The organism is Kribbella qitaiheensis (assembly GCF_014217565.1).
Classification (GTDB): domain Bacteria; phylum Actinomycetota; class Actinomycetes; order Propionibacteriales; family Kribbellaceae; genus Kribbella; species Kribbella qitaiheensis_A.
Window position 1 is genome coordinate 1,247,794 of the sequence record NZ_CP043661.1, and the last position, 115,004, is coordinate 1,362,797.

Sequence of the window (115,004 nt, forward strand, 5' to 3'; positions counted from 1 at the left end):
ATCTCGCGAAGAAAGTCGGTCGCCTGGAACCGCCCCTCCCCCAACCGACCCGGCAACGTGTTGGACGTAGCCGCCAACTGCACGCCACCGGCAACCAATTGCCCCAGCAGCCGGGAGATCAGCACGGTATCCCCCGGGTCGTCCAACTCGAACTCGTCGATACAAATCAGCCGGTACGCCGACAGCACCTCCACGGCCTGCCGCATCCCCAGTGCCCCAACGAGATTCGTCAACTCCACGAACGTGCAGTACATCTTCGGCCCCGCCGACACGTGCCACAACGACGCCAGCAAATGCGTCTTCCCCACCCCGAACCCACCATCGAGGTAGAACCCCGGCTTCTCCGGACCCGCCTCCGCCGCCCCCCGCAGCCGAGCCCACAGAGATCGCTCTCTCCGCGGCTCAGCAAGCACCCCACCCCGCTCGATCAGCACAGCAAGCGCTTCACCCTGGCTCGGCTCCCCCTCATCCGGTCGATAAGTCTCGAACCGCACCCCCGCGAACCGAGGCGGCGGCACACACTCCGAAAGCAACCGGTCCGAACCAACCTCCGGCCACCGCTCAGCAAGACGAATCGGCATCCCGCCACCCTACGAGGCGCCCGGCGTCAGCCGAACCTCAGGCACTCAAAGGATGAGCATGTGCCTTACGCGACAGCACCAGCGTTACAGCTTCACCGGGAATTGCAGGTTCCTGCAATTCACTGTGAGTAGAGCACCGGTGACTGGTACGGTGCGGTCGCCGCTGGAGGGGTCGGGGGACCCCAGGGCCTGTCATAGGTCATCCACGCTCCTGGGGGAATCATGTCCCGCTCGCTTGCCCGGACTCGTCTCGCCAAGATCCTTGCGGTCGGAGTCGCGCTAGCTGTGCCATTAGGCGGACTAAGTTCCGCCACTCTGGCTACGCCCGCCGCTGCCGTCATCCAGCAAGCCGCGATGTCCGGTGGCGGGGAGGCTTCAGCACCGACGCAGCAGCTGGGAGCTGCTGCGCAGGGCAAGATCGAACCGCCGGCGGTCGGGAAGAACACCGTCCGTCCGCCGTCCCTGAGATCGATGTTTCCGCTCGACGAGACCGCACCGGATGAGCAGGTCGAGCAGACACCGCCAAAGGTGGTGCCGACCGCGTCACCGAAGGCCCCGGAGAACAGCTTCAGCGAGAAGACAAGTCGTGAGTTGCCGGACAGGCGGGACCGGTACTCGCAAACGTTCGTCAACACAGACGGGACCGAGACCACGGTCTTCTCGCAGGGAGCGGTCAACTTCCAGAAGGAGGACGGCTCCTGGGCGAAGATCAACGCCGCTCTGACGCCCGCGGAAGGAAAGGGCGGTTGGGAGGTCATTTCGAATGACCTCTACTCCTGGATCGCACCGAGGGCGGACAACTCACCATTGGTCCAGTTGGAGCTCGGTGACGGCCACAATGTCGGCTGGAGCCTTGCCGGCGCGGCGGGTATCCCTGGTCAGATGACTGGGGACAAGGTCCTTTTCCCCAAGTTCGCGCCAAGCGCGGACCTTGAACTCGTGTCGCAGCCGACCGGGGTCAAAGAGACAATCATTCTCGGTTCGAAGACCGCGGCTCGGTCGTATACCTTTCCACTGCAACTCACGGAAAACCTCACTCCGACTGTCGTCGGCAACGAGGTTGTTCTTACGGACGAGAAGGGTGTCGAGCGCGCCAAGATTCCGGCCGGCTCGATGGAAGACTCCCGTACTGCGGAGGGCGGTCCCGCCTCGTCCGGCGCTATCACCTACCAACTGACCACCCTCGACGGCAAGCCCGCCCTCAAGGCCATCGTCGACAGCGCCTGGCTCGACGATCCAGCTCGCGTCTACCCGGTGCGGGTCGATCCGACCTTCTATTGGACCGAGTCGCAGAAACCAACCTACGCCTTGAGCGCTGGACTCAACGGATCTATCGACGGCGGTCAGGAGCTGCAGATCGGGTGCCGCCCGGGCTCAGGTGCGACGACCTGCCCTAGCCAGGGCTGGAACGTATTCGCTTCCTATCTGTCATTCCCGAATCTGGTGCCCGCTCTCAAATTCCATCAAGTATTCACAGCGCGGCTCGACCTGCTGAACTATCAATCTGGTTCGTGTGCTGCGCGGTGGGTCGATGTCCATGGCGTCACCCAGGTGTGGCAGAACATCCCCCAAGCCCAGGTCAAGTTCCCCGGTCCGCCCGTGACACCGGCTGGACTTGGTGGTGCGGGTTTCTCGAAGGGGTACATCGCCAGCGGTCAGAGCTCGTCCGCCTGCAAGCCCGGCTACCAGCCGATCAATTTCGGAACTGCCGGCGTCAAATGGATTCAGGACCTTGCTGACGGGAAGACGGACAACTGGGGCCTTTCAGTACGGGCAAGGAACCAGACCGATCCTGCCTCATGGAAGAAGTTCGCCGGAGCTGATTCGGCGAACCCACCGCGCCTGGTGGTCACGCACTCGCCGTACCGGGCGGCCTACGCCTTCAAGACGCAGGCTCCAGCCGACTACGTAACCCAGGACAAACCCGGCAAGTTCCCGATCTCGATCACCAACCTCGGCGCCTACACCTGGCAACCAGGCGTCGACTTCATGACCTATCGGGTCTTTGACGCCCAGGGCAACCAGGTCCACACCCAGAACGCACTCAAGACTCAACTCCCGACCATCGTGTCTCATCTTGGGAAGCTCACCCTGGGGGTAGCTGTCCAGCCACTACCAGGAAGCGCCGCAGGTACGAAGTACCGCATCGAGTTCACCATGGTTCATCAAGATGCCAGCATTCCCCGAACGTTCACAGACTGGGGAACGTCTCCGATCGTCTCGGAGATTGTGGTCAAGAATGTTCCGCCATTGATCGACCCTGCGGGGGTCTGGCCACTGAACGGCGCCCAGGCGGGAAGTTTGAGCCCCCAATTGTGGGCGGAGGGCATCGACCCCGACGCTCCCGCGTCGTCCCTGCAGTACCGGTTCGAGCTCTGCGAGGTGGTCGGAACGGACCACCGGGTCGGTTGTTTCACCAGCGGCGACTACGGCCCTGCGAAGACATGGGTCGTTCCGGGCGGAAAACTGCTGTGGAACAAGGAGTACGAGTGGCGGCCGTACGTTCGCGACAACGACGGCACCGTTAACGCCATTGGCCCGATGACGATATTCACCGATGCTCCGCAACCGCTCATCACTTCTCACCTCGCCAACTCGGACGGTCAAAGCGCAGACAAGCCGTACGACCCGCAACTCGGCAACTACACCACCGCCGCGCTCGACGTCGTTGTACCTGTCGCCGGCCCCGAACTGAACGTCTCCCGGACGTACAACAGCCTCGACCCCAGGCGGAATGGAGTCTTTGGCGCGGGCTGGACCAGCCGTTACGACATGTCGATCCGCAACATTCCGACCCCCGGGCTCCCCGTCCAGGTGACATACCCAGACGGGAGGGTGTTCACGTTCGCCCGGAACAGTGATGGCACCTACTCGGCTCCGCGCGGCTCGAAGGCGATCCTGACCGGAACACCCACGGGACCAATGACGCTCCAGATCGCGCCTGGCATCAAGTACGAGTTCTCGGGTGACTTCTTCGGACGGCTGACCAAGATTTATGGGGCGCAAGGAAAGCCACTGACACTTGCTTACAGCGCTGGTGGGAAGCTCATTTCCGTCGCCAGTCAGGACGGCGCAGGCCGCAAGCTGACCTTCACCTGGACATCGGACAACAGACACATCGCATCAGTCAGTACGGACTCTGTTGACGGATTGGCGCTGACGTGGACCTATGAGTACACCGGTGACGTCCTGGTGAAGTCCTGTAACTCCGAGCAGAAATGCACTACCTACGGCTCAGCACAAGGATCCCATTATCGCAGTTCGGTGCTCGACAGCAGGCCGGACGCGTACTACCGGATGTCCGATGATGCAGGCGAGACCGACGCGACGAACGACGTCGACATCACGCAGCAGAAGGAGTTCGGCAAGTACGTCGGCGCTACGGCAGGCCAGGACAGTCCCCTGGCAGGCGTGGGCGAATCCGAAAAATCCATTCGTCTCAATGGTGCGTCCGGCCCAGCTTCGGTCGGATTGAAGAACGGTCTACTGATCCGAAGCCGCGACTCGGCCGTCGAGATGTGGTTCAAGACGAGTTCGACTGTGGCCCGCCCGCTTATCGGGTATCAGAACAAGGCCCTCGGTACGACGCCTACGGCCGGTATGCCGCTCGTCTACATTGGCAATGACGGCAAGCTTCGTGGCCAGTTCTGGCATGGCTCGGTCGCTCCGATCACCTCGACTTCCGCAGTGAACGACGGCCAATGGCACCACGTGGCTCTTTCAGCCTCCGAGTCGCTCCAGTCGCTCTACCTCGACGGCGCCTTGGTCGACATGATTCAGACCGGCACCGTGAACAACTCCTATTTCCCGATCGGTCAGATCGGCGCTGCTGCGGCTGCGGCCCCGGGCTCATGGCCGGGGTGGGGAACGGAGGCGACAAGATACTTCGAGGGACAGATAGACGAGGTCGCGCTGTACTCCCACGAACTGACAAAGAACGACGTGGTCACGCATTACCAGCAGGGTCGCAATGCAGCCGACCAGCTGACCTCGATTACGTCCCCCGCCGGCAAGGCTGCGGCGCAGATCGACTACGACCCGGCGTCGGATCGGGTCGAGGAGTACATCGATGCCAATGGCGGATCGTGGAAGATCGGTAAGACGGGCCGTGACCGGCAACGACTCAGATCTCCGCCGAACGGTGATGGTTCAAGACCCGGCGAATCGATCCTTCGTCTACGAGTACGACGCGCTAGGCGGCTGGTTGCTGCGAACAGGACGGCCGTTGGGTGCACAAACCCGCCCCGAAGATCATCCGGCGACGCCTGAGCCAGACATCGAGATGAGCTGGCCGGGCTCGGGGTACGGCATCAGAAGTTTCACCCATGACAAGACTGGCAAGCTGACGAAGCTCACGAACGAGGTCGGCGCTGAAGTCAGCATGACCTATGACTCCCGTGGCAATGTGGCCTCCACCAAGACTTGCCGATCCGGGGCCACTGACTGCAAGACGGAGTACAGCGTCTATCACGCCAGTGCCACCTGGAGCCCGCTAGACCCTCGCTGGGACAAGCTAGCGATCTTCCGCGACGGACGGTCGGCAGCTGCGACGGACGACACTTACCGTCGTAGTACGTCGCTGAACGCTGCTGGCGACTTCGTCACCGAACGCAGTCCCGACGGCGGCGAGGTCAACTACACCTATACCGACGGCGTCGCCACCGGCCCTGACGGGCAGCCGATGCCGCCTGGTCTCCTGAGGACGTCAACGAGCAAGGTCACGACAACGGCGACTGCTCAGACGCAGTACCTCTACAACGTAAACGGGCAACTGGTTCAACTGACAGCGCCGTCGGGTCTGGTCACCAAATACACATACGACGAGATCGGTCGGAAGCGTACCGAGACTCAGGTGTCGGACAGCATTCCGGCCGGCGTCACGACGACCTACGAGTACGACAAGATGTCGCGAATCACAGCAATTACGGGACCGATAACGACGGATGCGGTCACTGGACAGAAACACCAGCAGAAAGCTGAGCTGGAGTACGACGACGACGGCAACCTCACCAAGTCGACCGCGAAGGATCTGGTCAGCGGCGACGAACCGCGGGTGAGCAGCTACGAGTACGACGACCGCAACCGGCTGATCCGGACTGTCGATGCTGACGGCAAGGAATCGCAGCAAGGGTACGACCAGTTCGGCAACAAGACCTGGTCCCAGGACGCGAACGGCACCCGCTGGGAGTACGCGTACAGCGCGTTGAACATGCAGACCGAGGTCCGCGACGCGAACATGCCAAGCGACCCGAACGAGGATCCGGGATCGACACCTGAGAACGGCCCGACCGAGGGAATCGACTACACCGTTCGCCAGACCACTTGGTACGACCCGGCCGGACGCAAGTCCGTCGAGATCGACCCGATGAAGCGCTTCACCAAGTACGTCTACAACGGTGACGACTCGCTGAAGACCGCAACACTGTCGGAGTTCCACAACCCGGACGCCACGACTCGTGACTTCGTTCTCGACAACAACACCTACGACGGAGCAGGTCATCGGCTGCGTTCGGTCACTAACAACGGCAAGACGACCACCGACTACACCTACGACGTGGCCGGCCGGGTAGCGACGACGACAATCGACCCGCAGACACTCAAGCGGAAAGTCACCTACGCCCACGATCTCGCCGGCAACGTCACCCAGCAGCAGACCACTGGCGGTTGGTCCAATGCGGACATTGCAGGACCGACCGCCGTCACCGACACCAACAGTTATGTCTTCGACGCAGCAGGACGGACTTTGGAGCAGTCGGTTCAGAACACCGACGGCTCGTTGCTCAAGACCTCTTGGACTTATGACCAACGAGGCCTGGCGACATCCATGACCCAACCACGCGGGAACGTCGCGGGTGCGGTCAAGGCCGACTTCACCACTACCTACGGCTTTGACGAGATCGGTCGCCAGATCAGGACCACGTCACCCATGGTCGCGGCCGAGCAGAACGGCAGCCCGGCCACGACCGTCCAACCCGCGACGGTTGTCGGCTACGGCGCCTTCGGATTGGCGACTTCGACCAAGGATCCCCTCGGCAACATCACGAAGACCGCGTACGACAAACTTGGTCGCCCTGTCGAGCTCGCGGGATCGCCGTACACGCCGCCAGGCGGGCAAACTGTGAATCCGAAGTCCACCTTCCAGTACGACGCGGTCGGTGACGTCCTTGCCACGATCGACGAGTTGGGCAACACGACGCGGTACACCTACGACCATCTTGGTCGGCAGGCCCAGATCGACGCCCCGAGCAAGACGAACACGGAGCGGGCGGTCACCCAGCTGACCTACACCGCGAATGGCCAAGTGGAGAGTTCCACCGATCCGCTCGGTGCCGTGAAGCAGTTCACCTATGACGACCTCGACCGGCTGGTGACCTCGACTGAGGTCGAGCGGAAACCCATAGCCGGCAACTTCGTCACACGCATCTCCTACGACGACAGGAACAACGTCACGACGGCGAAGACCCCGTCCGGCGCCACCGCAACAAACACCTACGACTCGCTGGGACAGCTGATCCAGTCGTCCGACCCCAACGGCGTACTGACGAAGGTCGGCTACGACTATGCGGGCCGCCAGGTCCGGACGAGCGATGGGCTCGGCCGCAGCGCAGTAGCGAAGTACGACAACGCCGGTCAGCTGGTAACCACCAAAACTCTGGACGCCACCAACACCGCACTTGGAACGACGCAGCTCGCGTACGACGCCGATGGCAACCTCTTGACGGCCACGCCGGCCAGTGGAAAACGGCCGACGACGTACACGTATGACGCGTTGGGCCAACTCACCAGACAGGTCGACCCGGTATCCGCGACGGAGACGATCACGATCGGCTACGGCTACGACGCCGCGGGAAACCGGACCCGCTACACCGATGGCCGCGGGAACGCGACGATCTATACCGCGAACAGTCTCGGTCTACCGGAGAAGGTCATCGAGCCCTCGACGACCGCGCACCCTGCCGCCGCCGACCGCACCTGGACCGCCGCCTACGACGCAAGCGGCAATGCAATCTCCCTCCTGGCGCCCGGCGGTGTGCAACGTACGCGCACCTTCGACGCGGCGGGACGTCTCACCAAGGAGGACGGCACCGGGGCAGAGGTCTCGACGGCCAGCCGCCAAATCGGCTACGACCTCGCAGGTCAGGTTGTCTCGTCGAGCTCGCTGGATGGATCGAACACCTACGAGTACAACGACCGTGGAATGCTCCTGCGGGCTGATGGGCCGTCAGGTACATCGACCCAGGGATATGACGCTGATGGGCAACTGACCCAGCGGGTAGACGCTGCGGGCACAGCTGACTTCACCTACACCAACGGGCGGCCGAAGACCGTTACGGATCCAGTCACACGAACGCTGCAGGCGCTGGGCTACAACACGGCAGGTCAGCTGAGCACGATCGACTACGGATCCGGGCGTATCCGGACCGTTGGCTATGACGCCTACGGTCGGCAGAATTCCGACACGTTGAAGGCGGGAGCCGGCGGAACAGTCGTCTCGTCGATGATCTACGGCTACGACGCCGACAACAACATCACCAGCAAGAAGACCACCGGAGTCGCCGGCGCATCGGACAACACCTATGCCTACGACCAGCTAGGCCGTCTGACCTCCTGGACAGCCGGCACGACAACAACCGCCTACGGCTGGGATGCGGCCAGCAACCGAGTCAAGGCCGGTACGGCGATCGCGCAGTACGACGAACGCAACCGACTCATCAACGACGGCACCTCGACATATAGCTACTCGCCTCGAGGATCCCTGGCTTCCAAGCAGGCCGGGACCACAACGGAGGCGTTCAGTTTCGACGCCTTCGACCGGATGATCCGCAGCTCAGGACGTGACCTCGCGTACGACGCCCTGGACAGGCCGGTATCGGTCGGCGGGACCCAGATGAAGTACGACGGCTTCAGCGACGAGGTCGTCACCGATGGAACCCAGAACTTCGGCCGGAGCGCAGGCGATGGCCTACTCGCCGTCGGCTACGGGGCCACCAAGCGACTGATCCTGGCCGACCGCCACGGCGACGTCGTAGGTGGCTTCGATCCAGCAGACACCACCTTGGCCGCGGGTCTACCGGACTCGCGATCGTTCGACCCCTTCGGCAAGTCCACGGCCGCCAGCGGTATGGCGTATCGAGTCGGCTATCAGGGCGACTGGACCGACCCGAACAGCGGCGACGTCAACCAAGGCGCCCGCTGGTACGACCCCGACTCGGGCACCTTCAACTCCCGAGACACCATGACCTACGCCGCCGGCGTAGCCTCCAGCCTCCCCAACCTCTACGCCTACGCCACCGGCAATCCACTGACGCTCAACGACCCCACCGGCAACCGCGCCATCGATCCCGACACCGGCGGCACGCTAGGACAGAAGTGCACCTGGCACAGGGGTGATCCGCCATTCCAGGTGTGCAAGGGCAGCGGTGGAGTGGTAGGCCGCGGAGAGTGCAAGAACATTCCGGGCTGCATACCTGGTGGAACCGGCGGAGGCCCGACCTGTAAGCAGAAGAAGACCTGTCATACGCCCCCTCCCCCGCCGGTTGACAAATGCAAGAAGCGTAAGTGCGATAAGCACGACGACCGCTGCCAGCCGAAGAGCAAATGCAAGGTCTCGCCGCCACCGCCGCCGAAATGCGACGCGGAGTGTCAGCGGATCAAGAAAGTCAAAGAAGCGATCGAAGACCAAGAAGATGACGCCCAGAACAAGCCGGTCGACCCGCCAGGGAAGCCGACCTGCAGCGGCGGCAACCCTTCCCTCTGCGGCAGCCGCCCAGACAAGCCCTCCACGACCTTCGGCGGCTATGAAGACAAGACCGGCACGACCGACTCCTACACCGACACGATCTACCAGGACACTCTCGACAGAGTCGGCTCAGTAGTAGGCAGCGTCAGCCAAACCGGCTCCCTCAGCATGCTCATGACCAGCGGCATGATGCTTCCGGGCGTCTGTGAATGTGGCGGTCCAGGCAACCCGGCAATCACCGGCGGGGGTAGCTGGGGTGGCACCGGCGGATCCGCAGGAACCGTCGGAGGAGGAGTAGGCATCGCCGGTATCTTCATTGGGGTTGGCAAGATCATCGACGGCATCCTGAATAGTCAATCGGGATCGGACCATTCGCACGTCGCGTCGGATGGCACCTCCGGCGCATCCTGCCCTGATCCCGAAACCTGCTTGGAAGGAGAACGCGAGAAGAATGTTTATGACCCCGAGACGAACAACCTAATTACCGATATTGACCATATCGATGGTGGTATCCTGTGGGAAGAAAAGAGCGCCCAGTACGCCGACAACGACTGGCTCACGAAGCATCTAAACGGGAAGGTCGACAAGTATCTGGGCGCGCGACAGCAACTCCCAGGATATGAGAACGCGCCGATCGGATTCAGATTCACTAATCCGGTGGATCCGCGATTCAAGGCGGCGATCGAACAACGAGTTGCAGAACTTCGCCAAGCAAACCCTGGGGTAGACATCAGATTGGAATTCTTAAGATGAGCTGGCTGTTCGAGAGTCGAGGCGATGTTGTTTGGGATGTTGCGACTCAAGTTGCACGGCTCTTTGTCGCTGAAGCTACTGCTGTTGCTGAATGGATAGAGGTCCCGGCGGGCCTGGATATTCGTGGCGATGACACCTGTCAGATCGACATTGAGCAGTTTCAGAAATTCACCGAATCCATCGCTTCCCGATATCTGTCAAGTAGCCACCCTGGGCTTCGCATGCTAATTTTCGGGGTGGTCCTGCCGTCCCTGGTGATATTAGAGCGTTCCGGGATACAAATCGCATTCGACTCCAGTGCTGGCGGCCAACTGATCGCCCAAGCGCGCGAGCATGCGCGCTCGATGGGTCGTTGAGGGGTTGGCTGCGCTGGCCGAGGATAGGGTTTCGAGCCGTTGCTAGAGCAGCAGCGTGGCCGTCTGACGCGACTGCGGTCCGCGGGTTGCTGGCTGAAGCCATGGCTGCTCGGCGAAGCCTCTTAGCTATAGAGATAGCGGGGGCTCGCAGCGGTCTGGGAGTACTGAACAGCGGAACCCCGGGCCGCCTGGTGGGCGGTCCGGGGTTGGCTGGCCGGGGGAGTTACCAGATCGTGTATGCGAACGTGGCTGTACCTACTGCCCCGCCACTGTCCGTTCCAGTCACTGTCGCCGTGTAATTCCCCTGGCGGGTCGGGGTGCCTGTCACCGCACCGGCTGCGCTGATCGACAAGCCTGCAGGGAGGCCTGTCGCGCGGAAGGTGATCGGTCGCCCCGAGCTCGAGGTGGCGCGGATCTGCAGCGGGAAGCTCGACCAGCCGACGAACCCGTACTGGCTGCCCGGGTTCTGCACGGTCACCGTGCCGGTCGACGTCCCAGTCACAGTCAGGCTGTACGTCGCCTCGTGGCTGACCGAGCCGGTCCCCTTCACCGTCACCTGGTAGGTGCCGGCCGCGGTGGCCGCTGTCGTCGCCAGCGTGAGTGTCGACGAGCTACCCGATGTCACCGACGACGGTGAGAAGCTCGCAGTCGCACCCGAAGGCAGGCCGGTCGCGGACAACTGCACAGACTGCGGGTCGCCGCTGCTGGTCGTCGTACCGACTGATGTCTGCACCGAACTGCCCGCGGCCACCGACCCAGATCCAGGGTTCAGCGCCAGGCTGAAGTCGCTGCCGGCCGGCGGGGCATCGCCGACTGCCAGGTTCCAGACCGCGTACGCCGTGGCATCGGCGGCGCGGTCGAGCACGGTCGAGTTGATGTTGGCCGGGTACTTGTCGCACGCCGAGTGGTAGCAGGAGTCGTACGCCGAGTTCGCCGTACCGCCCCACTTCTGGGCCTGCGTCGTCGTCTTCCGTGCCGATGCACCGGCCGCTACCCCGCTGGTCGGGATGCCGGCGTCCTTGAACGAGGCGTCGTCGGAGCGGCCCACGCCCTCGACGTTCTCCTCCGGCTGCAACGAAAGGCCGTCGTAGAAGGCCTTCAGCACCTTGCCGGTGGTGGAGGTGATGTTGTTGATGAAGTAGCCCGCGTTCGGCGACGCGACCATGTCGAAGTTCAGGTAGGCCTTGATCTTCGAGCGGTCAGTGGAGGACAGCTGGCCGACGTAGTACTCCGAGCCGTTCAGCCCCTGCTCCTCGTCGGTCCACCAGCCGAAGCGGACATGCTTGGCCAGCGACGGCTTGTCCTTGGCCAGCCGCAGCGCGACCTCGAGGATCGTCGCCGAGCCGGACCCGTTGTCGTTGCTGCCCGGACCGGCGCTGACGCTGTCCAGGTGCGCGCCGAGCATGATCACCTGGCTGGTGTCACCACCGGGGTAGTCCGCGGTCAGGTTGTCCGACGGGTACTGGCAGCTCGTGCAGCGCTGCTTGGCAACCGTGTAGCCGGCGTCGCGCAGCTTCTGCTCGATGTAGCTCACCGACGCCGTGTGCCCGGCGCTTCCCGCACGGCGGTTGCCGCCGTTGTTGTCAGCCGCCTGCTGCAGCGCGGCCAGGTGCGCCTTGACGTTGTTCACGTCGATGTCCGGTACGCCGGCGGGCGGGGCGGACCCGCCGACGGTCAACCGGTACGTCGCCGACTTGTCGACGTCCGTGCCGTCCCCAGTGATCTTGACGTCGTACGCGCCCTCCGGAGTACTGGAGGTGGTCGCGATCCGTACCGTCGACGAGTTACCCGACTGCACCGAGCTCGGGTCGAACGTGGCGGTCGCGCCGGTCGGCAGACCGGTCGCGGTGAAACGGACGGTCTGTGCCGCGCCACTGCCGATCACGGTGTTGACCGTGGCGGTGGCGGACTCCCCCGGCTTGACCGATCCGTTCGCCGGCGACACCGAGATGGTGAAGTCGTTGCCGGTCGCGGCACAAGTAGCTTCACCCGACTGGGGCCGGCACCGAGACGGCGTCCCAGGCACCCTTCACCTTGCCGTACAGGGCGCAGGTGCTGTCCAGGTTCTTCGCCGCGGTCAGCGTGGTCGAGCGCCACTTGCCGTACGACATGTTCGACGTCTTGCCGAGCATCGCGTTGTAGAACAGCTTGCCGGCCTCCTGGTGGCCGATGCCCGTCAGCGTGGTGTTGTTGCAGGTCGGGCTGTTCGGCTTACCGTTGCCGGGGTTGGTGCCCTCGGCAAGCAGGTAGAACCAGTGGTTCATCGGACCGGCCGACGCGTGGATCTCGTTCGGCAGGCTGCTGGAGTTGCAGTCCGGGTGCCCGGAGACCTTGGAGGGCTGGTACATGTACCGGATCGGGCCGCTGCCGGTCAGGTTGATCGTCTCGCCGATCTCATAGTCCGGCGGGTCGTTCGGGTTGTTCAGGTAGAACTCGCTCAGCGTGCCCCAGATGTCGGCGACGGCTTCCTGCGACGGGTAGCCGGAGATGCCGCCGGGGGTGTACGCGTCCAGACCGTGGCCGTACTCGTGCGCGACCACGTCGGTCGCGGTGATCCAGTTGCGGGCATTGTTGTACCCGAAGATCACGCCGTCGGAGTTGTACTGCGAACCCCAGTAGGCGTTGACGTCGCCGAGACCGACGAGCGCGTCGGCCCACTTGCCCTGGCCGTCGAGCCCGTTGCGCCCATACCAGTTCTTCAGCATGTCGTACTCGCCGGCCGCGACGTACATGACGTCGGTGCAGCCCGCTTCCTTGTCGGTCTTCGACGTGCTGCCCCAGACATCGTCGGTGCCGGAGTAGGTCGAACCGCTGGCGGAGTCGCCGCAGCGCAGGCTCGGCCGGGCCGGATCGGTCATCGTGTACGTCGAACCGGACATCGTCGTACCGATGGTCAGGTTCGAGCCGTTCCAGATCCCGGTACCGGTGCCGGCCGCGGTCTGCTCGATGGCATTCACCAGCTTGCCGGTACGGGCATCGATGTAGACCTTCTGGCGGCTCAGTTCGCCGTGGTTGCGGCCTTGGACGATGGCCTCCCACGCGAGCACCGGCTTGGCGCCACCGGCGTACACGACCAGGGTCGGCTCACCCTTGACGGGCTGCGCCTGGTCGATCGCCTTCTTGGCCGCCTTCTTAGCGGCCGCCTTGCTGATCGTTGGCGTGCGGCCGACGGTGATGTCCTGCTGCTGGGCGACGTTGATGCTCTTGGCGTTGCCGTTGGCGTCGGTCGTCACGACGAAGTCGCCGCCGATCACCGGCAGGTCGTAGTACGAGCGCTGGTAGGGGACGTACTGCAGACCCCACGGCGTACTGATGTCCTGCTGGCGAATGAACTGGTCGCCGGGGCCGGCCTTGAGCTCGGCCGCGCGACCCTGGACCAGGCGGTCGGCGGTCTTCACCGCGGCCACCCGTGGATCGGCAGGCGGTCCGGCCTGAGCTGTTGCTGCGGGCATCTTCATGGCGACCACCGCTGTCGCGGCGGCTGCCAGACTCACCATGCAGCCGGCCGCGACGATGCGCAGGGCTGTGCTCTTCACAGAATTTCCTCACTGGGGGCGGGGCGGGCCCCCACCACCGGCCGGGGCTGCAGACCGACCGGCGGATGGTGGGGGCGAGGAGGCCTGGGATCCGCTGGGCAGGTGGATGAACTCCCGGCGTCCTCTGAAGGAAGACATTGGCACCTGCGAGTTATGGCTGTGATATCCCAACAGGGCATAACCTCGTCGCTATGGAGCTGGAACTACGCCATCTGCGAGTCGTCTGCCGGGTCTCCGAGACCGGCAGTGTCTCCAAAGCGGCTGCCGCCCTGGGGGTCTCCCAGCCGTCGCTGACAGCCCAGTTGCACCGCATCGAGGAGGCCATCGGGGGCCCACTGTTCGACCGAGGCTCGTACGGCGTGACGCCAACTCCTCTCGGCCGGCATGTACTCCGCCGGGCTCGCGCGATGCTCGTGGACATGGACGACCTGCTCGGGAGCAGCCGGCGTTATACCGACGGGCCGAGAACGCTTCGGCTCGGTTCGTTGCGGACGGTCATGTTCGGCACCTGGATGGCCCGGATGGAAGACCTGATGCCGGACCGCGAGTTCACTACCCAGGTCGACGTCTCGTCCGCGACGCTGACCGAGCTACTGGCCGCCGATGTGCTCGATGTGGTGATGATCGGGCGTTGCGACGACGCCCACGCGCCGCCGTGCCCGCCCGGAGTCCGGGAGCAGACGATGGTCCACCCCGAGCCCTACGCTGTCGCGCTGCCGGTCGGTCACCGTCTCGCCGGCCGAACCGACATCTCGCTAACCGACCTGGCCGAGGACATCTGGATCTGTCCGCCGGCCGGCAAGGAGGACGGCGACCTTGCTTCGCTCCGGGACGCGTGCGAGCGGCTAGGGTTCACCCCGCAGTTCCGCTACTACAACCTCGACTCCATCGAGATCGAACAACTCATCGGCGCCGGCCGCGGCATCAGCCTCTGCGCGCCCACCATGCGCGACATCCCCAGCTCGGTGATCCTGCCGCTGGTCGGGCACCACATCTCCTGGCGGCGGGTGCTGCGCTTCCGCCCCGAGAGCGCCAGCCAGGAGGACATCGACCTGATCCACAAAGCCTTCACCGACACCTATCGCACCACCATCGCCGAGAACGCCCTGCACCGCCCGTGGTGGGACTCCCACCCGGATACCCACCCGACCGTCATCGACCCCTAACGGGAATCCGGGCTGGTGAGAGTGAAGGGAATGGCGCCGAACTGAAGGCGATCGCCCGGACGCACCCGGGTCGGCCCGGTGATCCGGGTCCCGTTGACGTGGGTGCCGTTCATCGAGTTGAGGTCGCGCACCATCCAGCCGTCGCCGACATGGCGCAGCTCGGCGTGGAAGCGGGAGACCGAGACATCCGTGAGGCGCAGCGTGGCCCCGTCGCCTCGACCGACCCGCAGCGTCGGCGAACCTGGGAGCGGCAGCGCGAGTCCGGGCGCCGGAGCCGACGTACGGAGACTGCCTGTGAGCTGGTGCACCCGCGTGACCAGCTGGCGGAAGACCTGAACAACCTTCGGCTCGGGACCCTGCAGATCGCGAGTGGCGTGCGCGAGCTCGCTCCGGGTCTGGGCGCCGAGGACGAAGTTCATCCGCCGGATGAAGGTGTCATGTGACAGCCGGCCCGCGCCGGCGCCTTCCCGTAGGATCGCCAACGCCCGATCCCGCTCGGCATCCGACGGCCGCGTCGCTTCCAGCCCCGTCGATGTCATCTCCGAATTGTCAGCTCCCGCCCGGTTCACTGTCCAGCACGACCCGTACTACGCCCTGCTACCCCAGCACCTCGCCGAGGTCGAACTTCACCGGTTCCTCGAGCTGCTCGTAGGTGCAGGACTCCGGCGTACGGTCTTCGCGCCAGCGCACGAACTGGGCCGTATGGCGGAATCGCACGCCCTCCATGTGGTCGTACCGCACCTCGACGACGCGCTCCGGCCGCAGCGGCACGAAGCTGAGATCCTTCCCGGCCTGCCAGCGACTGCCCTCGGCGTTGCGAGGCGTCCGGTTGCCCTCTTCCTGCTTCGCCCAGGCCCACGGGTGATTGTCGAAGTCCGTGACGAGCTCCTGCATCTCCTCGAAGAGCTCCTCTCGGCGCGCCATCGGGAAGGCCCCGATCACACCGACGCTCGCGAGGACGCCGTCTGAGTTGAACAGACCGAGCAGCAGTGAGCCGATCCGGTTCGGCCCACTCTTGTGCAGCCGGTAGCCCGCGACCACGCAGTCCGCAGTGCGTTCGTGCTTGATCTTGAACATGGTCCGCTTGTCCGGCTCGTACAAGCCGTCGAGTGGCTTGGCGATCACGCCGTCCAGGCCAGCACCCTCGAACTGGTGGAACCACTCCTTGGCGGTGTCCGGATCCGTCGTCGTACGGGTCAGGTGGATCGGCGCCTTGGCCGGCTTCAGCGCTTCCTCGAGCGCGGCCCGGCGCTCAGCGAGCGGTCGCTGCGTGTAGTCGATGTCACCGAGTGCGAGCAGGTCGAACGCCACGAACCGCACCGGGGTCGTTTCCGACAGCATCTTCACCCGCGAAGCCGCGGGGTGGATGCGCTGCTGAAGCATCTCGAAGTCGAGCCTGTCCCCCGACGGGCCGACCAGGATGATCTCGCCGTCGATGACGCAACGCTCGGGCAGGTTCGCCTTGATCGCCTCGACCAGCTCCGGGAAGTACCGCGTCATCGGCTTCTCGTTCCGGCTGCCGATCTCGACCTCGTCGCCGTCGCGGAAGATTATCGAGCGGAATCCGTCCCATTTGGGCTCGAAACTGACGTCGCCGGCCGGGAACTGCTTGACCGCTTTCGCCAGCATCGGTGAAACCGGTGGCATCACAGGTAGCTGCATGTCCGCCATTCTGCCCGCGCACGGGGCATCATGGAGGCATACCGACTGGTAGGACCGGAGGTACTCACGATGTATGACGTCGTACTGCTCGTCGAACAGGAATTGACCGAGCCGGATGCCAAGCGTGTGGTCGACCTGCACCAGGACCTGCCCGAGGCCGTGAAGTACCACGTTCTCGTGCCGTGCCACAACGCCGAAGCCGGCGTCGAGGCGTCCCTGAGTGCCCTCGGCACCGCGGACCTGTACGGTTCCGGCCTCGCGAATCAACGCGAGGATCTCGCCGAGGCGCAGAAAGCCATCGACAGCGAAGCCAAGGACTGCACCGGACGGAGTGTGCAGCGCCTACAAGACCTCGGTCAGCAGGCCGAGGGAGGAATCTCGCACGACAGACCGATCGACGCCCTGACGTCGACGGTGAAGAAGGTCGGCGGCCAGGAGGTCATCATCCTCACCCGGCCGCACATCGTGGCCGAGTTCTTCCACCTCGACTGGACCAACTCCGCCCGCCGGCACCTGGGCGTGCCCGTGCTGCACCTGCTCGAATACGAGGAGCAGAAGGCCAAGAAATAGCAATGTCCGGCTGAGCCCGGCCAATTGGTTGGGGGAAATGTTAAGGGCCACCCGTGTGGGTGGCCCTTAACAGTGTGAATGTCCGGCGACGTCCTACTCTCCCACGACCTCCCGGTCGCAGTACCATCGGCGCTGAAGGGCTTAACTTCCAGGTTCGGAATGGAGACTGGGTGTTTCCCCGACGCTATGGTCACCGTAACTCTATAGAAATATCGACCAACCACCTGCGGGTCACCATCAAGGGCCGTTCACGCACTTTCGTGTGTGTCTGGTCTTGTGGGCTGGGGGTTGACCGTATTCCGGGAACCGTATAGTGGACGCGATGCATAAACGCAGAGGTTTGTTGACCACACGTGGTGGTGTTGAGACAAGCCCTCGGCCTATTAGTACCAGTCAGCTCCACACCTTGCGGTGCTTCCACCTCTGGCCTATCAACCCAGTGGTCTACTGGGGGCCTTACCCGATTAACTCGGTGGGAGACCTCATCTTGAAGCGTGCTTCCCGCTTAGATGCTTTCAGCGGTTATCACTCCCGAACGTAGCCAACCAGCCGTGCTCCTGGCGGAACAACTGGCACACCAGAGGTTCGTCCACCCCGGTCCTCTCGTACTAGGGGCAGCCCTTCTCAAGTCTCCTGCGCGCGCAGCGGATAGGGACCGAACTGTCTCACGACGTTCTAAACCCAGCTCGCGTGCCGCTTTAATGGGCGAACAGCCCAACCCTTGGGACCTACTCCAGCCCCAGGATGCGACGAGCCGACATCGAGGTGCCAAACCATCCCGTCGATATGGACTCTTGGGGAAGATCAGCCTGTTATCCCCGGGGTACCTTTTATCCGTTGAGCGACGGTGCTCCCACATGCCACCGCCGGATCACTAGTTCCGACTTTCGTCCCTGCTCGACATGTCTGTCTCACAGTCAAGCTCCCTTGTGCACTTACACTCGACACCTGATTGCCAACCAGGCTGAGGGAACCTTTGAGCGCCTCCGTTACCTTTTAGGAGGCGACCGCCCCAGTCAAACTACCCACCAGGCACTGTCCCTGATCCAGATAATGGACCGAAGTTAGACAGCCAGAACAACCAGAGTGGTATTTCAACGATGACTCCACCCGAACTGGCGTCCAGGTTTCACAGTCTCCCACCTATCCTACACAAGTTGTACCGACCACCAATACCAAGTTGTAGTAAAGGTCCCGGGGTCTTTCCGTCCTGCTGCGCGTAACGAGCATCTTTACTCGTAATGCAATTTCGCCGAGTCCATGGTTGAGACAGCGCCCAAGTCGTTACGCCATTCGTGCAGGTCGGAACTTACCCGACAAGGAATTTCGCTACCTTAGGATGGTTATAGTTACCACCGCCGTTTACTGGCGCTTAAGTTCAAAGCTTCGCCGGCCTAAACCAGCTAACCTGTCCCCTTAACGTTCCAGCACCGGGCAGGCGTCAGTCCGTATACATCGAATTACTTCTTCGCACGGACCTGTGTTTTTAGTAAACAGTCGCTTGGGCCTGGTCTCTGCGGCCATCAACGCTTCCCCCAGCAAGTGAGGTAACGTATCCGGCCCCCCTTCTCCCGAAGTTACGGGGGCATTTTGCCGAGTTCCTTAACCATGGTTCACTCGATCGCCTTGGTATTCTCTACCTGATCACCTGTGTCGGTTTGGGGTACGGGCGGCTCTAACACTCACTACGAAGTTTTTCTCGGCAGCATGGGATCATCCACTTCCCCTGAACGGGTCCGCCTCGGTTCTCAGGCTGTATGAGACACGGATTTGCCTATGCCTCGCCCTACCACCTTGCCCGCGGATCAGCTTGCGCCTACCATCGCCGCGGTTGGACTGCCCTCCTGCGTCACTCCTCAGTGCACCTAATACCAGTTCGGGTCAAAACCTCCATACCTCAACCCGAAGGTCTCAATACTTCAGTTTCTTAGCATCACCAGGTTCGGTCGGGTCGTGTTAATGCCGGTACGGGAATATCAACCCGTTGTCCATCGACTACGCCTGTCGGCCTCGCCTTAGGTCCCGACTTACCCAGGGCAGATTAGCTTGACCCTGGAACCCTTGATCATTCGGCGGACGGGTTTCTCACCCGTCATTCGCTACTCATGCCTGCATTCTCACTCGTGCAGCATCCACAACTAGATCACTCTGCTGCTTCACACGCTGCACGACGCTCCCCTACCCATCCACACACCTGGACACCAATCAAGTCGGTGCCGGGTACAAGTATGAATGCCACAGCTTCGGCGGCTTGCTTGAGCCCCGCTACATTGTCGGCGCGGAATCACTTGACCAGTGAGCTATTACGCACTCTTTCAAGGGTGGCTGCTTCTAAGCCAACCTCCTGGTTGTCTGGGCAACTCCACATCCTTTTCCACTTAGCAAGCGCTTAGGGGCCTTAGCTGGTGATCTGGGCTGTTTCCCTCTCGACTACGGAGCTTATCCCCCGCAGTCTCACTGCCGCGCTCTCACTTACCGGCATTCGGAGTTTGGCTGATTTCGGTAAGCCGGTAAGCCCCCTAGACCATCCAGTGCTCTACCTCCGGTAAGAAACACGCGACGCTGCACCTATATGCATTTCGGGGAGAACCAGCTATCACGGAGTTTGATTGGCCTTTCACCCCTATCCACAGGTCATCCCCCAGGTTTTCAACCCTGGTGGGTTCGGTCCTCCACGCGGTCTTACCCGCGCTTCAACCTGCCCATGGATAGATCACTCCGCTTCGGGTCTAGAGCATGCGACTAAAGCGCCCTATTCAGACTCGCTTTCGCTACGGCTACCCCACACGGGTTAACCTCGCCACACACCACTAACTCGCAGGCTCATTCTTCAAAAGGCACGCCGTCACACCCACACAAGGTGAGCGCTCCGACGGATTGTAGGCAACCGGTTTCAGGTACTATTTCACTCCCCTCCCGGGGTACTTTTCATCTTTCCCTCACGGTACTAGTCCGCTATCGGTCACCAAGAAGTATTTAGGCTTAGCGGGTGGTCCCGCCAGATTCACACGGGATTTCAAGAGTCCCGTGCTACTTGGGAAAACACTCGGAAGTCACTGTCTTACATCTACGGGACTATTACCCACTACGGTCCAACATTCCAGCTGGTTCGACTTCAACAATGATTTATAACTCCCTGACCCCACGGCATTAAGGTCTGAATGCTCCCACAACCCCACATACGCAACGCACGCCGGCTATCACACGCACATGGTTTAGCCTCATCCGCTTTCGCTCGCCACTACTCACGGAATCACTATTGTTTTCTCTTCCTGCGGGTACTGAGATGTTTCACTTCCCCGCGTTCCCTCCAGAACCCTATGTGTTCAGGCACTGGTAACTGGCTTTAGAATGCCAGCTGGGTTTCCCCATTCGGACACCCCCGGATCACAGCTTGGTTGCCAACTCCCCGGGGCTTATCGCAGGCTCCAACGTCCTTCATCGGCTCTTGGTGCCAAGACATCCACCGATTGCCCTTAGTAGCTTGTCACACAACAACAACTACAAAGATGCTCGCGTCCACTATACAGTTCTCAAAATACGGGCAGGAAAACCAGCCCCAACCACCACCTACCTCGAACAACCCCACCCCCAGGGAAAACTCACCCAGAAGAAGAATCATCACCAGCGGTTTGGTGAAGACTGGCCCCAGCCACACAACCACACCGCAGCGATCCGCAAAGATCCACCAACGGTGTAGCAAGTGACCCAGAAAAACCGATCCAACCTGTTACCAGGATGGCCCGATTCCTCAGGACCCAACAGCGCGCCTCGGCACTCCACTCGACTCCACACACGTTCCACGCTCCCGATTCCGAAGAATCGTTCGCAGTACTAGCCTGCTCGGTTCCGTTTCATGCCTAATGGTCAATGTTCCACATTCCGAAGCACCGTCGCCTAAGAACGGATGTCTTAGAAACGACGAGTAGACACCAGCCTCTTACGAGCCCTGGCGTCAATGCTCCTTAGAAAGGAGGTGATCCAGCCGCACCTTCCGGTACGGCTACCTTGTTACGACTTCGTCCTAATCGCCAGCCCCACCTTCGACGGCTCCCTCCACAAGGGTTAGGCCACCGGCTTCGGGTGTTGCCGACTTTCATGACGTGACGGGCGGTGTGTACAAGGCCCGGGAACGTATTCACCGCAGCGTTGCTGATCTGCGATTACTAGCGACTCCGACTTCATGGGGTCGAGTTGCAGACCCCAATCCGAACTGAGACCGGCTTTTTGGGATTCGCTCCACCTTGCGGTATCGCAGCCCTTTGTACCGGCCATTGTAGCATGCGTGAAGCCCTGGACATAAGGGGCATGATGACTTGACGTCATCCCCACCTTCCTCCGAGTTGACCCCGGCAGTCTCCTATGAGTCCCCACCATAACGTGCTGGCAACATAGGACGAGGGTTGCGCTCGTTGCGGGACTTAACCCAACATCTCACGACACGAGCTGACGACAGCCATGCACCACCTGTATAGGACCCTTACGGACCCCCCATCTCTGGAGGATTTCCCTATATGTCAAACCCAGGTAAGGTTCTTCGCGTTGCATCGAATTAATCCGCATGCTCCGCCGCTTGTGCGGGCCCCCGTCAATTCCTTTGAGTTTTAGCCTTGCGGCCGTACTCCCCAGGCGGGGCGCTTAATGCGTTAGCTGCGGCACGGAGGACGTGGAATGTCCCCCACACCTAGCGCCCAACGTTTACGGCGTGGACTACCAGGGTATCTAATCCTGTTCGCTACCCACGCTTTCGCTCCTCAGCGTCAGGTAAGGCCCAGAGAGCCGCCTTCGCCACCGGTGTTCTTCCTGATATCTGCGCATTCCACCGCTACACCAGGAGTTCCGCTCTCCCCTGCCTACCTCTAGTCTGCCCGTATCGGAAGCAGGCTCGGAGTTGAGCTCCGAGTTTTCACTCCCGACGTGACGAACCGCCTACGAGCCCTTTACGCCCAATAATTCCGGACAACGCTCGGACCCTACGTATTACCGCGGCTGCTGGCACGTAGTTGGCCGGTCCTTCTTCTGCAGGTACCGTCACTCTCGCTTCGTCCCTGCTGAAAGAGGTTTACAACCCGAAGGCCGTCATCCCTCACGCGGCGTTGCTGCGTCAGACTTTCGTCCATTGCGCAATATTCCCCACTGCTGCCTCCCGTAGGAGTCTGGGCCGTGTCTCAGTCCCAGTGTGGCCGGTCGCCCTCTCAGGCCGGCTACCCGTCGACGCCTTGGTAGGCCATTACCCCACCAACAAGCTGATAGGCCGCGAGCCCATCCCCAACCGCCAGAACTTTCAACCCCCCGCCATGAAGCAGGAAGTGATATCCGGTATTAGACCCCGTTTCCGAGGCTTATCCCGAAGTTGAGGGTAGGTTGCTCACGTGTTACTCACCCGTTCGCCGCTCGTGTACTCCCGAAAGAGCCTTACCGCTCGACTTGCATGTGTTAAGCACGCCGCCAGCGTTCGTCCTGAGCCAGGATCAAACTCTCCGTTGAAATCTATATATCAACCCACAAACCCGAAGACCTGTGAATGGATAGACTACTTTGAGTGATCCTTTGATATCTCAGAAACAATCAAACTGACTTGAATCATAATTTCTCAAAGGAATCCGAACACGAACAACAGACAACCCCACACCCAAAATCCCGAAGGGACCAGGGCGGATCAGGATCATCCAATGCCGTGAAACGGGTTAATGCTAAATTTCGGCATTGACTTTCGGCACGCTGTTGAGTTCTCAAGAATCGGACGCACACCGCGCCCAAACACTCTCGTGTCAAGCTCCGGGGCAACCCGCCAAACATTACTGTTTCATCCAGGGCCAGTCAAATCAGCCACTTTCCGACACAGCCACCCCGCGTCTCAGCAACCGAAGCCCCACCACAGGCGCGATTCGGCTACAAGAACCTTCAGGGAGTCCGAAGCGACCGGCCGCTTCCGCGTCCCGCACTCGCTCCAACAAGAAGAACATTACTGACAATCGCGGTGAAGATGCAAATCGAGGTCGGCACCTTGGCCGAACCCTTGCAAAGCACCTCTGGCGAGCCTGCCGTTGTCCCTCTCGTCACACCAGTCCCCCGCGTCTCCGCCGGTTCCCTCCACCATGGTCCCTCGCGACACAAGAGCCGCGAAGAGTTGCAGATGGGCGGGGAGCAAGCTCCCCGCCCATCGAGTACCGCATCGTCCAGCAGACGCCTCTCGGCGAGTGGCCGCTCGTAGCGGCTGAGTGTGAGGCCCGGGGGTCTTGTACTGAACGACACCTGACATAACCGAGCCCTACCGCCGGCTATTCCCGCCTACAGCGGATCTCCTCGCCGTTCTGCACGAACACCACTCCGCCGTCGTCGTCGAACCGCAGCTCGGTATCCGCCGTCCGCGCACCGAGCCGGTCGGGTGCCGTCGCCCGGAACGGCATCGGCGACTGTCCGTCGAACGTCACCGGGAACCCGACCGCGGCTTGCTCCACCTTGAACCTGAGGTTCTCCCGCAGCCGGTACGTGCCAACCCGGCCGGCCATAACCGCATCGTCGGGAACGACCCGCTCCTCGAGCTCTGTGGGATAGTCCTTCCACCCATGCGCCTCGGCGATCCTGACGAAGGCCTTCTCCACAACCCAGCTCCCGCTGTCGCCGTTCGTCATCACCGCCGCGCCCTGTCCGGTATCCCGGTACGCCATCAGGTGGCACCTGAATCCCTCGTTCGACCCGCTGTGCCCGTAGATGCGCCCGCCATCACCCAGGAACAGGCCGAGTCCGAGCGCATCGAGCCCGCCTATCCGTTCCGACGACGAGATTTGCGGGGTGAGGACCTCGCGGGCGAGTTCCGCGGACAACGGTGCGCCGTCCATCCCGTCGTACGAGTTCTTGACGGGCCTGGGCGAAGGTGACCAGGTCGCTAGGGGTTGTCCAGAGGCCGGCAGCAGCCAGCTCGGGGTAGCTGTGCCAGCGACCTTCGATCGGCTGGCCTACTCCGTTGTGCGCGACCGCTGCCTGGCTGTGGCGGTCCTCTGGGAGCGGTTGGGCGTAGTCACTGTCGGCCATGCCCAGCGGAGCCAGTACGAGCTCCTGCAGCAGCTGGCGAAACGGCCTACCAGTGACGTCCTCTAAGAGTTGCTGCACGACGACGGTGCCTCCGCCGGAGTACCGGAATTGGGTGCCAGGCACGGTGTCGACTCGTACGCCGAAGTTGGTCGCCGGTGGTACGCCGTCCAGGATCTGCCTGGCGGTCGGGAGCTTCTCGCCATACGGGTATCCAGGGAATCCGTGCACGGTCAGGCCGGCGCTGTGGCTGACCAGGTGCCGCAGGGTGACGACTGGTTGCCAGTCACCTGTCTGCGGGACTTGCCACGACTTGAGTCGGCGGTTCACGTCCTCGTCGAGGTCGAGCACGCCCTGATCGACCAGGCGCAGCATCGCGAACACGGCAATCGGTTTGCTGATCGAGCATGCCTGGAACAACGTCCGGTCCGTCACCGGATCGGCCCGGCCCGCTTCCACCCACCCGGCGGATCCACGGTCGACGATCTCGCCGCCCTCGATCACCGCCCAGCTGATCCCCGGCACCTGGAACTCCGCGAGATCGGCCTCGATGTCAGCCCGTACTACGTTCGTCACGCCGTCGCCCTCCGGTCGGATACCTCGACCTAACCACGGCGGAGGTCCAGCTACTACGGCTGCGGATGCCCTCGGCTCCGCAGCCGTAGTACCGGGTGATTCGGGCGGGACTACTTGGACGGTTGCGGTGCCGAGCAGTCGATCTTCGGGTTCGCACCGATGTAGTTCAGCGGCCCGGCGACGATGGTGACCAAAGTTGTCCCCACCTTCGCGCAGGTCGCGTCCGAGCCGCCGAAGTAATTACGTTGCGCGGCTGCGGCAAGACCGATCAGCAACCACACGACAACGATGACCGTAATGACGCGAGAACCGGTCGTAGATGCGCTACGAGTGCGCATGTCCACCTCCTGAATACGACGCAACCCCGTGTGACCACAATCAGGTGCCCTTCCCTGACGCAGCGAAAACGGTGCGGCCGCCTGTCGATCCGACCGGCGGTCGTTCGTCAACGAAATGAGCGCCCAAAAGGAGCGCCGGAGAAGGGAAGCACGATGAGCAAGTACCTGTACCTGTACCGCGGTCCGGCCACAGCGATGGAGGACTTCACCCCCGAGCAGGGTGAGGAACAGATGAAGGCGTGGACGGACTGGATGGGCAAGGCCGCGGCCTCGATCGTGGACCAGGGCAACCCGCTGGTACCGCGCGCCTCGGTTCGCGATGACGGCGGATCGGCCGAACCGAGCGACCAGAACGGCTACACGATCGTGGCGGCCGACGACCTGGCTGCCGCCCGGGCCCTGCTCGACGGCCACCCCTTCCTGACCGAGGGAAAGGGCCGCTTCGCCGTCGAGATCTTCGAGGTCCTGCCGATGTGAGAGGCGCCGCGGAGGGTCAGATCTCCGCGAACTCGTAGTACGGCTTGATCTTGGTGTTGACGAAGTTCCCGATGCTCGGGGCGGCCATCAGACCGGCGTACGTCGGCTGCGGCACGTCGAAGTACTGATAGACGCTGCCGTTGACGAACTCCACCTCGAGCGTTCGGCTGGAGGTGCTGTATCCGACCGAACGCACGCTTGCCGACTCCACCATCCGCCGCTTCATGAAGCCAGCCTTTCACCGCCTCCTCCATCAGGCCGTACTACGCGCGCCGCGCGCCCGCCGCCTACATGGCAACCTCGTCGAGAGGAGGCGGTGGGTGCTGGCCGGCCGGCTCGGCGGCCATCCTGGCGAGCACGCGGGTGAGATCGCCGACGGCCGTGTGGAGCTGGCTCAGCAGCGACTCGTCGAGGGCCGGGCGGTCCTCGACGCCGAGATTCGCCAGGAAACGAGCATGGGTCTCCTCAGTGATCAGGTTGAGCGAAGTGTCGAGCGCCTCCTGCAGTTGTGGACTCGGCACCATCTCTGGGCGCTCCCGCCACTTCGCAATCGTGCGCGGGGCGACGCCAAGGTGCTCGGCGAACGCCTCGTTGGTCAGCCGCATGGCTGCGCGCAGGGCGTGCGCATGCCGGCCCGTCCACTGGTCGATGACTGTCATCGGCTCGCTCCTCGCGATCTCGATCACTCCTTGCAATCAGATTACGGCGATCGAGTGACGATTTGGTGCCTGTTCAGTGCCCTGTGGATACAGCTTCGGTTCATGGTCCGGGCGTGCGGACGGGCGTTGACTGTCGGGCATGGACAAGATCAGCGGTAGACAGACGGCGCTCCTGCAGCGACGTCATCTGAAAGTGGCGACCGCGCCTGGACCGCGTCGCTTCGAGTTGGTCCGGCACACCGACGTGTCCGGCGTGAGCGGCACCGGTGTGGTCGCCGAAGGCGTCGAGTGGTCCGACGGCACCGTCACCCTGCACTGGGGCGGCCGCTATCCCACCACCACGGTCTGGCAGGACGGTGTGGACGCCCTCCTCACCATCCACGGCCACCAAGGCGCCACCACCATCCGCTGGCTCGACACCTGATCAGGTAGGGCCGGCGCCCAACCCTGCACCGACGCCGGTCCTACCTCTCGCCCTGCGGAGTCAGCCGGCCAGGGAACGGAGGGCTCGGCGGCTGGGGGTGAGGGTTACTGGTCTGTAGGGGCAGCGGGCGTCGGTGAGGGTTTCGTAGGCGCGGATCGCGCGTTGGGCGGCGTCCCAGCCTTGCTCGGCAGGGCTCTTGCCGAGACCGCGGTTGCGGATCAAGGCGCCGTAGAAGGCCGAGCAGAAGACGGTCGCTTCGTACCAGCCGATGACCGTGCTGGTGCCGATGTAGGTGATGTCGTCCTGCAGGCAGTCGCGGATCGCTCGCTGCCACTTGCCGATCCCCGTTTTGCAGCCGTCGGCGATGACGACGCCACTGGCGATCCCCCACTGACGGTCCAGAAACCAGTCCGCGAGGGCGGTCAGTGAAACCTGGGTCTCACCGTCCGTGCTGAGGAACGACGGCTCCTCGCTGTGGTCACCGTGTGCCATCACGTGCAGAACCGACGAAGGAGTGGTCAGGGCTGAGAACGCCGTCTCATGATCACGGGTCCGGACGAAGTTGACGTCGATCACGGGCCGGTTCCAGCCGGCGTTGATGTTGCTCGTGATGCCCTGGACGAACGTCATCGAGGCGTCGAACGAGCTGTCCAGACCAAGGTCCACCAGTGTGATCAGACGGTTTTTCATCGCCCACCCCTTCGCCTGCCGGCCCCCGCCTCCGAGGGGTCCCGGAACCCATCATGACCCAGCCCGGCGACAGTTTCCGCCCGAGGTCCACATACCGTTGCAGGCATGGAAACCCTCTCGCTCCTACCGTCACGCTGAGCAACGGAACGGCCGTGCCACGGCTTGGTCTGGGCACCTCACCGATGAACGACGCGGATGCCGAGCGCGCCGTCGTACAGGCTCTCGAGGTCGGTTATCGCCTGATCGACACGGCGGAGAACTACCGCAACGAGGTTGGCGTCGGGCGTGCGCTGAAGGGAGTGGCGCGCGATGAGGTGTTCGTGACGTCCAAGTTCAACAAGCGCTGGCACAGCGTGGACGGCGCCCGGGCCGCGTTCGAGGCGAGCGCCGAGCGGCTGGGGTTGGAGTACCTCGACCTACTCCTGATCCACTGGCCCAACCCGGACCAGGATCAGTACGTCGATGCCTGGCGCGGCCTGATCGCGCTGCGCGAGGCCGGCCTTGTCCGCGCGATCGGTACGTCGAACTTCAAGCCGACCCACCTGCAGCGGTTGATCGACGAGACCGGGGTCGCACCCGAGGTGAACCAGATCCAGCTGAGCCCGCTGTGGACCAAGCAGGAGAACCGCGACTTCCACGCCAACCATGGCATCATCACGCAGGCTTGGAGCCCGCTGGGCAACGGCAGGGGCCTCCTGGACAACCCGACCGTCACTGCGATCGCGGCCGCCCACGACAAGACGCCGGCCCAGATCGTGCTCCGCTGGGAGATCCAACTGAACGCAGTACCGATCCCCAAGTCCTCCAACCCCACCCGCCTCGCCCAGAACCTCGCCGTCTTCGACTTCACCCTCACCGACGCCGAGATGGCGACCCTGTCCGCCCTCAACGGAACAGCCTCCACCCCCGCCGACTCCGACCGCTTCGGCCACTAGCCCGTACTACGGGACGCCGCCACCGCTGGCTCGCGAAGTTCGGTCAGTAGCGTGGGGAGAACGGACTCCTCGTGAACAGCCAGCCCATTCAGGCGCATCGCGGCGCCGAGTTCCGCATCCCAGCTCGGTTCGGTCGGGGGATCGAGAAGCTCCGGGCTGCCTGGTTGCAGTCCTGCTTCGTAGTTGGCGGCAGTCATCAGCCACGGCACCACCGAGAAACGAGCAACCAAACGATTCGCGATCGCTATGCCGGCCCAGTCGAAATCGCCGTGATAGCGGAGTCGCGCGGCCGGCACCAACCGCTCCAGCACCGTCGTGACCACCGTGTTCGGCTCACCAGAGGTGCAGACGACCAGTCGGTGACCGCCGAAGGTCTCCGCGATAGCCTCGAGCACCCGCGGGTTCTCGCAGACCAGCACCGGCTCCCCGCGCGGCAGGCTCAGCTCGCAGTGCCGCAGATCCCACGCCGTCAGATGGACCGGATCACCCGCATCGGCAGCCAGCCGCAGGCGGTGCGAGACCCGGTCCTCACCGTCAGGACGGAGCCCCAGCGTGAGACAGGTCGCCGAGATGAGGTCGGGCGTCACGCCGTAGGCCTGCCACAGTTCTCGCCGCTCCCCCGCCGCTGATGGCAAGGTGCGGCCACTCGCCGCCGCCAGCCCACGCAGTACGACGAGATGCAGGAGGCGGTCTTCATCCAAGGCGTGTGCGTCTCCGAGCAGCTTCGCGCCCAGTTCGACGCGGGAGCGAGGCTGGAATTCCGTAGTCACTGCCGTCAGGACCTTGGCGGCAGCGGTGATGACTTGGAGCCCGTCGGATCGATTCGTCAACTCCCCGGTCGTCGGACTCGTCGAACCACCGGGCAAGGTTCAGCAGGTCGCCGTACCGGCTCTGCTCCCTGTCGGCGCGACCGGCCAGCCGACGGAGGTTCACCAGCAGCGAGCGCATCGCGTCGGTGGCCAGGGCGCGCACGTGATCCGCGTCCGAACCGCGGCCGGACGATCCGACGAACCAGGCGTGCAGACTGGCCCAGTCCTCGGGCTCGAGGCCCATGGCCCGCTTCGCCTGGATCCCATCAACGCCGATGAGGCGCTGGCCGGCATTCGCCCGGGCACACAACTCGGGCACGTGAGTCTCGACCGCCCTGAGGCGGTCGGCGATCTGCGGCATATGACGGGAGATCTCGTCCACGAACCGCTGCAAATAGTCCAGCAACGCACCCTTGAAGGCCTCGAACTCCTCACGTCCTAGGTCGTATCGGCTCAGCACTTGGGACAGATACGTGTAGAACTGCCGGGTCGATGCGACAAGCGTCTCGAACTGCGCGAACAGGGTGACGATCTGACGGGCCAGCTCGTCGCTGTCGATCTCGCTCAGGGCAGGGCCGGTCAGACCGTCGAGGGCGTTCAGACCTGCCAGTACGCCGCCGAGCATCTCACTGGAGACCTCCCGGGCGGCATCCGTGTGCCCCAGCAACTCCTCGACCTGGCGATGCACCAGTTCGCCGCGCTGGGTGAGCTGGTAGCGAGCACGATTGGAGAGGTACTCCTTGACACTGCGCGCCTCTGTCTCGCGCGGACTGCGGGCCAGGTTGCCGTGCTCGACCAGGTAGGACAACCGCGCGTCAACCGTGTCCGGATCCAGCTCGACTCCTCGCTCGGCCAAACGCTCGGCGACCTCAGCGGCGGACTGGTCGGACAAGAAACCACTGATGCCACCGGTAAACAGCCGCATCATGGCGACATAACCCGCCGCCTCATCGTTGACGGCGTACCGAAGGGCACCGAGCGTCAATCGCTCGGCGGAACTGAAAGTCGGCTCGCCCGGCACGCTGCAGAGCCCAACGGCAGTCGTAGACAGTTCCGCCTCACGCAGTCACCGTCCCCTCGTACGCAACCCCCGTCCGAAGGGATACAGGCGGGTTGTAGCCGGGGTCGCCCACGTTGATCGGCTCCTGGTCCGCAGCACGCGGCCAACTGTGCGACAACTGGCCGGTGAACGGCCTGTCACCGAGCAGTACGTCGGCCACTCCTTCACCCTGCGATCCCTGTTGCGCTCAACGGTTGTCAGGACTTCTCCCGATGTGGTCAGACGACTGAGGCGCCCTCGCCGGGTGATGACTAGTTACGCGCTAAGAACCGTCCGCCGACACTTCCCTTCCTGGCGAAGGTTCTCGACGAAGCGAACAGATCTAGACGCGCTGCGGCCCCCGGGGGATGTGGGAAGTTCCCGGGGGCCGTGGCGCTATCAATTGGGGGTTAGCTGCAGCCGGAGGTGCTGCCGCAGCCTTCGCAGACGTAGCAGGAGCCGGACGGGCGCATCTTGGTGCCGCAGGTGAAGCACAGGGGTGCGTCGACTGAGGTGCCGGTGATGAGCTCGAACATTTCTGCTGTGGTGCGGACCTCGGAGGTGTCGAGCGGCTTGGCGCCGGCCTCTTCCACCGTGGGCTTGTCGGCGACCGGCTCGACGGCCTTCAGGGACTCCGCCTCGGAGACCTCTACCGGCGCTTCGTACGAACCGGTGTCGAGCTGGCGGGAGCGCTCATCGGCCGAGTAGATGCCGAGGGCGGAGCGCTCGTCGAAGGACAGGTGGTCCAGCGCCAGGCGGCGGAAGATGTAGTCCATGATCGACTGCGCCATCCGCACGTCCGGGTCGTCGGTCAGACCGGCCGGCTCGAACTTCAGGTTGGTGAACTTCTGGACGTACGTCTCCAGCGGCACACCGTGCTGCAGGGCGATCGAGATCGCGATCGAGAAGGCGTCCATCACCCCGGCCAGGGTCGACCCCTGCTTGCCCATCTTCAGGAAGACCTCGCCCAGACCGTCGTCCGGGTAGGAGCCGGCGGTCATGTAACCCTCCGCGCCACCGACACTGAACGACGTGGTCCGCGACGGACGCGACTTCGGCAGGCGCTTGCGCGTCGGCCGGTACTCGATGATCTTCTCGATCACCGGCTCGGCGGCCGCGGCCTCGGCAGCGGCGCTGGCCTTGGCGGACTTGGAGTCCGACAGCGGCTGGCCCACCTTGCAGTTGTCGCGGTAGACGGCCAGTGCCTTCAGGCCGAGCTTCCAGCCCTGGAAGTAGACATCCGCGATCTCCTCGACGGTCGCCGTCTCCGGCAGGTTGACCGTCTTGGAGATGGCGCCGGACAGGAACGGCTGCGCGGCCGCCATCATCCGGACGTGGCCCATCGGCTTGATCGACCGCTCGCCCATCGCGGTGTCGAAGACCTCGTAGTGCTCGGTCTTCAGCCCCGGAGCGCCGACCACGTGGCCGTGCTCGGAGATGTACTCGACGATCGCCTCGATCGTCTCCTCGGTGTAGCCGTACTTGCGCAGCGCCCGCGGCACCGTCTGGTTGACGATCTGCATCGAGCCGCCGCCGACCAGCTTCTTGAACTTGACCAGCGAGAAGTCCGGCTCGATACCGGTCGTGTCGCAGTCCATCATGAAGCCGATCGTGCCGGTCGGTGCCAGCACCGAGGCCTGCGCGTTGCGCCAGCCGTTCTTCGCGCCGATCTTCAGGACGCCGTCCCAGGCCGCCGTGGCGTGCTTGTGGACGTCCTTGTCGATCTCGTCGAGGGTGCGGATCGCGTCGTTGGCCGCGGCGTGCTTGCGCATCACCCGGGCGTGCGCTTCCTTGTTCCGCTCGAAGCCGTCGTACGGGCCGACGACTGCGGCGAGCTCTGCCGACCGCTTGTACGACGTACCGGTCATCAGGGAGGTGATAGCGCCCGCCAGCGCGCGACCACCGTCTGAGTCGTAGGCGTGTCCGGTCGCCATCAGCAGCGCGCCGAGGTTGGCGTAGCCGATGCCGAGCTGACGGTAGGCGCGGGTGGTGTCGCCGATCGCCTCGGTCGGGAAGTCCGCGAAGCAGATCGAGATGTCCATCGCGGTGATGATCAGCTCGACGGACTTGACGAAGTTCGCCGAGTCGAAGGTGTCGTCGTCCTTCAGGAACTTCATCAGGTTCAGCGAAGCGAGGTTGCAGGACGAGTTGTCCAGGTGCATGTACTCCGAGCACGGGTTGGACGCGGTGATCCGGCCCGTCTCCGGCGTCGTGTGCCAGTCGTTGATGGTGTCGTCGTACTGCAGACCCGGGTCGGCGCAGGCCCAGGCGGCGTGGCTGATCTTGTCGAACAGCTCGCGGGCGTCGACGGTCTCGATCACCGAGTTGTCGATCCGGGCCCGCAGACCGAACGAGTCCTTCTCCTCGACCGCGCGCATGAACTCGTCGGTCACCCGGACCGAGTTGTTCGCGTTCTGGTACTGCACCGAGGTGATGTCGCGGCCACCGAGGTCCATGTCGTACCCGGCGTCGCGGAGGACGCGGATCTTGTCCTCCTCGCGCATCTTGGTCTCGACGAACTCCTCGATGTCCGGGTGGTCGACGTCCAGCACGACCATCTTGGCCGCGCGCCGGGTGGCGCCACCGGACTTGATCGTCCCTGCCGACGCGTCCGCGCCGCGCATGAAGCTGACCGGGCCGGAGGCCGTCCCGCCGGACGACTGCAGCAGCTCCTTGGAGGAGCGGATCCGGGACAGGTTCAGACCGGCACCGGAGCCGCCCTTGAAGATCAGGCCCTCTTCCTTGTACCAGTTCAGGATCGAGTCCATCGAGTCGTCGACGGCGAGGATGAAGCAGGCCGACACCTGCTGCGGGGACGACGTACCGACGTTGAACCAGACCGGCGAGTTGAAGCTGAAGTACTGGTGCAGCAGCATCCAGGTCAGCTCGTGCTCGAACACCTCGGCGTCCGCGTCGGTGGCGAAGTACCCGTGCTCCTCGCCGGCCTTGCGGTAGGTCTTGACCACCCGGTCGAGCAGTTGCTTGAGGCTCCACTCGCGGTTGTCGTGACCGACGGCACCGCGGAAGTACTTGGTGGTGACGATCGTGGAGGCGTTCACGCTCCAGTAGTCCGGGTACTCGACCCCGCGCTGCTCGAAGACGGTCTCACCGGTCTTCCAGTTCTGCTGCACGACGTCGCGACGCTCCCACGTCACCTCGTCGTACGGGTGAATGCCCTCGGTCGTGAAGATGCGATCGATGGTGAGTCCTGCCGGGGCGTTCTTGCCCCGGCGGAACCCGGCCGTCGACCTCTTGGTCGACCCCGAATGGCCGGTCACCGTCTCTGTCATGGTTGCTCCTCGCCCTGTGTCTGCGGTCTGTCGGGACCGCCCCGTTGAGTCCTGCCCGTACTGCGACTGCCGGTACTGCGTGTTGCTTGTCGTGCTGATCCCCGATTTATGTCTGTGGTGTGCCGTGCGGAGTCGGCTCGGTGCCCTCGGGCTCCTTCTCGGCCCGCAGCAGCGCGATCTCGGTCTCGAAGTCGTCGGCCGACTCGAACTGCCGGTAGACACTGGCGAACCGCAGGTACGCGACCTCGTCCAGCTCCCGCAGCGGTCCGAGGATCGCCAGTCCGACCTCGTGCGCGGGCACCTCCGGCGAACCGCCGCCCTTGAGCGCGTCCTCCACCCGCTGCCCCAGCCGGGCCAGCGCGTCCACGTCCACCGGCCGGCCCTTGCAGGCCTTGCCCACGCCCCTGATCACCTTCTCGCGGCTGAACGGCTCGGTCGCGCCGGAGCGCTTCACGACCGTCAGCTGCATCTGCTCGACGGTGGTGAACCGCTTCTCGCAGACCGGGCACTGCCGGCGGCGGCGGATCGCTCCGCCGTCCTCGGCGACCCGGCTGTCGACGACCCGGGAGTCCACGTGCCGGCAGTACGGACAGTGCATGTCGGATCACTCCTCCCGAGCGGTCCACCCTCGCTTCCAGGGGTGGATCTGTGGATCGATCTGGGGACAACTTGTGTATGACCTGTGAGTAACCAACCACTACCTGTGGAGAACTACAGGCGTGTAACTACTACATCTAGGGATGCTACGTCCGGGCTCCGACAGTTTGCAAGAACGCCCGAATCTCGCGCGCGTCTCCTTGTTCCAACACTCGCGCGACCCCGTGTAGTCCCGCGTGGCGCCCGCACGAAGGCCTTTCGGAGGAGCAAACTACGCCAGGCCGACAGGTCCCCCCGGCAGGCTCTGCGGACCGCTGGGATGAGCGAGGATGTCGGCATGAAACCGGTCATCCTCGACGTCGACACCGGGCTCGACGACGCCTGCGCGCTGCTGCTCGCCGCCCGCCATCCGGACCTCGAACTGCTGGCGGTGACCTGCGTCGGCGGCAACGTCGGTCTGGACCAGGTCGTCGTCAACACCCTCACCGTTCTCGAAGCAGCCGGCCGCCCGGACGTCCCGGTGGCTCGCGGAGCCGCCACACCGCTCCTGCAGCCGGTACGGGCCGCGCCGCATGTCCACGGCGTCGATGGACTCGGCAACCTCGACTGGCCCCGATCAACCCGTACTACGGACCCGCGGCACGCTGTCGAACTGCTCCGCGACGTACTGCTCGAGGCCGCCCGGACCGGCGACAAGGCGACGCTGATCCCGCTGGCGCCGATGACCAACATCGCGTTGCTGCTGAGGACCTATCCCGAAGCGGCCGCCGGACTGGCCGAGATCGTCTTCATGGGCGGCGCGGCCGGGATCGGCAACGCCACCGCCTCGGCGGAGTTCAACATCTGGACCGACCCGGAGGCCGCCGCGATCGTGCTGGCGGCGGCGGGCGAACTCGGCGTACCGGTCACCATGTACGGCCTCGATGTGTTCTACGACGTCAAGATCACGCTCGACGAGGCACGCGACTTGAAGGGATCTCCGTCGGCCGACCTGGCCCGCGCCCTGATCGAGAAGCGGAGCGAGCTGTACGGCGCGGAGGGCGCGAGCATCGGGGACGGCGGGGCTGTGTGCGCCGTGATCGACCCCGCCGGCCTGACCACGCAGGCGTTCCCGCTCCGGGTCGAGCTGTCCGGCAGTTGGTCGAGGGGACGCACGATCGTCGACACCCGGGACTGGACCCAGGACCTGAGCAGCGATCCGTACGGCGCGGCGCCGACCGTGGTGCAGGTGGCTACCGCGGTTGACGCGCGCAGCTACGCGGATCTCTGGTTGCGCACGGTCGGCTGACTGTCCGGCCGATAGCCCGGTCGAAAAGCGGTTGTCCGGAATCGGCCATTCCGGTTGTCCGGCCGAGGCACGCGTGGTTGGGTGGTAAGCGCTTGCCCACCTGCTCAGGGAGCGCTTGTGCCTACTGTGACCGAAGCCCGCCGCCGTTATGCCGTCGTCGGATTGGGGGCCCGGGCGCAGACTTTTGTCGACGCACTCGCGGGCCCGTACGCCGATCGCGCCGAACTGGCCGGATTCTGCGATCTGAATGAAACCCGGATGGCCGTCCACAATCGCCGGCTGGCCGAAAAACTCGGGCATCCCGCGGTTCCGCAGTACAAGGCAGCCGATTTCGAGCTGATGCTGAAGGAACAACAGGTCGACGTCGTGGTGGTGACGTCGATGGACCGTACTCACGACGACTACATCGTGAGCGCACTGGAGGCGGGGCTGGACGTCGTCACGGAGAAGCCGATGACGATGGATCCGGCCCGCTGCCGGCGCATTCTGGCTGCCGCGGAGAAGGCGACCGGATCGGTGCGGGTGGCGTTCAACTATCGCTACAACCCGGTGCACGAGAAGGTCCGCGAAGTACTGCAGTCGGGCGCGATCGGGGAAATCGGCTCGGTGCACTTCGAATGGCTGCTGGACGTCCGGCACGGCGCCGACTACTTCCGGCGCTGGCACCGCGAGAAGGCGAACGCGGGCGGGCTGATGGTGCACAAGGCGACGCACCATTTCGACCTGGTGAACTGGTGGATCGGTTCCGAACCGGTCAAGGTCTTTGCCGACGGCAAGTTGTTCTTCTACGGCGCCGAGAACGGTCAGCGCCGCGGGCTGGCGCGGGACTACGAACGGGCCGACGGTTCGGCGGCGGCCGCGGACGATCCGTTCGCGATCAAGCTCGCGGCGAACGACGTACTGCGGGAGCTCTATCTCGAGGCCGAGCACGAGGACGGCTACCACCGGGACCAGAACGTGTTCGGCGAGGGGATCACGATCGAGGACGACATGGCGATACTGGTTCGCTATGCCTCGGGAGCTTCGCTGAGCTATCACCTGACGGCGTACTCGCCTTGGGAGGGCTACCGGATCGCCTTCAACGGGAGCTCCGGGCGGCTGGAGTTGCTGGTGCGGGAGAACACGTTCGCAACTCCGCCCGAGGAGCAGCGGCATGCGACGGCGGTCCAGCATGGTGACGCCGCGCCGGGTGAGACCGAGGCGCTACTGACGCTTCATCCGTTGTGGGAGCCGCCGCGGACGTTGCTGCACCATGAGCTCGGACAAGGCCATGGCGGCGGGGATGCGCGGTTGCTGGAGTCGCTGTTCGGCTCCCCCTGCGACGATCCGCTGGGTCGCAGTGCGGATCACCACGATGGCGCGCGCTCATTGCTGGTCGGGCTCGCGGCCAATCAGTCCTTCGAAACCGGTCAGGCGGTCATTGTGTCCACACTGCTCGGCCAGGACTAGCGGACCAGGGTTAGCGGACCGGGATCTGGAGGGTCTGGCCGGGGGTGATGTCGGCCGGGGTACGCAGGTTGTTCAGGTCGGCGATCTGCTCGACCACGGTGGCCGCGTTCTCGGTCGGGTTGGTCTCCTGGGCGATCGACCAGAGGGACTGACCGGCGCCGACCTGGACCGAGATGGTGTGCGTGAACTGCGGCGCCGGCTCGAGTACGCCGGCGACCCGGAGGCCGAGGACGGCGACCGCGGCACCGAAGATCAGCACCGAGACCGTGGTCAGCAGCAGCCGGCCGCGCCTGGTCAGTCGCAAGGCCGGCGGCTCGATCTCCGCCATCTGGAGGTGCCGGCCGAGGTCGTCACCGGAACAGGCACGGACCGGAAGGCTTTCGGTGGTGGTGCCGGCGATGCGGCGGCGCCGGGTCGGGCGACTGCCGCCCACCTCGGGCACAGCCGTGGTCGCGCCTGCCGCCAGGGCCGCTGTACTCATCGGATCCTCCAGACCTCGTTCAGACCTCGTCCTGCGGTGTCGATCCCTGTCTACCGGCCGGCGCCGACAGTTTTCGTCGAGCGCCGCCCCGAACCGCTCCGGCGACCCGATCCGAACACCTGTTCGATCGAACGCCTGTACGAATGATTAACCGAACCCGGCCCGGTACGCAACCATTTCCAACGCCGACACGCCGCCGATATTCCCGCCGGCGGGCCCGCCGCGATGGCTCTATAACCTGACACACGAACAAACGTGCGAATCGACACGCCTTCGAACAGATGTTTGAAGAATCTCAGAATTCGGTCTACGGTCTTCTCAGTCGTTGAAAGCTTGGCCGGCGGTTCGACCGCCGGCCTGACCCCGAGGAGTTGCCACCGATGGCCAGGACGCCGAGAGGTTCCAGCAAGGACGAGCGCACCGCCGCGGGGGCAGCTACCAAGGCCGCCAAGACGGTGTCCGAGCTGCCTGACGGCCCGGCCGACGCCACCGGTCTGACCCCGCGTCAGCGCCGCGTCCTGGACGTGATCCGCGATTCCGTCGACAGCCGGGGCTACCCGCCGTCGATGCGCGAGATCGGCGAGAAGGTCGGTCTGACCAGCTCCTCGTCGGTGTCGCACCAGCTGAAGGTGCTCGAGCAGAAGGGCCTGCTGCGCCGCGACCCGAACCGGCCCGCGCGCGATCGAGGTCCGCTATCCGGGCGAGGTCGCCGACGCGGCGCGCCGCGGTTCGGTCGGTTCGGTCCGGCAGACCTCGTACGACGAGACCGGGGCGGGCGACGCCCACCCGGACGCGGTCTACGTGCCGGTGGTCGGCCAGATCGCCGCCGGTAACCCGATCCTTGCCGAGCAGGACATCGAAGAGGTCTTCCCATTGCCCAGGGCAATGGTCGGGGAAGGCACCCTGTTCATGCTGAAGGTCAAGGGCGAGTCGATGATCGACGCGGCCATCTGCGACGGCGACTGGGTCGTCGTACGGCAGGAGCAGACCGCCGAGAACGGCGACATCGTCGCTGCCATGATCGACGGCGAGGCGACGGTGAAGACGTTCAAGAAGACCGCGACCGAGATCCTGCTGCTTCCGCACAACCCGGCGTTCGAGCCGATCGACGGCAAGGATGCGGTCATTCTCGGGAAGGTCGTAACAGTTCTGCGGCGTGTCTGACATCTCAGACGGCGAGCGGAGTCAGCGCAGACATGTCAGGATTGAGATATGACGACTGTCTATGACTTCAGTGCCACCCGGATCGAAGGCAATGAACAGTCTCTTGCCGACTTCCGTGACCAGGTGCTCCTGGTGGTGAATACGGCCTCGCAATGCAGCCAGACCCCGCAGTACTCCGGCCTGCAGAAGCTGTACAAGACATACCGCAAGCAGGGCTTCTCCGTGCTCGGATTCCCCTGCGACCAGTTCGGCCACCAGGAGCCCGGCGACGAGAACGAGATCGCGAACTTCTGTTCGACGATCTATCACGTGTCTTTCCCGATGTTCGCCAAGATCGACGTGAACGGGTCCAAGACGCTGCCGCTGTTCAACTGGCTCAAACGCGAGCAGGGCGGCCTGCTGGGCGGGCGGATCAAGTGGAACTTCACCAAGTTCCTGATCGCCCGCGACGGCAGCGTGCTGGCCCGCTACGCGCCGACACACACGCCGGAGAAGCTCGCCGACAAGGTCGGAGCCGCCCTCGCGGTCCCGGCCCCAAGCCGCCGGGAATCGAACGACTGACCAACCGGCACAGGGTGGAATCGATACCCTATCCACCCTGTCAGTACAGTTCTGCGGGTGCCGACCGGCGCAGGAGCGGGCGACCCTGCGCGGGTGAGCGCCCGAGTACGAGCGCGCGGAACGGGGTTGTTAGCGGGTTACTGATTGTGGGTCTATGTCTAGGCGGAGGCCTCGCCAGACTGGGTGGCGGAGGCGGCCGTCGGCGGCCCAGCCGGAGTAGGTGACTTCGGCGACGAGGAGGGGGTCGAGCCAGTGGGCGGCTCGGCGGTCGGTGGCGGGGACCGAGGTGACGTCGAAGGGTGGGGTGTCGATCTCGAGGGCGGCCAGTTCGGCGCTGAGGATTTCGAGCATCGCGAAGTCCAGGCCGGAGCCGACCTTGCCGATCAGGACCAGGTCGTCGCCGTCGTAGGCGCCGCAGTACAGGGAGCCGATCTTGCCTTCGCGGTTCCCCTCCCCCGGATGCCAGCCGCAGAGGATCACGTCGCGGGTGAGTACCGGTTTCACCTTCACCCAGTCCGAGCTGCGTTTGCCGGACAGGTAGCGCGACTTGCGCCGTTTGGCGACCACGCCTTCGAGTCCGGTCGACGCCGACAGCTCGAGCGCCTCCTCGCCGTCGGCATAGGCCTGCGGGACCTCCCAGAACGGGTCGGTGAGCTCCAGCGAGTCGAGCAGCCCGCGCCGCGCGTCATAGGTTGCCTCAAGCAATGACTTGCCGTCGAACCGCAGCACGTCGAAGACCCGGACCGACACCGGCACCTGCTTGATCAACTGGGTCAGCTGGCGCGGATCGCGAACGTGCATCCGGCGCTGCAGCAGCCCGAACGACGGCGCCCCGTTCTCGTCCAGCGTGACGATCTCACCATCCAGTACGGCGGGGAGCCGTAGGCCGGCGTCGTTGGCCAGGCCCAGAAGTTCCGGGTACCCCGCGGAGACGTCGCGGCTGTTGCGGGACCACAGCCGGCAGCCGTCCGCGTCGACCTCCGCGATCACCCGGATGCCGTCCCACTTCATCTCGTACGACCAACTCGGGCCGGACGGCATCGGTCCGAGTGCCGCCATCATCGGCAGCACCGGCGGACCACCGGCCGGACTCACGAGGTCACGAGTCCTGGAGTCGCTTCAAGGCGCCGAGCACCTTCTCACGATCGGCCGTCGGCCACATCGGGGGCAAGGAGGCACGCAGATAGCCGCCGTACCGCGCGGTCACGATCCGCGGATCCAGGATCGCCACCACGCCCCGGTCAGAGGTCCGCCGGATCAGCCGGCCGGTCCCCTGCGCGAGCAGCAACGCGGCATGGGTGGCTGCCACAGCCATGAAGCCGTTCCCGCCCGCCTCGTCGACGGCTCGCTGCCGGGCCGCCATCAACGGCTCATCGGGACGCGGGAACGGGACCCGGTCGATGATCACCAGGTTGCAGGTCGAGCCCGGCACGTCGATGCCCTGCCAGAGCGACAACGTGCCGAACAGCGAGGTCTCCGGGTCCTCGATGAACTCGCGGGCCAACTCCCCCAGCTGGGCATCGCCCTGGCACAAGATCTTCAGGTCGGTGGCCTCGCGAACGGCGGCGGTGGCGGCCTCGGCCGCCCGGCGGGACGAGAACAACCCGAGCGTGCGACCACCCGCGGCCGTGATCAGGTCGATGATCTCCTCGAACTGCTTCTTGCCCAGCCCGTCACGATGCGGTGGCGGCAGATGCTTGGCGACGTACAGGATCCCCTGCTTCTCGTACTCGAACGGCGAGCCGACGTCGAGCCCTCGCCATGGCAACGGCCCCGTTTCCGAGTCGGTGTCGATCGACGGCGTCTCGTCGTCGTCGGCCAGCTTGTCGGACGGCCGCAGCCCGACCTGGCGCGCGATCGCGTCGAAGTCACCGCCCAGGGTCAACGTCGCCGATGTCAGGATGACGGTCCGGTCCTTCAGCACGAGCTCGCGAAGTAGCCCGGCCACGGTCAGCGGGGCGATCCGCAGTTCGCGGCCGAAGCGCTCCCGGTCGACCAGCCAGACCACGTCCAGATCGTTCAGCGCGGCGACGCGTTCGGCGACGTCGTAGATCTCCTTCACCGCGCCCTTGGACTGCCGCTTGGCCCCGTCCGGGTCGTTGTCGGAGGAGTCGTCGGATTTCTTGTTCAGGTCGGAGTACACCGAGCGAGCAGCGTCGCGGACCAGCCCAGCAGCCTCCAGGACGACGCCGTTGGCGGCCTCGATCCGGCCCTCCCGGGTCTCGTCCAGGGCTGCCCGCAGCGCGTCGGAGGCGTCGATCAGGTCATCCGCGTGGTCGTCGTCGATGAACCGACGGGCCCGCTTGGCGGCGCGTTCGACCATCTGCGGCGACAACTCCGCGCCCGCCGCGCCGGTGACCCGGGCCGGCAGCTCGTGAGCCTCGTCGACGATCACCACGTCGTGCTCGGGCAGCACGGTCCTGTTCTCGAAGGCGTCGATCGAGAGCAGCGCGTGGTTGGTGATCACGATGTCCGCCTTGCGCGCCTGCTCCTTCGACTTCTCCGCGAAGCATTCGTCGCCGTACGGGCATTTCTGGGCGCCGAGGCACTCGCGCGCGGCGATCGCGACCTGCTGCCAGGCCTGGTACTGATGAGTGGGCGCGTGGTCCCGGTCGCCCGCCTTGCCGTCCAGCAGTTGCTGCTCGGCCCAGTCGCGCAACTCGAGCACCTGCTGCCCGACCGGCCCGGCCGGCGGGACGTCGATCAGCATGCCGTCCTCGTCCGGTGCGCCCTCGCGGATCCGGTGCAGGCAGGCGTAGTTGTTCCGGCCCTTCTGGATCGCGTACGCCGGGCGGCGCGGCAACAGCTTCTCCGTCGCGTCCAGCAACGCCGGCATGTCCCGGTCGACCAACTGCGACTGGAGCGCCAGCGTCGCCGTGGAGACGACCACCCGCCGGTCCTCCAAGGCGTGCATCAGCGCGGGCACCAAGTACCCGAGTGACTTACCCGTTCCCGTCCCGGCCCTGGACGAGGAGATGGGCTCCGTCCTCCATCGACCCGTTGACCGCCTCGGCCATTTCGACCTGGCCAGGCCTGGTCTGACCGCCGATACCGGCGACCGCGGCCTCCAGCAATTCCCGCACTTCGACACCCACCGGATCACCCTAGCCCGCCGGACGGACAATCCCCGACCAGCTCACTGCGGGCTGTGGAAAACCCGGTCAGACCACCGCGCCGCGGTCGGGTTCGGCGTCGCGATCGCGTTGCTTGACCTTCGGCCGGGTTGGCGGAGCCGGAAAACGCTTCTCCAGCTCTACCAGGAGCGGTGCCGCCGTCAGGTTGGACCAATACGTTCCGACCAGGATGCCCAGCAGCAGTGCCAGCGCGAAGTCGGCCAGCGAATCGCCACCGAGGAAGAGCAGCGCGGCGAGGATGAAGAGCGTGCTGATGCCGGTGTTGATGGTCCGCGGCAGCACGTTGACGATCGCGGTGTCGACGACCGGGCCGAGGCTCTCGGTCGATCGGGTGACGCCGAGCGCGTCGATCCGGCGGCGCAGTACTTCCAGGGCCTTGTCCGTGGTCTCTTGCCGGCCTTGACGGTCGGCGAGTCGCTCGTCTCCAGCACGGTCTGGGTGCCGCCGCGCAGATCCAGGCCGAGTTAAGGCTTCGCGGTCATCACCACGTATCCGGACGCGGCCAGGATCAGGAACGCGAAGAGCGCTCGGACCAGGGACGCGCGTTTCACTGACAGCCTCCGGGAGATGGGCACCCAAGGTGCGGGTGTCGTGACTCAGAGCAATCCACTGGGAGTGGACGGACGGTGTACGGACGCGCTCAAGATGTCGGCCGCTGGTGCGTCGGCGGCGCTGGCTCGTCTTCGGAGGAGTCGATGCCGTGCTCGATGGCGTAGCGGACGAGCTCCGCGCGGTTGTGAAGTTGCAGCTTGCGCAGGGTGTTCTGGACGTGGTTCTCCACGGTTCGGTGCGACAGCACCAACCTGGTCGCGATCTGCTTGGCGGTCAGCCCGCGAGCGACGAGCCGCAGTACGTCGGTCTCCCGCTCGGTCAGCTGCGGCACCTCTGGCCCGGCACCGAGTCGCCGGTACTCCCCCAGCAGCAACCCGGCCAGGCCCGCGCTGAACACTGCATCGCCCTCAGCAGTACGGCGTACAGCGTCGTCGAACTCGTCCAGCGATGCGGACTTCACCAGATAACCGGAGGCGCCGTTCTTCACCGCAGCCAGTACGTCGGCCTGCTCCGCGCTGGCCGACAGCACGAGCACCCGGGTGTCCGGCAGTGCAGCGGTGATCTCCCGGGTGGCGTCGACCCCGGACCCCTCCCCCAACTGCAGGTCCATCACCACCACGTCCGGTCGGGTCGCCAACGCGATCCGGATCCCGCCCGCGACGTCCGCGGCCGTCGCGCAGACGTCGTACCCACGACTGCCGAGATCCCGGGCGACACCTTCGCGCCACATCGGATGGTCGTCGACGATCATCACCCTGGTCATGGGGCCTCCCGGTCTGGACTGAGGAGCGAAGCGAGGAGGGAAGCGAGGAGGGAAGCGAGGAGGGAAGCGAGGAGGGAAGACCGGGAGTCGAGGCCCAGGACCCGCCAAGCCGAAGGCGCGGCCAACAACAGAGTCATGAGGTGCTCACTCTCATCTCCCACTCCGTCCCCTCGCCCGGAGCGGTCCGGACCGAGACGCTGCCACCCAGATCGGTGATCCGGCCGCGGATCGACTGGCTCACTCCGAGGTGCCCGTCGGATCCGGCCTGTTCGAGCCGGTCGGGGGTCGTCCCGGTCCCATCGTCGCGGACGGACAGCAGCACCTCGTCACCGAGGTCCTCGACCACCACCCACGACCGCGCGGCCGGCCCGGCGTGCTTGTCCACGTTGCTCAGGGCCTCTTTGACCACGGCAACCAGTTCAGTAGCAGTCGCCGTCGGCAACAGCACCTGCTCTGCCGGTACTACGACGTCCACCCGCGTCGTGGCGAACGGGATCAGCAGCATGCAGAGGTCTATCCGTCCCCGGTCACCTGTCAGCGGCCGGGATGCCATCAGGGTGCGCAGTGCGACCTCCTGCTCGGCTGCGAGCGTCGCAAGCTCCGCTGCCTCGCCGCCGATCGCAGTACCGCGTCTCTGTACTTGGGCGAGCACCTGCAGTACTCCGTCATGGATCGACCGGCCCAGGCGGAGCCGCTCAGCCGCAGCGCTCTCAGCCGCGATCGCCTCGCGCAGGCGCAGGTTGGCGCGGCGCATGGTGGTCGCGGCGTACCCGACGACCAGTCCGGAGACCAGGAGCAGCTGGACGTTGCTGAGGATCTTCGCCGCGTTGTCCACGCCGCGGAGCGACAACAGAGCAAGGCTGATGGCCGCAGCGCCGAGCAGGCCGCCGTCCCTGCCCCGGGAGATGCCCAGAGCAATCACTGGGCCTGCTGCCCAGACAGAAGTGAGTACTGAGGCTCCGCCGCGGATGTCCAGCAGCGGCTGCGCCAACAAGGTCGCGTACATGCAGCCGATCGTCACCAGGAGGTCCGCCAAAGCAAGCCGGGTGTTCCGCCGTCCCCAGTGCCTGCTGTAGCCGATGGAGGCGACGACGGTCCAGGCGCCCATGATGGCGAGCTGGATGATCGCCCCGGACGGCCGGTAGATGCCGTCCCACCGGGACCAGACGCCGAAGCAGGCGAACCCCCAGGTGATCACGCGGAACACCACCAACGCGCGCCACAGCGGTAACAACAGGTCCGCGGAGTCACCACGCGACCGGACATCCTCCATGGCGGACAGTCTGCCAACCGGGCGGGCCCTGACGCTGCATACAGGTACTCCAGTCGACTGAGTGGTCTTACTCAGTTGCGTACACGAATGATTCCCCCCGGTTACCTGAAATTTTTCCCGAACTACTTCAGCAACCCCGGTTTTCCCCGTACTGTCGCGCAGAAGTACACGCTCGGGGGAGCACTGATCACATTCCGTTACCACCTGACGGAGTGGATTTGAAGAGCAGGGAGGGAACACGTGCGCAAGGTATCTGTCGGGCTGGTCAGCCTGGCCCTCGCGGCGACGTTCGGCCTGAGCATGAGCTCGGCCGGCAACGCCGTCACACAACTACCGTCCTCGGGCGGCACCACCACCGCCAGCGAGACACCCGCCTCGGATGAGCTGCCGAACCCGCTGGAGGACAAGCGCCGGGATCTGCGCCAGGAGGCGATCACCAAGCTTCTCAACGGCACCGGCAAGGCCGAGAAGCGCGGCGCCAGCACGGTGATGAAGCTGGGCACCAAGACCAAGGGTTCCGAGGGCGTGACCAACGCCCAGGGCAAGGTCGACCAGTACGTCGAGCTGTCCCGGGAGAAGACCGACAAGATCTTCGTGGTGCTGGCCGAGTTCGGCAATCAGCGGCACCCGAGCTACCCCGACCAGGACACCGACCCGGCGACGCCCGGGCCGGCCACCTTCGACGGGCCGCTGCACAACGCGATCCCGGAGCCGAACCGGGCCTTGGACAACTCGACCATCTGGCAGGCCGACTACTCAGCGCAACACTACCGCGACCTGTACTTCGGCACCGGCAACTCGGTGAAGAAGTACTACGAGCGGCAGTCCTCGGGTCGCTATTCGGTGAACGGCCAGGTCACCGACTGGGTGAAGGTGCCGTACAACGAGGCCCGCTACGGCCGGTCGAACGGTTTCCCGTGCGCCGGCAACGTCTGCAACAACACCTGGAACCTGGTCGCCGACGCGGTGAACCAGTGGGTCGCCGACCAGAAGGCGGCCGGCCGCACCACCGAGCAGATCAAGGCGGACCTGGCGTCGTACGACCAGTGGGACCGCTACGACTACGACGGTGACGGCAACTTCAACGAGCCCGACGGCTACATCGACCACTTCCAGATCGTCCACTCCGGTGGCGACCAGGCCGATGGTGACCCGCAGCAGGGTGAGGACGCGATCTGGTCGCACCGCTGGCGCGTCCAGACCCCGGGTGGCCCGGCCAACTTCCCGATCGGTGGCGCCCAGGTCGGCGACACCGGCCTGTGGGTCGGCGACTACACGGTCCAGCCGGAGAACGGCGGCATCAGCGTCTTCGCGCACGAGTACGGCCACGACCTCGGCCTGCCGGACCAGTACAACACGGCCGGCGGCGAGAACGGCGTCAACTGGTGGACGATCATGGCGCAGAGCCGGGTCAGCAAGCCCACCGACGGCGGGATCGGCGAGCAGGCGGCCGACTTCGGCGCCTGGGACAAGATGTTCCTCGGCTGGCTGGACTACGAGATCGTGAACTCCGGCCAGAACCGGACCGTCGAGCTCGGCCCGTTCGAGTACAACACGGCCAAGGCCCAGGGCCTGGTGGTCACCCTGCCGAAGAAGCCGGTGGTCAGTCCGCTGGTCACTCCCCCGGTCGGCACCAAGCAGTGGTGGAGCGGTCAAGGCAACAACCTGAACACCGCGATGAGCCGTCAGGTCACCCTGCCGGCCGGCCCGGCCAGCCTCACCTTCCAGGCGAACTGGGACATCGAGGACTGTGGTCCGGACCCGTGTGACTACGCCTACGTCGAGGTCAACGACGGCACCGGCTACAAGGCGATCCCAGGCAGCATCACCACGGCAGCCGAAGGCAACGGCATCGACGGCACCAGCTCCGGCTGGGTTCCGGCCACCTTCGACCTGTCGGCCTACGCGGGCAAGACGGTCGGCCTGCAGTTCCACTACGTGACCGACCCGGCCGCTGGTGGCAAGGGCTTCTTCGTCGACGACATCAAGGTCACCTCGGGTACCACCACCGTGGTCGACTCCGGTGCGGAGACGTCGCCCGAGGGCTGGACGCTGAACGGCTTCACCTCGGTCGGCGGCAGCATCACCACCCTGTACGACAACTATTACATCGCGACGAACGTGAACCACATCTCGTACGACGCGAACCTGAAGACCGGCCCGTACAACTTCGGCTTCCTCAACACGCAGCCGGACAAGGTCGAGCACTTCCCGTACCAGGCGGGTCTGCTGATCTGGTACGTCGACACCTCGACGCCGGACAACAACACCAGTGTCCACCCGGGCACCGGCCGGGCCCTGCCGATCGACTCGCGGCCGGTCCCGATCAACCGGATCGACGGAACCGTCTGGCGCCCGCGCGTCAGCGGCTACGACGCTCCGTTCGGCCTCACCAAGGCTGACTCGTTCACGCTGCACTTCAACGGCCAGGCCAGCTACATCCGTGGCCAGGCAGCGGTGCCGACGTTCAACGACAGCAAGACCTACTGGTACCCGGAGCTTCCGGGGGCCGGTGTGAAGGTCCCGAACAACGGGGTCAACATCAAGGTCACCGGTCAGAGCGACACCTCGATGACCGTCAAGGTCTCGAAGCGCAGCTGATGCCCTGAGCAACAAAACCGGCGGCCCCTGGGATCTCCCAGGGGCCGCCGGCCTTTGTCGTGCTGGTCAGTGCGTTGCGGAGACCTCGTACGGCGCGAGCTCGTCGGCCAGGCCTGCGTGCACGCGAGCGGCGACGCGGGTGCCTTCGCCGGTGTGCTCCAGGGTGTCGACCGAGCCCTCGGAGTGGATCCGGGAGACCAGGTCACCGCGGTCGTACGGCAGCAGCAGGTCGACCGAGACGTCCGGCTGGGGCAGCGATGCCTCGACCAGTGCCGTCAGCTTGTCGATGCCTTCGCCGGTCTGCGCGGAGACCACGATCGCTCGCGGCTCCCGGTGCAGGATCGGCGCCAGCGCCATCGGGTCGGCCAGGTCGCCCTTGTTGATCACGATGATCTCCTGGACGTTGCCCGCCCCGATCTCGGCCAGCACCTCACGGACCGCCTGGATCTGGGCCAGCGGGTCCGGGTGCGAACCGTCCACTACGTGCAGCAGCAGATCCGCGTCCGCGACCTCCTCCAGCGTCGAGCGGAAAGCCTCGACGATGTCATGCGGCAGGTGCCGGACGAACCCGACGGTGTCGGTGAAGGTGTAGACGCGCCCGTCCGACGTCGTCGTACGCCGGGTGGTCGGGTCCAGGGTCGCGAACAGCGCGTTCTCGACCAGCACGCCGGCACCGGTCATCCGGTTCAGCAGCGAGGACTTGCCGGCATTGGTGTAGCCGGCGATCGCGACCGACGGGATGGAATGCCGGCGGCGCTCCTGACGCATCGTCGAGCGGGTGCCCTTCAACGCCTTCAGCTCGTGCCGCAGCTTGGCGATCTTGGTGTTGATCCGGCGCCGGTCGGTCTCGATCTTGGTTTCACCGGGACCACGGCCACCGATACCGCCACCGGCCGCACCGACGCGGCCACCGGCCTGGCGGGACAGGTTCCCACCCCAACCACGCAGCCGCTGCTTCATGTACTGCAGCTGGGCCAGCTCGACCTGGGCCTTGCCTTCCTTGCTCTTCGCGTGCTGGGCGAAGATGTCGAGGATCAGCGCGGTCCGGTCGACGACCTTGACCTTCAGTTTGTCTTCCAGGTTGCGCAGCTGGGCGGGCGCGAGTTCGCCGTCGGCGATCACCGTGTCCGCGCCGAGCGACGCGACCAGGTTGCGCAGGTCGTGCACCTTGCCGCTACCGATGAAGGTCGCGGGGTCCGGCTTCTTGCGCCGCTGGATGACGCCGTCGAGCACCTCGGAGCCGGCCGTCTCGGCGAGCAGTTTCAGCTCGGCGAGCGAGTTCTCGGCGTCCTCGGCGCTGCCCTCGGTCCACACCCCGACCAGCAGGACGCGCTCCAGCAGAAGTTTGCGGTACTCGACCTCGCTGATGTCGGTCAGCTCGGTGGACATCCCGACCACGCGCCGTAGCGCCTGGCGTTCCTCGAGCTCGAGGCCTTCAGTACTCAGTTCGCGGTCGTAACCCGACGACGCGGCCTTGTCGTCGTCGATCACGTCGTCCTGGATCAGGTCGAAGTCGGCGTCGGTGGACTCGTCGTATGCGTTCGATTGGGTCGTCATATACCTTCCATCGTGGCACGGGGCGCCCGGACAGGCGACCCGATTAACAGTCCAACGACCTCGCGCCGTACCGAATTCCCGGTACTGCGCTCAGGCGGGCAGCCAGCTTCGCGAAAATTCGCCGCGCGCGTGGATCACGGCGGGTCCGGTCATCTCCAGATGGTTGTCGTCACGCCACGTGATCGTCAGGACACCGCCTGGTACGCCGACCTTGTACGTGACCGGGGCTTCCTGGTGAGCCGCCCGCGCTGATGCCACCGCGACGGCGCAGGTCCCGGTGCCACAGGAGCGGGTCTCCCCCGACCCACGCTCGTGCACGCGCATCTGCACCTCGTTCGGGCCTTTGCGGACCACGAACTCGGCGTTCATCCCGTTCGGGAAGGCCTCGGCCGGGGACCACCGCGGTGCGTCCAGCAGCGGACCCGGCTCCCGGAGATCGTCGACGAAGGCAACAGCATGCGGGTTGCCTACGTTCACGTGCACGGCCGGCCACTGGTGCCCGTTCGCCTCGACGACGATGCCCGCCGGGCCTGGGAAGGACGGTTCGCCCATGTCGACGGTGATGGTGCCGTCGTCGTTGAGCACGACCTCCTTGACCCCGGCCCGGGTGCCGATCCGGATCGGCTTGTCCGCGGTCAGGCCGGCCTCCGACAGGTACCGGGCGAACACCCGGATCCCGTTGCCGCACATCTCGCCGATGGTCCCGTCGGAGTTCCAGTAGTCCATGAACCAGGCGCCGCCATCCTCGACATACGACTGCTTCGAGCCCTCGATCACCCGCAGTACGCCGTCGGCCCCGATGCCGGCATGCCGATCACACAGGAACCGCACGAAGTCGGCATCCAGATCCCCGTGCACGGTCCCGTCCGGGTCGGGCAACAGCACGAAGTCATTCTCCGTGCCGTGCCCCTTGAGCCAGCTGAAAGTCTCTCCCACACCAGCGATCCTACTTGTCCGCCTAGCCGCACGATCCACCTCGACCGCACGATCCACCTCGACCGCCCGGGCAGCCGGGGCGTCGGTCAGCCCCAGGTGCCGGCGATCTGGCGGGTGGTGGCGTTGAGGCGGTTGAAGAGGTTGGTGACGGCGGTCATCAGGACGAGCGCCGCCAGCCCGCGCTCGTCGTAGTACCGGGCGGCTTCGTCCCAGACCTGGTCGGAGACGCCGCCGGAGGCATCGGCCAGCCGGGTCGCGGCCTCGGCGAGCGCCAGCGCCGCCCGCTCCGCGTCGGTGAAGTACGACGTCTCCCGCCAGGCAACCACCGCGGCGAGCCTGTCCTCGGTCTCACCGTTCTTCCGGGCGGTCTTCACCCCGCCGTCCACGCAGGCGCTGCAGCCGTTGATCTGGCTCACCCGCAGGTGGACCAGTTCCAGGGTCGTCTCCGGTACGCCGCCCAGCTTCGCGGCGCCCATCAGCTTCTGCGCCGGGCCCATCGCCTCGGTGATGACCATGACCGGGTTCTTCATCCGTGACTGCATTTTCGGCTCCTTCTCGGTTCGGTGTCTCGTTCGGTGTGAACAAGACCGATCGGACCATCCGGGAGCGTGGCCAAGCCAGGCTCGTGGGACACCGTGGAACAGCAGAACGCCCTCCCACCTGCACTAATGTGCGGGCAGGAGATCGTCCCCCGGTGGGACACGGCGGGAGGTGTGGGGCGTGACTCAGCAGGCCGATTCGCCCCGGACCGAGCTGGCCGGGAGGTTGCAGGCGATCCAGGAGCTGTCCGGGCGCAGCCTCCGGGAGCTGCAACGTGCCACCGGCATCAGCTCCTCGTCGCTGTCGAGGTACTTCGCGGGCCGCAGCCTCCCGCCCTGGTCGGCGGTGGTCGCGTTGTGCAAGGTGGTCCAGCGTGATCCGCGGCCGCTCCGCGATCTGTGGGAGCAGGCTTCCCGACTCCCACCGCCGCCACCACCGGCCCGTCCGACGGTGGCCGGCCGCAACGACCTTCCACTCGACGTCGCGGACTTCACCGGGCGTAGGGCCGAGCTCGACGCAGTACGCGAGAGCCTGGCGGCCGCCCGTGCGGTGGCGATCGACGGGATGGCTGGAGTCGGGAAGACCTGCCTGGCTGTGCATCTGGCCCACCAGCTCGCGCCGGAGTACGCCGATGGCCGGCTCTACCTGGATCTGCATGGCTTCACCCCTGGCCGCGAGCCGCTGGAGCCCGCGAGCGCCGTACGGATGTTGCTGGCTGCTCTCGAGGTCCCCGTGGCCAGCGGTTTGGATGGTTCGGAGGAGCTGGCAGCGCTCTGGCGTGCCGAGTTGGCACATCGTCGGGTGCTTGTCGTGCTGGACAACGTCGCCAGCGCCGACCAAGCCCGGCCGTTGCTCCCCGGCGCCGGCGCGAGCGCCGTCCTGATCACCAGCCGCAATCGGCTCGTCGAGCTTGATCAGGTCCCGCCGGTGTCGCTGGACGTGCTCGATGACGCCGACGGGATCGAGCTCTTGCAGCAGGCGGGCGGCCCTGGCGATCGCGTCGCGAACGAGCCCGATGCGACTGCCGAGGTACTGCGACTTTGCGGCGGACTGCCGTTGGCGATCAGGCTGTCGGCTGCCCGCTTACGGCATCGCCCTGGGTGGACCGTCGGCGTACTGGCTGACCGGCTGCGAGCCGGCTCGGATCATGTCGACACCGCGCTCTCGATGTCGTTGCGGCAGCTGGACCATGCTCAGCGGCGGACCTTCCGGCTACTGGGGCTGTTGCCTGGAGCAACATTTGATGACTACGCGGTGGCTGCCTTGACCGGTAACACTCTCGCCGCTACCCGCGGTTCGCTGGAGGATCTGGTCGACAGCCATCTCGTGCAGCAACCGCAAGCGGCTGTCTACCGGTTGCACGATCTGGTGCGCGCGTACGCCGGTCGAGTGGCCGCCGCCGAGGAATCGCCGCCGGAGCAGCGGCAGGCCGTCGTACGGGTGCTGGACTACTACCTGCACAGCGCGGCGGCGGCCGGCAAGCTTCTGCGGTACGCGTACCCCGACGAGGCACCGCTCCCCTGTCCTGAGCCGGCTGAGATGCCTACGTTCGCTGACCAGGCTGCCGCTCTGGCCTGGTTCGACCACGAGTATCCGAACCTCGTCGAAACCATCGCGGTGGGATCGGATCTGCACATCAGCCGCCTGCCGCGGTTGCTCCGGCCGTACTACTTCCGGCGCGCCGCCTCCGCCGACGAGAACCGCTTGCTCGACCTCGCTCTGGCTGCCGCCTCACGGCTCGGCGATGCCGGCCTGGTGGCCGCTGTCCAAGCGGATCTCGGCTTCGCCCGCTACAGCGCCGGCCGCTTCCCAGAGGCCTTGCAGTACTACGAATCCGCCGCGGCCACGATGCCCGATTCAGCCGCGTTGGCCGTCCGCCGCGGCTACCTCCACCAGGACCTCGGCGAGACCGCGCGGGCGATGGCGCTGTTCGAGCACGCCGCCGAGCTTTTCGACCGCGACGGGCAGCCGAAGGGAGTCGCCCATGCGACCGCGTTCCAGGCCTGGGCGGCGTACCAGCTAGGGCAGTTGGACGAAGCGGCCGCGCTCGCCGTCAAGGCGCTCGCCCTGCAGAGCGACGCGGAGGACTGGCCGCCGCCGATCACAGCGCTCGTCACCCTCGGCGCGGCGACCGGCAGAACCGATCCGGCGGCAGCGATCGAACACCTCACCAAAGCCCTGCGGCTTGCTCGCGAGGACGACCACGTGCAGAACCAGGCCTGGTGCCTCAACTACCTGGCCGTCGCTCTCCGCCAGGCAGGCCGCTACGACGAGGCCCTCGCCGACCACCGCACGGCACTCCGACTCGTCGAGGACACCGAGCCCCAGTGGGCAGTCAACTTCCTGAACAGCTACGCAGAGACCTCCTTGGCAGCCGGCCAAACCGACGAGGCCCGCGAGATCTACCAGCAGGCCCTGGAACTCGCCGAATCCACCGGCTACGCCCACGAGGCAACGGTCGCGCGACAGGGCCTCAGTAGAGTCCTCACATGGAACTGACGGCCTACTTCTTCGAGCGCGACGACGCAGAACAGGTAGCAGCCGCCCTCAACGGCGAACTCCGCCGAGGCCACTTCCAGGGCGAAGACGACGACGAGGACCACCCGTGGACAGTCCTCCTCCCCACCACCACAGACCTCGCAGTACTGGACGACCTACTCACGCAGCACGAGGGCTGGCTGGAACCCGAGGCGGCCGATCAACCTCAGGTCGCCCCACCCGAACTCCCGACCGCCCCCAAACGTCTCAAGAACAGCTGACGGAGGAGCGGCGTGGGGCCGCTCCTCCGACGCGGGTGAGTTAGTTGGGCCAGAGTTGGTGGACTGTGCCGGCGGCGCCGCCGCCGCGGCGTTTGGGTTCGGCGGCGGCCAGGTAGCCGCCGGCGGGGAGGACCTCGAGGGCGGCTACCGCGCCGATCTCGGCGGCTGAGGTCAGCTCGTCGCCGGACTTGACGAGGACGTGGCCGAACGGCGCCAGGTCTGTGCCGTAGGCGGCGATGAAGGGCGGTTCGGCGGAGACGGTGGCCGTGTTGCGCTGGGAGGCGCGGGGGGCAGCGATTGCCTCGGGCAACGTCATACCGCGGTCCAGGCGGTTGGTGAGGGTTTGCAGGACCGTGGTGATGATGGTCGAACCACCGGGTGAACCGAGGGCCAGGAACGGCTTGCCGTTGCGGAGCACGATCGTCGGCGACATCGAAGAGCGCGGGCGCTTGCCGGGCTGGATGCGGTTCGGGTCGGCTGGGTCGTAGACGGCGGAGAAGTCGGTCAGCTCGTTGTTCAGCAGGAAGCCACGACCGGGGACGAGGATGCCGCTGCCGCCGGTCTGCTCGATCGTCAGCGTGTACGAGACGACGTTGCCCCACTTGTCTGCAGCGACCAGGTGAGTCGTCGACAGGCCTTCGCTGTCAGGGCGGTCAGCAGTGGCGACGCCTGCAGCGCATGGCGAGTACGAGCCATCCGGCAAGCCCGCCTTCAACGGCTTGACCGATGCGTGAGCCGGGTCGATCAGACAAGACCGCTCCGCACCGAAGCCCTTCGAGAGCAACTGCTTGACCGGCACATCGACGTACGCCGGGTCGCCCACGTAAGCACCGCGATCGGCAAAGGCCAGCGCGGAGGCCTCGAGGTAGTTGTGCAACGCCTGCGGGGTGGACAACTTCGACAGATGCTTCGGCGCAAGGATGTTCAGCGCCTCACCGACCGTTGTACCACCGGACGACGACGGCGCCATCCCGTAGACGTCGAGCCCCTCGTAGTGCACCTTCGTCGGATCCCGCTTGATGACCTTGTACTTCGCCAGGTCGGCGGTCGTGAGGTATCCGGGCATCACCGGCAGCGTGGCGCCCGGAGCCTTGGGCGGCGTCTTCACCACCGTCTCGATCTCGTGCGCGATCGGCCCGGTGTAGAAGGTGGACGGCCCCTTCTTGCCCAGCAGTTCGTACGTCTTGGCGAGATCCTTGTTCTTGAACACGGAACCGACCAGCGGAGCGTCACCGTTCGGCAGGTAGAGCTTGGCCGTCGGGGTGATCGCCGAGAAGCGGGCCTTGTTGTCCAGCGTCTGGTTGCGGAAGGTCTGGTCGATGACGAAGCCATGGTCGGCCAGGTCCGCGGCCGGCTTCAACGCCTTGCCCAGCGACAGCGATCCCCAGTTGTGCAAGGCCGAATCCCACGTCGCCAATGTGCCCGGGATACCGACCGAGACGCCCGAGGTGACGAGCTCGGGAAAGAAGTGGTACGGCTTGCCCGTAGCCGGGTCGATGAACGCGTCAGAAGGCATCGTCGCGGGCGCGGTCTCGCGGCCGTCGAGCGTGTAGACCTTGTGGTCCTTGGCGCTGTAGTAGACGAAGTAGCCGCCACCACCGATTCCGGCGGAGTACGGCTCCGTCACGCCTAGCGCGGCCGCTGTCGCGACTGCCGCGTCGACCGCGTTGCCGCCGCGCCGTAGTACGGACAGGCCGATGTTGGTGGCGTCGGCATCGACCGAGGCGACAGCGCCACCGAAGCCGATCGCGGTAGGAGTCTTCGCCGGCGGCGCCGGTGGGTGGTGTGAGCCGGCGACGGCAGTACTGGCAGTCAGGCCGGACAGGACGAGCGCGCCAGCCGTCAGGGCTGCGGCCAAGCGTTTCGATGTCACCGGGGTCCTCCGCGGGGTCGGAATACAGGGACAGGCCCCTGCCTACCGCCTCCGCGCCGGGAGCGCCACTCGAAACCGTGTCAGGCTGCTCGAAACCGAGTCAGGAGAGGGAGCAAGATGCCATGAATCGCTGCAGCGAAGCGTCGTCCCACTCCGGGTGCTGCGTCGGCAACTGGACCACCAGCCACCGCTCACCGAGCTTCACCTGACCGACTTCGCGGCCTGCCACTGTGCCGATGTGGAAGAACTTGCCACCGGCCTGCGTCACTCGCACCGACAACAGAGTCTGCGCGTCGGCGGCGGACCGCAGTACGAGCTTGGCGTCTTCGTCGGACGTCCGCACGCTCGGCGGCGTCAGTACTGCGCGGTCGGTGGCGATCGGGGTCTGCGGGGTCCAGCCCTGCGGCACGAGCGTGCAGGCGACCGAGCTCCACGGCTTGGTGTTCGCGACCAACTCGAGCGCGGGGCTGGAGAACGTCGAGATCGTCTCTTCGGCCTGGCTCGGAGTTGGGGTAGAGGGGGTCGCGGAGGCACCGGCTGCGGCCGAGCCACCAGTGGCCACCTCCTTGTCGGCACCGCCCCACCACTTGAGCTGATTGCCGAACGCGAAGACGGCCGTCGAGACAGCGGCGATGCAGAGCACGCCGGTGGTACGACGCCGCGCCCTGATCCGGAACAGCGCCCGGCGGCCGCGCGCCACATCCGCGTCCACATCGGCCGGCGGCAGACCGTCGACCGACTGGTCGGCGAACTGCGTCAGCAGCTTCTTCACCTCGTCCACGTCTCAACTACTCCCGGTCGCGGGATCGGTGGCCGGGTCCTCGGCCATCAGATCCTTCAGTCGTTTCAGTGCTTTCGCCGTCTGGCTCTTCACAGTCCCCTCGGTGCACTCCAGGATCCGTGCGCAGCTCGCCACGTCGAGGTCCTGGAAGTACCGCAGCACCAGGACCGCCCGTTGCCGCGGCGCCAGGTCGAGTAGCGCTCGCCGGACGGCCAGTGCGTCCACCGGATCCGTCTCGTCGGACAGCCTCGGTTCGAGCGTCTCGGCGGTCATCACCTCGGGGTGGCGGCCGGCCCGGCGGCGCTCGTCCAGGAAGGCGTTGACCAGGATGCGGTGCGCATACGGCCCGGCGCCTTCGTGCCGGATCCGGTGCCAGTGCACGTACACCCTGGTACAGGCGGTCTGGACCAGATCCTCGGCGGTGTGCACATCGCCAGCGGTGAGCAACATCGCCGTACGCATCAGTCTTGTTCGGTCCGCGAGGACGTACTCGCGAAACTCGGCCTCACGATCACCCCCTCGCATCGACAGTCCCCAGGCCCTCTTCCACCTCGACTACGTCGGCGGCCACGGATCGGTTGCCCTCGTCAAGCGAAGGATTACCCGATGCTTTCTGCCGAACTACGGCGATCGCGCGCTCGACGAGGTCCGGATCGTCGTAGGCCAGCCAGCTGATCCGGGGATCCTTGCGGAACCAGGAATCCTGCCTGCGGGCGAATCGCCGGGTCGCCTGCGCGGTCCGCTCCCGCGCGTCGGCCTCGCTGATCTCACCGGCCAGCAACGCGATCACCTGCGAGTACCCGAGCGCGCGGTTCGCCGTACGGCCTTCGAGCAAGCCCTTGCCGAGCAGTTCGCGGACCTCGTCGACGAAGCCGTCGTCGAACATCCGATCCACCCGGCGGTTGATCCGTTCTTCGAGGACCGGCCTGGGTACGTCGAGTCCGAGCTGGACGGCACCCGGGTAGATGTAGGTGTGTTCGGGCAGCGTCGCGACGTACGGCGTACCGGTGATCTCGATGACCTCCAGCGCGCGCACGATCCGGCGCCCGTTGCTCGGCAGGATCTGCTGCGCCGCGGCCGGGTCGACCTCGGCCAGCCGCCGGTGCAACTCCCCCGATCCGTGCTCGGCGAGCTCGGCTTCGAGCCGCTCCCGTACTGCGGGGTCGGTGCCCGGGAAGACGAAGTCGTCCAGGATCGCGCGGACGTACAGCGCGGAACCGCCGGCCAGCACCGGGACCGCCTCGCGCCGCAGGCAGTCGTCGATCGCGGCCCGGGCGTGTTGCTGGAACTCCGCGACCGTCGCGGTCTGCGTGACATCGAGGATGTCGAGCAGATGGTGCGGGATCTGCTGCCGTTCGGCGACGGTGATCTTCGCCGTACCGACGTCCATACCGCGGTAGACCTGCATGGCGTCGGCGTTGACGACCTCGCCCGGCAGACGCTTGCACAGGGCAACGGAGAGGTCGGACTTGCCGGCCGCTGTGGGACCGACGACCGCGACGACGAGTGGCACGACCATCGGACCAGTGTGACAGTGCTTGACCGCGGGCCGTCGGACAGGCGTGAACTCTTGCCCAAGTCTGCCCTGAAGGGGGTTGTGGTGACCCTGTGAGTTCGGTAGGAACAAGGGCAGGGAGTACCGGTCCGCTACGGGGGCCGAAATATCGCAGCAGTACCGACTCGGGAGGAACACGCAGTGACGAATCCGTTCGACGAAGAGACCGACGCCGCCAAGGACGCCCTGGACCTGGACGGCGAGTTCGACGCCTCCAAGCGCAGTGGCGGAGATGTGGAACTGAAGGGGAAGAGCGGCGGTGACGTCGAGGCCAAGAGCGGTGGTGACGTCGAGGCTCCGAGCAGTGGTGGTGACGTCGAGGCTCCGAGCAGTGGTGGTGACGTCGAGGCTCCGAGCAGTGGCGGCGACGTCGAGGTGGGTGGCGACGGCGCGGAGGAGAGTGGCGGCGACGTCGAAACCGGGCCTGTCGGCGACGGCGACTGAGACATCCCACACCTGGGGCCCGCTTGGTGGGAAGATCACGCCTAGCTGTCTGTAAGTAGTTCACTACGCTAGGAATGGGAGCCCCACGAGATGGGCATCTTCGACAAGTTCAAGGGCAAGGCCGAGGACCTCAAGGAAAAGGCCACCGAGCTCGTAGACGGGCACGGCGACAAGGTCGGCGGGGGTCTCGACAAGGCCGGCGACTTCGTTGACGACAAGACCGGCGGCAAGTACGGCGACAAGATCGACCAGGGTGTCGACGTCGCCAAGGACCGTCTCGACGGTCTCGACGGTCAGGACGACGACATCGCCAACGGGCCGAACAACCCCGCCTGACGATCAAGTCCCAGAAGGGCCGCGAGGAGTTCACCTCCTCGCGGCCCTTCGCCGTGTCGGGGGTTGTCCGTCGCGGCGATTAGGGTGACGGGATGGATCGGTTCCAGGTGATTCCCGCGGCGTACGTCGTGCTTCGGCGCGGCGACGAGGTCTTGTTGCTGCTCAGAGCCGATACCGGCTACATGGACGGCTATTGGGCGATGCCGGCCGGCCATGTCGAGAAGGACGAGTCCGTGCTCGCGGCCGCGCTCCGCGAAGTCCGCGAGGAGGTCGGTGTCGAGATCGACCCAGCCGATCTGGTCCCTCTCACCGCGATGCATCGCACCGGCGGCAACGGGCAGGCGATCGACGAACGCGTCGACTTCTTCTTCACCACCACCCGCTGGAGCGGCGAACCCCGGATCATGGAGCCGGGCAAGGCAGCCGGTCTCGACTGGTACTCGCTGGACAATCTCCCCGACCCGGTTGTCCCTCACGAGGCCCGGATCCTCGCCGCTCTCCGCTCCGGCGGCCTGCCCGCGGTCATCGCGCAAGGTTTCGAGTAGTTCTTTCGCCGTTCACCGTCGGGCCGGGTGAGCGGCTTTAGAGTGCCTTCGTTGTCAACGATCTGCGGAGGCATTGATGAACGTCCAGAACGACGGCCGGACCGACGGTACGAGCAGGCGCCGGGTGCTCCAGGCCGGCGCTGTCAGCGTGGGTGCGCTGGGGGTCGGAGCCCTGCCGGGCATCGTCCCCTCCGCCTCCGCGACCCCCACCGCCTCGAGTGCGGCCACCACGGACGCGGCTGCGCGGCGTACGAGCGATCCGGACAACCCGCGGTTCACGCTGGCCGTCGTACCGGATACGCAGTACTTGTTCGACACCGACCGGGGCGACCCTGCGCCGTTGACGGCGAGCTTCGAGTACCTGATCGATCAGCGGGCCGCTGACAACATCGTCTTCACCGCGCACCTCGGCGATGTGGTGGAGAACGCGCTCGCGATGGAGTTCGCGCAGGCCGGACCGGTCTTCGAGGTCCTCGACCGGGCCCGGATGCCGTACTCCGTGCTCGCGGGCAACCACGACATCAACGGGAGCACCGACGACCAGCGCGGCGATACGCCGTACCTGCGGACGTTCGGGCCGAAGCGGTTCCGCAGATCGAGCACCTACGGCGGCTCGACGCCGGACGGCTACAACTCCTTCCACGTGTTCCGCGCGGCCGGTCGGCAGTGGTTGCTGCTGGCAATGGACTGGCGCCCGTCGGATGCCGGCTTCGCCTGGGCCCGCAAGGTGATCGCGGACCACCCGAAGCTGCCGGTGATCCTGACGATCCACGACCTCGTGTACGCCGACGCCGGCGACCCGGTGGCGAAGTTCTCCGACCACGGCGACCGCGTCTGGGAACAGCTTGTCGACGGCAACGACCAGGTCTTCCTCACCCTGAACGGCCACTTCTGGCCGTCCGGCCGGGTGGTCCGGCAGAACCAGGCCGGGCATGACGTCCACCTGCACATCACCAACTACCAGGACCGGTACTACGGCGGCTCGGCGATGATCCGCCTCTACCACTTCGACCTGGCCCGCAACACCATCGACGTCGAGACCATCTCGCCGTGGATCCTGGACCAGCAGCCGGCCCGGCGCAGCCTGCTGGCCGAAGGCGAGATCGAACTCAGCGACGAGACCAACCGGTTCACGGTGCCGATCGACTTCGCCGCGCGCTTCGCCGGGTTCGACCCGCAGCCGGTGCGTCCGGAGCGACCTGCTGGCGAGCTGGTGATCCCCGGGACGCTGGCCTACTGGCGGCTCGATGGTGCGGGCGGCACCAAGGTGGTCGACCGATCGGGACGCGGCAACGACCTCACGGCAGTGCTGCTGCCGGGGAGTCCGGCCGACACCCTGAAAGCGTCGAGCGAGCACCACCCCGATCAGCCGGCGCACGCGAGCTGGTTGTTTGCCGGCGGCAAGGATCCGGGGCGCGGCGGCTACCTCCGTACTGCGGACAACGCGCCGCTGAACCGTCAGACCTTCCGCAACGGGTACACGATCGAAGCCTTCGTCAAGCTGGCCGACGACGGCGCCGACCACTCCTGGGAGGGTCTGCTCAGCCGGATGGGCACCGGGGCGGGAGCGGGCAAGACCGGCAGCGATCCGTCCGAGCCGGTCGCCAAGCTGGGCTTCTCCGGCGGACGGCAGGTGCAGTGGGCGGTCTATCCGCTCGACCAGAACGACACCTGGACGAACTGGGGCCATGAGCAGGTCGCCGGCCGCTGGTTCCACCTCGCGGTCGTCAACGACGGGAAGCACAGCACCTTGTACGTCGACTCTTCGGAACTCCTCCGCAACCCGGCAACCCGTTCCAACGGCCTCGCCACGACCGGCGAATTTTGGCTACTCGGCGCGGGCCACTACGACAACACGGTCGATCAAGGCTTCGCCGGCTGGATCGGTGACGTCCGCATCGTCGACCACGCCCTGAAGCCAACCCAGTTCCTGAACGCCTGACCGGGTTGGAAGACCAACGTCGCGGCTCGTGACCGCCTCTTCGGCCGTCGTGCACCGGCCTGTCGGTATATCCGTTTCGGAACCGGATCGAGTGTGAGGTTTTCCCTTGTGGATAAGGGGAAAAGGCTCCCCTTCGACTTGGCGAAGCATTCTCGCTGACATAGAATCGAACACATGTCCATCGATTTCAGCTCGCTCGACGCGGCCCAGACCCTTGCCCGGGCCTCCGCCGCGCACGAGCTGCAACGACGCAGCGAACTCGAGCTCATTCTCCTCGCCCAGCACTACGCCCACCTCCACCCCTCATCCGCCAGAGTCCGCGACGACGGCCTCCCCGGAGGCGAACAAACCAAGGTCTACGGCGGCGAGGGCTGCCCGGAGATCGCCGAGTTCGCGGTCGCCGAGTTCGGGGTGGTGACCGGCCGGTCCGCCGGCTCGGCCGCGAAGTTCATCGGCCAAGCCGTCGCGCTGCCCTACCGGTTTCCGCTCACCTGGAAACAGGTCGAGTCCGGTGAAGCTACCGGCTGGAAGGCCCTCCACGTCGTCCAGGAATGCGTGACGTTGTCGGTGGATGCGGCGGCGATCGTGGATCGGCGGGTCGCCGACATCATCGACTCCGTCACTTTTTTACAGTTGCGGAAGATCATCAAGGCGGCGACCTGGGAAGCCGACCCCGACGCCGCGAAAGCCGCCGCGGAGGCAACGGCGAAAGAGCGTGGTGTCTGGGTCGGGCGTACCGATGATCACGGCACCGCCACGTTGTTCATCAAGGGCGCGACCGGAGACATCATTCAGTTGAAAGCCACCATCACCCAACTCGCTGATGCTCTGGCCGCCCTCGGTGACACCGACACCCTGGACCAGCGCCGCGCCAAGGCCGCCGGCCTGCTGTCCGATCCCGGCCTCGCCGCCGATCTCCTCAGCGCAGCAGCCCGGCACCTCGTCACCGCACAGGCCAACACCGGCCACCCGGCCCCCGCAACCGCCACCGCCACCCTGGAGCCCGAGTCTGCTCCGGAAGCCGACCTGGCCTGGACGGCCCGCTCGGACAACCATCCGGACGAGGCCGACCGCAGTAGTTGCCTCGCCGAACCTGGTCTCGACGACGAGGCCGACCGCGACACTCCACACCCCGCCATCGCGGGCCATCCACTCGACCCACCCCATCCAGGCCAACCGGTCCAACCAGCCGAGGTACCCGGGTCAGGCGGTGAGGAACGACGATCGTCCCTGCGCCGTGCGCCGGAAGCGGGAGAGCCAGCCGCGCCCGCAGACCACCCTGCCTGCCCGGGCATGGACCCTGCCGCACGCCTCGAACTGCGCCGCAAGCTCGACGCCATCCGGCAAGACCACCCCGACACCCGTGGGCGCCGGATCTACCAGACCGTGGTCAACCTTCACATCACCGACGAAACTCTCCTCGCCGGTCAGGGAACCGCACGCGTCGAAGGCTACGGACCCGTCTACACCGACCGGCTCGAAGAACTCCTCGGCCATCACCGCGTCGTCGTACGGCCCGTTATCGACCTCAACAACGCCATCAGCGTTCACGCCTACGAGATCCCCGGCCGCTTTCGCGACCACCTCAATCTTCGCTACCCGGTCGAACAGTTCCCCTACGGCACCGGCGAAACGACCCGTTCCACCGATCTCGACCACATCCAGCCGTACCGGACAGCGGGTCCACCCGGCCAAACCAACACCGACAACCTCGCACCGTTGCGCCGGTTCAGCCACCGGCTCAAGACCCATGGCGACTGGCGGTACCGCCGCGTCGACCACCTCACTCTGGAATGGACCACACCCCATGGCTATGTCATCGACGTCGATCACAACGGCACCCATCGCGCCCTTGCCGGAGTCCGACGCCGACGAGCGATGCTCGAACCTCCCCCACTCCGCGATGCCTGATACTGCGACCGAAACTCGGGGAGGTGAGGCTAAAAGGGGCTGGCGGCGTCGAGGGTGGTGGCGAGGGGCTTGAGGTCCGTGCTGAGCTGGTCCAGTTCGCTCGGTTCCAGGATGTCGTACGCCGGTGCGGCGAGGGCGTCGGTGAGCGCCTCGATCCGCTCCTTCGTCTTCCGGCCGGCGTCGCTGAGCCAGCCGGAAGCGTCGATGAGGCCGCGGGCGCGCATGCCGTCCACGACCGCAGTCAGCTGGGCCGTGGGCAGGTGGTGGACCCGGCCGAACTTCTCGGCGGGCGTGCCCTCGGAGAGCGCGTGGAGCACGTGGGCCTCGGTCCCGCCGATGCCTTCGCTGACCAGGGCGGCGATGTGACCGTCTCCGCGGTGCTCGCGGAGCAGGGTGGCCGCGTGCCAGAGGCGGGCGACGGGTTCCTCGGGGGCGGGGAGCGTCCGGAGCGCGGCGTACAAGATCCGTCCCTCGGTCGGGGCGCTGTACGCCGCTTTGGTGGCGAGGTCGGCGGCACGCGCGAGGGCGGGGGTGTCGGCGAGGTCGCCGAGGATCCGCCTCATCGCCGCGGCACAGCCCTGCTCGCGAGCGGTGATCGCTGCCTGGGGAGTGGTGAGGTCCCAGATGTGGGGGATGTGCCGGGCGACCTCGCCGGGGGCGAAGTTGTAGAAGATCGCGTGGACCACTTCCGCCGGGACCTGGCCCAGCGGTGCGGCCCGTCCGGCGAAGTAGGCATCCCAGGTGTTCCGGAGGCCGAGCGCCATCAGCGCCTCGTCCGCCTCGTCGGCGGTGTAGGCAACCATGTGGGCCGGCTCCAGGAGCTGGTGCAGGTGGCGGGCGACGGACTCCATGCTGGGGTTCTCCTCTGCGGTGGCCGCCCCACGTGGGCGGCTCTCACCCTTGCTACGAACGCCTCCCCCTCGATCCGACAATCATCGCGCAGAATTCTTTGAGGAACTTCTCCTCCGCCGGCGTACCGGTTAGTTCGGGAGGTGGGAGCGGATTAGCTCGGCCTGGGCTGGGAGGAGGGCCAGTTCCGCCGCCGTCAGGGTGACGTTGCGGGAGCGGGTATCCAGGGCTGCCTGCAGACCCGGCGTGGGGTCGATGGATTCGGCGAGGTAGGCGGCGAGGGCCTCGCGGAGCATCGGGGACAGGTCGGCCCAGGGCCCGGGTCGACGGCTACCTGGGCGAAGATGATCGCGGTCATCGCGATGTCGAACTCGGGCGTGCCTTCCTCGGCGTTGCGCCAGTCGATCACGACCGGGCCGTCGGGCGTCTGGATCACGTTGTAGGGATGGAGATCCCCGTGCATCACGACGAGGCCCGCGGTGCCGCTCGGGGCCGGGATGGCGTGGAGGCGGCGGTGCAGGTCGGCGTGCATCCGGCCGATTTCCACCGCTGACAGGTCACCGGCGATCGCGGCGTCGGCGACAGTCGGGCCGGCCAGCCGCTGGATCACCATGTCCGCCCCCTCGATCTGGCGTACGGCCGGCACCGGATAGCCGTACTTCGCGACCCAGCGCATGAAGTCGGCCTCGTCGCGAACCGGGTAGCCGTTGCGATAGCGCCGCAGTACCCAGGAATCGTCGATCGAGTAAACGTCCGCGTCCCGCCCCGAAGCGAACGGCTTCGCGTCGGCGGAAATCAGCTGCGCCGAGGTCGACGGCTCCGCGTCGCCAGGAATCAGCTGCGTCGAAGCCGGCTGCTTCGCGTCTTCGGTATCCGCCGGAGCGAGAGGATCCGGGTTGGACACGTCAATTGACCTGGCAGCCGCCGGTAGCGGGTTCCAGGGGCGCCGGCTTCACGCCGATCGTCGGCATCCCGAGCATCACACCAGGCGCGTCGACGGCAGGCGCGTCCTGCAGGCGCTCCCAGGCGTCGCCCGCCCGCGTACGCCGTACTGAACCGAACACGTCGGCGACCAGGTGGTGCGGCGCCGCGTAGGTGACCTCGACGGTCGCCATGTCACCCGGTCGCGGCTTCTCGACACCCTCAGGAAGCGCGAAGTGGACGAGCCGGTTGTCCTGCGCGCGCCCAGACAGCCGGTGGGTGGCAGCGTCCTTGCGCCCCTCTCCCTCGGCGACGAGCACCTCGAGCGACCGGCCGACGACCTTCTTGTTCTCGTCCCAGGCCATCTGCTCCTGCAGCTCGACGAGCCGCTCGTAGCGATTCTGTACGACGTCGCGCGGCACCTGGTCTTCCATCGACTCAGCCGGAGTGCCCGGCCGCTTGGAGTACTGGAAGGTGAACGCGCCGGCGAACCGCGCCTGGCGTACCACGTCGAGAGTGCCCTGGAAGTCTTCCTCGGTCTCGCCCGGGAAGCCGACGATGATGTCGGTGGTGATCGCCGCGTCCGGCATCGCCGCGCGGACGTCCTCGATGATCTTCAGATAGCGGTCGCGGCGGTACGAGCGGCGCATCGTCTTGAGGATCTGGTCCGACCCCGACTGCAGCGGCATGTGCAGCGACGGCATCACGTTCGGCGTCTCGGCCATCGCCTCGATCACGTCGGCGGTGAAGTCGCGCGGGTGCGGCGAGGTGAACCGGACCCGCTCGAGGCCCTCGATGGCACCGCAGGCGCGGAGCAGCTTCGAGAACGCGTAGCGGTCGCCGAACTCCACGCCGTACGAGTTGACGTTCTGGCCGAGCAGGGTCACCTCGAGCACGCCTTCGGCGACGAGCGCCTCGACCTCGGCGAGCACATCGCCCGGACGGCGGTCCTTCTCGCGACCGCGCAGCGCGGGGACGATGCAGAACGTGCAGGTGTTGTTGCAGCCGACGCTGACCGAGACCCAGGCGGAGTACGGCGACTCGCGGCGGGTCGGCAGCGTGGACGGGAAGACGTCGAGCGACTCCAGGATCTCGACCTGGGACTCCTCGGCGATCCGGGCCCGCTCCAGCAGCACCGGCAGCGAGCCGATGTTGTGGGTGCCGAAGACCACGTCGACCCAGGGCGCCTTCTTGGTGATGGTCGCCTTGTCCTTCTGCGCCAGGCAGCCGCCGACGGCGATCTGCATCCCCGGCTTCTTGGCCTTCACCGGCGCCAGGTGACCGAGGTTGCCGTACAGCTTGTTGTCGGCGTTCTCCCGGACCGCGCAGGTGTTGAACACGACCACATCGGCCTGGTCACCCTCGGGCGCACGGACATAGCCAGCGTCCTCCAGCAGCCCACGCAGGCGCTCGGAGTCGTGAACATTCATCTGACACCCGTAGGTGCGGACCTCATATGTACGCATAACAGCCACCAAGAGTACGTCGTACTCCGGGCTGCCGCGGCATCGGCTGGGAGTGGGCCTAACACCACCTCGGTCGGGGTTCTGCGACCCCTGCCGGGAAGCTCGCCGGACATAACACTGGAACCCATGAACAGTTCTCGCCGTCAGTTTCTTGCCCGTACCGCCGCCGGGGCCGCGGTGGTTGCCGGTGGCTCTTTCGCCGCCTCACCCGCGTCCGCCACCTCTGCCGTCACTCGAGGTCGGGCCGGCACCCGGATCACCGCGTTGACCGACGTCACCGTGATCGATGTGGTGACCGACTCCAGCGGGCCGGACCCCGGCGACGCTGAAGTACCTCAGCGAGGACTCGGTCGGGACCTATGAGTACGTGATGGACACCCTCTACAAGGCGAACCGTGGCGCGGAGGAGATCTCGTACCAACAGCAGATGTGGGAGTACCGGCAGCGGTTCGTCCGCGAACTGTTCGCGCACGAGGTACCGATCCTGGCCGGCACGGACACCGGTACGCCGTACTCGGTGCCCGGTTTCGCGCTGCACGCGGCCGGGTGATCTCCCCCGCGGCGCGGCAGAAGATGCTCGCCGACGTCGGGGCCGCCGTCAAGCGGCCGCCGTCGGCGACCGCCATCTCTGCAGCTGGCTGCTGCGGAACCCGCCGTCCCGCCTGAAGAAGCCGCTGCAGGACGGCCCGCTCCGAGGAGAGGCGGGCCGTCCTTTCGTCGGCAACTCAGGCAGGCGGGGTGATGCTCCAGATCCCGCGGCCGTGGGTTGCGGCGTACACCTTGCCGTCCGGGCCGGACTCGATGTCCGTCACGGTCGTCGTCGGCAGGCCGTTGCCCAGGATCTGCCAGGTCGTCGCACCAGGTGCCCGGTAGAACGTGGCCAGGTCGGATCCGACCACCAACGCACCGTTGGCAAGCTGCTTGACCGTGCTGGCCGGTACGTCAGGCATGTTCGCCGTGATGTCCGTCCACGTCGCTCCGCCGTCCCTCGTCTCGTAGACGTGGCCGACACCGGCGCCCGGTCCCTCGGTGAAGCGGCGGGAGAAGCCGTTCACCGCGACGTAGGCATGCTGACCCGACGCGGGATCGATACCCACTCCGGCCAGGAACCTGTTCGGGAAGGTCCCCGGCAGACTCACCTGGTGCCAGCTACCACCGGCGTTGGTCGCCAGCCCGCGGGCGAATCCGGCGTTGTTGCACGGACCGCACCAGCTCACCCAGCCGACGCCGCCGCGCATCGCCACGGCCGTCGCGGAGTGGCCGGCACCCAGGTCGAACGCCTTCGTCCACTCGCTCGCGCTGCGCATCCCCCAACCCTTGGTCGAGGTGTAAACGAACTGGCCACCGGCGATGAACCCACTGGAGTTCGCCGAGTCGATCGCGATCGGGGCGATGAACCGCGGTGCCGGGTCACCCGGATCGAGACTCCACGAGCTCGCCTGGTCCAGGCTCAAGGCGCCGGGATTCAGCGCGCAGTTGTTGGTGATCTTGACCGCCAGCGCGACGTACTCCTGGAGCTGGTTGCAGCCGTTCTGTGGATCAGCCGCGCCGTCACCTCCGTCGCCACCGAAGTTCGAGCCCATCTCGGTGTCGCCGGTACTGCCGTCAGGCTTGACCGAGAACAGGTTCGACACACCGTTGTCCTGCAGACCACCGGACACCACGACGCCGCCGTTCTTGGTGTCCTTGCCGACCGACACCGAGTAGTACTGCAGCCCGTCCATCGTGCCGTCCTTGGTCAGCGAGACCCAGTCGGTCGCGTTCTTGTTCGCGTTGACCTGACCGCTCACCGGGCGCCGGTAGACGCCGCCGTCGTTGCCGGCGAATACGACCGGCTTGCCGCCGGCAGTTCCGACCGCGACCGAGTGCTGGTCGGGATGGCCTGCCAGCGGGCAGGAGTTCTTCGAGTCCTCGATGTTCCAGCAGTCGAAGCCGAAATTCCAGTACGGCATGATCGCGGCCCAGTGCGAGCCGCCGTCGGGCGTCTCGAAGACCTCTTCCAGGCCGGCCCAGACGTGGTCGGCGTTGGCCGGGTCGACCGTGAGGAACTGGTTGTACCAGGCCTGCACGCCGACGGAGTACCCCTTGCGGGCCAGGGCGGAGCCACTGTTGTGCAGGATCTGCGGGTCCGCGATCTTGTTCCACGGCCCGGCCGGGCTGCCGGTCTTGGACACGAAGATCCCGGCGAGGCTGGTACTGGTGTTGATCTTGCTCGGCTGCTGCACCAGTGCGTAGAGCCGATCGCCGGTCTTGCTGAAGGCGAAGGTCGTGTAGCCGACGTCGGTGCTGTTCTTGATGCCGCCGAGTACGACGCTCAGCCGCTTCCAGCCGGCCGGACCGGCGGTGAAGTCGGACGTCTCGTAGAAGCCGTTGTAGGTGTCGCCCGAGCGCCAGCCGATCGCGGCGATCACGTGCTTGGGGTTCTTCGGATCGATCGCGATGTCGTTGACGATGTTCTTGTACGCGGCGTTCGTGGCCCCGCCGGTCTGGGTTCCGGCCGGGACCAGCACGTTGCCGGCGTCGTCCTTGATCTCGGGCATGAAGTCCGGATTCGGGTAGAACGCGACCTTCCAGGCCCCCGCCTTGGTCGAAGCGTCGTGGTACCAGACACCGCGGTTGGTCGCGGCGAACACCTGGCCGCCACCCCAGCGCAGTCGGCCGACCGTGGTCGACTCCAGTTCCTTACCGCCGACCCGGTCCGACGGGGCGAATACGCCCGAGGCCGGGTTCGCGAGCCGGTAGACGCCCGACCCGACGTACGACGTACCGCCGGTGTTGGCTTCGCCGGTCGCGTACCAGAGCGACCCGTCGCCGGCCAGTTGCAGGTCTCCACCGCTCAACGAAGGCAGGGTGTCCGACAGTGGCGTCCAGTTGCCACCACCGGTGCTGGATCGCCAGACGCCGCCGTTGGCACCTGCGGCGTACACATGGTTCGAACCGTCCGCGGCGAGCCCGGTGATGCGGCCGGTGACGTGTCCGGCGCCGCCGCTGGAGTTGGAGTACCAGTCGCGGTAGCGGGGGTCGTCCGCGTTGTAGGGAACCTTGGTGACGTCGCTCCAGGTTCCGGCCGTGTGCTGCATCGCGGTGAGCTGGGCGAAGGCCGCGGAGTACGCGCCTGGGGCAACAATGCCGCCCGGCGCCGTCCGCGCCTGCTCGAACTCGTCAGCGATCGTGAAGGCTTCCTTGGACTCGCTCTGCATCTCCGACGGGTTGCCGCCGGCGATCATCAGCGCCTTCTCCATCACCGCCGCGTTGTAGTGCTTGTCGGCCCACTGATGCTTGAGCCACTCCTCCTTGAGTTCGTACCGGCCCGCGTAGCCACCCACACCTGCCGCGACGAGACCTACTCCGAGGACACCTGCCAGGACTTTTCTACTGCGTCCGGTCAGCGAGATTCGCATGACACCCTCCGACATTTCTCGGCGGGGTGCCGTGGTTCTCTCAGCACTCCCGTAGCACAGAGCCGCTGGCGACCATACGTCCGGGGGTATGCCCAGCGGTAGAGATGGGGCCCGCGCGGCGCCGAGCAAGGGAAATCCTGCATGATCGTTCGGTGCGTGATCAGTCCGTGACACAGCGGCGCGAACCGTCGCAGATCGTTACCTCTGTGGAACCGGGGAGCCGTGCGGCTTACCCTCTGCTCCGATAAGTTCTCGCCATGAGCGATTCCGGCACCCTGACGACAACTGGTCTTGTCGCCCTGACGGACGTCAACAAACATTTTGGCGACCTGCACGTCCTGAAGGACATCAATCTGTCCATCAAGAAGGGCGAGGTCGTCGTCGTGATCGGGCCGTCCGGCTCCGGCAAGTCGACGCTGTGCCGTGCGATCAACCGGCTGGAGCCGATCGATTCCGGCAGCATCACGCTCGACGGCCAGCCGTTGCCCAGCGAGGGCAGGGCGCTGGCGAAGCTCCGTGCCGATGTCGGCATGGTCTTCCAGAGCTTCAACCTGTTCGCGCACAAGACCATCCTGCAGAACGTCACCCTCGGCCCGACCAAGGTTCGCGGCCAGTCGAAGGCGGAGGCGGACAAGCACGCCCGCGCCCTGCTGGACCGCGTCGGGGTCGGCGCCCAGGCCGACAAGTTCCCGGCCCAGCTGTCCGGTGGCCAGCAGCAGCGCGTCGCGATCGCCCGGGCACTGGCGATGGACCCGAAGGTGATGCTCTTCGACGAGCCCACCTCCGCGCTGGACCCGGAGATGATCAACGAGGTGCTCGACGTGATGGTCGAGCTCGCCAAGCAGAGCATGACGATGGTCGTGGTCACCCACGAGATGGGCTTCGCCCGGAAGGCCGCCAACCGGGTGGTCTTCATGGCCGACGGCCAGATCGTCGAAGAGGCCGAACCGGAGAAGTTCTTCACCGACCCGCAGACCCGGCGGGCCCAGGACTTCCTCTCCAAGATCCTCACTCACTGACCGCCTTGCCCATCCCCTGCAATTCCTGAGTAGTACCGAATACCTGGAGGAACCAAAATGCGACAGCGGATCATCGCTGCCCTCGGCGTCACGGTCCTGGCCGTTACCGGCCTGACGGCCTGCGGCGACGACTCGGGCTCGGGCGGCGGGGGCGGCAAGATCGTCATCGGCGTCAAGTTCGACCAGCCCGGTCTCGGCCTGAAGGAAGGCTCGAAGAACACCGGCATGGACGTGGACGTGGCGAAGTACGTGGCCAAGGAGCTCGGCTACGCCGAGGACAAGATCGAGTTCAAGGAATCACCGTCGGCACAGCGCGAGACGCTGCTGGCCAACGGCCAGGTGAAGATGATCCTGGCGACCTACTCGATCACCGACGCCCGCAAGGAGAAGGTCTCCTTCGCAGGCCCGTACCTGGTCGCCGGTCAGGACCTACTGGTCAAGGCCGACAGCACCATCACCGGCCCGGAAGACCTGGCCGGCAAGAAGCTCTGCTCGGTGACCGGCTCGACCTCGGCGCAAAAGGTTGCCGACAAGTTCGCCAAGACCGTGCAGCTGCAGAAGTACGATACCTACTCGAAGTGTGTCGAGGCACTGGCCGGTGGCGCGATCGACGCGGTGACCACCGACAACACCATCCTGGCTGGTTTCGCCGCCCAGCCCGCCAACCAGGGCAAGTTCAAGGTGGTCGGCAAGACCTTCTCCACCGAGCACTACGGCGTCGGCCTGAAAAAGGGCGACAAGGACACCTGCGAGAAGGTGAACACCGCCCTGAAGAAGATGGTCGACTCCGGCGAATGGCAGAAGGCTTTCGACGCCAACATCGGCCCCTCCGGACTGAAGCTGGACCCGGCGACCAACCCGCCGAAGACGTTCGACCCTTGCGCCTGACCTGAACACCGTGGGGAGGGACCGTCGCGGTTCCTCCCCACGCGTGGGTCTCCACCTCGTTTCCCCGCTGGAGCAGCATGCATCTGATCTCCGAGTTGTTCTCCGACTATCCGATCTTCGGAGCCTTCAAGCAGACGATCTACCTGACGCTGCTGTCCGCGGTGTTCGCCCTGCTGATCGGCACCGTCGTCGCGGTGATGCGGGTCTCGCCGATCCGGGTGCTGCAACTGATCGGCACCGGCTACGTGAACATCGTCCGGAACACGCCGCTCACCCTGGTGATCGTGTTCTGTAACCTGGGCCTGTTCATCCAGCTGGGTGTGGCAGTGGCCAACAAGAGTTCAGACACCTTCATTGACACCAACAACTTCCGGCTGGCCGTGCTCGGCCTGTCGGTGTACCACGCCTCGTTCGTGGCCGAGGCGATCCGCAGTGGTGTCAACACGGTCCCGCTGGGTCAGGCCGAGGCCGCCCGCGCGATCGGACTGCCGTTCCTCAAGACCCTGCGCCATGTCGTCCTGCCCCAGGCGTTCCGAGGTGCCATCGCACCGCTGGGCAATGTGCTGATCGCGCTCACCAAGAACTCGACCGTGGCCTCCGTGATCGGCGTCGCCGACTCGTCCGCGACGATGAAGGACATGATGGAGAACCGGCCAGACGTGCTGTTCGTGACCTTCGGCATCTTCGCCGTCGGCTTCGTCATCCTGACCCTGCCGGTCGGCATCTTGTTCACCTCGCTGTCCAAGCGGCTGGCGGTGAAGCGATGAGCGCCGGTGTTCTGTTCGACACCCCTGGGCCGCGGTCCAGGCGTCTGTACGCCGTGATCGGCGCGGCCGGCATCGTCATCCTGCTACTGATCCTCTGGTTCGTGCTGGCCAAGCTCGATGACAAAGGACAGCTCACCGCCGCGAAGTGGAAGCCGTTCCTCACCGGCGAGATCTGGACCGAGTACTTGATTCCCGGTCTGATCGGCACCCTCAAGGCGGCCGCGATCTCCGTCGTACTCGCCCTTGTCGTCGGGGTTCTGCTCGGCGTCGGCCGGCTGTCCGCGACGAAGTGGATCCGCTGGCCCAGCAGCGTCATCGTCGAGTTCTTCCGCGCGGTCCCCGTGCTGCTGATGATGCTGTTCGCCTACGCGCTCTACGGCCACTACGAAACGTTCCCGCCGGATCAGATCGCTCTGGCCGGCGTCGTGACCGGGCTGACTCTCTACAACGGCTCCGTCATCGCCGAACTGGTCCGCTCCGGCGTGCACTCGCTTCCGAAGGGACAGAACGAGGCCGCGCTGGCCATCGGCCTGACCACGCCGAAGACGATGCGGCTGGTCTTGTTGCCGCAGGCAATCACGGCGATGATGCCGGCGATCGTCGGCCAGCTGGTCGTGGTACTGAAGGACACCGCGCTCGGCTACATCATCACGTACGAGGAACTCCTCCGGAAGGCGGAGCAGATCGGTAACTACAAGTCGAACCTGGTCCCGGCCCTGATCTTCGTCGGCGCGCTGTTCGTCATCATCAACAACTTCGTCGGCCTGGGCGCCAACAAGCTCGAACAACGCACCCGTCGCCGCGGCCGCTCGGCCGGAGGCCCGCTGGCCCCCGACCAGATCGACCAGGCCGCCGTCGCGGTGGCGGCCGCCAGTGCCAACCAGGCCTACACCGGCGAACCCGGCGCCTGACTTCTCCCTGACAAAAAGCCCCGTCCGCCGGAATTCGGCAGACGGGGCTTTGTCATTTCTGCAGCTTCCTGCAATGCGGCGGTGATTTCCTCGACGAATCGATCTCCGCGACGTAGCGTCCGACCAAGGCATTAAAACTCAAACGTTTAATTGAGATGTCAACGGGAGGAATCTGCAATGCGGATGAGATATTTACCGGCGGCCGTCGCGCTGCTCACAGCGCCGCTCGTGGCGAACACACCGGCCCAGGCCACGCAGGCCGACCTGTCGTGGAGCTGTGGCGCCATCACCATCAAGAACACCTTCGACAACGACCAGACCGGTGGATGGTGGGTCGTCACCACCTCGATGAACTGCACCCCGGGCGCCTGGCCCAAGAGGTACAGCAACGAGATCAGCGACCGGCCCTTCACCAAGTACTACCTCTTCGACCACACCAGCTACGTCAGCCGGGGATATGACAAGACCATCATCATCGACGCCACCCCGGCGAAGGCCAACAAGTCCGCCTGCGTAGAGGCCAGGGCCGAGCTCTACTTCCCCAACCGGTCATTGGCGACCGAGAAGTCCCGGAACGCCTGTTTCAAGACGGCGGCACCGTAACCACTACAAAAGGGGAAATGGATATGCACAGGACCAGTAAAGCCATTGCCTGCGCAGCGACCGGTCTGGCGCTGCTTGCCGTAGCGCCGGGCACCGCCCTGGCGACCGGCACCGGAGTCGAGGCTTGGAACTTCTGCGGTTCGACCTCCGCTTCGTGGAGCACCTCGACGCAAGGGCGCAGCGGCACCGTGACCGTGACCGGCGAATGCGCGATCGATGCGAACTGGCGGATGGACGTCTACGTCAATGGCGAGTGGTGGGTCTACTCCACCGGCAAGGTGAAGGTCGGCAAGCACACCATCAGGACCGTCGCGCCGACCATGCCCAAGCCCAATGACAGGCGGGGCAACTACACGTACGCGAAGATCACCTACACGGCCGGCCAGACCTGGAAGAACAGCTGGGAAGAAGACCTCGGCTACCTCTCATGCAGGGGATGTACCGGCTAGCGCGTCGGGTCGGACGTGGAGACGAGCAGGGTCGTCGGCGCCTTCACACGGCAACCCTGCTCGCTCGCGACTGACCAGCGACGACCTGGGTCTCTTGTGTCGAATAGTTGATACAAGACGGCTGATTGAAAAACGCGTTGCAGGTGAACCCGTTCTGCGCCGAGACTTCCGGGGTGGCTTTGAATGCGGATGGGCGGGCTGGGATCGATGTCAGGCTGGTCAAGCGGCTGGTGAAGGCTCAGTTCCCGCAGTGGGCTGAGCTGTCGGTCGAGCCGGTCAGTATCGACGGGCATGACAACCGGACGTACCGGCTGGGTGACGCGATGACGGTTCGATTGCCGACTGCCTCGGCGTACGCGCCGGCGGTGGACAAGGAGGACCGGTGGCTGCCGATCCTGGCGCCGCACCTGCCGGTCGGCGTACCGGAGCCGGTAGGCAAGGGAGTTCCGGGTGAGGGCTATGGCTTCAACTGGTCGATCCGCCGGTGGCTGGAAGGGCAGACCTCGCAGCCGGACCGGATCGACGATCTGACCTCGTTTGCCAGGCAGGTGGCCGAATTCATTCGGGCGTTGCAGCTGTGCGACGCGACTGACGGGCCGATCGCCGGAGCGCACAGCTTCTGGCGTGGTGCACCGCCCGAGTACTACGACGACGAGACGCGCCGGGCTCTGATTGCTCTTGAAGGCCACGTGGACACGCGAGCCGCGACCGCTGTTTGGGAGGCGGCGACCGAGTCGGTCTGGGACGGGCCGCCGACCTGGTTCCACGGGGACATTGCCAGCGGCAACCTTCTCGTCGAGGACGGGCGGCTGTCGGCCGTGATCGACTTCGGTACGTCGGGGGTCGGCGATCCCGCGTGCGACCTGGTGATCGCCTGGACCACGTTCGAGGGTGCCAGTCGCGAAGCGTTCCGCCGTACGGTCGATCAGGACGAGGGCACCTGGGCACGAGCTCGCGGCTGGGCGCTGTGGAAGGCCATGATCGTCCTGGCAGTGGTCATCGACATCGATGAGGACAGGGCCGCCAGCTGCCGCCGTGTGATCGAGGAGATACTCGCCGACGCTCGCTAGTCTGTCTCGCTTCGGCCGTGCCGGCACTAGAGGCGGATGATTCGTGCGATCGGTGTGCGCGCGGCCCGGAGCGCGGGATAAAGCCCACCCAGCAGCGCGGCCGCCGAACTTGCCGAGACACCGATGAGAACGGCCGGCAGAGACACGCTCACCCCGCCGACAGGGCTGTCCGCCTGAAGGGCCTCGACTACCGTGGGCAGCAGGAGCATCGCCCCCAGGGTCGCAGTCAGCGACCCGAGGAAGGCCATCAGTTGCGACTCCAGCAGCATAACCAGCAGGACGTCGGCCAGCGATGCGCCAAGCGCCCGCCGAAGGGACAATTCGTCGGCCCGTTCCCGGGCTGTCGCCAGGCCGATGTTGAGGATGCCGAGGCAGCCCACCAGCAGGCTGAGCGCGGCGATGCCGAGGAAGATCCGGCGCAGGATCGCCAGTTGATCGGCGTACGAATCGATCCGGTCGACCCGGGCGACGTCACCGATCCATGGGGTCAGGCCGGCGGCGTCCGACAAGCTCGTCACCTGGTGCTGGAGCCGTTCGGTGGTGAGGACACCGCCAGTGGTCAGGACGCCGATCGAGCCGGTCTCGTAGGCGAGCCGTTGCCAATAGGCGTTGCCTGAAACGTCGACGTAGGCATGCGGTTGAGAGTTGCCGTCGTGGACGACTCCGACGACGACCACGGCCGCTCGCGGGTATCTGTCGCCGAGGGCGATCCACGCCCGACCGGCCGGCCAGTCCTGCGCCTCCCAGGCCGCGCGGTTCAGCACGATCTGAGGTGCCAGGCGGGCCGAACCGAACCAGGTTCCCCGCAGCAGCGGGAAGGGCAGAATTGCGGCCAGGTCAGGCTCGACGGCCGTCACCGAGAGGTCGCTCGTACGGTCGCTGGTGCCGATGGTGAGTTGCGGCTGATCGATGACGAGAGCCGTCTTCGAGGCGGGACCAGCGGCCCGTCGGACGACGTCCCGGATCTGATGGGCCGTCGCCACGGCATCCCCGTCGTTGCCTGTCACTGCGACCCTGACGGTGACGGCCGGTCCAGTCTGAAGGATCGAGTCGCGCACCACGGTCTGGGCCATGAAGTCACCGCCACCCTGGATCACGACGATGGCCAGTACGCCGACGAAGAGGCTCACCGACGTGAGCGCACTCCGCAACGGCCGCCGCCGAACCCCCAACCATGCCACCAGCACCGCCGACTTCCAGGTCATGGACTCACCAGGGCGCCACGGTCGAGGGTAAGCATTCGGTCGCAGCCGGCGGCGACGAGCTTGTCGTGGGTCACGACGACCAGTGCCACGCCGCCGTCGTGAGCGAGCGCGTGCAACTCCTTCATGACAACGGCCCCGGTCTCCTCGTCGAGCGACCCGGTCGGCTCGTCGGCGAGGATCACACGAGGGCCGCAGACGAGCGCCCGGGCAATGGCGACTCGCTGTCGCTCACCGCCGGACAACTGATCCGGCCGGCGCCCGGCGAGACCCTCCATCCGCACCTTGGCCAATGCCTCCAGCGCGAGCTCGCGACGGCTCCGCCTGCGCAGACCGAGGTGGAGGATCGCGGCCTCGACGTTCTCCCGGACGCTGAGCTGCGGCAGCAGGCAGAAGTTCTGGAACACGAACCCGAACAGTTGCGCCCGGAGCCTCGCCCGGGCCGCGTCGCGGAGCCCACGAACCCCTACTCCGTCGACCAGGTAAGTCCCGTCGGACAGATCGTCGAGCAACCCGAGGATCGACAGCAAGGTGCTCTTCCCGGACCCGGACCGGCCGACGACCGCCACCCGTTCCCCCGGATCGAGAGTCAGCGAGACCCCACGCAACAACACCTGCTCGCCACCGTGCCCGTCGGCGGCCGGCTTCCCGGCAGAGCTCCCGGCAGACTTCCCGACGACGGACTTCGTGCCGGACGAGAGTTCGAGCAGGTGCATGGGCGCTACCCTCCGGCCAGGTTCGGTGCGGACAAGGAGACCCGATCCCCCTCGGCCAGCCCGGACAGGATCGCGATCCGATTGCCGTCGCTCGCCCCCAACGTGACGCTCCTCGGAGTGTTCTCGCCGGCCGGCCCGACGAGAACGACCGTCCCCCGCGCAGCGGACCCGGCCACTGCCTCGAGCGGGAGGGTCAACACATCCCGCTCCTCGGCCGTCACCAGCGCCAGCACGCCAGGCATGCCTTCGAAAACCGGCAAGTCCGCCGGAACCAGACACGTCACGCGCAACGGACCGCCGGAGCTTCCCGCTCCCGCCTGCCGCGTCGGAACAGTGCTCAGCAAAACACACGAGAACGGCCCGGGTCCGTTCGTCACCTGAGCCTTGGCCGAGAGGACTGGCAAATAGAGGCGGTAGAGCGACGCGGGATCCACCTCCGCGACCACGCCGAACCCTGCCGCCTTCACCTCGGCGACCGGGAACCGGGCCGGAACGCGCTGCCCCGCCAGCACGAGCACCCTGGTGACGGCGGCACCGGACGGCACGCTCACGGGTACGACGGATCCGTCGTTCCTCCTGATCCGCACAACTCGATCGGACCCCAGCAGGACCACGCCCGCGGCCGGAGAGGTGACCAGCCCACCGGGCGCGGCAGCCACCGCCGCTTTGAGCGTGACCACACTTTGAATGGATCCCCTGGAAACCGCCGCCGTGGCCGGAGTGGTGGTCGGCGACTGGCCCGGGGCATGCTGGGCCTGACCGCCGCTGCACCCAGCAAGCCCTAGCACGCAGGCGACGCCGACCGTCCCGAGAAGTCTCACGTCAGATCGATTCCTTGGTGCAGTTCTGCTGGAAGTCGCCTGCGATCGGGGCGAGGTCGCCCAGCGACGCGCGCCGGAGCACATCCTCGAAGAAAGTCCGGGACTCAGCCTGTAGTGACGTCGTGTAGTAGTAGGTCTGCCTGACCTTCAGCGCCTCGGCCAGCGCTCCTTCCCGGTCCTTCGAAGTGGCTCCCCCCGCCAGCGCTTTGCTCACCCAGGAGCAATACCAGCGGCGGTCGGCAGCCTGCCGTCCGAAACCGGGTTGATAGACGACATTGTGCCCGTCCTCGGTCTTCGCCAGGAAGCTCTGATCGCCGGGCCACCCCCAGCCGTCCGCCAATTTCAGCGTCGCGGCTTCGGCCCGATATTCAGAGATCATGTCGCCGACCTTAAGTCCGTCGGTTTTCCCAGCGCCGGCAGCTGGCGATTGGCTGCAGCCGGCCAGCGTCAGGAACAGTACCGCGAAGCACCATCCAGAATTGCGCATCAAGTCGTCCTTCCCTACATTTCGGCGAGCTCGGTTCAACCTGGGCAGAATGGATCCATGAATGGATCCACCCCGCCCAGGAATTTCACGGTCGCTCAGCGTTCATCGGCTCAGTAGTGCTCCGAGCCGATGAAGTTGTACGGGCTGCAGCCACCCCCGGGGCAACCACTGCTCAGCCGGAAGGCGTTGTAGAACTGCCGGCCGTTGGTGACACTGCCGGCCAGCGTCCGGCGGACGTTGGTCTCGGACTTCGTCCAGGTCTGCGGGTTGCCGATCAACGCGTAGGACACGCTCAGCAACTCGAAGTACTGGCCGTTCTTCGGCAACGAGGAGAAGCTCACGGTGACCGAACCGGTGCCTTCCTTGAACCGCGCGTTCGACGAGATGTACAGGTCGCCGCTCGCATAGTTCGTACCGGTGATGCCATGATCCGACGCAGCGTCGGCGGTGGTCACGCCGAGCGCCACCACTCCCGCGGCCACGGCACCCATCGCGACCATTCTCTTGACCATTCCACGACGATTCATTCTGCCTCACATTCGACTGGGCGTGCGGCCACACCGATCCGGCCGGATCCTTTCAGTGTTTCGCCACACGCTGTGAATAGAATGGCCTCAGAGTGAGTCCGTCGAGATCACCTGTCAAGCCCTCGATACGGATATCGATTCAGCCAAGAAATGAACGATTCGGAACCGCGGTAGGAACTATTCCTACCGGCGCTCGAACTGGTTTCAAGTAAATGTATAAATGCATTTGACGGCGCACGCCGAATAGGCCCCGGAACGGCGCGTGACGCGTCGGACCGCAGGCTGGGTACCGCTGTTGATGGCTCCCCCATGAGCCCCTAAGGCTGACGATCCCCCTCGGCAGGCTCACCCAGCCCGCCGCAATCGCAGTGGAAACATACAAGCACCTGCGCCCACACACAAGCACTCGCAGTAGCCATGACGTCGCGGCTACGGCGAGTGCTTGACTTCGGTCGAGATGCAGGCGGCGTCAGCGCAGGGTGTTGAAGGAGTCGCGGATGATCTCCAGCGCCTCGGTGGTCTCGTCCTCGGTCAGCGTCATCGGCGGCGCCATTCGCAGTACGTTGCCGTAGAGCCCGCCCTTGCCGATCAGCAGGCCGCGGTTCTTGGTCTCCTGCTGCAGCTTCGCCGTGGTCACCGGGTCCGGCTTGTTGTCGCCCGGCAGAACGATCTCGGCCGCCAGCATCAGCCCCTTGCCCCGGACGTCGCCCAGCTCAGGGAACTCCTCCGAGATGCCGCGCAGGCCGTCCATCAGCTGGGAACCACGCTTGGCCGCGTTCGCCTGCAGGTCGTGGTCGACCAGGTAGTCGATGGTCGCCTTCGCGGCGGTGGTCGAGATCGGGTTGCCGCCGAACGTCGACAGCGAGTTCGCGCTCAGGCTGTCCATCAGCTCGGGCCTCGCGACCACACCGCCGATGGCGAACCCGTTGCCGAGCCCCTTCGCGAACGTCATCGCATCGGGCACCACGTCGTGCGCCTGGATCCCCCAGAAGTGGTCGCCGGTCCGGCCCCACCCGGTCTGCACCTCGTCGGAGATCATCAGGATGCCGAACTCGTCGAGCACCTCCTTGAACGCGGCGTACAGGCCGTCGGGCGGCGACGAGAAACCGCCGACGCCCTGGATCGGCTCCAGGATCATGCAGGCGACGTCGCCGGACGTGGTGGTCTGGATGACCTCGCGGAGGTCGTCCGTGCACACCTTGATGTACTCCGCGTCCGGCAGGTCCTTGAACGGGCTGCGATAGCGGTACGCGCCTTGCACGTACTGGACGTTCACCGGCGACAGGCTGCTCGCCGACCAGCCGCGGTTGCCGGTGATCGCGACCGTGCCGAACGCGCGCCCGTGGTACGAGTTGCGCAGCGCGAGAACCTGGTTGGAGCGACGCTTCTGGGTCGCGAGCAGCAGGGCCGCCTCGTTCGCCTCGGTGCCTGAGTTGGTGAAGAAGACCTTGGCGTCCGGGATCCCGGACAGCTCGGCGATCTTCTCGGCCAGCTCGATCTGCCGCCGGATCAGGTACACCGTGGAGGTGTGCGCGATCCCGGTCTCGAGCTGGGCCCGGACGGCGTCGGAGATCTCGGCGATGTCGTACCCGATCGCGTTGGTCAGGATGCCGGCGAAGAAGTCCAGGTACTCCTTGCCCTCACCGTCGGTCACCCGGCGGCCGGACCCCTTGACGATCTCGATCGGCTGCTCGTAGTACAACGACAACCAGTCGGGCATGACGGCCTTGTGACGCTCCCAGAGTTCCGCATGAGTCATGTCTAAGCATTACCTCATCGGTGGGGTTCGCAGATAGGGGGCTCCTATCGATCTAGGGTGCTGCTCGTGACAATGCCGAGCATTCCGCATGTGGATATCGAGTCCTTGGAGCATTTCGACCGGATCGTGGCTGCCGGAGCGACCTCGATGACCGGCTGGCGGGTCCAGTCGGTGCCGCTGCTCGAGCGGACCCCCGTCCTCCGGAAGCTCGGGCCGGCCGGGTCCGTGTTCCTCGGCTGCGCGCTCGAGGAGGACGCCTCCACCTGGATCCGCGACGGTGGCGGGCTGATCTTCCCGGCGATCCCGGAGCTGCCCTTCGATCCGTACCGGGGCTTCCTGTACTCCGCGGACGAGTTGTACGCCGGCCTGTCGTCCGGCTACGAAGCCACTCCGGACGCCCAGATCTACGCCTGGTCGCGACAGCAGGACGAGAAGGGCGACACCCGCCGGACCCTGGCGGCCGCGCTGCACGACCACTCGATCGCGGATGCCTTGGCAGAGTTGCCCGGCAACCGGCCGTGGATCGGCGTGATGGGCGGGCACGGGATCCTGCGAGGCGATCCGGACTACCGTGCCGCGGTACTGCTCGGCCGTACTCTCGCCCGCGCCGGTCTGATGGTCGCCACCGGCGGTGGCCCGGGTGCCATGGAGGCGGCCAACCTGGGCGCCTCGCTGGCGGAGTACGACGATGCGGCTGTGCAGACAGCTCTGGACGAGCTGGCCCGGGTGCCGTCGTTCCGCCCGTCGATCGCCGCTTGGGCCGCCGCGGGCCTCGCAGTACGCGGGACCTTCCCGGGTGACGGCGGTGTCTCCATCCCGACCTGGTTCTACGGACACGAGCCGCCGAACGTGTTCGCGGGCGCGATCGCGAAGTACTTCTCCAACGCCCAGCGCGAGGACGTTCTCCTCAGCCGGGCCCGCGGCGGCATCATCTACCTCCCGGGCGCGGCAGGCACCGTCCAGGAGATCTTCCAGGCCGTGACACCCAACTACTACGGCGATGTCGTCAGTCAGATCCCTCTGATCCTGATCGGTGTCGACTATTGGACCCAGCGAGTCCCCGTCTGGCCACTGCTCCAGCAACTCGCCGCCGACCGCACGATGGCTTCGTCCCTCCACCTCGTTGACACCATCGACCAGGCAGCAAAGCTTGTGTTCTCCGACTGACGGCTGCAAGATCTCTGCCCACGAGCCGGACCAAGTAGGCCGAAAACTGTCGGAGGCCCTCGCTAGGTTGCTCAGCATGGCGAACTTTGTGTTGGTGCCGGGGGCTTGGCTGGGTGCGTGGGCGTGGGACGAGGTCGCGGAGGCGCTGCGGGCGGAGGGGCATCGGGCGTATCAGGTGACGCTGTCCGGGTTGGCCGAGCGTGCTGACGCCGACAATATGGGGCAGGCGCAGCACGTCGCCGATGTCGTCTCTGCGATCGAGGACAACGATCTGTACGACGTGGTGCTCGCCGGGCACAGCTATTCCGGCATACCGGTCGGGCAGGCCGCTGCGCTGATCGGTGATCGGCTGCGCCGGGTCGTCTATGTCGACTCGAACGTGGCGACGGACGGCAAGTCGTTCATCGACGGCTGGTCCGAGGAGGGGCGCGCCTGGGTCGAAGGCCAGCTGAAGGAGACCGGCGGATTCTGGCCTCCGTTGACCGCCGAGGACTACGTCGGCCAGGACCTTTCGGACGACGCGATCGCGGTCATCCTCGAACGTGGCACGCCACACCCCGGTCCGTCGATCAGCGAGCCGGCCCAGCTCACCCGGCCGCTCGCCGACCTCCCCACGACGTACCTCAAATGCCTGATGGACGGCGCCCAGCCTTCGTCGGACGTCCAGGAGTTGCTGAAGTCGCCGTCCTGGGAGCTGGCCGAACTCCCCACCGGCCACTGGCCGATGTTCTCCCAGCCCGCGGCCCTGACGAAGTTCTTCCTCGGAGTCGCCGGCTGACCGGGGCTACGCCGTCGGGTCTGCGCCGAGGGCTGCGTCGAGCAGCTCGCCCAGCTGGTCGAGCTGAGCGGTGGACAGGTCCTTGAACGAGGACTCGACGACGACGTCCACCGCGTCCTGACCGGCGGCGCGCAGTCGCGCGCCCTCGTCGGTGAGCTGATGCCGCACGGCCCTGCCCGGGCCGGGAACGCGCTCGATCAGGCCACGGTCGGCCATCCGGGTGGCCAGCGAACCGAACGACTGGTCGGTCTGGAAGGTCAGCACGGCGAGGTCGTGCAGTGAGGCATCCGGCTTGCGGTGCAGGTGGCGCAAGGTGTCCCACTGCACGAGCGAGAGTCCCAGTGGCGCCAGCGCGTGGCTCAGCGCGCGGTGGTGGCGATATTGCAGCCGCTTGACGGCTAGAGCGACCTCGGCCGGGCGATACGTCATACCCGGCACCCTATCCCAGGTTGCTTATATCAGGATACTGATCTAAGTTTCCTGATATAGATTCTCGACCCGTTGGGAAGACACCATGACGACGCTCCCCTTGGCCGGCCCGCTCAGGCCGACTCGCACCCTGCAGCTCGACCTCCCCGGATCGGTCGAGGTGACGGTCCAGGATCGCGACCGCACCCGGCCGTTCCTGCTCTTGCACGGCGGCGGCGTGGCGACGATGGCCGGTTTCGCCGACCTGCTCGCCGAACGCACCCACTCCCGGGTGCTACTGCCCACTCACCCCGGCTTCGCCGGTACGCCGAAGCCCGCAGAGCTGACCAGCGTCACCGAGCTGGCCCGGGTGTACGTCGCGATGCTCGAGCAACTCGACCTCACGGACGTGACCGTGGTCGGCTCGCCAAGCGGCTCGGCGACATCGACATCCCGGTCCACGTGCTGTGGGGCGAGAGCGACGGCATCGCCGGCCCGGAGTACGGGCGCGCTTTCGCCGCCGCGATCCCACTCTCGACCTTCACCCTGCTCCCCCGCACCGGCCACCTGCCGCAACTGGAGACCCCCGAAGAACTGCTCGGCGCACTCCTCGCGGGGCGCTAGATACTGAGCCAGGCTTCGGCTTCATCGAGGAACTTGTCGACCTCTTCCACGTCGTAGCCCTCGGAGATCCGGACCGGCCTGAACTGCACCTTGTGGATCTCGCGAGGAGTGACCGGGCTGCTGACGGGCAGACCGTTCACCGTCGCCATCACCCGGTCGACAAAGGCATCGACCTGCTCCATGTCGTAGCCCTCACGAAGGCGGACCGCCGTGAAGCGCGGTGCCTGTCGCTGCTGATCGGCCGGAACCCGACTGGGAACCGATCGATCCGGCATCCACTGCTCGGCGTCGGCCATGAAGTTGTCGACCTCTTCGGCGGAGTAACCCGAGCCGAAGAGCGGAGTACGGAAGGCTGCCTTGCGCAGCTCGGCGACGGTCACCGACGGCTGCGTCGTACGGTTCGCTGTCGCGAGGACCCGGTCGACCATGGCGTCGACCTCGGCGCGGTCGTAGCGTTCACCGATCCGGCGAACGGTGAACTCCGGCTTGAGCAACAGTCAGGCCTTGTTGGAGGCGGCCAGCTGGCCGCAGGCGCCGTCGATCTCCTGGCCGCGGGTGTCGCGGACGGTGGTCGGGATGCCGCCGGCCTGCAGGCGGCGGACGAACTCTCGCTCGTCGGCCGGGTCGGAGGCGGTCCACTTCGAGCCCGGCGTCGGGTTCAGCGGGATCAGGTTGACGTGCACCCAGGCCCAGTCGCCGCGGGCGCGCAGCTTCTCGGCGAGCAGGTCGGCGCGCCAGGCGTGGTCGTTGATGTCGCGGATCATCGCGTACTCGATCGAGACGCGCCGCTTGGTCTTCTCCGCGTAGCCCCAGGCGGCGTCGAGGACCTCGTCGACCTTCCACCGGTTGTTGATCGGGACCAGCTCGTCGCGCAGTTCGTCGTCCGGGGCGTGCAGCGACAGCGCCAGCGTGACCGGGATGCCCTCGGTCGCGAGCTGGTTCATCCGCGGGACCAGGCCGACGGTGGAGACCGTCACGCCGCGAGCGGAGATGCCGAGGCCTTCCGGCGACGGATCGGTGAAGCGGCGGACCGCGCCGATGACGGCCTTGTAGTTGGCCATCGGCTCGCCCATGCCCATGAAGACGATGTTGTTGACCCGCCCCGGCCCGCCGGCGATCTCGTCACGAGCCAGTGCCCGGGCGCCGTCGACGACCTGCTCGACGATCTCGGCCGTGCTCATGTTCCGGGTCAGGCCGGCCTGACCGGTCGCGCAGAACGGGCAGGCCATCCCGCAGCCGGCCTGCGACGAGACGCACATCGTGGTCCGGTCCTTGTAGCGCATCAGCACGGACTCGACCAGCGAGCCGTCGAGCAGCTTCCACAGGGTCTTGCGGGTGGTGCCGTTGTCGCACTCCATGTCGCGGACCTTGGTCAGCAACGGCGGCATCAACTCGGCGACCAGCTTGTCCCGCGTCGCGGCCGGCAGATCGGTCATCTGCGCGGGGTCGTCGGTCAGCCGGCTGAAGTAGTGGTTCGACAACTGCTTGGCCCGGAACGCGGGCTCCCCCAGCGCGGTCACCGCCGTCCGCCGCTCCTCGCCAGTGAGGTCGGCCAGGTGCCGCGGCGGCTTCTTGGCACGGCGCGGTTCATCGAAAACAAGCGGGAGGGAGGTAGTCATCGCCCCCAATTGTCGCTCGTGGGCTACCTCATTCACAAATTCACATCACCGTGTGCTGGGTCACCCGGGTGGAGTCGACCGGATCGCAGGTCCATAGATCGTTCGCCTCGTATCACCGCGTGCCACCACCTCACCGGCCAGCGCCCCGGAGTACCGGCTCTGGTACTGCGGGGCGCTGGTGAGCCGGGTCAGGCGGAGTAGCCCTTCGGCGGGATCAAGGTGGCGAGCTGGTTGAAGGTGAGCCAGTAGGTGGCCGGGCCGAAGCCTGCCGGGTCTGCGATCAGCACTGTCGAGTCACTGGTGTCGTAGCCGATCACGGTGAAGTAGTGGTAGATCGTGTAGTTCGGGTAACCCGGCGGGTGGTTGCTGGCCGGGGCAACGATGTTCGCGACGATCGCGTAGTTGCGGTCGATGTCGTACTGGATGTCGTACCAGAGCAGATCGCGCTGCGCCTGGGTCGGCGGGTCGTTCGGCATCTCCTTGGTCTCGTAGTAGCCGGTGCTCAGGCGGTTGTTCAGTACGCCGGTGACCTGGCCGATCCAGTCGGTGCCGTTCGTGGTGGTGCCGAGCTGGTTCGCCAGCTCCTGCTGGCTCGGCGGTGAGATCCGCGCGGACAGCGCGATCCGGGTCGCGGCCGGTCCACACCAGTACCCGGTCTGCTGGTACTGGAAGTCGATACTCAGCGTCCGTAGGCCCTGGGTGGAGAAGCCACCGGCCGGCACCTTCTTGGCTGCCGCCGCGGTATTGGCGGCCTGTACTGCGGCGGGGGTACCCAGGGCGGTAGGCGCTCCCGAAACAGTGGGCGTCGGGGCCGCGGACGCGAGTGCCGTCGGCATCGACACTCCGACTACCAGGGCCAGACCGCAAGCAGCGGCCTTCAACTTCGTCGTGGTGCGCCTCCCGAGCCTCACGGGCGGCCGGTTCAGGTGACTTCGCATGTCAGCTCCTCAGCCTCACGCGGTGGCCGGCGCGGCCTCCGCAAAAGCCAGTGCAGACCCTCCGGCCGAAGCTTGTAAACCCACTCTCCGGGCATGCTCAGGTACCCACAGCAACGGGTTCGGCGACGTGTTCGCAGGTCAGGAGGGTGTCAATGTCTTCCGACATGATCGCCGAGTACGTCAAAAATTGACGACAGCCTTTCGACCTCAATCGAAAAGGTCGAGGTACCGGCCGGGGAATGAGGGTCCTGGTGAGGCCGTTGGACTCTGCATCATGGACTCCTCAGACGCCTTGCGCCAGCCTTCGCTCGCCGGTGTGCCGTTGTCGGTCCTCGATCGCTCCAGGACCCGGTCCGGCGAGACCGAGGCGGAGACGTTGCGCGGCACGGTCCGGCTGGCTCAGCAGGTCGAGGAGCTCGGCTACCACCGCTTCTGGGTCTCGGAGCACCACAGTGTCCCCGGCGTGGTCGGCTCCGCGCCGACAGTGCTGGCGGCTGCTGTCGCGGCGGCGACCAGCCGGATCCGCGTCGGCACGGGTGGCGTGATGCTGCCGAATCACCAGCCGCTGGTGGTCGCGGAGCAGTTCGGCGTACTGGAGTCGCTCTTCCCAGGCCGGATCGACATGGGACTCGGGAGATCTGTCGGCTTCACGAACGGGATCCGCCGGGCCCTTGGCGTCGAGAAGGACGCGGCCGAGGATTTCGAGTCGCAGATCCAGGAACTGCTCGGCTACTTCACCGGCACTCAGAAGAATCATCCGCAGGTGCATGCGCGACCTGGTGAAGGCTTGCGCGTACCGGCGTACGTGCTTGCTGTCGGCGAAGGCGCGCTGCTTGCCGCCTCACTGGGTCTTCCGCTGGTCATCGGTGCATTCAAGGGCGAGCAGGAGCTCCTCACGCTGCTGGAACGCTACCGCTCGTCCTTCCGCCCGTCTGCGTGGGCAGAACGCCCGTACGTCGTGCTGGCGTCGACCGTTGCCGTCGCTGCCACTAGTGATGACGCCAGGCGGCTACTGCTGCCCGAGGCATGGTCCAGCGCCTACTCGCGTACTCGGGGCGTGTTCCCACCCCTGCTCCCCGTCGACGAGGTGCTGCGCATCGACATGACAGAGAAGGAACGCGACATCTTCGAACAGTCGCTGCGCGGGCAGATCTACGGGACACCTGCAGAGGTTGACGCCGTACTGGGCGGTCTAGTGCAGCGCACGGCTGCGGACGAGGTGCTGGTGACCACCAACACCTACGACCGGGGCGACCTACTGGCGTCGTACGGGCAACTGGCGGACCTTGCCGGCTCGCTCGTCAGCCGCTGATCCGCTCCTGCAGGCGTTTACGGACGTCCGGCCACTCGTCGGCCAGGATCGAGAACACCACGGTGTCGCGGAACGAACCGTCCGCGACCCGCTTGTGGCGACGCAGTACGCCCTCGCGGGTAGCACCGAGTTTGGCGATAGCCGCCTGCGAGCGGGTGTTGGCCGACCCGGTCTGGATCTTGACCCGGCCGAAGCCACAGTCCTCGAACGCGTGCTGCAGCAGGAGCAATTTGGTGGCCGGGTTGACCGCGGTCCCCCACACCGACGGCGCGTAGCCGGTCCAGCCGAGATGCGCCGACTCGTTGTGGAGATCGACATCGCCGAGGCTCGACGTACCGACAACTGTTCCGTCTGCGATCAGACGGACCACGTACGCCGTACGCTGCGTCGCCGACGCGACCCACTGCTCGCGCATCTGGTCGGCATCGGCGGGCATGCCGGCCAGGCCGCCACCGAAGCCACCGGCGTACACCTGCTCGTTGCCGATCGCCGCGTACAGCGATTCGATGTCCTCGGCAACGAGCCGATCGAGGCGGACGATGTCGCCGGTCAGGGAGCGGCCATCAGGTGCTTTCGTCATGCGCCCATCAAACCAGGCGATCAGATCAGGCCGCTTAGGTGACCAGCAGGTGCAGCAGCAGCCAGACCGCGGGAGCCGTTGCCAGCAAGGAGTCCAGCCGGTCCATCACGCCGCCGTGGCCGGGCAGCAGGTTGGACATGTCCTTGATGCCGAGATCGCGCTTGATCATCGACTCGGCCAGATCCCCCACGGTCGCAGTCAGCACCGCCACTACGCCGACGATCGCGCCGACCCACCAGTGGCCGTCGAGCAACCACACCACTGACCCGATCCCAGCACCGATACAGGCGATCGTCGAGCCGGCGAAACCTTCCCAGGTCTTCTTCGGGCTGATCGTCGGCGCCATCGGGTGCTTGCCGAACAGGATCCCGGCGACGTAACCGCCGACGTCACTGGCCACCACGACCAGGAAGAACGTCACCACCCGCTCCGGACCGTCATGCTCCGGCTGGACCAGCAGCACCGCGAAGCCTGCCAGCAAAGGCACATAGGTGATCAGGAACGTCCCGATGGTGACATCGCGGACGAAGCCGACCGAACCGTCCGGCATCCGCCAGAAGATCGTCGCCAGCACCGTCAGCGCCATCGCGACCAGCAGCGCGAGCGGACCCCCGAAGTACGCGGCGATCGCCATCGCGGCGGTGCCTGCGAACAAGGGGACCCGGTGCAGTTTCGCGCCACTGGTCCGGAACACGCGGATCAGTTCGTCGACGGCTACCAGGACGGCAGCCAGCACGACGAAGATGAAGAGGACCTTCTGCCAGAAAAGCGAACCGAGGATGACCGCACCGAGGCCGACACCGACCGCGATCGCCGCGGGCAGGTTGCGCCCGGCACGGCTCGGTGCGGGCGTGCTCTGGTCGACGCCCATCACACCTCGAGCAGTTCGGCTTCCTTGTGCTTGAGCAGGCCGTCGATGGAGTCGACATACTTCTTCGTCATCCCATCGAGGCGCTTCTCAGCACTCTTGCCTTCATCCTCGCCCGCGCCGCCGTCCTTGACCGTTTTGTGCACCTGGTCCATCGCGGTACGGCGGATGTTGCGCACCGAGACCTTGGCGTCCTCGGCCTTGGTCTTCGCCAGCTTGATGTACTCCTTGCGGCGATCCTCGGTGAGCTGCGGCATCTGGACCCGGATCACCGAACCGTCGTTGCCCGGGTTCACACCCAGGTCGGAGTCACGGATCGCCTTCTCGATCGCCCCCATCGCACTCTTGTCGTACGGCGAGATCAGCACCGTGCGCGGCTCGGGGACCTGGAAGCCGGCCAGCTGCTGCAGCGGCGTCGGCGATCCGTAGTAGTCCGCCACGATGTTCGAGAACATCGAGGGGTGCGCCCGGGCCGGTGCGGATCGCGGCGAAGTCGTCCTTGGCGACCTCCACGGCCTTCGCCATCTTCTGCTCGGCATCGCGGAGTGCTTCGTCGATCACGACAATCCTCGCTTCCTAGTGGCCGCATCGGTGCGGCCGCTCCAACCCTACGAACGCTGGTTTACCAGATAACGGACATCGGCCCGTGTGTTGGCCGTGATCTTAGTGCTTTCTGCGATCTGCCCGTACGGCGGTGCTGTTTCGGGCTACTGCCCGGGCGAAACGACCGTGCCGATCTTCTCGCCCCGGACGACGCGGGCGATGTTGCCCTCCTCCAGACCGAAGATGACGATCGGGAGCGCGTTGTCGCGGGCCAGGCTGATCGCGGTCGAGTCGGCGACCCGCAGGCCGCGGGAGAGGAAGTCGTCGTACGAGAGCTGGTCGAACTTGACCGCGTCCGGGTTCTTCTTCGGATCGGAGTCGTAGACCCCGTCGACGCCCTGCTTACCCATCAGCAGGGCCTCGGCGCCGATCTCCAGCGCGCGCTGGGCGGCGACCGTGTCGGTGGAGAAGTACGGCATCCCGGATCCGGCGCCGAAGATCACCACGCGGCCCTTGGCCAGGTGCCGGTCGGCCTTGCGCGGGATGTACGGCTCGGCGACCTGCCCCATCGTGATGGCGGTCTGGACCCGGGTCTCGACGCCCAGCTTCTCCAGGAAGTCCTGGAGGGCCAGGCAGTTCATCACCGTGCCGAGCATGCCCATGTAGTCGGCGCGGTTGCGCTCCATCCCGCGCTGCTGCAACTCCGCACCACGGAAGAAGTTGCCACCACCGACGACGATGGCGACCTGTACTCCGGCCCGGACCACCTCGGCGATCTGCTTGGCGATCGAGTTCACCACATCCGGGTCGACGCCCAGCTTGCCGCCGCCGAACACCTCGCCCGACAGCTTCAACAACACCCGGTGATAGGCCGGATCGAACGGCGAAGAGGCCGGATTCGTCTCGGTACCCAGGGTTTCCGTCACGATTCCGGCCTCCTCGTCGACTGCGTTGACTAGTACGTCGCGACCGTCAGGCCCCGACCTCGAAGCGAGCGAACCGCTTGACGGTCACGCCGGCCGCGTCCAGAACTGCCTTCACGGTCTTCTTGTTCTCCTGGACCGACGACTGCTCGAGCAGCACGACCTCCTTGTAGAAGCCGTTCACCCGACCCTCGACGATCTTCGGCAGTGCCTGCTCCGGCTTGCCCTCTTCACGGGCGGTCGCCTCGGCGATCCGCTTCTCGGACTCGACCGTCTCGGCCGGGACCTCGTCGCGGGTGGTGTACAGCGGTCGCATCGCGGCGGCCTGCATGGCCGCGCCACGCGCCGCGTCGATGTTGTCGCCCTCGAACTCGACCAGCACGCCCACCTGGGCCGGCAGGTCGGCGGCACGCTTGTGCATGTACGCCGCGACCTTGCCGTCGAAGACGGCGACCTTGCCGAGCTCGAGCTTCTCACCGATCACCGCGGCCAGGGCCTCGATGTTCTCGGCGACGCTCTTGCCGTCGGCCAGCTTCTCGCCGAGCAGACCCTCGACGTCACCGACCTTGCTGGCCGAGGCGTGCGCGACGATGTCGGCCGCGAGCTGCTGGAACTGCTCGTTCTTGGCGACGAAGTCGGTCTCGCAGTTGAACTGGACCATCGCGTTCTCTGCGGCGGCCACCAGGCCGTTGGTCGCGGAACGCTCGGCGCCACGCTTGGCGGCCTTGGCCGCGCCGTGGATGCGCAGCTCCTCGATCGCCTTCTCGAAGTCGCCGTCGGTGCTCTCGAGGGCCTTCTTCGCATCCATCATGCCCGCGCCCGTTGCGTCGCGGAGCTTCTTGACGTCAGCGGCGGTGTAGTTCGCCATTCCTCGTTCTCTCGTCTGTGTGGTGCGTCAGCTGGTGGAGTTAGCCGCCCGGGCCGGGGCCGGTGGCTGGTCGCCGCCCGGTGCCTGCGCCGGCCTCCGCAGTACGGGGGCCGGCTACAGCAACGAACGGAGACAGGCCGATCAGGCGTCGGTCTTCGGCGCTTCCGCGTCGGTGGCCTCGGCAGCCGGCGCCTCGACAGCGGCGGCTTCGGCGGCCGGAGCCTCGGTGGCCTCGACCTCGGCGGCCGGGGCCTCGTCAGTCTTGACCTCGGCGGCCGGGGCCTCGTCAGCCTTGACCTCGGCGGCCGGAGCCTCGTCAGCCTTGACCTCGGCGGCCGGAGCCTCTTCGGTCTTCACCTCGGCCGCGGGGGCCTCGTCGGCCTTGGCTTCGTCGGCCTTGGCCTCGTCGGCCTTGGCCTCGGTGGCGGCGCCGTTCTGGCTCTCCAGCAACTCGCGCTCCCAAGCAGCCATCGGCTCCTCGGCACCCAGCTCCTCGCCGGCCGCGGCCGCGCCCTGGCCGCCACGCGACATCAGGCCATCGGCGACGGCGTCGGCGATCACGCGGGTCAGCAGGCCGACCGAACGGATCGCGTCGTCGTTGCCCGGGATCGGGAAGTCGACCTCGTCCGGGTCGCAGTTGGTGTCGAGGATGCCGATGATCGGCAGCTTGAGCTTGCGCGCCTCGTCAACGGCGAGGTGCTCCTTCTTGGTGTCGACGATCCAGACAGCGGCCGGAACGCGGGCCATGTCGCGGATACCACCGAGGGTCTTGAGCAGCTTGATGTACTCGCGACGCTTCTGCAGGAGCTCCTTCTTCGTCACACCGGAGGCGGCGACGTCGTCGAAGTCCAGCAGCTCGAGCTCCTTCATCCGCTGGAGCCGCTTGCTGACGGTCTGGAAGTTGGTGAGCATGCCGCCCAGCCAGCGCTGGTTCACGTACGGCATGCCGACGCGGGTCGCCTGCTCGGCGATCGCTTCCTGCGCCTGCTTCTTGGTGCCGACGAACAGGATCGCGCCACCGGAGGCGACGGTGCTCCGGATGAACTCGTAGGCGCGGTCGATGTACGACAGCGACTGCTGCAGGTCGATGATGTAGATGCCGTTGCGCTCGGTGAAGATGAATCGCTTCATCTTCGGGTTCCAACGACGGGTCTGGTGCCCGAAGTGGACGCCGCTCTCGAGCAGCTGCTTCATGGTCACGACGGCCATGAGGTGGTCCTCCTGTCGCACCGATCACTCGAACGGTGCTTGTTCGGTTGTCCCGCGCCGGACCGGATGGTCCGCCGCGCCTGACGCCCGCCACGATCCTCCACCCGGCGAGCCGGGACCTAGGAGTTTCGGGGTTATGCAGGCGTGCGTAGTCGACCCACTCACGTGGGACGCCACCAAAAGTCTACGTGAGACAAGACCCCAGGTCGAACCGGCCCACCCGCTCATCCACAACCCCCCAATCCACCCCTCCCAACCCCTACTTCCCCGGCACATTCCAAGACATGCCCCTAGACCCCGGAACCACCCGTCCCACCGCCACCCACGCCGTCCTCGCGACCATCACTTTCGCCCTGATCGCCCTCGCCCACCTCAGCCTCGCCTCACCACCCACCTCCGCCCCACCACCCGGCGCCTCGCAGTCGGCCGCCTCCAACTACGCCCACGTCCCCGCTCCACCACCGACTACCCGCGTCCGCACCCCGCAGTCGGCCACCTCCGCTCCGCTGCCGACCGCCTCCCCCGGCGCCTACGTCTCCACCTCCCCGTCGGCCGCCTCGGCCGGACCTCCGGCCGCCGTCGCCACCTTTCGCGGCCCGCCGCCAGGCGCGGCGCCGCGCGGCGGCGTCTGGCCGCTCAGCCCTCGGCCGGAGATCGTCCGCGGCTTCGAACTCCCCGCGAAGCCATGGCTCCCCGGCCATCGCGGCCTCGACCTAGCGGGCTCCCCCGGCCAGCCTGTCCTCGCAGCCACCGCCGGCACGATCACGTACGCCGGTCCGCTGGCCGGCCGAGGCGTCGTCGTCGTAACCACCGGCCTCCTCCGCACCACCTACGAACCGGTCATCCCCTCAGTCCGCGTAGGCGCGACTGTCACCCCCGGCCAGCAACTCGGCACCCTCTCCCTCGCTGGCACCCACTGCCCACCCCACACCTGCCTCCACTGGGGCCTCCGCAACGCAACCACCTACGTCAACCCCCTCACCCTCCTCACCTCCCGCCCCGTTCGCCTACTCCCCTCAGCCCAACCCCAGACCTCCCCGGCCCAGCCACCAACAGCCGACCCACCGCAGGCCCCACCCACGGGAACGTGCCCAGCAGGGCGCCCAGCACCAACCACCCAGCGAGTGGCGCGGAGCAGGCAGCACCCACCAGCCTCACGGGGGCGCCGACCAGCCGCCCAGCCCCGCGCACCAGCCCGCCCCGAGTGCGCAGCACGCTTCCAGCGAGCGGCATCGAGCAGGCTGCGGGCTCCAGCCCCGCAGGCGCACGCACTAGCTCTCCGGGCGAGCGCAGCACCGTTCCCGGCGACGGCAGCCTTCCCGCGGTGCGGAGCAGCCCGGCGGATCGAGGTACGGGCTCAGCGCCGGTCGCCGTGGTGGGCATCGGCGCCGTGCTTACCTTCGGCGGTGCACTCCTGATCAGGCGCCACTGATGAGCACCGACCTCGGCCACCCACCGCGCGCCTGGTACTCAGCTCCCGGAGAGCCGCCTACTCAGAGCTCAGTTGCGCGGAGGTCAGCTGCCTTGGACGCGGGCTTGCCAGGCGTCTTCGTCGCGGGAGCGGCGCTCGACGCCGGCCGGAAGCTTGCCCTTGGCAAGGTCTGTCAGCGTGGTGTGCTCCAGCACATCGCGCAGGCTAGCCCGCGCAGCGATCCAGACCCGCTGCAGCACGACTGCCTGTTCGTTGTAGTCAACGCTCTCCGGCCGCACGCCGGAGATGCTGACGATCGGTCCGTCGACCGCCCTCATCACATCGGCGACCGAGATGTTGTTCGGGTCGACGGCGAGCTTCCAGCCGCCGGACTGCCCACGCTGACTCGACAGCACCCCGGCCCGCCGCAAATCGGCGAGGATCCCTTGCAGGAAGCCGTGCGGAATGCCCTGGGCACGGCTGAGCTCCTCCGCGGAAACCACTGTGGGGTCGCTCGCCATCCAGCGCTGAGTGATCTCGATCAGCGCTCGCAACGCATAGTCAGACTTCGCCGAAACCCGCATGCTCCGCAGTCTGCCCTATCCGGGGCTTCCGTCAGGCCCGTGGATGGGCTTGTTCGTACGCGCGTCGCAGTCTCTCCCCCGAGACATGCGTATAGACCTGCGTCGTCGCGAGCGATGCGTGGCCGAGCAACTCCTGCACGCTGCGCAGGTCGGCGCCCCCTTCCAGCAGATGGGTGGCCGCCGTGTGACGCAGGCCGTGCGGCGACAGATCCGGCGCGTCGACCGCGTCGATCCTGGCGTGGACCACCCGCCGTACGGTCCGCTGGTCGATCCGCCCGCCCCGCGCGCCGAGAAACAAAGCCGGCCCGCTCCCAGGCTGGATCAACTGGGGTCGCGCGGTCCGCATCCACGTCTCCAGCGCGGCCGCCGCCGGTACGCCGTACGGGACAGAGCGCTCTTTGCGGCCCTTGCCGAAGACCCGCACCACGCGGCGGGAGGAGTCCACTTCGTCGACATCGAGGGCACACAGCTCGCCGACCCGGATCCCGGTCGCATAGAGGAGTTCCATGATCGCCAGGTCGCGCAGTCCAACCGGGCTGCCGTCGTCGGCTGCGACCGCCGCGGCATCCATGACAGCTCTGGTGTCGGCCTGGCCGAGCACACCAGGCAGCGGCCTGTGCGGCTTGGGGCTGGCCAGCAGCGCGCCCGGGTCAGTCGCGATCCGGCCGGTCCGCTGTGCCCACGCGGTGAAGACCCGAGCCGCGGTGGCCCGGCGCGCCATCGTGCTGCGCGCCTTGCCCAGGCTCTGTTGCTTGGCGAGCCAGGAGCGCAGCCCCCGGATGTCGAGCCCGTTCAGATCAGCATCGTGACCAAGCCGAGTCAAATGATCCAGGAGGTCCGCGATATCACCGATGTAGGCTCGCACCGAATGTTTGCTGAGGTCTCTTTCCGCCGTCAAGTGCCGTTCGTAGTCAGCCAGTAACACAGTGAAATCTTCTGATAAAGCAGGGTTTCCGCTGACATCCTCCGGCGCCATGACTCGACCATGCGGGAGTCTCCCCGGCATCGCAAGCCACCGCGCTGGTCGTGACAAAGGAGGTCTGGTCCGTAGACCAATGGTCGACTACTGTTCGGCCCGATTGCCCTAGTAGCAACGGAGGCACCCCTGACCATGGCCCCCTCAGCGAACGGACAGACCGTAGGCCGGCGCCTGCCGGTCGAGTCGGCGTTCACTAGAGTCGAGGATGCGAGGCACCGTCTGCCACGCCTGTTCGGTCGGCGCGACCTAGTCGTGCTCGGCCTCGGCGTGATGATCGGCTCCGGCATCTTCAGCCTCAGCGGCAAGGAAGCGGCGACCGTCGCCGGCCCTGCCGTGATTTTGTCATTCCTGATCGCAGCGCTTGTCTGTGTGCTCGCGGCCGCCTGCTATGCCGAACTGTCCTCGACGATCCCGGTTTCTGGTAGTGCCTACACCTTCAGTTATGTGGCGTTCGGCGAGATGTGGGCCTGGCTGGTCGGCTGGGCGCTCGTACTCGAGCTCGTCACCGCGGCCGCGATCGTGGCCCGGGTCTGGTCTGCCTACTTCCTGGCGACCCTGAACGGGTTCGGCGTCACGCTGCCGGACAACCTGGCCCAGTTCTTCGGCCCCGAGGCCAAGGTGAACCTGGTCGCGCCGCTGCTGTTGCTGCTGCTGACCGCGATGATCGTGACCGGCACCAAGCTGTCGTCCCGGGTGCTGACCATCGTCGTGGCGGCGAAGGTCGCCGTGATCCTGCTGGTCGTCATCATCGGCGCCACGCACATCAACTGGGCGAACTACCACCCCTTCATCCCGATGAGCCGGGCCCGCGCCCGCCGCTGCCAGCCCGACGTTGCTCAGCTGGATCGTGGACTCCTCGTTCGGCTCGTTCGGCGTGATGGGCATCTTCACCGCGGCCAGCTCGATCGTGTTCGCCTTCATCGGCTTCGACCTGATCGCGACCGCGTCCGAGGACGCCAGGAACCCGCGCAAGACGGTCCCGCAGGGCATGCTGCTCGGCGTCGGCGCCGTCACCATCCTGTACGTCGCGATGGCGGTGGTGCTGGTCGGTCTGCGGCCGTACGCCCTGCTCGGTGGCGCCGCACCGGTCTCCGAGGCGATGGACGCGGTCGGGGTCGGCTGGGCTGCCGATGTGGTCAACCTCGGAGCCCTACTCGCGTTGATGACCGTGATCATGGTGGTGCTGATCGCTCAGAGCCGGGTGCTGTTCAACATGGGTCGTGACGGGCTGCTGCCGAAGAGCCTGGGCCGGGTCAGCCGGGTCTACTCCTCGCCCGCCCGTGCCGCCAGCGCGGCAGGCGTCGCGGCTGTCGTCCTCACCCTGTACCCGAAGGTGGTCGACCTCGAAGAGCTGCTCGTCATCGGTGCCCTGTTCTGCTTCGCCTTCTGTGCGGTCGGCGTGCTCAGGCTCCGGCGGACCGAGCCGAACCTCGAGCGTGGCTTCCGGGTGCCGATGGTGCCGCTCGTCCCGCTGCTCTCGCTCGGCGCGACGCTGTGGCTGATGCTCAACCTGAAGACGAGCACCTGGTGGATGTTCATCGTCTGGATGGTCTTCGGCCTCGCCGTGTACGGCCTCTACGGCCGCTGGCACAGCCGGCTGGCGAACGAGGAGAGCTGGGACTTCGAGATCGGTGACACCGATCCGGGCCGCGGCGGCCTGCAGGCGATCCGGCCCATCGACACGCCGGACACCTCCGAGCTCCGGGCGGTCCGTACGCCGCCCAAGTCCAACCGCGGCAAGCACATGCGCAACTGAGCCAGTTGTCCACAGGCTCGAACTCGGAGCTGAAATCGGCGGCGATCCCGGCATGTTCTTAGCCGGAGGTGGTCACCGATGCGAGTCACGGAAGCAGTCGGGCGGTACGGCGAGGAGCTCGCCGCGAAGTATCTGGTAGCCGCCGGTTTCGCCATTCTGGAGCGGAACTGGCGCTGCGAGCTGGGCGAGATCGACATCGTCGCCCGGGACGGCGACACCCTGGTCGTCTGCGAGGTGAAGACCCGGCGGGGCCTGAACTACGGCTCTCCGCTGGAGTCCATCACCTACCGCAAACTCGCGACGCTGCGCGGTCTGGCCGGCCGCTGGCTGCATCAGCACAGCATGCGGCCACCGCAGGTGCGGATAGATGTCGTCGCCGTCCTCATCCCGCACGGCAGCCGGCCGACCGTCGAGCACGTCAAGGGCGTGGCCTGATGCCCCTTGCTCAGGCGTGGTCCGTCGCCCTGGTCGGCCTGGAAGGGCACCTCGTCGAGATCGAGGCCGACATCGCGCAGGGACTGCCGAAAACGACTCTGATCGGCTTGCCGGACACCTCGTTGTCAGAGGCAAGAGATCGGGTGCGCGCCGCGGTCGTCAATTCCGGCGAGCGGTTCCCGGACCGCAAGGTGACCATCGGCCTGTCCCCCGCCACCCTGCCCAAGACCGGCTCGCACTACGACGTCGCGATCGCCTGCGCCCTGCTGGCCGCCGCCGGTGTCGTCGAAGGCGAGCGGCTGCGACAGGTTGCGATTATCGGCGAGCTCGGTCTCGACGGCCGGGTCCGCGAGGTGCGCGGAGCGCTCGCGATGACGCTGGCGGCGGCCCGTTCCGGCTTCGAGCGGATCGTCGTTCCGGAGTTGAACGCGGGTGAGGCGCGGCTGGTGCCCGGGATCTCGGTCTACGGCGTCCGTTCACTGCGCCAGGTGCTCGCCATTCTCCGTGGAGCCGAGGTTCCCGACGAGGAGCCGCCCCGGGCCGAGCCAAGGCTGCTCTCCGAATCGCTGACCCGCGTTCCCGAAGTGGATCTCGACGATGTGCTCGGTCAGCACGAGGGCCGGCGTGCGATCGAAGCTGCCGCCGCCGGCGGTCATCACCTCTACCTCCACGGTCCGCCCGGCTCGGGCAAGACGATGCTCGCTGAACGCCTGGCCGGCCTGATGCCGGACCTCAGCACCGACGACTCGCTGGAGGTGTCGGCGGTGCATTCGCTCGCCGGCCTCCTCACCGGCGACGCCGAGCTCGTGGTCAGGCCGCCCTTCATCGCACCACACCACACCGCTTCTCTGGCCAGCCTGGTCGGCGGCGGCTCGGGGATGCCTCGTCCCGGAGCCATCAGCTGTGCCCACCGGGGCATCCTCTTCATCGACGAGGCGCCGGAGATGCATCCGCTGACCCTCGACACCCTGCGCCAGCCGCTGGAGTCCGGGTTCATCGAGGTGCACCGGGCGGCCGCCGTTGCGAAGTTCCCGGCCAGGTTCATGCTCGTGCTCGCGGCCAATCCCTGTCCCTGCGGCCAGTCCGGTACGCCGTACGGGATCTGCAGTTGCACTCCGCAGGTCCTCACCCGCTACCGGCAACGGATCAGCGGACCGATCAAGGACCGGCTCGACATCCAGCGTCAGATCCTGCCCGCAACGCGTGGAGGACAGAACGGCGAGAAGCCAGAGTCCACCGCCGTCGTCGCCGAGCGGGTGAAAGCCGCCCGTGACCGGCAGACCTTCCGCTACCGCGATACCGGCTGGTTGCTGAACAGCCAGGTCCCCGGACCGCTGCTCAGACGGCAGTTCCAGCTCGACCCCGACAGCCAGAAGATGCTCGAGAGCCTCTACACCGAAGGCCGCCTCACCGCCCGCGGCTTCGACCGCGTCGTCCGCCTCGCCTGGACCCTCGCCGACCTCGAAGGCGCCAACCAGCCAACCCCCGACCTAACCCACCAGGCCTACCAACTCCGCAGCGGCGAACCCCTGACCCCTTTAGCCGACCACAGACCAATCAGGTGACCCCAAGACCACCCCACCCCTCACCCGCGTGGCGCCGCCCCAACTAACCGGCGCTCGCTCCTCACCCTCGTAGCCGCCCACCCGATACCTCAAGCCCCGCTCTGCCCACCAGCGCCGAATCCCCGCACTCCTTCTCATCGCCCTACTAGCCGACCACCGACCCATCAGGGGAACCCAACGTGACAACCCCAACCTGTCCCTCGGCCGACCTTTTCGTCCCGGGCCTCCACCCCCACGCCGAGCCCGAATCCGCCCCCGGCTCCCCAGCCTGCACCCACGCCTCCGCCTCCCCGGCCTGCACCCACGCCTGCACCTCCGCCTCCGCCCCCGTCGTCGGCTGTCTCAGTTGGCGGGCACGTGGGTGACTTGGAGCGGGTGGCGCGGGCTGGGTTGTCGCGGGTGGTGGAGCCGGGGGATCCGGCGGCGCTGGAGGCGTTCGATGGACTGTCTGCGCTTGAGGTCTGGGAGTTGCTCCAGACCGGTACGCCGCGGGTGGAGCGGTGGGCGGCTCGGCTTGCCAGCACGAATCCGGAGCGGGATCTGGAGCGAGCGCAAGCAGTGGGCGGGCGGTTTGTCATTCCGGGTGATGACGAGTGGCCGGAGCAGATCGAGGTGCTCGCTCATGCCGGACAGCAGGCACGTCGGGGCGGAGTGCCTTTCGGGATCTGGGTCCGCGGCGAGGCCAACCTCCGGCAAGCACTGGCGAAGTCCGTTGCCGTCGTCGGATCCCGCGCGTGTTCGTCGTACGGCGAGCACGCTGCCGCGGAGCTTGCTGCCGGGCTGGCTGACAACGAGGTGACCGTGGTTTCGGGCGGTGCGTACGGGATCGATGCCGCCGCTCACCGCGGCGCACTTGCCGCCGCGGGTCTGACCATCGCCGTCCTCGCCTGCGGTGTGGACGTTTCCTACCCGAAGCGCAACACCGCGCTGTTCGACCGTATCGCCGCTGAAGGGCTGATCGTGAGCGAGTTGCCACCCGGCTGCTCGCCGACCAAGTTGCGGTTCCTTGCCCGGAATCGGCTGATCGCGGCCGGCACGCTCGGGACCTTGGTGGTCGAGGCCGCAGTGCGAAGTGGCGCCCTGAACAGCGCCGGCTGGGCCGAGCAGTGTGGGCGAGCCGTGCTGGCAGTGCCCGGACCGATCACCTCGCGAATGTCCGAGGGGGCGCACCTCCTGGTCCGGGAACGCAACGCGCTGCTGGTCACCAGCATCGCGGACATCCTCGAAGCGATCTCTCCACTCGGGACCGCGCTGACCTCGTACCCCCACGCCCCCGACGAACCAACTGACGGTTTCGACCTCGAGGTCCGACGCACTCTCGACGCCGTGCCCGTCCTCAGACCCGTACCCACCCTCCGCATCGCCGTCACCGCCGGTCTCGACGCCGAGACAGTCAAGGAGTGCCTCGAAACCCTCGCCGACGCCGACCTCGTCGAACAGCTGCCCGCCGGTTGGCGCCTGTCCCCCACCCACCGCCGCGCCCTCGGCGGCACCTGAGCAAGTCGGAGATCCGCGCGCTCGGCGGCACCTGAGCAAGTCGGAGATCCGCGCTCGGCGGCACCTGAGGCAAGCTGAAGATCCGCGCTCGGCGTCGTCCTCGGTGTCACGCTCGCCGGTAGGCGGTCCGAGATCCGAACGGGTGAACCCGAGCCGTTCGGCGACACCAGAACTTGTGCGTGAACTGCCCGAAAGATGGCGTGTGGACCGCATAATTGGAGGCACCGACCACCTGGAGGGCGGACAATCTGGCGGGGGCCGATGAGCAGGAGAAGCGCCGATGAGCGGCATCGATGACGGGTACGGCGAGAACACTGCCGACGTATTCGCGGAACTGGCCATCGAGCTGCATCAGAGCGACGGTGTCGAGGAGACGGTCGAGGCCGTCCTGCAGTTCGCCCTGCAAGCCGTCAACTGCACCCAGGCCGGCCTGGCCCTGGCCCAGCGCGGCGGACGGATAGAGATCGCGGCCGTCACCGGGCCTGTCGTGGAGACCGTCTATCAGCTCCAGATCGACACCGGGGAAGGCCCGCTGATCGACACGCTCCGCGGTGGCCACACCATGCTCATCAGGGACGCCGGGACCGAGACTCGCTGGCCCGAATGGGGCACCAAGATCACCGAACTCGGCCTCCGCACGGTCCTGCACATCGCGCTCCAGGTCAACGACCGCATCGGCGGCGTGCTCAGCCTGTACAGCCGCGAACCGGACGCCTTCGACGATGACGACGACGCGGTCGCGCACATCCTTGCCCGGCATGCCGCGATCGCGGTCGCCACCGCCCGCCACGAGGAGACCATGAACCTGGCCGTCGACGCGCGGAAGCTGGTCGGGCAGGCGATGGGGATTCTGATGGAGCGGTACGAGGTGGACGGTGACCGCGCCTTCGCGATCCTGCGCCGCTACTCCCAGGACACCAACACCAAGCTTCGCGACGTTGCTCTGAGGCTGGTCGACACCCGCAAGCTGTCTTCGCCCGATCCTGTCGGACCGGACCACAAGTCACCCCCCGCCAGTCGCTGACGACCGGCAAGGGGCACCTGCGGCTCGTCCGGCTGTCCGGACGAGGGGTCGGCCCACGCCGCTGTTTTCCAACGACTGGACCTCGAACATCTGGCCGCTCGAGCCGCCGGACTCCGTGCTCACCCAGTGCCCGACTCCTGGAATCTCAACCAGAGCAGGCTGTTCGGGCCCGTGGTCGAGCCGGTCCACCACGCGGCGCCGGCTCCCTGCGATGAGAAAGCGGCGGCCGGCTCGTCTCAACAACCATGACGATCCAGCACCGGGCTTTCGGCGTCCCGGCCGCCGGGTAGGGTCGGGGCGAGTCGCGACTGGCGAGGGTGGGACACCACCGGGGAGTGGCTCGCCATCCGAGTGTGAGCGTCGACCGCCTGGGCGCTTCTTCAGCGAGATTCGACTGAGGAGGCCGAGACGTGGACCTGCGGTATGGGATCAACCCCGGACAGGCGGCGACCGCCGTACCGGTGACCGCCGGCAAGTGGCCGGTGCGGGTGGTGAACGGAGAGCCATCCTTTACCAACCTGCTTGATGCACTGAACGCCTGGCAGTTGGTGCGCGAGGCGAGTCAGGCCCTTGGGAAGCCGGCGGCGACGTCCTTCAAGCACGTCTCCCCCGCCGGTGCCGCCGTCGCGGGGCCTGTCGACGAGGTCATGGCCAGCCTGTACGGCGTGGACGGCAGCCGCGTCGGTGAACTCACCAGTGCGTACCTGCGCGCACGTGATGCCGACCCGAAGTCGTCGTACGGCGACTTCGCGGCTGTGTCCCACCCGGTCGACCTGGAGTTGGCCGACGTGCTGGCCGGTCTGGTCTGTGACGGCATCATCGCGCCCGGGTACGAGCCGGGAACGGTTGAACGGCTCAGCGCGAAGAAGAAGGGGCGATTCCTGGTCATGGAGATCGACCAGGCATTCGTGCCGCCGCGGGAAGAGGCTCGGGAGGTGTTCGGCGTACGGCTGAGTCAGGAGCGGCCCCGGAGTTCGGAGGCCGCACTGGAGCAGGTCACGGGCGATGTTCTGCCGGATGAGGCTGTGGAGGATCTCAGGCTGGGCATGGCGGTGTTGCGGTATACGCAGTCCAACTCGGTCTGTTACGTGCGAGGCGGGATGACTATCGGGATCGGGGCCGGGCAGCAGTCGCGGGTGGATTGCACTCGGCTCGCCGGGGCGAAGGCCGACATCTGGTGGCTCAGGCGGCATCCGGCGGTCCGCGAGCTGGCGTTTGGGGAGGAAGTGCGGCGCCAGGATCGGATCAACTGGCAGGTTCGCTGGTGCGAAGGCGACCTGACGGCGGAGGAACTCCAACGGCTGAAGCACGATCTGGCCAGACCAGCCGGACCAGCCGGACCAGCGGAGGCTTTCGGGCAGCGCGAGGAGGCGCAAGGGCTCGATTGGCGCACGGAGTGGCTACGGGGTCTTGAGCGGGTCGCCTTCGTGTCCGATGGAGCGCTGCCGTTTCGCGACAATGTCGATCACGCTCACCGGCACGGAGTGCGCTTCATCGCTGAGTCGGGTGGGTCGGTCAGGTCGGACGAGGTGGCGGCTGCCTGTCGTGAGTACGGGATCAGCCTCGCCCGCACCGGCGTCAGGCTGTTTCATCACTGACGCAGCAACAACGCACAACGCAACCCGGGCACGAGTGCGCCCGGGGTGCGAGTGGTCAGCGGCCGAAGTCGGAGTCCTTGGGGACTTCCAGGTCGGATTTCGCGAGTTCTTCGATGTTGACGTCGCGGAAGGTGACCACCTTCGCGTTCTTCACGAACCGGGCCGAGCGGTAGACGTCCCAGACCCAGGCATCGGCCATCGTCACCTCGAAGTAGACGTCACCGCCTTCGGTACGGACTTTCAGGTCTACCGCGTTGCACAGGTAGAAGCGCCGCTCGGTCTCCACGACGTACTTGAAGATCCCGACGACGTCTTTGTACTCCCGATAGAGCTGTAGCTCCATATCGGTCTCGTACTTCTCAAGGTCGTCAGCGCTCATCGGCTCTCCACTCCGGTGGGACTGGTCACATTCTGTCCCATATCGGGCCGCAGACTGCGGCGGACATTCTCGAACCGCCGTCGATGTTGCGGACACGGGCCGTATTCGTCCAGCGCCGCCTGGTGTTCAGGCGTGCAGTACCCCTTGTGAACCGCGAAGTCGTACTGCGGATACACCTCGTGCCAGTGCTCCATGATCCGGTCCCGGGTCACCTTGGCGATCACCGAGGCGGCCGCGATGCACGCTGCCACCCGGTCACCCTTCCAGATCGCCAGCCCCGGCACGCCGAGGCCGTCGACGCCGAACCCGTCGGTCAGCACGTACGACGGGCGCTCGTCGAGCCGGAACAGGGCCCGGCGGAGCGCCTCGACGTTCGCGACGTGCATGCCGAGCCGATCGCACTCGGCCGCTTCGATCGAGACGACGGACCAGGCCAGCGCCCGGTCGCGGATCTGCTCGTAGCAGCGGTCCCGGGCCTTCGCGGTGAGCAGCTTGGAGTCGGCCAGTTCGGGGATCTGGCCGCGCTTTCCGTCCGGCAGGATCACCGCGGCCGCCACCAGCGGGCCGGCGCACGGACCACGGCCCGCCTCGTCGACGCCGGCGATCGGGTCCAGGCCGACCCGGCGCAGGGCACGCTCGTAGCCGTACAGCCCGGCGTCCCGCCGGATGGTGCTGCCCCTGGGCAGTGCACTCATCGGCGAACCACTCACTTAGGGGGTGGGGTGAGGGAGATCGAAGGTTTGTCCGGCGGCGGCGCGGCCGCCGCGGGAAGAGCTTTGAAGGTGTCCGGGATCCCGAGTTTGTCGAACCGGTTGGCCGGCCAGACAATCAGGATCGCGCGTCCGGTGACCTTGTCCAACGGGACGAAGGCGGCGTCACCAGGCGCGCCACCGTCGGGGGCCGGTGTCGCTCAGGTGCACCCGGGAGTCGCCGGACTCGGACCGGTGGTCACCCATCACGAAGACGCGACCGGCCGGCACGGTGACCTGGAACTCCATCGCCGACGGCGCGTCACCGGGGAACAGATAGCTGGTCTCGTCGAGCGGCTTGCCGTTCACCATCAGCCGGCCCTTGGAGTCGCAGCAGGCCACCTTGTCGCCCGGCATGCCGATCAGGCGCTTGATCAGGTGCCCGTGGCTGGAGTCCGGCAGCAGACCGACGACCTCGAAAAACCGCCCGACCGAGCCGCGCTTCTGGCCGCTCTCCTCCTGGCCCAGCCAGCCGCCCGGATCCTCGAAGACGACCACGTCGCCGCGCTGGACATCGGTGAGCTTCTCGACCACGACCCGGTCACCGACCAGCAGCGTGTTCTGCATCGACTCGCTCGGGATGATGAACATCTGGCCGACGAAAGCGCGCAGGATCGACGAGACGATCAGAGCACCGACCACGATCAGCACGAACTCGCGACCCGCGGCCGCGAGCCCCGAGCGGTGGGGTGATTTCTGTTTCGTCGCAGTCGGTGTCTCAGTCACTTCTTCAGCCCCGGCTTCTTGAAGGTTTCCGGAGGACGCAGCATCGTCATCCGGTCAGACGGCCAGATTACGCAACAGGCCCGGCCAACCACGTTCTCGACAGGAACGAATCCTCCGCCGGGGCCGCCCATGTGGGCACGGGAGTCGGCGGACTCGGCTCGATTGTCGCCCATCACCCAAAGATGACCGGGTGGGACAACCACATCGAAGGGCTGCAGAGAGGGTTTGGCGTCCTTCAGCAGGTACTCCTGCTCGTCCAGCGGGATCTTGTTCACCATGATCCGGCCGGAGCGGTCACAGCAGATCACCCGGTCGCCGGCGACGCCGATCACCCGTTTGACCAGATGACCCTCACCGCTGCGCGGCAGGATGCCGACGAACTCGCCGATCTGCCGGACCGTGCCGGGAGCCTTCTGCTCCTCGTTCAGCCAGTGACCGGGATCCTTGAAGACGATGATGTCGCCCCGGTCGACGTCGCGATGCAGATAGCTGACCTTCTCGGCCAGGATCCGGTCGTTCGTCGTGAGCGTGTCGTACATCGACTCCGAGGGCACGTAGAAGGCCTCGGCCACGAAGAGCCGCAAGACGACCGTGATGACCAACGCGAGCACCGTCACGGTGGTCATCTCGACGAGCAGGCTCAGCAGCGGATTCCGCTGCTTGAGCCTACGGTGACGTCCCTTGCTGCGACGTGCTCTCCTGGCGACCGGGCGAGCGCGAGTCGCAGTGCTCGGCGCCATACTTTGACCGTCGTTACTAGACGATCAGGAGGCCGGGAGGTTGTCCCGCTTCTCCTTGATCTTGGCTGCCTTGCCGCGCAGCTCACGCAGGTAGTACAGCTTGGCGCGACGCACGTCGCCGCGGCTGACGAGCTCGACCTTCTCGACGATCGGGGTGTGCATCGGGAAGGTGCGCTCGACGCCGACGCCGAAGCTGACCTTGCGGACCGTGAAGGTCTCCTGCAGGCCACCACCGTGGCGGCGGATCACGACACCCTTGAACACCTGGACGCGGGACCGGCTGCCTTCGATGACCTTCACGTGCACGTTCACGGTGTCACCAGCGCGGAAGGCCGGGATGTCGTCGCGCTTGCTCTCGTTGTCGAGCTCATTCAGGACGTTGCTCATCAGGTGTCTCTCTCTCGCGCGTGCCACAGGTCACCCACGAATGCTCGGTGGGAGAAGTCGAAGATTGTCGTCGTCCGGTGGTCACCCCCTGTGGCAGGAGCACCGAACTCACAACAGCGACCAAGTTTGCCACACCAGCACACCCGAACCGAAATCAGCGCCGGCGCCGCCGCTTGGCCAGCAGCACCAGTTCGACCTTCGCCGTGTGTGACTCCCGTCGTACCTCACGGTAACCGGCCTTCCGGTACAGCCGGAGGTTGCCCTCACTCTCGGCCCCCGTGAACAGCTCGTACTGCGTGACCTCGGCGGGCGCGGTCTGTTCGGCCACCCGCAACAGCTTGGTCCCCACGCCTCGGCCCTGCCAGTCGGGAGCGACCATCAGCCGGCCGATCCGAGCCACCGAGCCGTCCACAGCCACATGGACGGCTCCGACGATCCTGGTCCCGGCCACGGCCTTCCAGACGCCACCGGCGCCGACCCGCTCGACGCTGCCCGCCAAAGCTTCTTGCACCGGCGGGATGCTCAGGTCGTCGTAGGCCTTTGCCTCCGACAAGTACGCCGCCAACTGCAGCGTGTGGATCTCCCCTGCGTCAGCAGCAGTGGCGGGCAAGATCCGCACCGCATCGACCGCGTCGTCCTCGTCGGCGACAGCGGCGCCCCAGGCGGCCAGGAGATCCGGCCGGCGCTCGGCAGTACGGCGTACGGACTCTTCGTGGCGCCACTTGGCAATCAGACCGTGGTTACCCGACAGCAGGATGTCCGGTACGTCGTGGCCGCGCCAGGACGGCGGCTTGGTGTAGACCGGGTACTCCAGCAGGCCGTCGCCCGAGTGGGACTCCTCGGCCAGGGACTCCGGGTTGCCGATCACGCCAGGCAGCAGACGCGCCACGGCCTCGACGATCACCAGTACGGCGACCTCGCCGCCGTTGAGCACATAGTCGCCGATGGAGATCTCGTCCACCCGCATCCGCTCGGCCGCATGCGAGGCGACTCGCGCGTCGATCCCCTCGTACCGCCCGCAGGCAAAGGCCAGCCACGGCTCCGCAGCGAGCTCGTAGGCCAGCTCTTGCGTGAACGGGCGCCCAGCAGGCGTGGGCACGATCAACCGAGGCTGAGCAGGGCCGTCGGGCGGAGCGACGGCATCAAGCGCCTCGCCCCAAGGCTCGGGCTTCATCACCATGCCGGCGCCACCGCCTGCCGGGGTGTCGTCCACAGTGCGGTGCCGGTCGTGCGCCCAGTCGCGCAGGTCGTGCACCCGGACGTCCAGCAGGCCGCTCTTCGCCGCCTTGCCGACCAGACTCAGGTCCAGCGCGGCCAGGTACTCCGGGAAGATCGAGACGACGTCCAGCCTCATCGGCTGCCGTCACCCTCGGCAGGCTCGGTCGGCACGACCTCGGCGCCCTCCGGATCGAGCAGACCCGGCCGGTCCGCGACCAGGACGTACTTGCCGTCCAGGTTGATCTCCGGCACCAGCTCCTCGACCAGGGGAACCAGTACTGCGTTGCCGGCGGGCCGGCGGATCTCCAGCAGGTCCTGGGACGGCAGGTGGATCACGTCGACCACCTCGCCCGCTTCCGCGCCGTCGGTGGTCCGCACGGACAGGCCGACCAGCTCGCGGTCGTAGTACTCCTCGGGGTCCTCCGGGCGCTCGTCCTCGCCGATCTCCGCCTGCAACTCCAGGTTGCGCAGCAGTTCGGCAGCGGTCCGGTCCGGCGACTCCTCGAACTTCACCAGCAACCTGCCGCTGTGCCACCGGCTGGAGGCGATGGTGAGGGTCCGGGGCGGCTTGGTGGTCGTGACGAGCTTTGCGCCGTCGGCGAACCGGCGGTCCGGCTCGTCGGTGCGCACCTCCACGCCGACCTCGCCCTTGAGCCCATGGGCCCGGCCGATCCGGCCGACGATCACCAACACCTGTTTGACCTCTCTGTTCGACTCCGGGCCCAGTCTGGCCGAAGAGATGCCGAAGGGCCGCATCCGAGCTGGATACGGCCCTTCGGGGAAGTGCAGCGAGTCAGCGGCGCGGGCGCCGGTTGAACTCGTCGACGAAGTCGATCCGGACCGACTGCTCGGAGCTGAGCGCCCCGACCACGGTGCGGATGGCTGTCGCCGTCCGGCCGTTACGGCCGATCACCTTGCCGATGTCGTCGGGGTGCACGTGCACCTCGAGGGTGCGACCGCGGCGCAGGTTACGGGACCGGACACTGACGTCGTCAGGGTTGTCCACGATGCCTCTGACCAGGTGCTCGAGCGCCTCGGTCTCCATCACGGTCAGGCCTTGGCGTCGTCGGCCGGAGCAGCCTCGGCGGCCGCAGCCTCGTCGGCCGGAGCAGCCTCGGCGGCCGGAGCGTCGTCGGCCGGAGCAGCCTCGGCGGCCGCAGCCTCGTCAGCCTTCGGCTCGTCCTTCTTCGGCTCGTCCTTCTTCGGCTCGTCCTTCTTCGCCTCGTCGGCCTTCGGAGCCGCCTTCTTGGCGGTGGTCTTCTTGGCCGTGACAGCCTCGGTCTTCAGCGTGCCGTGCGCCTCGGCCAGAGCCTCGTTGAAGATCTCCAGCTTGTCGCGCTTCGGCTCCTTGACCCGCAGCGGCGCGGGGGCCTCGAGGCCCTTGAACTTCTGCCAGTCGCCGCTGGCCTTGAAGATCGCCTGAACGGCCTCGGTCGCCTGCGCGCCGACACCCAGCCAGTACTGCGCCCGGTCCGACTCGACGTGGATGAACGACGGCTCGGCCTTCGGGTTGTACTTACCGATCTCCTCGATGGCGCGGCCGTCACGCTTGGCGCGGGCGTCCATCACGACGATGCGGTAGTGCGGCGCACGCTTCTTGCCGATGCGCTTCAAACGGATCTTGACTGCCACGTTTGTGTGGTCTCCCTCGGGATTTCATGTCTGGTTGAGTGGTGCACCGGCGTCGTGGGGACAACGGGTGACCGACTCGGATGGGCCGACCGGGGCGTGGAGTTAGAGGGCTGCACGCGGTCCTGACGACACTCAGCCCGATATTCTGCCAGATCAGCAGCGCCGGGACCAATCCAGCCCAACTCGGCCCTTACGTCCGAAGAAGTGTCGAAGACGTCCCTCCGCTTCTTCGGACGTAAGCGTCTGTCTCAGGCGCGGAAGGGGGCCAGGGCGGGAAGCCGCGCGACGTACCCGTCGAGGAGTTGGTGCGCCGCCGTGACCGAGTCGATCAGGGGATGCCAGGCAAGGGCCCGTACTGCGGCCGCTCGCGACCCGGTCAAGGCAGCCTCGATGGTCGATCGTTCGACCGCCTTCACAGCACAGACCAGGCCGGCCTGATGGTCGGTGAACTGCGTGACCGTCAACGGCCGCGCCCCGTTCGCATCCACCGTGCAGGGGATCTCGACCACCGCGTCGTCGTCCAGGTGCCGCAGCGTGCCGCGGTTGCGCACGTTCAGAATCAGTGAGGCCCGCTCGTTGTGGGCGATCGCCCGCATCAGCGACAGCGCCACCTGCTCGTAGCCACCCGCGGACATGTCCCGCTCGTCCCGCTCCCCCGCATCCGCCACCGCACGGCTCTCGACCATGTACGTCGACTCGCGCTCGGCACGGGTCTTCTGCCAGAGCTCCAGTGCGTCAGCAGGCTGCCGGGCGGTCTCTGCGTAGAAGGCGGACTGCTGCTCGAGCAGGAAAGTCCCCCGGGTCTGCTCGACGGCCTGTACTGCGGCCAGCGTCTCCCGCGCGAAGTAGTAGTAGTGCAGGTACTCGTTGGGGATCGACCCCAGCGACCGCAGCCACTCGACCCCGAACAGCCGCCCCTCCTCGAAGTCACCGAGTGCAGCCGGGTCAGCCAGCAGCTCTGGAAGGCGGTCCACCCCATCGGACTGCAGCCCACGCAGCCAGCCCAAGTGGTTCAGGCCTGCGTAGTCATAGAAGACAGTGGACGCGTCCAACCCGAGGGCCAACGCAGCACGGCGTCCGAGGCCCGACGGGGAGTCACAGATGCCGATCACCCGGTCACCCAGGTACGGGATCATCGCCTCGGTCACCATCCCGGCAGGGTTGGTGAAGTTGATGACCCAAGCCTCCGGCGCGAGCTCAGCGATCCGCTGTGCGATCCCGACCGCCACCGGCAAGGTCCGCAACGCGTAAGCGATCCCGCCGGCTCCGACCGTTTCCTGCCCGAGTACGCCGAGGTCGAGCGCGACCCGCTCGTCGATGGTGCGCCCCTCGAGCCCACCGACGCGGATCGCGGAGAACACGAAGTCGGCACCCCGCAGGGCCTCGTCGAGGTCGGTCGTCTCGGTCACGACCGGCGCATCGGAGTACGGAGCGGCTTGCTGCCGCAGTACGGCGGCGATCGACGCGAGCCGACCGCGGTCCGTGTCGTACAGCACGACGGAGGTGATCCGGCCCTCACCACGGTCGGACAGCAACGCCTGGTAGACGAGCGGCACCCGGAACCCGCCGCCGCCAAGGATGGTCAGCCTCATGCCAGCACCACCTGAACCCCCGCCTCTTCCAGTTGGGCCCGGGTCGCCTCGTCGGCGCCGGGCTCGGTCACCACCACCGAGAGCTCCGACGGATCGCACACCTTGGCCACGCCGTGGCCAGGGAACTTGGTCGCGTCGGCCAGCAGCGCGACCCGGTCGGCCGCCGTGATCATGGCTCGCTTCACCGGCACCTCGATCATCGTGCTGTCCATCACCCGGCCGTCCGGACGGACACCACTCGTGCCCAGGAACAGCCAGTCGACATGGATCTGACGCAGCGACTCCTCGGTCAGGTAGCCGACAAGTGACCGGTAGCTGCGCCGCACGAAGCCGCCCAGGATGATCAGCTCTATCTGCTCGTCGTTCTGCAACTCCTCCAGTACTGCGAGGTTGCTGGTCACCACTGTCAACGACCGGCCGTGCAGGTGCTGCGCGAGCCGGAGCGCCGTAGTACCGATGTCCAGCAGCACCGACTGCCCGTCACTGATCAGGGAAGCGGCGCGGCGGGCGATCCGGTCCTTCTCGTCGGCGTGCACCGCGCTCACCTCGGCGAACGGCTCGTCGCCGCCGTCGACCGCGAGCGCACCACCGTAGACCCGGGTCAGCCGCCCTTGCTCGTGGAGCTGCTCCAGATCGCGGCGGATCGTCGCTTCACTGACCCTGAGCTGGGCGGCCAGCACCTTCACACCCCCGGCCCCGTCGGCCTTCAGTGCGCGGACGATCTGATCCTGCCGCTGTTTTGGCAACACGAAGAGACCGTACCACGCAAACTACGTCATAGTCGCTCATCTAATTGCAAGCCTATTGCGTAGTTTGCTCAAACAATCCACACTGACTGCACGAGTTTGAGCGACCCTGCAGGAGTGTGCTGACAATGGGCGAGCTGAACCAGCTGCCTTCCCAAGACTTGGACGTGGTCGTGTCCGGTCTGGTGTTCCACGACCTCGTGCTCGGCCTGCCCACTGCACCGCGGCCCGGTACCGAGGTCTGGGCCGACGACTCCGCCGAGAGCCCGGGCGGGATCGCCAACTTCGCGGTCGCGCTGGCCCGCCTCGGCCTGCGGACCGGCCTGGCCGCCGTCTTCGGAGACGACGACCTGGGCAACCGGACCTGGCGCCGACTCGAGACCGACGAGGGCATCGACCTGTCCCTCTCACGCAAGGTCGACGGCTGGCCCACCCCACTCACGGTGGCCCTTGCCTATGACAACGATCGTGCCCTCGTGACCCGAGGCGCCACTCCCCCACTCTCCGCGGACCAGCTCCTGCCGGCACCACCCGCTGCGAAGGCCGTTGCCGCGCACATCGGTCCGTGGCCGAACGACTGGCTGGCCAAGGCGAAAGCAGCCGGCAGCATCGTCTTCGCCGATGTCGGCTGGGATCCGGCCGAGCAATGGGATCCCGCAGTACTGGACCAACTCGAACACTGCGACGTGTTCCTGCCCAACGCCGGCGAAGCGATGAACTACACCCGTACTGCGACGCCCGCCGATGCGCTGCATCGCCTGGCTGAGCGGGTACCCGTGGTCGTCGTGTCGGACGGGGCCAACGGCGCACTGGCGATCGACGCCCGCTCTGGCGAAGAGGTCGCCGTACCGGCGTACGTAGTACCGGCTGTTGACACCACGGGTGCGGGGGACGTGTTCGCGGCCGGGTTCATCGCGGCCACCTTGTGGGGCCTGTCGCTGGCCGAGCGGGTGCGGTTCGGCGCGCTGGTCGCGGCTCTCTCGGTGACCCGGCTGGGCGGTGCCGACGCGGCGCCGACCTGGGCCGAGATCGACGCGTGGCACCACCGCAATCCATCAGACCGGGCAATCGACGCGCTAGTTCGCGCGCACCTAGGAAGGTAGACACCATGGAGCTCTCTCGTCGCACGCTGATCGCCGGGGGCTTCGCTGCCATGCTCGGCACCACGGTCGGCTGCTCGTCCAGCATGGACACCGGATCCACCAAGAAGAACGCAGGAGGCAACATCGCGATGTGGTGCTGGCCCGGCGGTCTCGGCAAGACCGTGCTCGACGACACGATCGCGCACTTCCCCGACCAGCACATCAAGTACTCCGAGGTCGGCGGCGACTTCAAGCAGAAGCTGCTGACCACCCTCAACGGCGGCACCGCGATCCCCGACATCACCGGGATCAAGGGCGAGGACATCGCCTCGATGTTGCCGCAGGCCAACCGGTTCGTCGATCTGAAGTCGATCGGCGCCGACTCGATCCTCGGCGACTACCTGGAGTGGAAGGTCAAGCAGGCCACCACGCTGGACGGCAAGGTGCTCGGCATCCCGATCGACATCGGCCCGACCGCGCTGTTCTACCGCGAGGACGTCTTCACCGCCGGCGGGCTGCCCGGCGATCCCGCCAAGGTGGCCGGGCAACTGAAGACCTGGGACGACTTCCTGGCCGCCGGGGTGGAGCTGAAGATGTCCAACCCGAAGGCGTTCATCGTCGCCGACGCCACCGACCTGTACGGCACGATCGTCAACCAGGGCACGGCTCGCTACATCGACAAGGACAACAAGTTCATCGGCGATCAGGACCACATCCGCAAGGCGTGGGACACCGCGGTGAAGGCTGTCACCCTGAAGGTCGACGGCAAGACGCTGGGCGGTTCGCCGGACTGGAACGCGGGCCTCGACCAGGGCACCGTGCCGACCGTCACCGGCGCGGCGTGGGTCGCGCTCGACATCAAGGCCGCCTGCAAGACCAGCGTCGGCAAGTGGCGGGTCGCGCCGACCCCGAGCGGCCCGGCGAACTTCGGCGGTTCGTTCCTCGCCATCACCAAGAACGCCGCCGATCCGGCCGCCGCGCTCGAGGTGATCAAGTACATGCTCAGCGCCGACAACGAGGCGAAGGCCTTCGCCGACGCGCAGATCTTCCCGGCCACGCCCGCGGCGTACGACAAGCCACAGCTGAAGGCGGCCGATCCGTTCTTCGGCGGCCAGGTGCCGATCGAGGTCTTCGGCCCGGCGGCCAAGAGCATCCCGATCGCGTACGAGGCGCCGCTGGACAGCGCCATCGCCGTACCGTTCACCGACGGTCTCAAGCTCGTCCAGGCCGGCAAGAAGTCGTCGGACGCGGCCTGGTCGGAAGCGGTGGCGAAGGCGAAGCAGATCGGCAAGCGTCAGGGCGTGCAGTGACTCTGACCGCGACAGCACCCGCGAAGGCGCCCCGTCGTACGACGAAGCCGGGGCGCCGGCGCAGCGTTCTGTCGTTCTGGCGCTTCTATCTCGCCCTCTCGCCGTTCTACCTGATCTTCCTCGTCTTCGGGCTCTACCCGGTCGCGTCCACGATCCTGCTCGCGTTCCAGAAGTGGGACGGGCTCGGCCCCCGCAAGATGGTCGGCCTGCAGAACTTCGGCTTCCTGATCGAGGACAGCACGTTCTGGTTGTCGCTGTGGAACACCGTCATCCTGTTCGTGATGTCGACCGTGCCGACGCTGGTGATCGCGATGACTCTCGCGGTGATGCTGCACTCGGCCGTCCGGTTCAAGGGCATCTACCGGATCGCGTACTTCATCCCGAACATCACCTCGCTGGTGGCCGCGGCGATCTTCTTCGCCGCCGTCTTCAGCACGAACTTCGGGCTCATCAACGCCGTACTGCGCTCGCTCGGGTTGCCCACCGAGGATTGGCTCAGGCAGCCGTGGGGCATCAAGATCGCGATCTCCACGATGATCGTGTGGCAGTGGGCCGGCTACAACACGATCATCTACCTGGCCGGCTTGCAGGCGATCCCGACCGAGCAGTACGAGGCGGCCAAGGTGGACGGCGCCGGGCCGTTCCGGACGTTCTTCTTGATCACCTTGCCGCAGCTCCGGCCGGTGGTGCTGTTCACCGTCATCATGTCGACGATCGGCGGCCTGCAGACCTTCACCGAGCCACAAGTGATGGTCGGCAACAACGGCGGCACCGGGCAGAGCGGCATGACGGTGGTCATGTACTTCTACAACCAGGCCTTCTTCAACAACGACTACGGGTACGCCGGGGCGATCGCGCTCAGCATCTTCATGCTCGTGTTGTTGTTCACGGCAATCAACTGGAAGTTGCTCGGCGGAAGGGGACGGCAATGACGGCCGTCAAATGGCGCGGGCTGGTGATGCACCTGCTGCTGGCGATCGCCGGGGTGCTGTGCCTGTTCCCGTTCTACTGGACGCTGGTGATGGCGACCAACACGACGTCGGACATCTACCGGTTCCCGCCGAAGTTCACCTTCGGGTCGCAGCTGGACGACAACATCCACGAAGTACTGGCGAACGTCGCGTTCTTCCAGTCCATGGGCAACACCTTGATCGTGGCGATCTCGACCACCGCGCTGGTGTTGTTCTTCGACTCGCTGGCCGCGTTCACCTTCGCCAAGTTCCGGT

At 66.3% G+C, this 115,004-nt stretch carries 103 protein-coding genes, 3 rRNA genes, 5 pseudogenes and 1 riboswitch (2 of these 112 only partly in view); of the genes and pseudogenes, 45 read left to right on the forward strand and 66 right to left on the reverse strand.

Annotated elements, in window-relative coordinates:
• Positions 1-581: the 5' portion of a cell division protein ZapE gene (gene zapE / locus F1D05_RS05615; RefSeq protein ID WP_185446309.1), read on the reverse strand. Its footprint begins 442 nt before the window's first position; 581 of the gene's 1,023 nt are visible here — the first part of the coding sequence; it begins with the start codon at positions 579-581; the stop codon falls past the left edge of the window.
• A 1,254-nt stretch (positions 582-1,835) separates the two neighbouring features.
• On the opposite strand from zapE, the gene F1D05_RS39350 reads away from it, so the two are divergent.
• The 3 genes from F1D05_RS39350 to F1D05_RS05625 all read left to right on the forward strand — a co-directional run bounded on the left by F1D05_RS39350 (position 1,836) and on the right by F1D05_RS05625 (position 10,430).
• Positions 1,836-4,850, forward strand: coding sequence for a LamG-like jellyroll fold domain-containing protein (locus F1D05_RS39350; protein WP_219732993.1), 3,015 nt, complete (start codon positions 1,836-1,838; stop codon positions 4,848-4,850).
• A gap of 3,619 nt (positions 4,851-8,469) precedes the next feature.
• Positions 8,470-10,074, forward strand: coding sequence for an RHS repeat-associated core domain-containing protein (locus tag F1D05_RS42830; RefSeq protein ID WP_428995022.1), 1,605 nt, complete (start codon positions 8,470-8,472; stop codon positions 10,072-10,074).
• Complete coding sequence (locus F1D05_RS05625; protein WP_185446311.1) at positions 10,071-10,430, forward strand: DUF6086 family protein; 360 nt, start codon at positions 10,071-10,073, stop codon at positions 10,428-10,430. Before F1D05_RS42830 ends, F1D05_RS05625 begins: the two co-directional genes overlap by 4 nt.
• A 223-nt stretch (positions 10,431-10,653) precedes the next feature.
• On the opposite strand, the gene F1D05_RS38665 is transcribed toward F1D05_RS05625, so the two are convergent.
• Together F1D05_RS38665 and F1D05_RS38670 are read right to left on the reverse strand one after the other, a co-directional pair.
• Positions 10,654-12,456 (reverse strand): M20/M25/M40 family metallo-hydrolase, encoded by a 1,803-nt coding sequence (locus tag F1D05_RS38665; protein WP_206686089.1) that lies wholly within the window; start codon positions 12,454-12,456, stop codon positions 10,654-10,656.
• Positions 12,416-13,966, reverse strand: a complete 1,551-nt coding sequence (locus F1D05_RS38670; RefSeq protein WP_206686090.1) for a M4 family metallopeptidase — start codon at positions 13,964-13,966, stop codon at positions 12,416-12,418. The genes F1D05_RS38665 and F1D05_RS38670 overlap by 41 nt, the downstream gene beginning before the upstream one ends.
• A gap of 191 nt (positions 13,967-14,157) precedes the next feature.
• Between F1D05_RS38670 and F1D05_RS05635 the strand changes: the two genes are divergently transcribed.
• Positions 14,158-15,132, forward strand: coding sequence for a LysR family transcriptional regulator (locus F1D05_RS05635; protein WP_246486452.1), 975 nt, complete (start codon positions 14,158-14,160; stop codon positions 15,130-15,132).
• Here the strand turns inward: F1D05_RS05635 and F1D05_RS05640 are convergent.
• Both F1D05_RS05640 and F1D05_RS05645 read right to left on the reverse strand, forming a co-directional pair.
• Positions 15,129-15,671 (reverse strand): DUF1707 and FHA domain-containing protein, encoded by a 543-nt coding sequence (locus F1D05_RS05640; protein ID WP_185446312.1) that lies wholly within the window; start codon positions 15,669-15,671, stop codon positions 15,129-15,131. The genes F1D05_RS05635 and F1D05_RS05640 overlap by 4 nt on opposite strands.
• A gap of 58 nt (positions 15,672-15,729) precedes the next feature.
• Positions 15,730-16,794: an ATP-dependent DNA ligase gene (locus tag F1D05_RS05645; RefSeq protein ID WP_185446313.1), complete on the reverse strand. Its 1,065-nt coding sequence runs from the start codon at positions 16,792-16,794 to the stop codon at positions 15,730-15,732.
• A 69-nt stretch (positions 16,795-16,863) separates the two neighbouring features.
• Here F1D05_RS05645 and F1D05_RS05650 point away from each other — a divergent pair, with 69 nt between their 5' ends.
• Positions 16,864-17,364: a hypothetical protein gene (locus F1D05_RS05650; protein ID WP_185446314.1), complete on the forward strand. Its 501-nt coding sequence runs from the start codon at positions 16,864-16,866 to the stop codon at positions 17,362-17,364.
• A gap of 80 nt (positions 17,365-17,444) precedes the next feature.
• Here F1D05_RS05650 and rrf read toward each other — a convergent pair.
• The 6 genes from rrf to F1D05_RS05675 form a co-directional block, all read right to left on the reverse strand.
• Positions 17,445-17,562: ribosomal RNA gene (rrf, locus tag F1D05_RS05655) — 5S ribosomal RNA — on the reverse strand.
• A 165-nt stretch (positions 17,563-17,727) separates the two neighbouring features.
• A 23S ribosomal RNA gene (locus F1D05_RS05660) occupies positions 17,728-20,854 on the reverse strand.
• A gap of 479 nt (positions 20,855-21,333) precedes the next feature.
• Positions 21,334-22,851, reverse strand: a 16S ribosomal RNA gene (locus F1D05_RS05665).
• Together the 16S, 23S and 5S rRNA genes form the textbook arrangement of a ribosomal RNA operon.
• Before the next feature lie 794 nt (positions 22,852-23,645).
• Positions 23,646-24,206: a serine hydrolase gene (locus tag F1D05_RS41815; protein ID WP_281388913.1), complete on the reverse strand. Its 561-nt coding sequence runs from the start codon at positions 24,204-24,206 to the stop codon at positions 23,646-23,648.
• On the reverse strand, positions 24,091-24,972 hold the full coding sequence (locus F1D05_RS41820; protein WP_281388914.1) for a serine hydrolase domain-containing protein: 882 nt from the start codon (positions 24,970-24,972) through the stop codon (positions 24,091-24,093). The genes F1D05_RS41815 and F1D05_RS41820 overlap by 116 nt, the downstream gene beginning before the upstream one ends.
• Positions 24,973-25,082: 110 nt before the next feature.
• A complete protein-coding gene (locus tag F1D05_RS05675) occupies positions 25,083-25,310 on the reverse strand; it encodes a hypothetical protein (protein WP_185446315.1) in 228 nt (75 codons plus the stop codon).
• A gap of 153 nt (positions 25,311-25,463) precedes the next feature.
• On the opposite strand from F1D05_RS05675, the gene F1D05_RS05680 reads away from it, so the two are divergent.
• On the forward strand, positions 25,464-25,787 hold the full coding sequence (locus tag F1D05_RS05680; protein WP_185446316.1) for a YciI family protein: 324 nt from the start codon (positions 25,464-25,466) through the stop codon (positions 25,785-25,787).
• A gap of 16 nt (positions 25,788-25,803) precedes the next feature.
• Here F1D05_RS05680 and F1D05_RS05685 read toward each other — a convergent pair whose 3' ends face one another.
• Both F1D05_RS05685 and F1D05_RS05690 read right to left on the reverse strand, forming a co-directional pair.
• Positions 25,804-26,013 (reverse strand): KTSC domain-containing protein, encoded by a 210-nt coding sequence (locus tag F1D05_RS05685; RefSeq protein ID WP_185446317.1) that lies wholly within the window; start codon positions 26,011-26,013, stop codon positions 25,804-25,806.
• A gap of 61 nt (positions 26,014-26,074) precedes the next feature.
• Positions 26,075-26,446, reverse strand: coding sequence for a helix-turn-helix domain-containing protein (locus F1D05_RS05690; protein WP_185446318.1), 372 nt, complete (start codon positions 26,444-26,446; stop codon positions 26,075-26,077).
• Positions 26,447-26,585: 139 nt separating this feature from the next.
• Here F1D05_RS05690 and F1D05_RS05695 point away from each other — a divergent pair, with 139 nt between their 5' ends.
• Positions 26,586-26,870: a hypothetical protein gene (locus tag F1D05_RS05695; RefSeq protein ID WP_206686091.1), complete on the forward strand. Its 285-nt coding sequence runs from the start codon at positions 26,586-26,588 to the stop codon at positions 26,868-26,870.
• 60 nt (positions 26,871-26,930) lie between these two features.
• On the opposite strand, the gene F1D05_RS05700 is transcribed toward F1D05_RS05695, so the two are convergent.
• Entirely contained in the window at positions 26,931-27,560 is a 630-nt protein-coding gene (locus tag F1D05_RS05700) for a hypothetical protein (RefSeq protein WP_185446319.1), read from the reverse strand.
• Between the two features lie 152 nt (positions 27,561-27,712).
• Here F1D05_RS05700 and F1D05_RS05705 point away from each other — a divergent pair, with 152 nt between their 5' ends.
• A complete protein-coding gene (locus tag F1D05_RS05705; RefSeq protein ID WP_246486453.1) occupies positions 27,713-28,495 on the forward strand; it encodes an aldo/keto reductase in 783 nt (260 codons plus the stop codon).
• Here the strand turns inward: F1D05_RS05705 and F1D05_RS05710 are convergent.
• From F1D05_RS05710 to nrdR, 5 genes are all read right to left on the reverse strand, one after another.
• On the reverse strand, positions 28,492-29,265 hold the full coding sequence (locus F1D05_RS05710; RefSeq protein ID WP_246486454.1) for a DUF2399 domain-containing protein: 774 nt from the start codon (positions 29,263-29,265) through the stop codon (positions 28,492-28,494). The two genes, F1D05_RS05705 and F1D05_RS05710, sit on opposite strands and share 4 nt — an antisense overlap.
• On the reverse strand, positions 29,189-30,325 hold the full coding sequence (locus F1D05_RS39805) for a DUF2397 domain-containing protein (protein ID WP_246486455.1): 1,137 nt from the start codon (positions 30,323-30,325) through the stop codon (positions 29,189-29,191). The genes F1D05_RS05710 and F1D05_RS39805 overlap by 77 nt, the downstream gene beginning before the upstream one ends.
• A gap of 37 nt (positions 30,326-30,362) precedes the next feature.
• Complete coding sequence (locus tag F1D05_RS05715) at positions 30,363-30,524, reverse strand: hypothetical protein (RefSeq protein WP_185446322.1); 162 nt, start codon at positions 30,522-30,524, stop codon at positions 30,363-30,365.
• Between the two features lie 229 nt (positions 30,525-30,753).
• Entirely contained in the window at positions 30,754-33,633 is a 2,880-nt protein-coding gene (locus tag F1D05_RS05720) for a vitamin B12-dependent ribonucleotide reductase (RefSeq protein ID WP_185446323.1), read from the reverse strand.
• A 106-nt stretch (positions 33,634-33,739) separates the two neighbouring features.
• Positions 33,740-34,231 carry a transcriptional regulator NrdR gene (gene nrdR / locus F1D05_RS05725; protein ID WP_185446324.1) on the reverse strand — a complete coding sequence of 164 codons (492 nt, stop codon included), beginning with the start codon at positions 34,229-34,231 and terminating at the stop codon, positions 33,740-33,742.
• Between the two features lie 336 nt (positions 34,232-34,567).
• On the opposite strand from nrdR, the gene F1D05_RS05730 reads away from it, so the two are divergent.
• Positions 34,568-35,518 (forward strand): nucleoside hydrolase, encoded by a 951-nt coding sequence (locus F1D05_RS05730; RefSeq protein WP_185446325.1) that lies wholly within the window; start codon positions 34,568-34,570, stop codon positions 35,516-35,518.
• A gap of 117 nt (positions 35,519-35,635) precedes the next feature.
• Positions 35,636-36,967 carry a Gfo/Idh/MocA family protein gene (locus F1D05_RS05735; RefSeq protein ID WP_185446326.1) on the forward strand — a complete coding sequence of 444 codons (1,332 nt, stop codon included), beginning with the start codon at positions 35,636-35,638 and terminating at the stop codon, positions 36,965-36,967.
• Between the two features lie 10 nt (positions 36,968-36,977).
• Here F1D05_RS05735 and F1D05_RS05740 read toward each other — a convergent pair whose 3' ends face one another.
• Entirely contained in the window at positions 36,978-37,448 is a 471-nt protein-coding gene (locus tag F1D05_RS05740) for a LysM peptidoglycan-binding domain-containing protein (RefSeq protein WP_185446327.1), read from the reverse strand.
• A gap of 380 nt (positions 37,449-37,828) precedes the next feature.
• On the opposite strand from F1D05_RS05740, the pseudogene lexA reads away from it, so the two are divergent.
• Positions 37,829-38,612: pseudogene (gene lexA / locus F1D05_RS05745) on the forward strand (transcriptional repressor LexA).
• 48 nt (positions 38,613-38,660) lie between these two features.
• Positions 38,661-39,173: a glutathione peroxidase gene (locus F1D05_RS05750; RefSeq protein ID WP_185446328.1), complete on the forward strand. Its 513-nt coding sequence runs from the start codon at positions 38,661-38,663 to the stop codon at positions 39,171-39,173.
• Positions 39,174-39,302: 129 nt separating this feature from the next.
• Here F1D05_RS05750 and ligD read toward each other — a convergent pair whose 3' ends face one another.
• The 5 genes and pseudogenes from ligD to macS all read right to left on the reverse strand — a co-directional run bounded on the left by ligD (position 39,303) and on the right by macS (position 44,895).
• Positions 39,303-40,268 (reverse strand): non-homologous end-joining DNA ligase, encoded by a 966-nt coding sequence (gene ligD / locus F1D05_RS05755; protein WP_246486456.1) that lies wholly within the window; start codon positions 40,266-40,268, stop codon positions 39,303-39,305.
• Positions 40,269-40,272: 4 nt separating this feature from the next.
• Positions 40,273-42,256, reverse strand: a pseudogene (locus F1D05_RS05760) (ATP-dependent DNA helicase).
• Between the two features lie 78 nt (positions 42,257-42,334).
• The gene (locus tag F1D05_RS39810; RefSeq protein WP_246486457.1) at positions 42,335-42,886 is read right to left on the reverse strand and encodes a hypothetical protein; all 552 of its coding nucleotides are present in this window, start codon (positions 42,884-42,886) and stop codon (positions 42,335-42,337) included.
• Between the two features lie 61 nt (positions 42,887-42,947).
• On the reverse strand, positions 42,948-43,622 hold the full coding sequence (locus F1D05_RS05770) for a response regulator (protein ID WP_185446329.1): 675 nt from the start codon (positions 43,620-43,622) through the stop codon (positions 42,948-42,950).
• 133 nt (positions 43,623-43,755) lie between these two features.
• Positions 43,756-44,895, reverse strand: a complete 1,140-nt coding sequence (gene macS / locus F1D05_RS05775; protein ID WP_185446330.1) for a MacS family sensor histidine kinase — start codon at positions 44,893-44,895, stop codon at positions 43,756-43,758.
• 240 nt (positions 44,896-45,135) lie between these two features.
• On the opposite strand from macS, the gene F1D05_RS05780 reads away from it, so the two are divergent.
• A complete protein-coding gene (locus tag F1D05_RS05780) occupies positions 45,136-47,496 on the forward strand; it encodes an immune inhibitor A domain-containing protein (protein ID WP_185446331.1) in 2,361 nt (786 codons plus the stop codon).
• Between the two features lie 66 nt (positions 47,497-47,562).
• Here the strand turns inward: F1D05_RS05780 and hflX are convergent, their stop codons facing one another.
• The 3 genes from hflX to F1D05_RS05795 form a co-directional block, all read right to left on the reverse strand.
• Positions 47,563-49,053 (reverse strand): GTPase HflX, encoded by a 1,491-nt coding sequence (hflX, locus tag F1D05_RS05785; protein WP_185446332.1) that lies wholly within the window; start codon positions 49,051-49,053, stop codon positions 47,563-47,565.
• Between the two features lie 90 nt (positions 49,054-49,143).
• Complete coding sequence (dapF, locus tag F1D05_RS05790) at positions 49,144-49,989, reverse strand: diaminopimelate epimerase (protein ID WP_185446333.1); 846 nt, start codon at positions 49,987-49,989, stop codon at positions 49,144-49,146.
• 86 nt (positions 49,990-50,075) lie between these two features.
• The gene (locus F1D05_RS05795; RefSeq protein ID WP_185446334.1) at positions 50,076-50,531 is read right to left on the reverse strand and encodes a carboxymuconolactone decarboxylase family protein; all 456 of its coding nucleotides are present in this window, start codon (positions 50,529-50,531) and stop codon (positions 50,076-50,078) included.
• A gap of 178 nt (positions 50,532-50,709) precedes the next feature.
• On the opposite strand from F1D05_RS05795, the gene F1D05_RS05800 reads away from it, so the two are divergent.
• The gene (locus F1D05_RS05800) at positions 50,710-53,028 is read left to right on the forward strand and encodes an ATP-binding protein (protein WP_206686092.1); all 2,319 of its coding nucleotides are present in this window, start codon (positions 50,710-50,712) and stop codon (positions 53,026-53,028) included.
• Complete coding sequence (locus F1D05_RS05805) at positions 53,019-53,288, forward strand: hypothetical protein (protein WP_185446336.1); 270 nt, start codon at positions 53,019-53,021, stop codon at positions 53,286-53,288. Before F1D05_RS05800 ends, F1D05_RS05805 begins: the two co-directional genes overlap by 10 nt.
• 40 nt (positions 53,289-53,328) lie before the next feature.
• Here the strand turns inward: F1D05_RS05805 and ggt are convergent, their stop codons facing one another.
• The 4 genes from ggt to miaA all read right to left on the reverse strand — a co-directional run bounded on the left by ggt (position 53,329) and on the right by miaA (position 57,461).
• A complete protein-coding gene (gene ggt / locus F1D05_RS05810; RefSeq protein ID WP_185446337.1) occupies positions 53,329-55,161 on the reverse strand; it encodes a gamma-glutamyltransferase in 1,833 nt (610 codons plus the stop codon).
• Positions 55,162-55,261: 100 nt separating this feature from the next.
• On the reverse strand, positions 55,262-55,942 hold the full coding sequence (locus F1D05_RS05815; protein WP_185446338.1) for a hypothetical protein: 681 nt from the start codon (positions 55,940-55,942) through the stop codon (positions 55,262-55,264).
• Between the two features lie 3 nt (positions 55,943-55,945).
• Complete coding sequence (locus F1D05_RS05820) at positions 55,946-56,467, reverse strand: SigE family RNA polymerase sigma factor (RefSeq protein WP_185446339.1); 522 nt, start codon at positions 56,465-56,467, stop codon at positions 55,946-55,948.
• On the reverse strand, positions 56,454-57,461 hold the full coding sequence (gene miaA / locus F1D05_RS05825) for a tRNA (adenosine(37)-N6)-dimethylallyltransferase MiaA (RefSeq protein ID WP_185446340.1): 1,008 nt from the start codon (positions 57,459-57,461) through the stop codon (positions 56,454-56,456). The genes F1D05_RS05820 and miaA overlap by 14 nt, the downstream gene beginning before the upstream one ends.
• Positions 57,462-57,638: 177 nt before the next feature.
• Between miaA and F1D05_RS05830 the strand changes: the two genes are divergently transcribed.
• From F1D05_RS05830 to F1D05_RS05850, 5 genes are all read left to right on the forward strand, one after another.
• A complete protein-coding gene (locus tag F1D05_RS05830) occupies positions 57,639-57,941 on the forward strand; it encodes a hypothetical protein (protein WP_185446341.1) in 303 nt (100 codons plus the stop codon).
• Between the two features lie 90 nt (positions 57,942-58,031).
• The gene (locus F1D05_RS05835) at positions 58,032-58,277 is read left to right on the forward strand and encodes an antitoxin (RefSeq protein WP_185446342.1); all 246 of its coding nucleotides are present in this window, start codon (positions 58,032-58,034) and stop codon (positions 58,275-58,277) included.
• Positions 58,278-58,369: 92 nt separating this feature from the next.
• On the forward strand, positions 58,370-58,822 hold the full coding sequence (locus F1D05_RS05840) for an NUDIX hydrolase (protein ID WP_185446343.1): 453 nt from the start codon (positions 58,370-58,372) through the stop codon (positions 58,820-58,822).
• Positions 58,823-58,898: 76 nt separating this feature from the next.
• Positions 58,899-60,764: a LamG-like jellyroll fold domain-containing protein gene (locus F1D05_RS05845; RefSeq protein WP_185446344.1), complete on the forward strand. Its 1,866-nt coding sequence runs from the start codon at positions 58,899-58,901 to the stop codon at positions 60,762-60,764.
• Between the two features lie 174 nt (positions 60,765-60,938).
• The gene (locus tag F1D05_RS05850; RefSeq protein ID WP_185446345.1) at positions 60,939-62,675 is read left to right on the forward strand and encodes a hypothetical protein; all 1,737 of its coding nucleotides are present in this window, start codon (positions 60,939-60,941) and stop codon (positions 62,673-62,675) included.
• 29 nt (positions 62,676-62,704) lie between these two features.
• On the opposite strand, the gene F1D05_RS05855 is transcribed toward F1D05_RS05850, so the two are convergent.
• The 3 genes from F1D05_RS05855 to miaB all read right to left on the reverse strand — a co-directional run bounded on the left by F1D05_RS05855 (position 62,705) and on the right by miaB (position 65,911).
• Positions 62,705-63,526 carry an SCO6745 family protein gene (locus F1D05_RS05855; protein WP_185446346.1) on the reverse strand — a complete coding sequence of 274 codons (822 nt, stop codon included), beginning with the start codon at positions 63,524-63,526 and terminating at the stop codon, positions 62,705-62,707.
• A gap of 194 nt (positions 63,527-63,720) precedes the next feature.
• On the reverse strand, positions 63,721-64,428 hold the full coding sequence (locus F1D05_RS05860; protein ID WP_246486458.1) for a phosphotransferase: 708 nt from the start codon (positions 64,426-64,428) through the stop codon (positions 63,721-63,723).
• A 1-nt stretch (position 64,429) separates the two neighbouring features.
• On the reverse strand, positions 64,430-65,911 hold the full coding sequence (gene miaB / locus F1D05_RS05865) for a tRNA (N6-isopentenyl adenosine(37)-C2)-methylthiotransferase MiaB (RefSeq protein ID WP_185446347.1): 1,482 nt from the start codon (positions 65,909-65,911) through the stop codon (positions 64,430-64,432).
• Positions 65,912-66,037: 126 nt separating this feature from the next.
• On the opposite strand from miaB, the gene F1D05_RS05870 reads away from it, so the two are divergent.
• Positions 66,038-66,274 (forward strand): twin-arginine translocation signal domain-containing protein, encoded by a 237-nt coding sequence (locus F1D05_RS05870; RefSeq protein ID WP_185446348.1) that lies wholly within the window; start codon positions 66,038-66,040, stop codon positions 66,272-66,274.
• A gap of 7 nt (positions 66,275-66,281) precedes the next feature.
• The gene (locus F1D05_RS05875) at positions 66,282-66,461 is read left to right on the forward strand and encodes a hypothetical protein (protein WP_185446349.1); all 180 of its coding nucleotides are present in this window, start codon (positions 66,282-66,284) and stop codon (positions 66,459-66,461) included.
• Positions 66,462-66,636: 175 nt separating this feature from the next.
• Here the strand turns inward: F1D05_RS05875 and F1D05_RS05880 are convergent, their stop codons facing one another.
• The gene (locus F1D05_RS05880; RefSeq protein WP_185446350.1) at positions 66,637-69,312 is read right to left on the reverse strand and encodes a WD40/YVTN/BNR-like repeat-containing protein; all 2,676 of its coding nucleotides are present in this window, start codon (positions 69,310-69,312) and stop codon (positions 66,637-66,639) included.
• Between the two features lie 257 nt (positions 69,313-69,569).
• Between F1D05_RS05880 and F1D05_RS05885 the strand changes: the two genes are divergently transcribed.
• The 7 genes from F1D05_RS05885 (at position 69,570) to F1D05_RS05915 (ending at position 75,019) form a co-directional block, all read left to right on the forward strand.
• Positions 69,570-70,331: an amino acid ABC transporter ATP-binding protein gene (locus F1D05_RS05885; protein WP_185446351.1), complete on the forward strand. Its 762-nt coding sequence runs from the start codon at positions 69,570-69,572 to the stop codon at positions 70,329-70,331.
• Positions 70,332-70,388: 57 nt separating this feature from the next.
• Positions 70,389-71,219 carry a glutamate ABC transporter substrate-binding protein gene (locus tag F1D05_RS05890; RefSeq protein WP_185446352.1) on the forward strand — a complete coding sequence of 277 codons (831 nt, stop codon included), beginning with the start codon at positions 70,389-70,391 and terminating at the stop codon, positions 71,217-71,219.
• Between the two features lie 77 nt (positions 71,220-71,296).
• Positions 71,297-71,986 (forward strand): amino acid ABC transporter permease, encoded by a 690-nt coding sequence (locus F1D05_RS05895; RefSeq protein ID WP_185446353.1) that lies wholly within the window; start codon positions 71,297-71,299, stop codon positions 71,984-71,986.
• On the forward strand, positions 71,983-72,897 hold the full coding sequence (locus F1D05_RS05900) for an amino acid ABC transporter permease (RefSeq protein WP_185446354.1): 915 nt from the start codon (positions 71,983-71,985) through the stop codon (positions 72,895-72,897). Before F1D05_RS05895 ends, F1D05_RS05900 begins: the two co-directional genes overlap by 4 nt.
• A 177-nt stretch (positions 72,898-73,074) precedes the next feature.
• The gene (locus F1D05_RS05905; RefSeq protein ID WP_185446355.1) at positions 73,075-73,500 is read left to right on the forward strand and encodes a hypothetical protein; all 426 of its coding nucleotides are present in this window, start codon (positions 73,075-73,077) and stop codon (positions 73,498-73,500) included.
• Between the two features lie 17 nt (positions 73,501-73,517).
• A complete protein-coding gene (locus tag F1D05_RS05910; RefSeq protein ID WP_185446356.1) occupies positions 73,518-73,949 on the forward strand; it encodes a hypothetical protein in 432 nt (143 codons plus the stop codon).
• A 173-nt stretch (positions 73,950-74,122) separates the two neighbouring features.
• A complete protein-coding gene (locus F1D05_RS05915) occupies positions 74,123-75,019 on the forward strand; it encodes an aminoglycoside phosphotransferase family protein (RefSeq protein ID WP_185446357.1) in 897 nt (298 codons plus the stop codon).
• Between the two features lie 26 nt (positions 75,020-75,045).
• Here F1D05_RS05915 and F1D05_RS05920 read toward each other — a convergent pair whose 3' ends face one another.
• The 6 genes from F1D05_RS05920 to F1D05_RS05945 form a co-directional block, all read right to left on the reverse strand.
• Positions 75,046-76,224 (reverse strand): ABC transporter permease, encoded by a 1,179-nt coding sequence (locus F1D05_RS05920; RefSeq protein ID WP_185446358.1) that lies wholly within the window; start codon positions 76,222-76,224, stop codon positions 75,046-75,048.
• Positions 76,221-76,937 (reverse strand): ABC transporter ATP-binding protein, encoded by a 717-nt coding sequence (locus F1D05_RS05925; protein WP_185446359.1) that lies wholly within the window; start codon positions 76,935-76,937, stop codon positions 76,221-76,223. Before F1D05_RS05925 ends, F1D05_RS05920 begins: the two co-directional genes overlap by 4 nt.
• Positions 76,938-76,942: 5 nt before the next feature.
• Positions 76,943-77,758 carry a hypothetical protein gene (locus F1D05_RS05930; protein WP_206686093.1) on the reverse strand — a complete coding sequence of 272 codons (816 nt, stop codon included), beginning with the start codon at positions 77,756-77,758 and terminating at the stop codon, positions 76,943-76,945.
• A 1-nt stretch (position 77,759) separates the two neighbouring features.
• The gene (locus F1D05_RS05935; protein WP_185446361.1) at positions 77,760-78,245 is read right to left on the reverse strand and encodes a hypothetical protein; all 486 of its coding nucleotides are present in this window, start codon (positions 78,243-78,245) and stop codon (positions 77,760-77,762) included.
• 110 nt (positions 78,246-78,355) lie between these two features.
• Positions 78,356-78,757 carry a hypothetical protein gene (locus tag F1D05_RS05940; RefSeq protein WP_185446362.1) on the reverse strand — a complete coding sequence of 134 codons (402 nt, stop codon included), beginning with the start codon at positions 78,755-78,757 and terminating at the stop codon, positions 78,356-78,358.
• Between the two features lie 484 nt (positions 78,758-79,241).
• Complete coding sequence (locus tag F1D05_RS05945; RefSeq protein ID WP_185446363.1) at positions 79,242-80,531, reverse strand: aspartate aminotransferase family protein; 1,290 nt, start codon at positions 80,529-80,531, stop codon at positions 79,242-79,244.
• A gap of 72 nt (positions 80,532-80,603) precedes the next feature.
• Here F1D05_RS05945 and F1D05_RS05950 point away from each other — a divergent pair, with 72 nt between their 5' ends.
• Together F1D05_RS05950 and F1D05_RS05955 are read left to right on the forward strand one after the other, a co-directional pair.
• Positions 80,604-81,698 carry an LOG family protein gene (locus F1D05_RS05950; protein WP_185449009.1) on the forward strand — a complete coding sequence of 365 codons (1,095 nt, stop codon included), beginning with the start codon at positions 80,604-80,606 and terminating at the stop codon, positions 81,696-81,698.
• A gap of 76 nt (positions 81,699-81,774) precedes the next feature.
• On the forward strand, positions 81,775-82,476 hold the full coding sequence (locus F1D05_RS05955; RefSeq protein ID WP_185446364.1) for an alpha/beta fold hydrolase: 702 nt from the start codon (positions 81,775-81,777) through the stop codon (positions 82,474-82,476).
• A gap of 6 nt (positions 82,477-82,482) precedes the next feature.
• On the opposite strand, the gene F1D05_RS05960 is transcribed toward F1D05_RS05955, so the two are convergent.
• Positions 82,483-82,905, reverse strand: coding sequence for a MarR family winged helix-turn-helix transcriptional regulator (locus F1D05_RS05960; RefSeq protein ID WP_185446365.1), 423 nt, complete (start codon positions 82,903-82,905; stop codon positions 82,483-82,485).
• 85 nt (positions 82,906-82,990) lie between these two features.
• Here F1D05_RS05960 and F1D05_RS05965 point away from each other — a divergent pair, with 85 nt between their 5' ends.
• Positions 82,991-83,515 (forward strand): alpha/beta fold hydrolase, encoded by a 525-nt coding sequence (locus F1D05_RS05965; protein ID WP_206686095.1) that lies wholly within the window; start codon positions 82,991-82,993, stop codon positions 83,513-83,515.
• On the opposite strand, the gene F1D05_RS05970 is transcribed toward F1D05_RS05965, so the two are convergent.
• From F1D05_RS05970 to F1D05_RS05980, 3 genes are all read right to left on the reverse strand, one after another.
• Positions 83,505-84,002: a DivIVA domain-containing protein gene (locus F1D05_RS05970; protein ID WP_185446366.1), complete on the reverse strand. Its 498-nt coding sequence runs from the start codon at positions 84,000-84,002 to the stop codon at positions 83,505-83,507. The genes F1D05_RS05965 and F1D05_RS05970 overlap by 11 nt on opposite strands.
• A gap of 3 nt (positions 84,003-84,005) precedes the next feature.
• On the reverse strand, positions 84,006-85,127 hold the full coding sequence (gene rlmN, locus F1D05_RS05975; protein WP_185446367.1) for a 23S rRNA (adenine(2503)-C(2))-methyltransferase RlmN: 1,122 nt from the start codon (positions 85,125-85,127) through the stop codon (positions 84,006-84,008).
• A 188-nt stretch (positions 85,128-85,315) separates the two neighbouring features.
• Entirely contained in the window at positions 85,316-86,065 is a 750-nt protein-coding gene (locus F1D05_RS05980; RefSeq protein ID WP_206686096.1) for a C39 family peptidase, read from the reverse strand.
• Positions 86,066-86,339: 274 nt separating this feature from the next.
• On the opposite strand from F1D05_RS05980, the gene F1D05_RS05985 reads away from it, so the two are divergent.
• Positions 86,340-87,377: an LLM class flavin-dependent oxidoreductase gene (locus F1D05_RS05985; RefSeq protein WP_185446368.1), complete on the forward strand. Its 1,038-nt coding sequence runs from the start codon at positions 86,340-86,342 to the stop codon at positions 87,375-87,377.
• Here the strand turns inward: F1D05_RS05985 and F1D05_RS05990 are convergent.
• From F1D05_RS05990 to rpsB, 6 genes and pseudogenes are all read right to left on the reverse strand, one after another.
• A complete protein-coding gene (locus F1D05_RS05990; RefSeq protein WP_185446369.1) occupies positions 87,367-87,957 on the reverse strand; it encodes a GNAT family N-acetyltransferase in 591 nt (196 codons plus the stop codon). The genes F1D05_RS05985 and F1D05_RS05990 overlap by 11 nt on opposite strands.
• Before the next feature lie 34 nt (positions 87,958-87,991).
• Positions 87,992-88,828: a phosphatidate cytidylyltransferase gene (locus F1D05_RS05995; RefSeq protein WP_185446370.1), complete on the reverse strand. Its 837-nt coding sequence runs from the start codon at positions 88,826-88,828 to the stop codon at positions 87,992-87,994.
• Positions 88,828-89,383 (reverse strand): annotated as a pseudogene (gene frr, locus F1D05_RS06000) (ribosome recycling factor). The gene F1D05_RS05995 and the pseudogene frr overlap by 1 nt, the downstream one beginning before the upstream one ends.
• A gap of 149 nt (positions 89,384-89,532) precedes the next feature.
• A complete protein-coding gene (pyrH, locus tag F1D05_RS06005) occupies positions 89,533-90,294 on the reverse strand; it encodes a UMP kinase (protein WP_219732994.1) in 762 nt (253 codons plus the stop codon).
• Between the two features lie 46 nt (positions 90,295-90,340).
• Positions 90,341-91,159, reverse strand: coding sequence for a translation elongation factor Ts (tsf, locus tag F1D05_RS06010; RefSeq protein ID WP_185446371.1), 819 nt, complete (start codon positions 91,157-91,159; stop codon positions 90,341-90,343).
• 141 nt (positions 91,160-91,300) lie between these two features.
• Positions 91,301-92,368 (reverse strand): 30S ribosomal protein S2, encoded by a 1,068-nt coding sequence (gene rpsB, locus F1D05_RS06015; RefSeq protein WP_185446372.1) that lies wholly within the window; start codon positions 92,366-92,368, stop codon positions 91,301-91,303.
• 284 nt (positions 92,369-92,652) lie between these two features.
• On the opposite strand from rpsB, the gene F1D05_RS06020 reads away from it, so the two are divergent.
• A complete protein-coding gene (locus F1D05_RS06020; RefSeq protein WP_206686097.1) occupies positions 92,653-93,786 on the forward strand; it encodes a M23 family metallopeptidase in 1,134 nt (377 codons plus the stop codon).
• A 97-nt stretch (positions 93,787-93,883) separates the two neighbouring features.
• Here F1D05_RS06020 and F1D05_RS06025 read toward each other — a convergent pair whose 3' ends face one another.
• Together F1D05_RS06025 and F1D05_RS06030 are read right to left on the reverse strand one after the other, a co-directional pair.
• A complete protein-coding gene (locus tag F1D05_RS06025; RefSeq protein ID WP_185446373.1) occupies positions 93,884-94,363 on the reverse strand; it encodes an RrF2 family transcriptional regulator in 480 nt (159 codons plus the stop codon).
• Positions 94,364-94,394: 31 nt separating this feature from the next.
• The gene (locus tag F1D05_RS06030) at positions 94,395-95,339 is read right to left on the reverse strand and encodes a tyrosine recombinase XerC (RefSeq protein ID WP_185446374.1); all 945 of its coding nucleotides are present in this window, start codon (positions 95,337-95,339) and stop codon (positions 94,395-94,397) included.
• 273 nt (positions 95,340-95,612) lie between these two features.
• Here F1D05_RS06030 and F1D05_RS41825 point away from each other — a divergent pair.
• The 7 genes and pseudogenes from F1D05_RS41825 to F1D05_RS06060 form a co-directional block, all read left to right on the forward strand.
• Positions 95,613-96,050, forward strand: a pseudogene (locus F1D05_RS41825) (amino acid permease); the annotation flags it as partial.
• A gap of 139 nt (positions 96,051-96,189) precedes the next feature.
• Complete coding sequence (locus F1D05_RS41830) at positions 96,190-97,098, forward strand: APC family permease (RefSeq protein WP_281388915.1); 909 nt, start codon at positions 96,190-96,192, stop codon at positions 97,096-97,098.
• A gap of 78 nt (positions 97,099-97,176) precedes the next feature.
• Positions 97,177-97,533 (forward strand): YraN family protein, encoded by a 357-nt coding sequence (locus F1D05_RS06040; RefSeq protein ID WP_185446375.1) that lies wholly within the window; start codon positions 97,177-97,179, stop codon positions 97,531-97,533.
• A complete protein-coding gene (locus tag F1D05_RS06045; RefSeq protein WP_185446376.1) occupies positions 97,533-99,098 on the forward strand; it encodes a YifB family Mg chelatase-like AAA ATPase in 1,566 nt (521 codons plus the stop codon). Before F1D05_RS06040 ends, F1D05_RS06045 begins: the two co-directional genes overlap by 1 nt.
• 357 nt (positions 99,099-99,455) lie before the next feature.
• Positions 99,456-100,595 carry a DNA-processing protein DprA gene (dprA, locus tag F1D05_RS06050; RefSeq protein ID WP_246486460.1) on the forward strand — a complete coding sequence of 380 codons (1,140 nt, stop codon included), beginning with the start codon at positions 99,456-99,458 and terminating at the stop codon, positions 100,593-100,595.
• A 280-nt stretch (positions 100,596-100,875) separates the two neighbouring features.
• Complete coding sequence (locus F1D05_RS06055; RefSeq protein WP_185446377.1) at positions 100,876-101,619, forward strand: GAF and ANTAR domain-containing protein; 744 nt, start codon at positions 100,876-100,878, stop codon at positions 101,617-101,619.
• Between the two features lie 294 nt (positions 101,620-101,913).
• Positions 101,914-102,000, forward strand: a riboswitch (ZMP/ZTP riboswitch).
• 29 nt (positions 102,001-102,029) lie between these two features.
• Complete coding sequence (locus tag F1D05_RS06060) at positions 102,030-103,217, forward strand: phosphoribosylaminoimidazolecarboxamide formyltransferase (RefSeq protein ID WP_185446378.1); 1,188 nt, start codon at positions 102,030-102,032, stop codon at positions 103,215-103,217.
• A 55-nt stretch (positions 103,218-103,272) separates the two neighbouring features.
• Here F1D05_RS06060 and F1D05_RS06065 read toward each other — a convergent pair whose 3' ends face one another.
• From F1D05_RS06065 to F1D05_RS06115, 12 genes are all read right to left on the reverse strand, one after another.
• On the reverse strand, positions 103,273-103,596 hold the full coding sequence (locus F1D05_RS06065; protein ID WP_012922325.1) for a DUF2469 domain-containing protein: 324 nt from the start codon (positions 103,594-103,596) through the stop codon (positions 103,273-103,275).
• A complete protein-coding gene (locus tag F1D05_RS06070; RefSeq protein ID WP_185446379.1) occupies positions 103,593-104,291 on the reverse strand; it encodes a ribonuclease HII in 699 nt (232 codons plus the stop codon). Before F1D05_RS06070 ends, F1D05_RS06065 begins: the two co-directional genes overlap by 4 nt.
• Before the next feature lie 11 nt (positions 104,292-104,302).
• On the reverse strand, positions 104,303-104,455 hold the full coding sequence (locus F1D05_RS42835) for a hypothetical protein (protein ID WP_428995000.1): 153 nt from the start codon (positions 104,453-104,455) through the stop codon (positions 104,303-104,305).
• A gap of 16 nt (positions 104,456-104,471) precedes the next feature.
• Positions 104,472-105,071 carry a signal peptidase I gene (lepB, locus tag F1D05_RS06075; RefSeq protein ID WP_428995001.1) on the reverse strand — a complete coding sequence of 200 codons (600 nt, stop codon included), beginning with the start codon at positions 105,069-105,071 and terminating at the stop codon, positions 104,472-104,474.
• A complete protein-coding gene (gene lepB / locus F1D05_RS06080; RefSeq protein WP_185446380.1) occupies positions 105,068-105,811 on the reverse strand; it encodes a signal peptidase I in 744 nt (247 codons plus the stop codon). Before lepB (F1D05_RS06080) ends, lepB (F1D05_RS06075) begins: the two co-directional genes overlap by 4 nt.
• A 24-nt stretch (positions 105,812-105,835) precedes the next feature.
• The gene (rplS, locus tag F1D05_RS06085; RefSeq protein ID WP_185446381.1) at positions 105,836-106,198 is read right to left on the reverse strand and encodes a 50S ribosomal protein L19; all 363 of its coding nucleotides are present in this window, start codon (positions 106,196-106,198) and stop codon (positions 105,836-105,838) included.
• Between the two features lie 154 nt (positions 106,199-106,352).
• On the reverse strand, positions 106,353-107,552 hold the full coding sequence (gene trmD, locus F1D05_RS06090; RefSeq protein WP_185446382.1) for a tRNA (guanosine(37)-N1)-methyltransferase TrmD: 1,200 nt from the start codon (positions 107,550-107,552) through the stop codon (positions 106,353-106,355).
• Positions 107,549-108,109 carry a ribosome maturation factor RimM gene (rimM, locus tag F1D05_RS06095; RefSeq protein ID WP_185446383.1) on the reverse strand — a complete coding sequence of 187 codons (561 nt, stop codon included), beginning with the start codon at positions 108,107-108,109 and terminating at the stop codon, positions 107,549-107,551. The genes trmD and rimM overlap by 4 nt, the downstream gene beginning before the upstream one ends.
• A gap of 100 nt (positions 108,110-108,209) precedes the next feature.
• Positions 108,210-108,461 carry an RNA-binding protein gene (locus F1D05_RS06100; RefSeq protein ID WP_020389433.1) on the reverse strand — a complete coding sequence of 84 codons (252 nt, stop codon included), beginning with the start codon at positions 108,459-108,461 and terminating at the stop codon, positions 108,210-108,212.
• Between the two features lie 5 nt (positions 108,462-108,466).
• A complete protein-coding gene (rpsP, locus tag F1D05_RS06105; protein ID WP_185446384.1) occupies positions 108,467-109,048 on the reverse strand; it encodes a 30S ribosomal protein S16 in 582 nt (193 codons plus the stop codon).
• 248 nt (positions 109,049-109,296) lie between these two features.
• Positions 109,297-110,640 (reverse strand): 6-phospho-beta-glucosidase, encoded by a 1,344-nt coding sequence (locus tag F1D05_RS06110; RefSeq protein WP_185446385.1) that lies wholly within the window; start codon positions 110,638-110,640, stop codon positions 109,297-109,299.
• Positions 110,637-111,389, reverse strand: coding sequence for a DeoR/GlpR family DNA-binding transcription regulator (locus F1D05_RS06115; RefSeq protein ID WP_185446386.1), 753 nt, complete (start codon positions 111,387-111,389; stop codon positions 110,637-110,639). Before F1D05_RS06115 ends, F1D05_RS06110 begins: the two co-directional genes overlap by 4 nt.
• A 125-nt stretch (positions 111,390-111,514) precedes the next feature.
• Here F1D05_RS06115 and F1D05_RS06120 point away from each other — a divergent pair, with 125 nt between their 5' ends.
• The 4 genes and pseudogenes from F1D05_RS06120 to F1D05_RS06135 all read left to right on the forward strand — a co-directional run.
• Positions 111,515-112,489 carry a carbohydrate kinase family protein gene (locus F1D05_RS06120; RefSeq protein ID WP_185446387.1) on the forward strand — a complete coding sequence of 325 codons (975 nt, stop codon included), beginning with the start codon at positions 111,515-111,517 and terminating at the stop codon, positions 112,487-112,489.
• Between the two features lie 5 nt (positions 112,490-112,494).
• Entirely contained in the window at positions 112,495-113,778 is a 1,284-nt protein-coding gene (locus F1D05_RS06125) for an ABC transporter substrate-binding protein (RefSeq protein WP_185446388.1), read from the forward strand.
• A complete protein-coding gene (locus tag F1D05_RS06130) occupies positions 113,775-114,710 on the forward strand; it encodes a carbohydrate ABC transporter permease (protein WP_185446389.1) in 936 nt (311 codons plus the stop codon). Before F1D05_RS06125 ends, F1D05_RS06130 begins: the two co-directional genes overlap by 4 nt.
• Positions 114,707-115,004 (forward strand): annotated as a pseudogene (locus F1D05_RS06135) (carbohydrate ABC transporter permease); it runs 531 nt beyond the window's last position. Before F1D05_RS06130 ends, F1D05_RS06135 begins: the two are co-directional and overlap by 4 nt.

Bases quoted from the DNA above. Each gene is read 5' to 3' on its own strand.
- F1D05_RS05695 (WP_206686091.1), top strand. From the start codon at position 26,586: ATGGACAAGATCAGCGGTAGACAGACGGCGCTCCTGCAGCGACGTCAT.
- F1D05_RS05910 (WP_185446356.1), top strand. From the start codon at position 73,518: ATGGATATGCACAGGACCAGTAAAGCCATTGCCTGCGCAGCGACCGGT.
- macS (WP_185446330.1), bottom strand. From the start codon at position 44,895: ATGGAGGATGTCCGGTCGCGTGGTGACTCCGCGGACCTGTTGTTACCG.
- rpsB (WP_185446372.1), bottom strand. From the start codon at position 92,368: ATGGCCGTCGTGACCATGAAGCAGCTGCTCGAGAGCGGCGTCCACTTC.
- F1D05_RS05960 (WP_185446365.1), bottom strand. From the start codon at position 82,905: ATGACGTATCGCCCGGCCGAGGTCGCTCTAGCCGTCAAGCGGCTGCAA.
- F1D05_RS05675 (WP_185446315.1), bottom strand. From the start codon at position 25,310: ATGCGCACTCGTAGCGCATCTACGACCGGTTCTCGCGTCATTACGGTC.
- rplS (WP_185446381.1), bottom strand. From the start codon at position 106,198: ATGAGCAACGTCCTGAATGAGCTCGACAACGAGAGCAAGCGCGACGAC.
- F1D05_RS05855 (WP_185446346.1), bottom strand. From the start codon at position 63,526: ATGGAGTCCGTCGCCCGCCACCTGCACCAGCTCCTGGAGCCGGCCCAC.
- F1D05_RS05980 (WP_206686096.1), bottom strand. From the start codon at position 86,065: ATGCGAAGTCACCTGAACCGGCCGCCCGTGAGGCTCGGGAGGCGCACC.
- F1D05_RS06070 (WP_185446379.1), bottom strand. From the start codon at position 104,291: ATGAGTGCACTGCCCAGGGGCAGCACCATCCGGCGGGACGCCGGGCTG.
- F1D05_RS05645 (WP_185446313.1), bottom strand. From the start codon at position 16,794: ATGCAGCTACCTGTGATGCCACCGGTTTCACCGATGCTGGCGAAAGCG.
- F1D05_RS06025 (WP_185446373.1), bottom strand. From the start codon at position 94,363: ATGCGGGTTTCGGCGAAGTCTGACTATGCGTTGCGAGCGCTGATCGAG.
- F1D05_RS05740 (WP_185446327.1), bottom strand. From the start codon at position 37,448: ATGAGTACAGCGGCCCTGGCGGCAGGCGCGACCACGGCTGTGCCCGAG.
- nrdR (WP_185446324.1), bottom strand. From the start codon at position 34,231: ATGCACTGTCCGTACTGCCGGCACGTGGACTCCCGGGTCGTCGACAGC.
- F1D05_RS06020 (WP_206686097.1), top strand. From the start codon at position 92,653: ATGCCCCTAGACCCCGGAACCACCCGTCCCACCGCCACCCACGCCGTC.
- F1D05_RS06055 (WP_185446377.1), top strand. From the start codon at position 100,876: ATGAGCGGCATCGATGACGGGTACGGCGAGAACACTGCCGACGTATTC.
- F1D05_RS05965 (WP_206686095.1), top strand. From the start codon at position 82,991: ATGACGACGCTCCCCTTGGCCGGCCCGCTCAGGCCGACTCGCACCCTG.
- F1D05_RS05925 (WP_185446359.1), bottom strand. From the start codon at position 76,937: ATGCACCTGCTCGAACTCTCGTCCGGCACGAAGTCCGTCGTCGGGAAG.
- F1D05_RS05845 (WP_185446344.1), top strand. From the start codon at position 58,899: ATGAACGTCCAGAACGACGGCCGGACCGACGGTACGAGCAGGCGCCGG.
- F1D05_RS05920 (WP_185446358.1), bottom strand. From the start codon at position 76,224: ATGACCTGGAAGTCGGCGGTGCTGGTGGCATGGTTGGGGGTTCGGCGG.
- F1D05_RS05840 (WP_185446343.1), top strand. From the start codon at position 58,370: ATGGATCGGTTCCAGGTGATTCCCGCGGCGTACGTCGTGCTTCGGCGC.
- F1D05_RS05945 (WP_185446363.1), bottom strand. From the start codon at position 80,531: ATGACTCATGCGGAACTCTGGGAGCGTCACAAGGCCGTCATGCCCGAC.
- F1D05_RS05905 (WP_185446355.1), top strand. From the start codon at position 73,075: ATGCGGATGAGATATTTACCGGCGGCCGTCGCGCTGCTCACAGCGCCG.
- F1D05_RS06065 (WP_012922325.1), bottom strand. From the start codon at position 103,596: ATGAGCGCTGACGACCTTGAGAAGTACGAGACCGATATGGAGCTACAG.
- F1D05_RS41815 (WP_281388913.1), bottom strand. From the start codon at position 24,206: ATGGACGGCGCACCGTTGTCCGCGGAACTCGCCCGCGAGGTCCTCACC.
- rlmN (WP_185446367.1), bottom strand. From the start codon at position 85,127: ATGACTACCTCCCTCCCGCTTGTTTTCGATGAACCGCGCCGTGCCAAG.
- F1D05_RS06125 (WP_185446388.1), top strand. From the start codon at position 112,495: ATGGAGCTCTCTCGTCGCACGCTGATCGCCGGGGGCTTCGCTGCCATG.
- F1D05_RS06040 (WP_185446375.1), top strand. From the start codon at position 97,177: ATGCGAGTCACGGAAGCAGTCGGGCGGTACGGCGAGGAGCTCGCCGCG.
- miaA (WP_185446340.1), bottom strand. From the start codon at position 57,461: ATGGTCGTGCCACTCGTCGTCGCGGTCGTCGGTCCCACAGCGGCCGGC.
- F1D05_RS05870 (WP_185446348.1), top strand. From the start codon at position 66,038: ATGAACAGTTCTCGCCGTCAGTTTCTTGCCCGTACCGCCGCCGGGGCC.
- F1D05_RS05770 (WP_185446329.1), bottom strand. From the start codon at position 43,622: ATGACCAGGGTGATGATCGTCGACGACCATCCGATGTGGCGCGAAGGT.
- F1D05_RS06110 (WP_185446385.1), bottom strand. From the start codon at position 110,640: ATGAGGCTGACCATCCTTGGCGGCGGCGGGTTCCGGGTGCCGCTCGTC.
- F1D05_RS05880 (WP_185446350.1), bottom strand. From the start codon at position 69,312: ATGCGAATCTCGCTGACCGGACGCAGTAGAAAAGTCCTGGCAGGTGTC.
- F1D05_RS05625 (WP_185446311.1), top strand. From the start codon at position 10,071: ATGAGCTGGCTGTTCGAGAGTCGAGGCGATGTTGTTTGGGATGTTGCG.
- F1D05_RS05795 (WP_185446334.1), bottom strand. From the start codon at position 50,531: ATGCAGTCACGGATGAAGAACCCGGTCATGGTCATCACCGAGGCGATG.
- trmD (WP_185446382.1), bottom strand. From the start codon at position 107,552: ATGAGGCTGGACGTCGTCTCGATCTTCCCGGAGTACCTGGCCGCGCTG.
- F1D05_RS05720 (WP_185446323.1), bottom strand. From the start codon at position 33,633: ATGACAGAGACGGTGACCGGCCATTCGGGGTCGACCAAGAGGTCGACG.
- tsf (WP_185446371.1), bottom strand. From the start codon at position 91,159: ATGGCGAACTACACCGCCGCTGACGTCAAGAAGCTCCGCGACGCAACG.
- F1D05_RS05680 (WP_185446316.1), top strand. From the start codon at position 25,464: ATGAGCAAGTACCTGTACCTGTACCGCGGTCCGGCCACAGCGATGGAG.
- F1D05_RS05935 (WP_185446361.1), bottom strand. From the start codon at position 78,245: ATGCGCAATTCTGGATGGTGCTTCGCGGTACTGTTCCTGACGCTGGCC.
- F1D05_RS05940 (WP_185446362.1), bottom strand. From the start codon at position 78,757: ATGGTCAAGAGAATGGTCGCGATGGGTGCCGTGGCCGCGGGAGTGGTG.
- F1D05_RS05635 (WP_246486452.1), top strand. From the start codon at position 14,158: ATGGAGCTGGAACTACGCCATCTGCGAGTCGTCTGCCGGGTCTCCGAG.
- F1D05_RS05875 (WP_185446349.1), top strand. From the start codon at position 66,282: ATGGACACCCTCTACAAGGCGAACCGTGGCGCGGAGGAGATCTCGTAC.
- F1D05_RS05955 (WP_185446364.1), top strand. From the start codon at position 81,775: ATGGCGAACTTTGTGTTGGTGCCGGGGGCTTGGCTGGGTGCGTGGGCG.
- F1D05_RS05730 (WP_185446325.1), top strand. From the start codon at position 34,568: ATGAAACCGGTCATCCTCGACGTCGACACCGGGCTCGACGACGCCTGC.
- F1D05_RS05690 (WP_185446318.1), bottom strand. From the start codon at position 26,446: ATGACAGTCATCGACCAGTGGACGGGCCGGCATGCGCACGCCCTGCGC.
- F1D05_RS05685 (WP_185446317.1), bottom strand. From the start codon at position 26,013: ATGAAGCGGCGGATGGTGGAGTCGGCAAGCGTGCGTTCGGTCGGATAC.
- F1D05_RS05835 (WP_185446342.1), top strand. From the start codon at position 58,032: ATGGGCATCTTCGACAAGTTCAAGGGCAAGGCCGAGGACCTCAAGGAA.
- F1D05_RS05885 (WP_185446351.1), top strand. From the start codon at position 69,570: ATGAGCGATTCCGGCACCCTGACGACAACTGGTCTTGTCGCCCTGACG.
- F1D05_RS06030 (WP_185446374.1), bottom strand. From the start codon at position 95,339: ATGGCGCCGGAGGATGTCAGCGGAAACCCTGCTTTATCAGAAGATTTC.
- F1D05_RS05890 (WP_185446352.1), top strand. From the start codon at position 70,389: ATGCGACAGCGGATCATCGCTGCCCTCGGCGTCACGGTCCTGGCCGTT.
- F1D05_RS05990 (WP_185446369.1), bottom strand. From the start codon at position 87,957: ATGACGAAAGCACCTGATGGCCGCTCCCTGACCGGCGACATCGTCCGC.
- F1D05_RS05900 (WP_185446354.1), top strand. From the start codon at position 71,983: ATGAGCGCCGGTGTTCTGTTCGACACCCCTGGGCCGCGGTCCAGGCGT.
- F1D05_RS05650 (WP_185446314.1), top strand. From the start codon at position 16,864: ATGTATGACGTCGTACTGCTCGTCGAACAGGAATTGACCGAGCCGGAT.
- F1D05_RS05700 (WP_185446319.1), bottom strand. From the start codon at position 27,560: ATGAAAAACCGTCTGATCACACTGGTGGACCTTGGTCTGGACAGCTCG.
- F1D05_RS05820 (WP_185446339.1), bottom strand. From the start codon at position 56,467: ATGCGAGGGGGTGATCGTGAGGCCGAGTTTCGCGAGTACGTCCTCGCG.
- F1D05_RS05850 (WP_185446345.1), top strand. From the start codon at position 60,939: ATGTCCATCGATTTCAGCTCGCTCGACGCGGCCCAGACCCTTGCCCGG.
- F1D05_RS05895 (WP_185446353.1), top strand. From the start codon at position 71,297: ATGCATCTGATCTCCGAGTTGTTCTCCGACTATCCGATCTTCGGAGCC.
- miaB (WP_185446347.1), bottom strand. From the start codon at position 65,911: ATGCGTACATATGAGGTCCGCACCTACGGGTGTCAGATGAATGTTCAC.
- F1D05_RS05805 (WP_185446336.1), top strand. From the start codon at position 53,019: ATGGAACTGACGGCCTACTTCTTCGAGCGCGACGACGCAGAACAGGTA.
- hflX (WP_185446332.1), bottom strand. From the start codon at position 49,053: ATGACGACCCAATCGAACGCATACGACGAGTCCACCGACGCCGACTTC.
- F1D05_RS05640 (WP_185446312.1), bottom strand. From the start codon at position 15,671: ATGACATCGACGGGGCTGGAAGCGACGCGGCCGTCGGATGCCGAGCGG.
- lepB (WP_185446380.1), bottom strand. From the start codon at position 105,811: ATGGCGCCGAGCACTGCGACTCGCGCTCGCCCGGTCGCCAGGAGAGCA.
- F1D05_RS06120 (WP_185446387.1), top strand. From the start codon at position 111,515: ATGGGCGAGCTGAACCAGCTGCCTTCCCAAGACTTGGACGTGGTCGTG.
- F1D05_RS05750 (WP_185446328.1), top strand. From the start codon at position 38,661: ATGACGACTGTCTATGACTTCAGTGCCACCCGGATCGAAGGCAATGAA.
- F1D05_RS05985 (WP_185446368.1), top strand. From the start codon at position 86,340: ATGGACTCCTCAGACGCCTTGCGCCAGCCTTCGCTCGCCGGTGTGCCG.
- F1D05_RS05995 (WP_185446370.1), bottom strand. From the start codon at position 88,828: ATGGGCGTCGACCAGAGCACGCCCGCACCGAGCCGTGCCGGGCGCAAC.
- F1D05_RS05950 (WP_185449009.1), top strand. From the start codon at position 80,604: ATGCCGAGCATTCCGCATGTGGATATCGAGTCCTTGGAGCATTTCGAC.
- F1D05_RS42830 (WP_428995022.1), top strand. From the start codon at position 8,470: ATGAAGTACGACGGCTTCAGCGACGAGGTCGTCACCGATGGAACCCAG.
- F1D05_RS06100 (WP_020389433.1), bottom strand. From the start codon at position 108,461: ATGGAGACCGAGGCGCTCGAGCACCTGGTCAGAGGCATCGTGGACAAC.
- F1D05_RS06045 (WP_185446376.1), top strand. From the start codon at position 97,533: ATGCCCCTTGCTCAGGCGTGGTCCGTCGCCCTGGTCGGCCTGGAAGGG.